This is a genomic window from Acidobacteriota bacterium (assembly GCA_039030395.1).
In the GTDB taxonomy this organism is placed as follows: domain Bacteria; phylum Acidobacteriota; class Thermoanaerobaculia; order Multivoradales; family JBCCEF01; genus JBCCEF01.
In genome coordinates this window covers 1-114187 of the sequence record JBCCEF010000006.1, presented here as the reverse complement: position 1 = coordinate 114187, position 114187 = coordinate 1, and the positions used below count along the sequence as shown (strand labels likewise).

The following is a 114187-nucleotide window of genomic DNA, read 5'->3' as shown; positions in this document are numbered from 1 at the left end:
GCCTCCGTCTGCTGTCCCAGATCCATATCGCCCGGATCGCCCGCCGCGGCCTGATTGTCATTGCCCTGGTCGTCCGCCGCAGCCGGATCGTCGCTATCCGGATCGTCGTCGCCGAGGAACAAGGGCGCCGAAAGATCCTCGCCAATGGGCTCGTCGTCGACGACGTCCTCCGCCTTTTCGGTCGCCGTGTCCGGGGTCGACGCCACCTCTTTCGGCGGCATCGAGCCCACCGGAACGGCACCCGGCTGCGCGATGGGCTGTGCGGGCTCGGAAGGAGCCGTAGACTGCAAAGATTCCGTCGCGACCGGCACCTCGGGCCGCGGAGCCGCCTCGGCCGAGGATCCGTCACCGCGCACCACGATCACCACCCGCTTGCGCCCCTTGAGGGTGCCACCCTTCTTCTTGACTTCTTCGTACACCAGATCGTCCGGCTCCAGGCCGAGCTGCGAGGCGGCGGAGAGCACCGCCTGCCGGAGGTTATTGCCGGAGAAGTATTGTTTATCGCTCATCGAGTCCGCTCCCTCAGGATTTCTTGGCGCCCTTTTTGGGCTCATCCTTCTTCTTGAACTGGTTGTACGCGCCTTGCTGGATGATCGTCAGAACGTTGTTGGTCAGCCAGTAGAGCACGAGTCCGCTGGGGAAACCCAGGAACAGGAAGGTCATGAAGACCGGCATCAGTTGGAAGATTCGCCGCTGCATCGCGTCGCCGGCCATCGGCGTCATCTTCTGCTGGATGAACTGCGTCGCCCCCATGATGATCGGCAAAGCATAAAACGGATCCGGAGCCGAAAGGTCCTGGATCCACAACATCCAGGGCGCATTTCGCAGCTCCACCGCGGCGCCCAGCAGACGGTAGAAGGCGAACAAGACCGGGAGCTGCAGGAGCATCGGCAGGCAACCGCCGGCCGGGTTGACCCCCTCGCTCTTGTACAGACCCATGATCTCCTCGTTCATCTTGCGCTGCATCTCGAGGTTGGGCTTGCCGTTCTTGTCTTTGAGCTTCGGCCGGTACTTGGCACGAATGCTCTGCATCTTCGGTCCCAGCTCCTGCATCCGTCGCATCGACTTGTAGCTCTTGTGGGTCAACGGAAACAGGATCAGCTTGATGCCGACGGTGAGTAGCACGATCGACCAGCCCCAGTTGGCCACCATGTTCTCGTGGATCCAAAACAGGCCGATGAACAGCCAGCGCGCCAAGAATCCGAACATTCCCAGGTTCACGGTGCCGTCCAGGCCGTAGGGCATGGCGCTCAAGCGCCGGAGGTTCTTGGCCCCCCAAAAGGCCTCCATCTCCAGCCGGTCGCCGGCCGGCTCGAGCAGCAGGGCGTAGTCGCGCTGCAGGTCCTTCTGTGCTTTGGTGAGTTGCTCCTTCGGAGGCACTGGGGCGAAGGCCCATAGACCGTCCGGCCGGTGGTCCATCAGCAGCGGATTGAAGACCACGCCACGCAAGGGGGTCTCGGGATTCGGGATGGCGACCGTCAGGAAGTAGTGGTCTTCCAGGCCGACCCAGCGCAGGCCGGTGGCCGGCAGGGCTTCCAGCTCGGCTCCCTTGCGGGCGTCCACCCGCTCAATGTCCTCGCCGAGCAGGTACACGCCTCCGCGCTCTCCGGCATAGCGGCTCTCCAGCTCGTCCGGTGAGGGATTGCGGATCCCCGGCCCGAGCCACAGCGACCAGTCCGCCGGCCGCTCCACCTCGACCGCCACCTCGAAAATTCCGTCGCGCCGGAAGCGAAACCTCTTCTCCGCCGTTCCCGCCGAGCTACGGTGCCGAAACGTGATGGTGCGTTCGTCCCCGCTGCCTTGTTGCTCGACGGCGAAAAGGGCGTTGTCGAGAGCCAGAGGCTCACCGGAGGCCGGATCGACCAGCGAGAACGGCAAGCGCTCGTTCTCCCGGTAGCGAACCAGGTCGACCCTTTCGCCGTCCGAGGCGGTGTGATTCTTGAGCACGAAGGAGGTCAAGCGCGCGCCCCGGTTGGACAAGGTGGCGCGGAAGCGTTCACCATCCACCACCAACCGCTCCTCGGCGGAGGCATCGATGTCCTCCGCGGCCGCGGCGGCCGTTTCGCCGGCCGCAGCGTCGCCGGGTGCTGGTTCCATGCGCTCCACCGCATCGGCCGAACCGGTGCCGGATTCCGCGTCGGCGGCGAAGGAGCGCCCGCCTTCCACCGTCGTCAACTCCGAGCCGGGCCGGCTCAGGCTCTTCTCCGGCGGCGGAAAGAAGTAATTCCACGTCAGCAGGATGCCCAACGACAGTACGAAGGCGAGCAGTAAGCGCCGAATGTCCAAATTTCTCTCGATCCTTTCTAGTAACGCCTATTGCCGCAAGAGAAAACAAAAATGCCGCAGCGCGGCAGGCCGGTCATGGGAGATCGACGCCTCCGGGGTGGAACGGGTTGCAGCGCAGAATTCTCGCCATGCCTCGCACTACGCCTCGCAGGGCTCCATATTCGATCACCGCCAGCCGGGTGTACTCGGAACAGGTGGGCGTGAAGCGACAGGAACGCGGCAGAAGGGGGGAAAGCCACCGCTTGTAGCCGTCGAGCGCCCAGACTGCCGTGCGCGCCAGGGCGGTTGCCGACTGGGACCGGTGCCTCAACGTTCCTTCGGCGGTTGCTGGACGCTTCCTAACAGGCCCCGAAGCTCTCGCTGAAAGGGTTGGAAATCCGCCTTCCGCGACGCGGGCTTGAGGTGAACCACCAAATCGATCGCCGGAAGGCTGCCGAGCCGATCCCATCGCCGATAGATCTCTCGAATCCGCCGTTTCAGACGCTGGCGATGAACGGCGTTGCCGACCTTGCGGCTGGCCGTGATGCCGAGCCGCGGACGCCCCTGATCATTAGGGGCGAAGTAAAGCAACATCCACTCCCCATGACGGCGCCGGCCGCGCCGGTAGCAGCGCTGGAAATCGGCGCGCCGCTTGAGTCGATCCTCCGGCCGAAAGCGCTCACCTCTAGGAGCCGCATCTCGTACCGGAGAAGTTGACCGCTCTACGCTCAGGCCGACAGGCGCTTGCGGCCCTTGCGGCGCCGGTTGCGCAGAATGGCCCGGCCGGCCCGGGTCTTCATGCGGGCGCGAAAGCCATGACGGCGCGCGCGGCGCAGATTGTTGGGCTGAAAAGTCCTCTTCACAATGAACCACCTTCCTCTTTCGGGACGGCGGCGGACTCCGCCACTGCTCAGGGAATCCGCCCGTCCTGATACTGACTCAAAGAGCCGAGTGCTCTCGGCTCGGAACACGTCATGTCAAACCCAAACGTCGCCGAAAGCTGTATCGGCTTCTGCGATGGCGGAGAGGGTGGGATTCGAACCCACGGACCGGTTGCCCGGTCAACGGTTTTCGAGACCGCCCCATTCGACCACTCTGGCACCTCTCCCGGGTCGCGATGAGATGGCGGAGAGGGTGGGATTCGAACCCACGGTAGGGGGTTGCCCTACACACGCTTTCCAAGCGTGCTCCTTAAGCCACTCGGACACCTCTCCGTACACTCTCAAAGATCTAGGAGGTCAAGGCACCGACAACTCGATGCCGGCCTCGACCGAGCCCAGTGGGCTCGGCGGCGGCGCAAGCCGCCGTGGACGGGGTGAGCCCCAAAATAGACATCTCTTGGGGCGAGGGGGCGCCCAGACCCCTGACCAACAACAGCTAGTGAACCTGCTGAAACCATGCGCGAAACGCTTGTTCGGCGGTCTGCTAGCTAACGTCTCAAGGCGGCAAAAAAGCGCTTCAAAACCGCCGAGCACTCCCCGCCCAGCACGCCGGACCGCACCTCCAGCCGGTGGTTGAGGCGCGGGTCCCGGGCGAGATCGCCTAGGCTGCCGCACCAACCGGCCTTCGGATCCGTCGCCCCGAAGACCAACCGCTCCAGGCGGCTATTGACTAGGGCGCCGGCGCACATGGCGCAAGGTTCCAGGGTGACGAACATTTCGCACCCCACCAAACGCCACCCCGCGATTTGAGACGCCGCCTGGCGAATCGCCAGAATCTCCGCGTGCGCCAGCGGGTCGCCGTCCAACTCGCGCCGGTTGTGGGCGCGGGCGATCAGCTCGCCGTCTCGCACGATGACCGCGCCGACGGGCACCTCGCCCAGTTCCGCCGCCCGGTGGGCTTCGGTGAGCGCTTCGCCCATCCATACGACGTCGTCGATCATCTCTTTCGCTCGCTGGAGACGCACTTCTCCCGGCGATCGCAAGGCCGCCCATCATACACACAAGGGGCCCAGCGGGTAAATAGGCTCTCGAGCTTTACATTGGTAAGCCCTGGCCGTACCATGAAGGGCCCCGCGTCGGCGGACGAAGGGTTCGGGTCCTGTGCATCGGTCGACTCCGAACCTCGTCAGGCCCGGAAGGGAGCAGCGATAAGGGGATCCGATCGAGTGCCGCAGATTCGCCGGAACCCTTCGTCGGCCGACGCCGGACCAAACCACACCTAGCCTGCCTTTCTCACCGGCGAGCGTAGCGAGAGGCCGTAGGTCGCTGGAGATGCAAGGCATCCGCGGGTTCTGTGACGAAGTCGTACTGTCAGTACATAGAGGAGCAGGTTCAGCGGATAACGCAGCAGATTCAGTGGCATACGGCCTCGCAGTAGCTTGCCGGTCAGAAAGGCAGGCTGAATCACCACGACCATGACCTACCAGGTCCTCGCTCGCAAATGGCGGCCGCAGCGCTTTTCGGAGCTGATCGGCCAGGGACCGATCGTCCAGGCGCTGCAGAACGCCCTGAAGGACGGCCGGATCGCCCAGGCCTACCTGTTCTCGGGCATTCGCGGCGTCGGCAAGACCACCGCCGCCCGGCTCCTCGCCAAGGCCCTCAACTGCGAGAAGGGACCGACCGGCGAGCCGTGCAACGAGTGCGTCACCTGCCAGGAGATCACTCAGGGCTCGGACCTCGACGTGGTGGAGGTGGACGCCGCGACCTACTCGAAGGTCGAGCAGGTGCGGGAACTCACCGAGAGCCTCAAGTACTCGCCGGCGCGGGACCGCTACAAGGTCGCGGTGCTGGACGAAATCCATCGCCTATCGCGGCAGGCCTTCGACGCACTGCTGAAGATCGTCGAGGAGCCGCCGGAGCATCTGGTGTTCATCTTCGCCACCACCGAGGTGGACGCGGTACCGGCGACGGTGCTGTCGCGCTGCCAGGAGTTCCGCTTCCGGCGGGTGCCGGTGGATGAACTGGCGGCGCATTTGGGCAACATCAGTAAAGCAGAGGAGATCACCGCCAGCCCCACCGCCCTGCGCCTCATTGCCCGCGCCGGCGAGGGCAGCGTGCGAGATTCCGTGGCCCTCCTCGATCAGCTCGCCACCTTCGGCTCCGGCACCATCGAGGACGCCGAGGCGGCGCGGCTTCTGGGGGGCCTGGATTCGGCGCTGCAAGAGGATTTGCTCAAAGCGATGCTCGCCGGCGACGCCGTCACCCTGCGCCGAATGGTTCATCGGCTGGAGGAGGACGGCTGGGACCCGCGCCACGCCTTCGTCCACTTCCTCGCCTTCTGCCGCGACGCCCTTCATCTGGCGATGCGCGGCGGCGCCGGCAGGGAGGATTCCGTTCCCGTGGACCGCACCGCCGACGAGGTCGAGCGCATCGGCGCCCTAGCGCGCGAGGCGGGCTACGAAAATCTCCTGCGCCTTCTCCATCACCTGTTGTCGAGCGAGCCGATCCTGCGGCGGAGCGAGGCGCCATTCCTCGCCCTGGAGGTGGCCTGGCTGCGGGCGGCGGAGCTGCCGAAGCTGGTGCTGCTGGAAGACCTCCTGGCCGGCCGCGCCCCCGGCCCCTCTCTCGCCGACGCGACAACCGTGGCCGGGAAGGCGGCGGTGTCGAAGAGGAAGCCGGTTCCGGCGAGTGGCCACGCGCCGAGCAGCTCTTCCATAGACCCTGCGCCGCAGCCCGAGCCACCCAAGCAGCCCGAGCCACCCAAGAGGAAGGCCAAAAAGCAAGAGGCCGCGGCCCCGGCCGACAACGAACCTTCGCCGGAAGAGCTCGCTGAGGCACTGGAAGGAGAGGCCCCGGTACGCCGGCCGCCACAATCCGAAAAGGCCGCGTCGACTTCGGCGACCGACAAGCCCGCAGCGACGACCGAACCACCGGCGGAGGCTTCACCTTCGATCGGCGTACCGGCGGCCGGTGTACCGGCCCTGATGGAGGCCGTCGGCACCCGCCGCCAGCCTTTGGCGGCCCATCTCCAGGAAGCACAGCGCATCGACATCGAGGACGGCGAGGTGGTGATCGTCACGCCGGCTGACGATCCGCTCCTCGCCCAGGCCTTGGAGCGCGCGACCAACCGCAAAGTGATGGACGAGGCGGTGACCGGCGTGTTCGGCCAGGGAACCACCTGGAGCGTCAAAGAGGGCGACCGGACGGCCCGCCAGAAGACCGAGCCGGAGGCGGAAACCGTAGAAGCGGAAGAGGCGTCGGATCCGGCGGTGCAGATTGTTTTGGATCTCTTTCAGGGTAAAGTCGAGGAGGTCGAGGATCTCCCTACGGAGGAATCATGAGCAGCATCCGGCAGTTGATGAAGCAAGCGCAGGAAATGCAGGAAAAACTCCAGCGGGAACTCGCCGAGACGGTGGTGGAGGCGAGCGTCGGAGGCGGCATGGTGACGGTGCGCATGGACGGTCACAAGCTCTTGGTTTCCGTCAAGATCGACCCCGAGGCGGTGGATCCGGAAGACGTTTCGATGCTCGAAGACCTGATCAAGGCCGCCGTCAACGAAGCCGCCCGCAAAGTCGATGAGACGATGCAAGGCAAGATGGGTTCGATGGCCGCCAGCCTGCCGGGTATCGTTTAGCCCGAATTCTTCTCCAGTCCTCCTTGTCCACCACGCCCGATCCCCTCGCCCGGCTGGTCGGCGAGCTGTCGCGGCTACCGTCGATCGGCTCGAAGACCGCCGGCCGTATCGCCCAGCATCTGTTGCGGGTGAAGGACGCTGAGGCCTGCGCCCTTGCCGAAGCGATCGTCGACGTCAAAGAAAAGCTCTTCCACTGCTCGACCTGCAACGCCATCACGGCGGAGGATCCCTGCCGCTACTGCCGGGACCCGACGCGGGATCGCACCCAGCTCTGCGTGGTCGAGGAACCTTTCAATATTGAGCCCATCGAGCGCACCGGCGAGTTCGCCGGCCTTTACCACGTGCTGCTCGGCGCCTTGCGCCCCCACCGCGGCATCGGCCCGGACCAGATCGACGTCGCCGGCCTGCTCGGCCGCCTCGACGAGGTGGAAGAGGTGATCCTCGCCACCAACCCGAATGTCGAGGGTGAGGCGACGGCGCTGTACCTCGCCCGCTTGCTCAAGGACCGCGGCATCGAGGTCACGCGTCTTGCCTTCGGTATGCCGGTGGGCGGCGACATCGAATACACCGACCAAGTGACGCTGGCTCGCTCCCTCGCCGGGCGGCGGGCTCTCTAAAGGGGCACCGACCTACGTGCTCAGCACCGTAGTTCGCGCGCCGTCGTTTTCAGGGGGGCTGTTCCAGCCCCGCTCGCCCACAAGAAGCGTCGTTGTTGTGGGCTCACCCCCGAGAGGAGCCCCTTGGGCCCGGCTCGCCCTACGGGCTCCCATCGCGAGATCTGCCTCTGGCTGCCGCAACCAACAGAATGCATGAAGTAGGCAATCTTCCTCCCGAGATCACGCTAGAGCCGCCGGGACCTCGGTCCCGCGAGCTGAGCCGCGACCTCGGGCGCTTCGAGGCGCCGGGGATCAATACCCTGGCGGGCGGGGAGGCGTCGCTGCTGTGGCACGAGGCGGTGGGGTCGAACGTCGTCGATGTGGACGGCAACCGTTTCGTCGACTTGACTTCCGGCTTCGGGGTCGCCGCCGTCGGCCATCGCCATCCGCGGGTGGTGGAGGCGATCCGGCGGCAGAGCGCGGTTCTCCTTCACGGCCTGGGCGACGTTCACGCCCATCCGCGGCGACCGGCCTTGGCTCGCCGGCTGGCGGAGATCGCGCCGGTGGCGGGCGAATCGCCGGTGGTTCACTTTGCCATCTCCGGCGCCGACGCGGTGGAGATCGCCTTGAAGACGGTGCTCCTGGACGATCCGCGGCGGCCGGGTGTTGTGGCCTTCGAGCCGGCCTACCACGGTCTTACCCTGGGCGCCCTGGCGGCGACCTCCCGGCCGGACTTTCGGGAGCCTTTCGCCCCGTGGCTCAACCCGCACGTCTCCACCCTGCCCTTCGCCGCCCCGACCGAGCAGTTGGCCGAGCATCTGGACCTTCACCCGGAGATCGGTGCCGTTCTCTTTGAGCCCATCGCCGGCCGCGAAGGGATCCTGGTGCCGCCGGACGGCTGGCTTGGCGAGTTGGTCGAGGTGGCCCGCGCTCGGCGGGTCAAGGTGATCGCCGACGAGATCTTCACCGGCTGCGGCCGTACCGGCCGTTGGTTCGCGGTAGAGCACGACAACGCCCGGCCGGACTTGATCGCCTGCGGCAAGGCCTTGGGCGGCGGACTGCCGATCGGCGCGGTGGTCGGCGGGCGTGAGCTGATGGCCGCCTGGCGCACGACCGGCGAGGCCCGGCACACGGCCACCTCCGTCGGCCACCCGTTGGCCTGCGCCGCCGCATGGGAAGTGATCGAGGTAGTCGAAAGCGAGAATCTCTTGGCCGGCGCGGCGGAGGTCGGGAGCAGGATCGCGGCGCGGCGCGAGCGCTGGCGACGCTGCGGAGTCGAGGAACTGCGCGGCCGCGGCGCGATCTGGGGGGCTGAAGTTGCGACCCCGAACCTCGCCAAGGCCTGGGCCGGCGAAGCGATGCAGCGCGGTGTGCTCCTCCTCGCCGGCGGAGCGAGCGGCCGGGTGGTGCAGCTCGCGCCGCCTCTGGTGATCGCGCCGGCTCTCCTGGAGACGGCTCTCGATCTCGCCGAAGAGGCCCTCACGGCAGCCTCCCACCGGTAGACTCCTGCCATGGCTTCAGACGCATCGCCCAACCCCTCGGCCGACGGCAAGGAACGCTACAAGGTCGCCTTCATCGGCAGCCACGGCGTGGGCAAGACCACCCTGTGCTATGGCCTCGCGGCGCGCTTGAAAGCGCGCGATCTCGCCTTGGAAGTGGTGCACGAGGTCGCCCGGCGCTGCCCAATGCCGATCAACGAGGAGACCTCTCTCGCCTCCGAGGGCTGGATCCTGCACACCCAGATCGCCGAGGAGATCGCCGCCGAGTACCGCTATCCGGTGGTGATCTGCGACCGCAGCGTGCTGGACAACTACGTCTATCTGGATCTCGCCGCCGGCCGCCGCGGCGGCCTCGACGCGCTGGTCGCTTCCTGGATGCCGACCTACGACCTGCTGGTCCACGTGCCGATCATCGAGGATCCGAGCCCGGACGGCATCCGCTCGTCGGACCCCGGCTTTCAGCGGGCGATCGACGACCGCCTCGACGCCCTGCTGGCGGAGGCCGGCCTCGACTGCCTGCGCCTCGATCCAGCGAGCCGGGAGCACTGGTTGGAGGTGGTGGAGGAGGCGGTCGTCGAGGCCCTTCGCCCACCCCAGATGCGCCTCTTGTAGAATCCTTAGCGTCGATGCAGGAAGGTCAATGTAGCCGCCGTCGGCTGTTTCTTTTGTGGAGTCCTCTTGAGTATCGACGAACTGCTTCAACGATGGGATCTCTTTTCCCACTTTTCCGAGGCCCAGCGCAATCGGCTGGCCCCGTGCATCTCGCGCAGTGAGTTCGCCGCCGACACCCCGATCGTGCGCGAAGGGGAGTCGAGCGCCGAGGCTTTCCTGATCGAGACCGGGCGGGTTCGGATCGAGCGCCAAACGCCCCTTGGAGCGTTTACCTTCGCGCGCCTCGGCGAAGGCTGTCTGTTCGGGGAATCGGCCTTCGTTGACGAGAAGCCGCGGTCGAGCGACGCGATCACCGAAACGGAATCGGCGATCCTGATCTTGAATCCGTCCTCTCTCAACTGGCTGTTCGAACGTGACCAGCGCTTCAGCGTCGCCCTCTACTGGACCTTCTGGAAGAGCCTGTCGGCCAAGCTGCGCGACACCAACGAGATTCTCGGCCAGTTCTTTCCGGGCGGTGAGCCGGGCCCCAGCACACCCAAGACTCCGCGGCACGACGATGGCGCCGGGTTCCGAATGGATCTCGACGACAAGCGCAAGGTGTTCGAAGAGCAAAAACTCTCGAGCCTCGAAATCAACTTCCTGGCGCCGCTGTCGCGCGAAATCAAGCTATCGCCCGGCGAGGTGATCTTCCGTGAGGGCGATCCGGGAGACGTCGCCTACGTGGTGCTCGACGGGCGGGTGATGATCAGCAAGTACATCCCCGGTGCCGGCGAGGAAGCCCTGGCCTTCCTCGAGCGCGGCGATTACTTCGGGGAGATGGCGCTGATCGACAAGCTGCCGCGCTCCGCCGACGCTAGCGCCCACGGCGGCGAGGCGGTGATCCTGGCCATTCCGGCAGACGTGCTGGAGGGCATTCTCGACATCCAGAAGGTGTCGTCCCTCCGCCTGCTGCGCATCCTGTGCAACATGGTGGCTCAGCGGCTGCGGGAACTCAACGACAAAATCTCCGGTTGGTACGTGCTGTCCGGCGGTCAGGAGCAGTAGGCCGCCAGAGCTTTGACGACAAGGGACGACGAGGCGACGGAGTCCCGACCTACGGCGTCGAACCAGCCGGCCTCGACGGTCGATTTCGCCACTTCCCCGGCGTCCTCCATGGATCCCGGCAGCACCTCGACGGTGAGTGAGCGATGGGTGATGCCGTGCTGGATCGTCGCCCGCCGGGCGGCGAGGGACCAGCTTCCGCCGTAGCGCTTCGCCAGAGCCTCGGCGGCCGCCGTCCGATCGAGCGGCGAGGAAGGCGACAAGGCCGAGATTTCAAACCAGGGAAGCTCCCAGGTACCGGCCAGCAGAGTGCGGTCGTCCGGCCGCCGAAAGAGCAGCACGCGATCGTCCTGCTCGACCACCGCCACGCCGAGACGAACCCGCTCGACTTGGCGCCGCTTGCGAGGCGGCGGAATCTCTTCCTGTAGGCCGAGCAGCCGGGCTTGACAATCTTCCCGGCAAGGGCAGAGCAAGCACTTCGGGTTGCGCGGCGTACACACCATCGCCCCCACCTCCATCAGCGCCTGGTTGCTGTCGCCGGGGCGATCCCGGTGCACCAGCTCCGCCGCCGCCGCCCGCAGAGTGCGTTGACCGGCGGCGGTCTTGGGATTGTCTCGGTATGCCATCCAGCGGGCCATCACCCGCTCGACATTGCCGTCGAGCACCGGGGCGACCACCCCGAAGGCGATGCTGGAGACCGCCGCCGCCGTGTAGGGACCGATTCCCGGCAGTTCGAGCCACCCTTCGAGGGTGGTGGGAAATGCCCCGGCTTCGGCGATCTGCTGCGCCGCGGCATGGAGCTGCCGGGCGCGCCGGTAGTAACCCAGGCCGGACCAGCGGGCGAGGACGTCGTCTATCTCCGCCGCGGCGAGGTCCTCCACCGTCGGAAAACTCTCCAGAAAGCGTTCGAAATAGGGGATCACCGTATCGACCCGCGTCTGCTGGAGCATGATCTCCGACAGCCACACCCGGTACGGGTGTTGATCCTCCCGCCAGGGTAGATCGCGCCGGTGGACGTCGTACCAGGTGAGGAGAGCGTCCGTCGGAGGGTTCATGGCAGCGAGTCTACCCTTGGCGGGAGGCGTCAAATGAGACCCTCGAGGGCGTCACCTTGGCGCACTGCGGCACACGCGTTCACCGAGCGGTGACGCGCCTGCGGTACTGACTATGACCGACGGTTGCTGCGGCCTGCTAAACGAGGTAACGCGAAACGGCGGAAGGTTGAGATGGAGGAGGTTCCGCTCGTAAGGTTGGATTTGTGGATTATCCCTGTTTTGGTTTTTAGGGGTTGTGGGTTAGATCGTTGGGAATTGGGAGATCCTTAGAATCTCGTTCGTTGGTTGGATGAATGGGGTAGGTGGAACCTCCGTCGTTCATCACCATCTCTATAGAATCTTTTCAGCTGCAACGGCGATGCCAACTTCTCGTTCGGTCCCTCATTCCCGAAAAAACGGGATTTTTCGGCGCTGGAACGAGGTCCCCTGAACGCTCGATTTGGGGAGTTTTTACATTCCATGGAGTTCTTACCCGGCATCTTCCACCAGCCTCGAGTCCGCCGTTGACGAGATTTGTCAGGCTCCTGCCAGCGGGGTCACTTCTTGACCTTCTGGAGGCTTCGAGAACCTCCGAAGAAACCCCTCCGAGAGGCTTGCCAAGGTCTCCCTCTGTGCTATGATCCGCGTCACGTCTTCGGGAAGCCAACTTCCAAGTTGCCCCCTCTCATTTGAGCCTGATTTCTTTCCACAGGTTGTGGAAAAGCTGCGGATTTTATGAGTCCATCGGTGTGGTCGCGCCTGCGAAGGCAACTCGAACAGCAACTCGACCCGGATGAGTTTTCCACCTGGTTCGGCCCTCTGAAGGTCCAGTCCGAGAACTCCGAGACGCTGGTCTTGGAAGTGCCGAACGCGCGCTTCCTACACACCCTCGAGGAGAGCTATCGGCCGACCGTCGATCACGCCATCGCCGGCCTCGATGGGGCGCCGATGAAGGTGCTTTTCTCCATCGAAGAACGGGGTGCAATCGTCGATGCAGGGAAAGACGACAAGCCCTTGCCGGGCGAGCAGGAAAACGGCACCGCATCGACCAGCCGGCGCCAGGGGCAATTCGACCTGCGCTACATTTTCGACAGCTTCGTCGTCGGCAACTCGAACCAGTTTGCCCACGCCGCGGCGCGGGCGGTGGCGGAGAGTCCGTCGCATTCCTACAACCCGCTGTTCCTCTATGGCGGGGTGGGCCTCGGTAAGACCCACCTGCTGCACGCGATCGGGCACGAGATTCAAGCCCAGCGGCCGCAACTCAAGGTGATGTACCTGGCGGCGGAGCAGTTCGTCAACGAGCTGATCAACTCCATCCGCTTCGATCGCATGCCGGCCTTTCGGGAGCGCTACCGCACCATCGATGTGCTGCTGATCGACGACATCCAGTTCCTGGCCAACAAGGAGCGGACGCAGGAGGAGTTTTTCCACACCTTCAACACCCTCTACACCAGCCAGAAACAGATCATCCTGTCGTCGGATTCGTCACCGCGACAGATTCCCACCCTGGAGGAACGGCTGCGCAGCCGCTTCGAGTGGGGGCTCATCGCCGACATCCAGCCGCCGGACCTGGAGACCAAGATCGCCATCCTGCGGCGCAAAGCCGAGGCCGAGAGGATCGAGCTGCCGGACGAGGTGGCCGATTTCATCGCCCACCAGGTGCGGAGCAACGTGCGCGAACTCGAAGGGCTGCTAAACCGGGTGATCGCCTTTTCGATGCTCACCGCCAAGCCGCTCTCCCTGGCCCTTGCCCGGGAAACCCTGCGGGACATCCTGCCGGAAGACCGCCAGCGCACCGGCGGGGCGGACATCGTCAAGCTGGTGGCCCGGCACTACGGCCTCAAGGTCGGCGAAATCAAGAGCAAGAGTAACGCCCGGCAGATCGCCTTCCCGCGGCAGGTCGCCATGTACCTCTGCAAACGCCTGACGGAGATGTCCTTTCCGGAAATCGGCAAGTTGTTCGGCAACAAGCACCACTCGACGGTGATGTACTCGGTCGAAAAGATCGACAAGCTCCGCGCCTCCGATGCGGACCTCGACCGCACCCTGGAAAGTCTCGAAGAAAAACTCCGCTAGTAGCGACTCTGCGGCCACGACCGAGCTCGACAAGAGCGAGGCGGCGGCTTGGCCGCCTAGCCCCCTGGAAATCAAAAAACGGCAGGACACTGAAATCATGGGCGAAGCCTCTATCAGAGTCCTGCCATTTCCCTTCGGATATTTTTTCGGAAGGTCTGCGGACGGATTGTGGAAAGCCGAGGATCGCCGATTTCTCCACTGTCCGTCCACAACTCGTCCACAGTCAAAATCCGCTGTTCTGTGGATCGCCAAAGGCCTTGAGGGACAGCTCCTCAATGGGTTTTCCGAACCTTCCGCAAGGCCTTTTACTATCGACGACTATCCTGTATATTCAACCCCTTTAGTGGAGAGTAGAGCCTATGGAAATTCGTCTGAACCGCCAGGATTTCGTCAACGAGCTGGTGCCGATGCTCGGCGTCGTGGAGCGCAAGACCACCATCCCGGTGCTGTCCCATGTCTTGCTGACGGCGCGTCAAGACAAGCTGCATCTGGCGGCGACAGACCTCGACGTCTCGCTGACCTCTTCCTGCGCGGCGGATGTCAAAGAAGAAGGCTCGCTGCCGGTGCCGGCCAAGAAGTTCATCGAGATCGTCCGCTCAATGGACGGCGAAGAGGTGCTCCTGCGCCAGGAAGAGCCGGGCTGGCTGTCGATCCAGGGGGGCCGCTCGCGCTTCAAGATCCACGCTCTCCAGGTGGACGATTTCCCGACCCTGCCGGAGGTCGGCGAAGGCGCGCGCTTCGAGGTTCCGTTCAAAACCTTCAAGGGGATGATCGGCAAGGTGCTCTTCGCCATTTCCGCCGAAGAGTCGCGCTTTCAGCTCAACGGCGCGCTGCTCAAGGTGAAGGAAGGTTTCGTCGAGATGGTGGCCACCGACGGCCGGCGCCTCGCCCTGGTCGAGGAAGCGATCGAGACGGCCTCCGGCGAGGATTCGGTGCTGGTGCCGCGCAAGGCCCTCCACGAGCTGCAGCGCTTCGAGGGAGGTGACACTCTGGCCCTGCAGCGCGGCGAGCACCATGTGGTGTTCCGCCTCGGCCGGCGGGAACTGATCTGCCGCATTCTCGAGGGCACCTTCCCGGACTACGAGCGGGTGATCGCCAAGGACAACGACAAGCACGTCGAGTTCCCGGTGGCGGACCTGGCCGCGGCGGTGCAGCGTGTCGCCATCGTCACCGGCGACCGGGCGCGCACGGTGCAGCTCAGCTTCGACACCGACGAGTTGATCGTGCAGACCCAGAACCCGGATTTGGGCGACGCCCTGGAAGTGCTGCCCTGCGACTACAAGGATGCGGCCTTCCGCATCGGCATCAATCCGGACTACCTGCGGGATTTCCTTTCCGCCGTCGGTTCCGAGCGGGTACGCCTGGAGTTGAAGGACGAAAACACCCAGTGTGTCGGCTTCCCAGTGGCGGAGACGGAAGGGGCCGAAGACGGCCGCTATCTCTGCGTCATCATGCCGATGCGCCTGTAGTTCCGCCCGCATCTCCCCCTTGCTGTCGTCCCTCCACGCCCTACAGTTTCGCAATCTCGAACCCGTTTCCTGGCAACCTGGTGCGGGCTGCCATCTGCTCTTCGGCGGTAACGGCGCCGGCAAGACCAGCGTGCTGGAGGCGATCTATCTACTCGCCACCACCAAGAGCTTCCGCACCCAGCGCCTGGCAGACTGCATCCAGCGCGGCGCCGCGTCCTTCGAGCTCACCGCCGAAGTCGATTCCGAGGTGCCCGGTGCCGTACGGCGCGATCTCGCCGTGTCGCTGACCGCTTCTGGCGACAAGCAGCGACGGCTCGACGGCAAGGCCGGGGCACCGCTGTCGGACCATCTGGCGGCCCTGCCGGTGGTCTCCTGGACCGCCGCCGATGCGGATCTGTTCACCGGTCCGCCGGAGGCGCGGAGGCGGTTTCTCGATCGCGGGGTGATCGGCCGGCAGCCCGGCTCGGTGGAGGTGCTCGTCGGCTATCGCCGAGCCCTCTCCCACAAGCGCCGGTTGCTCAGCGATGGCGATACCCGTTCGCCGCTCCGACCGTGGAACGAGATCCTCGCCGTCACCGGCGCTGAGATCATCCATCGTCGCCGGAAGCTGGTCGAGCGTCTGGCGGCGGCGCTGGCCGAGCGGATTGCCGCCTCGGGGCTCGATCTGCCGTCGGTAAAGCTCACCTATCGCCCGTCGCCGAAGGAAGGCTCTGACGGTCCGTTGACTTCCGAAGGCCTCCTCGACCGTCTGACCCGCCTGGAGCGGACGGAACGGGAGCGCGGACAGCCGGTGCTGGGACCGCACCGCGACGATCTGGTGCTTTCCTGGGACGGCCATCCGCTGCGCGGCAGCGTTTCTGCCGGCGAGCGCAAGACGTTGGGTCTGATGATGACCGCCGCCCAGGGGCGGGTGATGGGCACCTCGCCGCTCTACCTGCTCGACGATCTCGACGCCGAACTCGCCCCCCCGACGCTGGCCGCCGTGTGGTCTTCCTTCATCGATTCCGTCGATGCTTCGGGGCAGGTTCTTGCCTCCTCCAATCGCCCCGAGGTCTGGGCCTCTCTCAACCTCTCCTCGACGGTCCGCGTGCACCGCGGCAGGCTCGCCCCTGAGGCCCTTCCAAACCTTCCGTAAGGTACTGATCGCAAAACCCTTTAGGACCACTGAATGTGGTATTATCGGGGGGCGGTTACGAACGTTCCGACCGCGATCTCGCGCCCTATCCGTCAGAAGATTCTTGGAGAGCCCGGTTTGGCTGAATCAAAGGCGACGTATACAGCAGATAACATCAAAGTCCTCAAGGGTTTAGAGGCGGTTCGGAAGCGCCCCGGAATGTACATCGGGGACACCGACGATCTCTCCGGCTTACACCACATGGTGTTCGAGCTGGTCGACAACGCCGTCGACGAGGCTTTGGCGGGCTACAGCACGCGGGTGGACGTGACCATCCACGGCGACAATTCGGTCACCGTCGAGGACGATGGCCGCGGTATTCCGGTGGATATGCACAAGTCCGAGGGGCGCTCCGCGGCCGAGGTCATCATGACCGAACTGCACTCCGGCGGAAAGTTCGACAAGAACTCCTACAAGGTATCCGGCGGCCTGCACGGGGTGGGCGTGTCGGTGGTCAACGCCCTGTCGGAAACCCTTGACCTGGAGATCCGGCGCGACGGCAAAGTGTGGTCCCAGCAGTACTCCCAGGGCGTGCCGAAGCAGCCGATCGAGGAGGTAGGCTCGACGGAGCGCACCGGCACCAAGGTGCGCTTCTGGCCCGACGCCACCATCTTCGCCCAGCTCAGTTTCCAGTACGACACCCTCTCCCAACGGCTGCGCGAGCAAGCGTTCCTCAATCGGGGAGTGCGCATCCGGCTGGAGGACGAGCGCAGCGGCCGGGAAGCGGAGTTTTATTACGAGGGCGGTATCCAGAGCTTCGTCGAGCATCTGAGCCGCAACAAGACCACCATCCACCCGGAGCCGATCTACCTGATCGACACGCGCGACGACGGCGGCGGCGAGGAGACCGTCGAGGTCGCCCTGCAGTGGAACGACGGCTACTCGGAACTGATCCACTGCTTTACCAACACCATCAACAATCGCGACGGCGGCACCCATCTCTCCGGATTCAAGGCGGCGCTGACCCGCACCCTGAACGTTTACGCGCAGGCGAGCGGTCTGTCGAAGAATCTGAAGGAGAACCTGACCGGCGACGATGTACGCGAGGGCATGGTGGCGATCGTCTCGGTGAAGATCAAGGATCCCAAGTTCTCCAGCCAGACCAAGGACAAGCTGGTGTCGTCGGACATCCGCGGCTGGGTTGAGCAGGTGGTCAACGATCGCCTGGGGACCTACCTCGAAGAGAACCCCAAGCACGCCCGGCGCATCGTCGAAAAAGGCGTCGAGGCGGCGCGCGGCCGCGAGGCGGCGCGCAAGGCGCGCGAGCTGACCCGCCGCAAGGGCGCCCTCGATTCCTCCAACCTGCCCGGCAAGCTGGCCGACTGCAGCGAGAAAAATCCGGAACTTTCAGAGCTGTTCCTGGTCGAGGGCGATTCCGCCGGCGGTTCCGCCAAGCAGGGCCGGGACCGGCAATTTCAGGCGGTGTTGCCCCTAAAGGGCAAGATCCTCAACGTCGAGAAAGCGCGCTTCGACAAAATGTTGTCGTCGGACGAGATCAAGACGATGATCATCGCCTTGGGCACCGGCATCGGCAAAGAGGACTTCGATGTCGCCAAGCTGCGCTACCACAAGCTGATCATCATGTGCGACGCCGACGTCGACGGCAGCCACATCCGCACCCTGATCCTGACCTTCTTCTTCCGCCAGATGCGGGAGTTGATCGACCGTGGTCACCTGTACATCGCCCAGCCGCCGCTCTACAAGGTGTCGCGCGGCAAGAGGGAGGTGTACCTGAAGGACGATGTGGAGTACCGCGCCTACCTGCTCGAACGCATTCAGGATAGCTGGGAGCTTTCCCTCGGCGAGGGAGAGCTGTACCAGGGCGTGCGGCTGACCCACCTGGTGCAAAAGCTGGAGCGCTTCCGCGAGCACATGGATCGGCTGGCGGCCCGCGGCTATCCCGCCGAGGCGCTGCGCCTGGCCCTGGCCGAGGAACTGTTCGATCGCGAGTCGTTCGACGATGCGGCGCGCCTGGAGCGCTTTGCGACGGCTCTCGCAGAAGCCGGATTCCTGCGGGTGGAGGTCGGCCTGGACGCCGAGCGCGGTACCGGCCAGGTGGATTTCGTCCACCGGCGAGACGGGGTGGAACGGCCGGTGCGCTTCGGCTGGGACCTATTGACCAGCGCCGAGTACCGCGCCCTGGCCGGCAGCGCCGAAGGGCTGTTGACCCTGGCGGCGAAGGAAATCCAGGTCATCCACAGTGAACAGGTCGAGACCTTCTCCACCGTCGACGAAGCCCTGGACCACCTGTACAACGGTGCCCGCAAGGGACTGTCCATCCAGCGCTACAAGGGGCTCGGCGAGATGAACCCCTCGCAGCTCTGGGAGACCACTATGGACCCGGAACGGCGGCGCCTGCTGCAGGTGCGCATCGAGGATGCCTACGAGGCGGAACAGATCTTCACCACCCTGATGGGCGATTTGGTCGAGCCGCGGCGGCAGTTCATTCAGGACAACGCCCTGGAAGTCAAAAATCTCGACGTCTGATCGTCACTGCCACGGTGTGGCCGTCCGGGCAGCCGGATGGCTCTGCCGTGCACACATTGAGCCTTCTGAAAGCTTTTCTGAAACCACTGCCGATTCGGAACTCCTAGAACCATGAGCGACCAGGATCCCACCCAACCCTTCGAAAAGCCGATCCCCGTCGACATCGAAGAGGAGATGAAGCGCTCCTATCTCGATTACGCCATGAGCGTAATCATCGGGCGCGCCCTGCCGGATGTCCGCGACGGATTGAAACCGGTGCACCGCCGGGTGCTCTACGGCATGTGGGAGAGCGGCAACACCTCCACCAAGCCCTACAAGAAGTCCGCCCGCATTGTCGGCGACGTGATGGGTAAGTACCACCCGCACGGCGACTCGGCGATCTACGACACGGTGGTGCGCCTGGCCCAGGAGTTCTCCATGCGCTACACCCTGGTCGATGGCCAGGGCAACTTCGGCTCCATCGACGGCGACAACCCGGCGGCCATGCGCTACACGGAGGTGCGCCTCACCAAGCTCGCCGAGGAAATGATCCGCGACGACATCGACAAGGAAACGGTCGATTGGGTGGAGAACTACGACGGTTCCGAAACGGAGCCGGAGGTGCTGCCGGCGCGGGCGCCGAATCTGTTGCTCAACGGCAGCGCCGGCATCGCCGTCGGCATGGCGACGAACATTCCACCGCACAATCTGCGGGAGGTGGTGAAGGCCCTCATCCTGCTGATCGACAACCCCGATGTGACCCTCGAAGAGGTGATGGAAGTGCTCCCCGGGCCGGACTTCCCGACGGCCGGCTTCATCCACGGCTTCGACGGCATCCTGTCTGCCTACTCGACCGGCCGGGGCATCGTGCAGGTGCGCGCTCGGGCGGAGATCGAGACCGACGAGCGGACCGACAGACAGACCATCATCATCACCGAGATCCCGTACCAGGTGAACAAGGCCAAACTGATCGAGCGCATCGCCGAACTGGTGCGCGACAAGAAGATCACCGGTCTGTCGGATCTGCGGGACGAGTCGGACCGCCACGGCATCCGCATCGTCTTGGACGTCAAGCGCGACGACGTCGCCGAGGTCATCTTGAACTCGCTCTACAAGATGACCCAGATGCAGACCACCTTCGGCATCATCCTGCTGGCGATCGTCGAGAATCAGCCGCGGGTGATGACCCTGCTCGAGATCCTGCGCCACTTCTTGAATCACCGCAAGACGGTGGTGATTCGGCGCACCCGCTACGAGCTGCGCAAAGCCGAAGAGCGCGCCCACATCCTCGAAGGCATCTTGAGGGCCCTCGACCACCTGGACGAGGTGATCGCCACCATCCGGGCGAGCCACACGCCGGCAGAGGCGCGGGAGCGGTTGGGCACCGGCTTCGGCCTGTCGGAGGTGCAGGCGCAGGCGATCCTCGACATGCGCCTCCAGAAGCTCACCGGCCTGGAGCGCGAGAAGGTGGTGGAGGAATACCGCGAGCTGATGGCCTTGATCGAGCGGCTGCGGGCAATCCTCGGCTCCGACGAGCTGGTGCTGGCGGAGATCCGCAAGGAACTCGGCGAACTCGAAGAGACCTACGGCGACGGGCGCCGAACGGAGATCATTCCCCACACCCTGGACATCACCGTCGAGGATCTGATTCCCGACGACGACATGGTGATCACCGTCACCCACACCGGCTACATCAAGCGCTCGCCGCTGGCCCTCTACCGGGCGCAACATCGCGGCGGCAAGGGGCGCACCGGCATGGTGACCAAAGACGGCGACTTCGTCGAGCACCTCTACATCGCCTCGGCCCACAGCTACGTGCTGGTCTTCACCGAGAGCGGTCGGGTGTACTGGATGAAGGTGCACCAGATTCCCGAGCTGTCGCCGGCTTCCAAGGGCAAGGCGATCATCAATCTGTTGGATCTCGATCCCAGCGAAAAGGTGGCGACGACCGTCTCCGTGCGGGAGTTCCCGGAGGATCGCTACCTGCTCTTTGCCACCGAGCAGGGGGTGGTCAAGAAGACCGAGCTGACGGCCTTCTCCCGGCCGCTGTCGCGCGGCATCATCGCCGTCGGCGTGGCCGAGGGGGACCGCCTCCTCGGTGTGCGGGTGCTCGATGCCGGCCAGGAGGTGTTGCTGGCGACGGCGCAGGGGCAGTCCATCCGCTTCCCGGAGGGCAACGTGCGCGCCATGGGTCGCACCGCCCGCGGCGTGCGCGGTATCCGTCTGGCGAAGGGCGACCAGGTGGTGGCGGTACAGGCGCTCAACGACGAGGGTGATCTCTTGACCGTTTCGGAACTCGGCTACGGCAAGCGCACCGCCCTGGCGGACTACCGGGTGCAGGGCCGCGGCGGCAAGGGCATCATCAACCTCAAGGTCAGCGACAAGACCGGGCCGGTGATCGCCGTCTCCCAGGTGGATCCCGAGGACGGCCTGATCCTGATCACTCAGAACGGCAAGATCATGCGCACCGGCATCGATACGGTGCGGGTGATCGGACGTTCCACTCAGGGCGTGCGGGTGATGAATCTCGACCAAGAGGATCGGGTCGTCGCCGCCGCCAAGCTGACCGCCGGGGACGACGAGGATCTGGAGGGGGAGGATCTGGAGGGGGAGGATCTGGAAGGGGAGGACTTGGAAGGCCAAGGGAACGACTCCGACGACGAGCCGGTCAACTGACGCAGCCATTCTGAATTCATCGAAGAATCCGCGCCGTGTCGCCTGAACCGCCACCGGGCGAAGAACCGCTGGAGACGGCTCCCGCGGGCCGGATTTACCGCATGGCCTGGTGGTTTTACCTGGTCCTATCGCTCGCCGGCATCGTATGGATCGGCCTACGGGACGGCACCGTCTCGCTGCGACTCTTCTTCGCTCCGGGGGGATTCCTCGCGCCGCAAGGCTGGTGGTTCGATCTTTTCCTCGGCCTGGCCTGCGGCGCCTCCCTGCTGGCCGCCTGGGCCGCGGCCAGCCGCTGGCTGCCGCTGGCGCGCCGCCTCGAAGGGCAGATGGGAACGCTCCTCGGCCGTCTAGAACCGGCGGAGGTCGTCGGCCTGGCGGTGGTTTCTAGCCTGGGTGAGGAGCTGTTCTTCCGCGGCGCCCTGCAGGGCTCCATCGGCTGGCTGTGGGCGACGGTGCTCTTCGCCCTCATCCACCACGGCCCGGGTCCCGCTTTTCGCCTGTGGACCCTCTTTGCGGCCATCGCCGGCGGCCTCTTCGGGGGTCTTTTTCTGTGGCGCGGTAACCTCCTGGCCCCGGTCGTCGCCCACTTCCTCGTGAACGCCGTCAACCTGCACCGAATCGCCCGCCGAGGACCCTCCACGAGGGGCGCCGGAGAGGCGCCGTGACCCTTTGCATCTCTGCTACACTCCCGGTCCCTGTTCTAACCAAGGAACTCTGGAACCACGAGGAAGCGGTGCCCATGGCGAGTGAAATCAAGGACGTTCTCGATCACGTCGAAAGCCAGCAAGAGCGCTATCTGGAGGAGCTGAAAGACTATCTCCGCATTCCCTCCATCTCCACCGACTCGCAGTACGACCCGGAGGTGCGGCGCTGCGCTGAGTTCGTGCGGGGCAAGATGCACAACGCCGGCTTGACGGCGGAATTGATCGAGACGGCAGGGCACCCGCTGGTCTATGCCGAGTGGAATGGCGCTCCGGGCAAGCCCACGGTGCTGTTCTACGGCCACTACGACGTGCAGCCGGCGGACCCCATCGAGGAGTGGAGGAACGACCCCTTCGAGCCCACCCTGGAAGGCGATCAACTGGTAGCGCGTGGCGCGACGGACGACAAGGGCCAGTCCTACTGCCATCTGAAAGCCGTCGAAGCGATGCTCGAAAAGCGCGGCGAGCTGCCGGTCAACGTCAAGTTTCTGATCGAGGGGGAAGAAGAGTCCGGCGGCGAGGCGATCGACGCCTTTGTCAAGGCCGACGCCGGCGAGCGTCTGGCGTGCGACTGCGTGGTGGTGTCCGACTCCTCCATGTACGCCCCGGGCCAACCTTCGATCATCTACGGCCTCAAGGGCCTGACCTACATGGAGTTGAAGGTCACCGGCCCGAACCGCGACCTGCACTCCGGCACCTTCGGCGGCGCGGTGGCCAACCCCTTGAACGTTTTGGGCACTCTGGTCGCCGCGCTGCGCGATTCGGTGAGCGGCAAGATCCTGATCCCCGGTTTCTACGACGACGTGCGTCCCCTCGAACAGTGGGAGCGGGACGAGTCGGCGGCGCTGCCCTTCTCGGAAGAGGCCTACCGCACGGAGCTGGGGGTGCCGGAGACCTTCGGCGAAGAGGGGTACAGCACCCGCGAGCGAGCCTGGGGCCGGCCGACCTGCGACGTCAACGGTATCTTCGGCGGTTACCAGGGCAAGGGCGCCAAGACGGTGCTTCCGGCCTGGGGCGGCGCCAAGATCTCCATGCGTTTGGTGCCCGATCAGGACCCGGCAAAGATCGCTCGCCAGTTCGAGGCCTTCTTGCGGGACATCCTGCCCGCCGGCGTCACCTTGGAGGTGACCTACGTCCACGGCGCCGATCCGGTGCTGATCCACGCCGAAGGGCCGATCGTCGAAGCGGCGATGGATGCCCTCGAGGAGAGCTGGGGCAAGCGCCCGGTACGAGTGCGCGAGGGTGGTTCGATCCCGATCGTCTCCACTTTCTCGCAGGTTCTCGAGGTGCCGGTGCTGTTGATGGGCTTCGGTCTGGAGGACGACCGCCTGCACTCGCCGAACGAGAAGTTCAATTTGCCGAACTTCTACGGCGGCATCCGCTCCACCGTGCACCTGCTGGACCACCTCGGACGAATGTCGGAGTCGGATACTCCATGAGCGAATCGGAAGGCTCCGTCGAGCGCGAGCTGAAGTTTCGCGACGTCTCTCTGGATGAGCTGCGGGACCGCCTGCAAGAGCTGGAAGCGGAACGCATCGGCCCGGGAATTCTCGAGGACAACGTGATCTTCGATCGCGACGGTCATCTCAAGGACGCGAGCTGCGTGCTGCGCCTGCGCAAGGACGGCAAGGGCGCTCACCTGACCTTCAAGGGTCCGGCCACCTTCGAGGGCCGGACCAAGATCCGCGACGAGCACGAAACCACGATCGGCGATCCGAAGGCGGCCCGCCGGCTGTTCGAAAGCCTCGGCTATCAAGCGGTCAAGCGCTACCAGAAAGTGCGTGAGACCTGGCAGCTCGGCGGCGTGACCATCGCCCTCGACCACACCCCCATCGGCGACTTCGCGGAGTTCGAGGGCGATGGCGCAGAGACCGTGGCGAAGCGCTGCGATCTCGATCCGGAAACCGCCGAGCGGCGCTCCTACCTGCGCCTCTACGCGGACCACCTGAAAGCTCACCCCGACGCTCCTCCGGACATGGTGTTCGAAGACCGCGGGTAGCCCCTTGACCCGTCTGCGAGCCTTGGTGCTCACCGCCGGCCGGGGTGCGCGCCTGCGACCCCTGACGGACACCATCCCCAAACCCCTCCTGCCGATCGCCGGCGAGCCGATCGCCGCCCACACCCTGTCGTGCCTCGCCCGGGTGGGCTGCGAGGCGACGGCGATGAACCTCCATCACCTCGGCGATCAGGTGCGGCAGCGCTTCGGCAGCTCCTGCGAGGGCATGGCCCTCGAGTACTCCGAGGAAACGGAACTCCTGGGTACCCTGGGAGCTCTCTACCCGCTGCGCGATTTTCTCGCCGAGGCGGAAGCGGTGGTGGTGATCAACGGCGACAGCTACTGCCCCTGGCCGCTCAAATGGATGATCCGAAAACACTTGGCGAGCGGCGCTGCGGCGACGCTGCTCCTAGCCACCGGGCCGAACGCGGACCGCTACGGCGGCGGCGTGGCGATCGATCGCCAGGGCCGCATCCTCGGTTTCCGCGGCGCCGGGGCGGAGCGCGGCGAGGTCGCCCGGCGGCACGTCTTCGCCGGTGCGCAGATCCTCTCGCCGCGAGTTTTGCGGCACGTCCCGGAAGGCCCCGGCGATACGGTGGGCGACCTCTACATGCCGATGGTCGAGCGCGGCTCGTTCCTCCTCGGCCTGCCGACTCGCCGCCGGTGGCACGACCTGGGTACCCCCCGGAGGTACCTGAACGGCGTGCTGGATTTCGCCCGGGGGCGCTGGCCGGGACGGCTTTTGCGGCGCTCGTGGGTGTCCCCGCGGGCCGCCGCCGAGCGCGGCTCCCGGCTGCGGGGAGTATGCCTGGAAGCGGACTCCGCTGCCGAACGAGGCGCGGTGCTGGAACGGGTGCTATTGCTGCCCGGTGCCAAGGTGCCTTCCGGCAGCCACCTGCGCGACACCATTGTCGGTCCCCAGGCGGTGCTGCCGGCCAACAGCCGGCTGGAGGGCCGGCTGGTCACCCTCGCCCGGGAGGGTGTTCCGCCGGCCGCTGGCGACTCCCGGGTCGGCGATCTGCTCTACACGCCGTTCGATCCGGCGTCCTAGGCCGGTCCCGCGGGCGGCCGGAAAGCGCGCCGCCGCTGCCGGCCGAAGGTTCCCTCGTTTCCCGTGCTGCGGTAGCATGGCGCTCTGTGGTCGAACCACCTGCGAAGCACCTTCAACTCACAGCAAATGCCTCCGGCACCCCGGGGACGGTCGTCGCACCGTCGAAGGAAGCGGTGTCCCCGATGGCCGGCCTGGCTGCCGATCCGGAGCCCTCGACCTTGAGCCAAGCCACCAAGGTTTTCGTTCTCGACACCTCGGTCATCCTCTATGACCACAACGCCCTCGACAGCTTCGAAGAGCACGATGTCGCCATTCCCTTGACGGTGCTCGAAGAGCTCGATCGCTTCAAGAAGGGCAACAGCGTTCTCAACCGCAACGCCCGGGAGTTCATCCGGCGCCTCGACGAATTCGCCGGCGATAACCTGTTGCGCGAGTGGATTCCGCTGAACGGCACCACCCGGGGCAGCGTCAAGGTCATCGTGCCGGATCCCGAGACAACTTCCGGCGCCAAAGGCGGTTCCGGGAAGGGCCCCGGTAGCAACGGACACTCGGCACGCAGCCTGTTCGGGGCCGACAACGACCACCGCATCCTCGACTCCGCCCTCGCCCTACAGCACCAGGTCGGCGAGCGCCGGGTGGTGCTGGTGTCGAAGGACATCAACCTCCGTTTGAAGGCTCGCGCCCTGGAATTGCCGGCGGAGGACTATAAGCACATCAAGATCGAGGACATCGAGAGTCTCTACCGCGGCCGCAGCGACGTCGCCCTGGAGGATCCGTCAATCCTCGGCCGGCTGCACTCGGAGGGCACCGTCGGGTGGGAGGAGATCTTCTCGGAGAAGCCGCCGGCCAACCACTTCTTCATCCTGAGCGGCCAGCAGGGCTCGGCCCTGGCGCGCTTCGATCCCCGGCGCGACTGCATCGAGCGGATCGTCAAAGAGCCGGCCTACGGAATCACCCCGCGCAACGCCGAGCAGACCTTCGCCCTCCAAGCCCTGCGCAACGAAGACATTCCGCTGATCACCCTCACCGGCCCGGCGGGCACCGGCAAAACCCTGATCGCCCTAGCCGGTGCCCTGGAGCAGAGCCGTAAGTTCCGGCAGGTCTTCCTCGCCCGGCCGATCGTGCCGCTTTCGAACCGCGACCTCGGCTACCTGCCCGGCGACGTGCAGTCGAAGATCACCCCCTACATGCAGCCGCTGTGGGACAACCTACGCTTCATCAAGAGTCAGTTCGACTCCGCGAGTCGTGCATTCAAGCGCCTCGACGAAATGGTCGAATCCGAGAAGATCGAGGTCATCCCGCTGGCCTACATCCGCGGCCGCAGCTTCTCGCGCAGCCTGTTCATCGTCGACGAAGCGCAAAACCTGACCCCCCACGAGGTCAAGACGATCATCACCCGCGCCGGCGAAGGCACCAAGATCGTGCTGACCGGCGACATCTTCCAGATCGACACGCCGTATCTCGATGCCCGCAGCAACGGCCTTTCCTATCTGATCGACCGCCTCAAGGGAAATCCCCTCTACGCCCACGTCAACCTGGACAAGGGCGAGCGTTCCGAGCTGGCCAACCTGGCGAGCGAGCTGCTCTAGCAGGCTGCTGATAAGGGCTGCGCCCATGGTTTAGCAGCCTGCGAGCTGTTTTTTCTAGGGGGCTGGGCGCCCCCTCGCGCGAAAGAACTGATTTTCGGGCACACCCCATCCTCGGCGCCATCGGCGGGGGGCGCCGAGCCGCCGCCTCGCCCTCCGGGCTCTGAGCGAGGCGCCGAAGGGACTCACGAGTTCAGCTCCCTACTAACGAAAAAGAGGGTCGCTGCGCGGGGGTTGTGCCACGCTGCGACCCTTGAAAGTGCCGTCGGGATCGGCGTTTCGCGCCGTGAGGGCGATGCGCGATCCGGACACCCCGGTTCGAACCCTCGCGCTCCACAAGCGGCGTGGAGAGTGGGTTCATAGAGGGGTGGCACGGGGACCGAAAAACGTTTCAGCTTGAGATGAGATCCGAAGATTTTTCGGGGCTGGAGCTACCGGCTCGCCTCTGGCCAGGGATTTCCATAGGCGGGGTTCTCGACGAAGGCGCGGTCCGTCAGGGCTTCGAGGAAGACGATGAGATCCTGGCGGTCGGCGGCGCTCAGGGTGAAGCCGTGGACCCTCACGCTCTGCTGCAGGTGGCCTTCGCCGCCGCGGGCGTAGTGCTCGATCACCGATTCCAGATCCGGCAGGCTGCCGTCGTGCATGTAGGGCGCCGTCAAGGCGATGTTGCGCAGCGTCGGCGCCCGGAATCGGCCTTCGTCCTCCGGCCGGCCGGTGAATCGCTTGAGACCCTGGTTGGGCGAGGGGTAGTTCGCCTTGAGGCCGTTGTTGTGAAACAGAGGTTTGCGCTCGTCCGCTCCGGCGAACACCACCGGACCGGAGAAGGTGAAGCCGGCGTGACAGTCCGAGCAGCCTAGGGGGTGGGAGAAGAACAGATCCATCCCCCGCTCCGCATCGTCGGAGAGGGCATCGGCCTCGTCGCCGTAGACCCGCCGGTCGTAGGGCGAGTCGCCGGAGATCAGGGTGCGCTCGAAGGCGGCGATGGCGCGCATCAGGTTGTCGAAGGTGAAGGGGTCCGGCTGTGCCGGGAAGGCGCGGGGAAAGGCATGCGAATAAACCGGCTCCTCCCGCAGCAGCCGGAGCACTTCTTCCTCCCGGCCGGCCAGACCCATCTCCACCGGGTGCTCGTTGAACATCGGCACCCGCGCCTGCTCTTCGAGGCTCTCGAGGTTCGGATCGTCCCAGGCGAAGGAAGCGCTGTAGGCGACGTTGGCCAAGCTCATGGCGCCGCGCGGGTGGAGCTCGCCGGTGGCGCCCTCCGCCCGGGCGCGCCCGTCCGAGAACGCCAACTCCTGGCGGTGGCAGGTAGCGCAGGCGACGGTGCCGTTCACCGACAGGCGCCGGTCGTAGAACAGGTGGCGGCCGAGTTCCGCCTTGGCCGCAGTCTGGGGATTGTCCAGCGGGATCACCGGCGCTGGGAAGAACTCCGGAAGAAACTCCGCCAGGGGGCCAACGGAGGCCGCGACCGCTGGATTGCCGGCGGTAACCGCCGCGGGCCGAGTGGTTCCGCGGCTGGTGGAGGGCGAGGCGCAGCCGGCGAGGAGCAGGGCGATCACCGCCGCGCCGGCGATCCCTGATCCTCGGGCGCCGATCCTGCGCCGCCCGCCTGCCATCGGAACGCGACCTACCAGACGCGGTCGCGGAGCTGCGTCAGCGAGGCCGTTTGGTCGGCCAGCTTGGTGCGCTCGACGACCCAGGCATCGAAGGCTTCCAGAGTTTCCGCGTCGACCCCGTCGGGGTCCGCCTTGCGGTTCTCGAGCCAGGTCACCATAGCCGTCATCAGCTCGTCGGCCCGCTGCCGGTCGAGGCTGAAAAGGTGCATGTAGGCTTCCTTGGCGTCGTCCAGCCGGTTGAGGCCCAGGTAAGCCTCGGCGCGGTATTCGATCGCCTCGGTGTAGGTGGGAGCCAGCTCGAGGGCGGTGTCGTAGGCGGCCAGGGAGTCTTCGTACTCGCCGAGCTTGCGCAGGGCATAGCCGAGACTGCTCCAGGCCTGGTGGTGTTTCGGGTTCTGGTTCGTCGCGTCTTCGAAGCGCTTGGCGGCCTTGCGGTAGACCTTCTCGATCTTCTTCGCGTCGCCGTTTTGGTCTTCGATGGACCAGGCCTTGTCGCGTAGCTCGAGGCCGCGGTTGTAGGCGGCGTCGGCTTTCTGCTCCGGGGTCAGCTCCGGCAACGAAGGGCGCGGCGTTGGGGTCGGCGCCGACGAACCGCCGGCGGCGAATAGGGCCACCGGCGCGAGCAGGGCGGCGAGGGCCAGAAGGGAAAGAGCTGGGATCGGGCGTTTCATGGTGAGGTCCTCTTGGTCGTGGCAGGGTGGCATTTCAGTATATCGGTGGTTCGTCGGGGGCGATGCGGTGGCATCACCAGGAGCGCGTCATGCCGCCGTCGACTCGCAGGTTCTGGCCGGTAATGTAAGAGGCGTCCGGGGAGAGCAGGAAGGCCACCGTGCGGGCCACTTCCTCGACCCGCCCGGCACGCCCAGCGGGGATGCGTTCGAGGGAGGAGTCCTCCACCGGATAGCTGTCGATGAAGCCCGGCAGCAGGGTGTTCATGCGCACCCCGGCAGCGGCGTAGCGATCGGCGTAGAGTTTGGTGAAGGCACCGAGGCCGGCGCGCAGTGCCGAGGAAAGGGGAAAGTCGAGACTCGGTTCAACCGCTCCGAAGGCGGAGATGTTGACGATCGAACCGCCGCCCTCGGCCAATGCCGAAGTGACCACCCGCGCCATCCGCACGACGTTGAGCACCACCAAATCCAGCCCCTCGTGCCAGGCTTCGTCGTCGATCTCCAGCAGCTCACCGCGCGCCGGGTGGCCGGTGTTGTTGACCACTCCGTCGATGCGGCCCCAGCGTTCGAGGGCGCCTTCCACCAGCCGCTCCAGGTCCGCCGTTTCGGTGACCGAGCCGCGCACCGCCAGCGCCCCAAGTTCCTCGGCCAGGGGCTCCAGATCGTCAGAGCGCGAGAGCAGAGCCAGGGACCAGCCGCGCTCGGCCAGTTCGCGGGCGCAGGACGCTCCCATCCCCCGGCTGGCGGCGGTGACGAGGGCGACGGGCGGGGTGCTCATTCGCCGTCTCCCTGTTTGCTTTCAAGGGCTTCGCCTTCATCGGCGCCGGCGAGCCAGCGCAGAGTGTTGAGCAGCAGCCGAGGGTTTTGCTCGGCACCCTCGGAACCGAGGCCAATCACCACCCGGTGGTTGCGCGGTCCCGCCTCCTGGGAGGTGAACATCGTCGCCTCTCCGAAGGCCGCCACGCGACCCTCGCCGTGGGTGAAGGCCGCGCCCTGCAGCCAGCCTTCGGCGTCGAATCGCGGGGTGGACTCGTCGAACTCCCAGGGCACATCCGGCTGCAGGAAGATGACTCCGGGACCCAAGAGCATCAGCGGCGAAGCCCCCTTCGGAGCCCGGAAGGCGGAGCCGGTAAAGGATTTGACGTAGTCCACCCGCTCCTCCGGCCCCCGGCCATCGGTGATCGGGTGGGCGGCCAGGGTGCCCGCCTCGCGGCGGAAGGTGTAGGGGCCGCCCTGCCCGTCGACCATGGCGAAGCCGTCGGCCCACTGCAGGCCGAAGGCGGCGGCGAGGTCCGCGGAGTAGCCCGCCGCGGGCATGTGATCGGCGATTAGAAGGAGGGCGCCGCCATCGTGCACCCACTTCTCCAGCAGGGCGACTTCTGCCTCCGGGAAAGCCGAACTCGAACCCTCCGGAGCCCGGGCGTTAGCGGTCACCAGGATGTCCACCTCCGCCAAGGACTCGGCCGTGAGGGGTCCGAGGTGAGGCCCCACCCGGAAACCGTCACTGGCGGCGAACTCGGCGAAGGGTCGGTAGCGGCCGCCGACGGTATGGGCGTTGTTGTGGCTTTCGTCCAATGCCACGCGCGGACCGGCTCCGGACTCGTACTCCGGCTTCGGGGACCTCAAGTCGAAGCCGGGATCGCCGACCTGGCTGGGCTTTGGGCCACTGCTGCCGCAACCGGCCATTATCCAGAGCAGCAAGAGCCCAAAACATCCGCTCCACAGTTGGGGTCTGAACCCACCCGTCATGCGGCCTTGCCCTCCTCTTTGAGCAAGCCGAACACTTCGTCCACTTGCTGCCAGCCGGTGCGCATCAAGAAAGTGGTGTTGCGGCCGTAGGACTTGGCTCCGAGCAGGAAGAAGTCCGGCTCCGGATTGACCAGGGACTCGCTGCCGTGGCTGGTCTGGGCCAGGCAGTCGCCGCCGCCGGCGCCGAGTAGCGCCGCCGCCAGCTTCATCGGCCCGGCGGTGGCGTAGCACTCGTGCACCTGGAGCTGGCGATAGAGGCGGTAGTCGCCGACATATCCGGTGAGGGAGAGAATGCGATCCACCTCGACGACCGAGTCCGTTCCGCCGTCGCGCCGCCGCAAGGTCACCCGGAGCCGGTCGCCGGCTGGCGCCAGTCCCTCGACCACCACCCCGAGGCGGATGTCGAAGGCCGGCGAATCGCCGCTCGCCAGCTCTGCCGCTCGTTGCTCCAGAGCCAGTCGCTCGGGCAGCTCATCCTCCTCCGGCGCCGTCGGAGGCTCGGTCTTCCGCAGGGCCCATACGACCTGCGTCTCCGGATGGGATTGGGCGAGGTCGGCGAGATCGCGGGCGGCGGTACGGGCCGAATGGCCGGCGCCCACCAGCAGCACCGTTCGGTCCGCCCAGCCGCCGGCGTCGATCTTCGGCAGATGGCGGATGATCGCCCCGTCGGCGGCGTTCTCTCCAGGGGCCGGTATGCCGCCGTCGCCCAGGCGATTGGGTGAGCCGTAGGTGCCGGTGCAGTCGAGCACGATGTCGGCGCGTTCGATACGCTCGCCGCCGTCGGCGTCGCGAACGAGCAGCCGGAACGGTCGCTGCCGCCGGTTGCCGGTGCCGATCTCGTCACTCTTCACCAGGCCGTCGCGGCCCACTTCGAGCACCCGCGTGCCGAGTCGCAGGCACGGCGCGATCTCCGGCAGTGCCGCCAGGCGGTCGAACACCTGCGCCGCCAGGTCGTCGCCGGTCGGACAGGCGCCCCCCGTCGGCGGCTCGTGTCCCACCGCTGCCAGGCGCTTTCGGGCGCGTGGCGATACGTTCAGGTCCCAGGGGGTGAACACCCGCACGTGGCCCCAGGAGCGCACCGCCGCGGCCGGTCCGTCGCCGGCTTCGAACAGAACGAATGGATAGCCGCCTTCGGCCGCCGCGAGGGCCGCTTCGAGGCCCGTCGGGCCGCTTCCGAGGATGGCGATTTTCGGCTTCATCTCAGGTTCTCCCCTGGGAGGTTGTCATCGGTCGGTCACCGCCGCCTCGGGCTCGGTCCAGGAATTCGGCAGGTCGCGCGTGGCGCCCTGCCGCTCTTCGCCGGCCATCGCTCCCACCCCGTCCCGCACGGTCAGGCGCAAGGTGACGTCCGCCAGGCGCTCCGCCTGGGCCGGTACGTGGGTCACCACCACGATGGCGCGACCTTGCTTGAGGCTCACGATGCGCTCTTCGATCTTGTGGGTCGCTTCCGGGTCGAGGGCGCTGGTCGGCTCGTCCATCAGCAACACCCGCGGCTCGAGGGCGAGGGTGCGGGCCAGGCACAGGCGCTGCTGCTGGCCGACGGACAGGAGGCTCGCCGCATCCCGCAACCGGTCTTTCACTTCGCTCCACAGGGCCGCTTGCCGCAGCGCTCGCTCGACCCGCTCGCCGAAGTTTTTTCTCTTGCCCGACAGGCCGAAGGCGACGTTGTGTTCGACCGAGCCCGGGAAGATCACCGGCTGCTGGAACAGCATGCCGACCCGCCGGCGCAGGGCGTCCGGATTCACCCGGCGGTCGAAGATCGGCTGACCTTCGACCCACACCTGGCCGGTCACCTGCAGGCCGGTGCTGAGGTCCACCAGGCGATTGCAGCAACGCAGCAGGGTGGTCTTGCCGGCGCCGGAGGGTCCGGTGAGGCAGAGCACTTGGCCGGTGTGGACGCTGAGATCGATACTCTGCAGCAGGGTGCGCTCGGCGCTCGACACCGTCAGGCGGCGAGCGACCAGCGGGGCATCCGTTGCCCGAAGAATCTCAGCCATGGCGCGCCTCCTCGTGGCTGCTGAGGCGTGCCGGCAGGGTCGCCAGGGAGAAGGCCGCCACCAGCAGCACGAGCAGCAGGGCGGCGCCCCACAGCCGGGCTCCGGCCCCGGGATGGAGCGAGTCCTGGGCCAGCACAAAGATGTGGTACGGCAGGGCCAGCACCGGACTGTCGCGGATGCCGGTGGGCAGCGTGGCGCCGGAGAACACCGCCGCCGTGAACAAGATTGGTGCTGTTTCGCCGGCCGCCCGGGCGAGGCCGAGGAGGGTGCCGGAGAGCAGCCCGCCGGCGCTCTGCGGCAGCACCACCGAGCGCACTACCCGATCCCGCGACAGGCCGAGGCCGTGAGCCGCCTCCAGGTACTTCCGCGGGATCGCCCGCACCCGCTCGGCGAAGGCGACGGTCACCGTCGGCAGGATCATCATCGCCAGCACGATGCCGCCGGCCAGCCAGGATTTGCCCCAGCCGAGGTAGCGCGAGAAGAACGCCATGCCGACGAGGCCGAAGAGGATCGAAGGGATACCGTTGGCGGCGTAGAGCACGGCATCGAGGCGGCGGGCCTGGGCCGGTGCGAGGCAGTAGCCGGCGAGGAGGCCCAAAGCGAGGGCCAGGGGGGTCGCGAATAGAGCCGCCGTCAACACCAGGACGATCGTCCCGACGAGCTGGTAGAGCAGCCCTCCGGCAGCGCCCGCCTCGGCCGAGGCGCTGGCGACGAGATCCCAGGACAGGCTTGGCCCGCCGAGCTGGGCGATGGTGGCGAGAAGGGCGACAAAAAGCGCTCCGACCACCAGCGCGCTGCCGGCGGCCCACAGTCCGAAGAGACGATCCGTCCAGCGGGCCAAAGGGGCTGGGCGCCCCCCTCGGCCGAAAAGGCGCGGTTTTTTGGCCTCACCCCCATCCCCGGCGGGCCTTCGACCCGCCGCCGAGCCCTCCCGGGCTCGGTCGCAGGTTGCCGCGGAGGACTGTGACAACCTGCGAGCATGCTCCGAAAGGTTCATGGCCGGCTCACCTGGTCCCGGCCCGGTACTCCCGCAAAGCGCCGGCCGATCAGGGTGATCCCCAGGGTCAGCACCAGCAGCACCAGCCCGAGACTCACCATCGCCGCCCAGTGCAGTGGGTCGCCCCAGGCGAGGAAGGTTTCGGAACCACCGAGCTTGCTGGTCAAGGTTTGGCCGGGTTCGAGGAGCACCGCCGGGGAAAGCGGATGCTCCGGCCATCGGTTGTCCAGACGGCCGACCACCAGGAACACGGCGATGGTCTCGCCCAGGGCGCGGCCGAGGGCCAGCAGCACCGCCGCCGCCAGTCCGGGGAGCGCCTGCGGCAGGGCGATCCGGGCGATGGTCTGGCCGCGGCTGAGGCCGAGGGCGCGGGCGGCCCGGCGCTGGTCTGCCGGTACCGCGGCGAGGGCGTCGTCGGCAAAGGTGGTGACCGTCGGCAGGATCATCACCGACAGCAGCAGTCCGGCGGTCAGCAGGGTGTCGCCGGAGAGCGGGTCGAAGGGTTCGGCGAGGCGGTAAACGACGTCCCGCAGCACCAGCACCCCGATCAGGCCGTAGACCACCGAGGGCACGCCGGCCAGCAGCTCGACGGCGGACTTGACCACCCAGCGGTCGCGCCGCCGGCGGTTGCCAGCGGAGGCGTTGAGGTACTCGGCGGTGAACAGGGCCGTACCCAATCCGAAGGGCGCCGCCACCAGGATCGCCACCGTGGCGACCACCACCGTGCCGTAGATCATCGGCAGCACGCCGAACAGCTCGGCGCGGTAGAACCATTGCACCCCGCCCAGGTAGTCGGCCGGGCTCTGGTGGCGCCACAGGGGCAGGCTGTCGACCGCCAGCATCGCTAGCTGGCCGAGGAAGAACAGACCGGCAAAGAGCCCGCCGGCCACGCAGGCACCGCGCACCCAACCGAGGCGCATCACCGGGTCGCCTTCTCCGCCGCCCGGTAGCCGCTCTCTTCCACCAGCCGTCGGCCGCGCTCCGAGAGCAGGAAATCGATCAGGGTTCGCGCCTCGGCCATCGGCTCGCCGTCGGTCAGGACGAGGAGCGGGCGGACGAGCGGATAGAGGCCGTGGTCGAGGTTGCGATCCGTCGGCGTGACGGTCGCGCCGTGCTCGTTCTCGAGGGCCAGGGCGAAGACCCTCTCACCGTCCGCCCAGGCGGCCGAGAGCTGGGTGACGGCGCCGCGGGTGGAGCCCACCTTGGTGCGGCCCTCTTCGTTCGAGCTAACCTCCGGTAGGCTGACTAGCGGTGCCTCGTCGGCGTCGCCGTAGAGCCAGTCCGCAAACACCTCCCAGGTGCCGCGGCCGGGCTCTTTGTTGAAGAACACCACCCGGCGATCCGGCCCGCCGACCTCTCGCCAGTTCTCAATCCTCCCCTCGTAGAGCCCCCGCACCTGGTCGCGGGTCAGCGAGCGCAGGCCGCTCTCCCACACGTCCTTCGAAACGGTCAGGGCGACGGCATCGAGACCGATGGTGACGGTGCGGAAGTCCGTCTCCGGATAGCGCTCACGGTCGCCGTCGTTCAACGGGCGCGACGACATCCCCACGTCCACCCTCCCGTCGCCGACGGAGGCGATGCCCCCGGAACTGCCGCCCTGGGTGTCCACGACGATCGCCAAACCCTGCTCCTGCCGCAGGATCTCGGCGGCCCGGGTGACCACCGGATTGACCGTCGACGAACCGTTGACCTTGAGTGCTTCGGCGGACTCTGCACCGAAGAACAGGCCGACGGCTAGGAGTATCGCCGCGCGGACGGTGGACGCGAAACATCTCATCACCGACGCCACCCTCAGCAGCAGTCCGAGCCGGGAGCGCAGAAGTCCGAGGCCTCGGTGGTGGCGTTGTAGTCCATACCCTTGGTTTCCTTCGGATGGCGGAGCACAGTGCGGTTGCAGTCAAAGGGCTGGGCTTCGGCCTGCGGGATCTCAACCCGCGGCTCGATCGCTTCGAACATCCCATCGTAGGGAGCCTGGCGATACAGTTCGAAGGTCTTCTCGCACACCGCGTAGCGCCGGCCGCGGGTCATCCTGTGGCCGTCGTCGTCGGTCACTTCCAGGAACGGTCCCTTGTAGATCACCGCCTGGTTGCGCTCCCAGCAGGGACCCTCCTTGCCCTTGAAGGCCTCGACCGTCAGGGAGCGGAACTCGATGCCGCTGACCGTCTGCCAGGGCTCTGGCTGACGCTCCAGAATGCGGACGCCGTGGAATCCGGCTTCTTCGAAGGCCTGGAGAAACCCTTCCTCGGTCAGCGCCCCGGAGATGCAGCCGCTCCACAGGTCCGGGTCCTGCTGGAGTTCCTCGGGCACCTCTTCATCGGCGACAATGTCCGAGATCACCGCCCGGCCGGCCTTCCGGAGCACCCGGTAAATCTCCTGGAAGAGCTGGCGTTTCTCCGGCGCCGCCACCAGGTTGAGCACGCAGTTGGAAACCACCACGTCCACCGAGTCGTCGGCCACCAGCGGCTCTTCCCGGCGCAGCCGGTCGAGGAGGCCCTGAGCCGCCAACAGGTGCTCGGCGTCGGTCACCGGCTGGCCGGCGAGTTCCCGGTCGAGGCGGTCGAGATCCAACCCCAGATCCTGGATCCGGCCGCGGCGAAATTCGACGTTGCCAAAGCCGATGCGCTCGGCCACCACCGGCGCCGCGCGGCGCGCCACGTCGAGCATGTCGGCGGTCATGTCGATCCCGATCACCTTGCCCTCGGAGCCGACCACCTGCGAGGCGATGAAGCAAATCTTGCCGGTGCCGCTCCCTAGGTCGAGCACCGTCTCGCCGGTCGCGAGGTAGCGGCTCGGGTCGCCGCAGCCGTAGTCGCGCTCGATCACCTCGGAGGGGATGACCTCCAAGTACTTCGGGTCGTAGTCCACCGGGCAGCAGAGCGCCGCCACCTGCTCCTGGGCGCCCTGCGCATAGCGTTGCCGGACAATCGATTCGACGGTGTCCGAAGTGGTCGATGCGGGGCTTTCGGCGATGGTCATTTCGTCCCTCTCTTTCCCAAAGATTGCGAAGTCATGGTGCTCAGTACTTGGAAGCCGCGCGCTCCCTCGGCGGCAGGACTTCGAGGCAGGTGGTCCACCATCCGCTGAGGATGGTCTCGACAAATTCTTCCGGCAGCTCTTCCCGGCGCATTTCCTCGGCCAGGCCTTGGTGGTCGTAGGCCAGTGGCACGAGTTCGACGTCGATGCCGTTGCGGCTCTCTTCGAGGATCGAGAACCACACCCGCGGGTCGCCGTCGTTCGCCGGCCGGCCGATCACCCCGACGTTGACGGCGTCGCGGCCGGAAGGCAGGCGGCGGTGCCAGTGCAAACCGGTGTGGGTACACAGGAGGCCGTCGCAGCGGTGCTGGTCGAGCAACGTCTCAAAATATGCCGCCGGGGCGCTGGAGAAGAACAGAAATTCGTTGATCCGCCGCGGCGAGCCGTGCACCAGCAGCAGCTCCCGGCTTCCCACCCTCACCCGCCGTTGCCGCGGCAGGGTGCCCATCCACGCCTTGAACTCCGGCGAGCAGTGGGCCTCCGTGTAGCGGTAGGAGAGAGTGGCGAAGTGGTTGTCGCGCGGGTCCGTATATCCGCAGTTGCAGTCTTCCCGACCGGAGGCAAGGGACTCCTCGTAGTTACCCTGAAGGGTCTTGACGGCGCCCTGCTCCAAAAGGGGCCGGACCTTCTCCGGGTGCGGACCGAAGCCGCCCAGGTCGCCGAGGCAGTAGACCGCTTCGGCATCGCGCCGGTGGGCCTCTTCGAGCAGTGCGGCGAGGGCGCAGTGATTGTTGTAGACGCCGCCGAAGACGGCGATCCGCCGGTACGGACCCTCCGCCTCCGGAGCGGGTCCTTCGGAATTCGGCCGGCGGTACTCCTGGCGGGCGTCGGCCCTCTCCTCGGGGTTCAGGGCCGTGCCGGCTTCGTCCACCGCCTTGCGGAAACGCTCCAGCGGAACGAGCTTCTCGCCCCAGGTGGCGAGGCCCCGGTGGCGCGTGAGCTTCTGCCGTTCGGCGGCGCGGCGCGCCTTCTCGACGGCGTCTTCTGGAATTCGGTTGGCCATCGTTTCGTCGCCTCAGGTCTTGCAGGAAACGCCGTAGACATGGCAGGTCCAGCAGGCCGGATGTTCGAGGGGATACGAGCCCAGGGTGTCGCTCAAGGTCTCGCCCATCTTGCCCTCCGGCTCATTGACCAGGATCGGGCACACCCATACGCCGCGGTCCGTCACCATGCGGCAGGAGCTGCACTGCAGGTGCTCCCAGCCGTCGTCCGCGACCTCGCCGGCGCGCAGCTTTTGCCAGCTCTCGTAGGCGCCGCCGCGCTCCGCTTCGGAGCCGATCTGGAACACCGGCAGCACCTTGAGCCGCGGCTTGTCGGCGCCCAGCCCGCGCAGCAGATCGAAGAACTTGGCCTTGCCCGCCTCGGTGCCGCTCACGCCGTGGACTTCGGTCACCGTCAACACCGGATTGAGGCCGGCGGCGAGAAGGTTGCGCACCCCGTTGAGCACCCGTTCGAAGGAGCCCTCGCCGCGGATCGGGTCGTTGCTGGCGGCGTCGAAGCCGTCTAGGGAAACGCGCAGGTCGAGGGAGTACTCGGAGGCATCTTGCAGGGCGCGCAGACGGGCACAGCGTTCGCTGTCGAGCAGCAGGCCGTTGGTCAGCACGTTGGCCGGACCCACCGCCAAGGTGGCTTCGAGAATCGCCTCCATCGCCGGATTCAAAAACGGTTCGCCGCCGGTGAAGTAGTACTCCTTCACCCCCAGCTCAACCGCCTCCACCAGGTAGCCCTCGACCTCGGCAAGGGACATCATCTCGTGGGTGCGGTTGGTCGGCGAGCAGGAGATAAAGCAGTGGTTGCAGGCCAAGTTGCACACCGTTCCGGCGACCTGAAACCACAAGGTATCGAGGGCCGCGAGACGCACCCGCGGGGGCGGCAAGTCGTTCCCTGGGGCGGCGCGGACGGAAGGTTCGGTCATGGCAACTCTCGTGTTCGGTGGCCGGTTCGCACCCGGAGCGCGGGCCGTCCACGTTGGGTCCCGCAGTGGCGCCGCCGGCCTGCGGCGGATCCACCGAAGCGGTATCGGACTAGAAGGTGTCGGAAATTGCGGTCAGGCGACCGCCGGCGGGCCGCGGGCGAGAAGGGGGGAGGCCTGCGAGTCGCGAGGCGAGCCGAGGCGGCGCGGCCGGCCGGGCCGCAGGGTCGCGGCGAGGCGCGCCCGCAGATGGCCGATGAGTCCTCGCCAGGCGCTTTCCGCGGAGCGCAGCCAGCGGATGAAGGCGGGAACATCGTCGATATCGGCCAGAGCTTCGAGTTCGACCACCTCCCGACCCTGGTTCTTCAGGATGCTCTTCAGGCTGCGCAGGGTGTGGCTCTGGCACCAGACGACGTTCTCCGCCAGTCCGGGGATCGGCCGGGCGGTGGCGATCAAGTACACGCCGCCGTCGGCGGCAGGCCCAAGGACCACCCGCTTCGGATCGGCCCGCAGGAGGCAGAGGGCTTGGCGGATGTGACGGGCCGAGAATCCCGGCGAGTCGGCGCCGACCACCACCAGCGGTCCGTCAGTGTGACCGCCCGCCCGCCCGATCGCCCGCGCCAGGCGCTGGCCGAAGGTGCCTCCTTCCTGCGGGGCGCGGAACACATCCTGCGGCAGATCGAGGTTCGTGGGGGCCGAGACCTCTAGCCGGCAGTGCGTCCGGCGGCCGGCTTCGAGGACGCCGTCGAGCCAAGCCCGGCGCGCTGCCACCTCCTCGTCTCGCAGCCGTGGCGGCAGTACCGGCCGGCGCACTGCATCACGGTCGGCGCCGAGGGTGAAGACGAGGAGGGTGGCGCGAGGAATCTCGGGGGTCATCATTCAAATCATACGCTGATGGGCGACGATCGGATTAGCGGGGCTTCGCGTCCGCTCGGCCATCGGGAGCTCGGAGTCGTCTTCCGAAGAGCCAATGGAGTACGGATCTCGAACCCTTCAACCATCGTCCGGAGCGAAGGAAAATACATCTCACCTCAAGACGGCTTTATTTTAGATGCTCAAGTATAACGCAAGATACTGCGATATCATTTCAGGACCTTGGGACGCTTCATGCTTTGGGCCTTGCCGCTGGTGATCCTGGTGAGTGCTCTGCACCAGGCGCTCGCGGCGCCCGCTGGACCGGTTCCGAGGGGCCTCTCAGCGTTGACGGTGATCGGTTTCTGGGGGCTTGAAGCCATCGCTCTGACAGCGCTTTTCCTACTGCTTTCTGAACGGGGAGGATCGTTCGTGGTCAGCGGATTGCTGACCGGTTGGACCGCCTGGTTGTTTCGGGGGCCGGTGGCGATTCTCAGTTCCGCTACGGCGGGACTCCCACCGCGACCGGGCGACTGGTCCTTCTCGTTGCGCGCTCTGGCCCTTTATTCCGCAACTGGCTTGGTGTTGGCCGCTGCGGCGTGGGCCTCGAGCCTTCGGCGGACGATAGAAAAAAAAGAGCCCTAGGGGCAACAATCTTCCCTTCGCGGAAGAATACGGCACAATTAATAGAGAAATTTCTCTATGTACATCAGTGTGTCAAAGGTGTATACTTTCTTAAGAAATGCAATTCAGCGCTGGCTTCGTTTGCGCCGAGAGCCCGGGAGTGCCGCTGCTCCCTGTGCCACCCCTCCCTCTGAGGCGAGGTCTAGCCCGTCTCCACCAGCGGAAGTTGGCACCTACCGGTGGACACTCCCTCGCCTACAAAGGGCACTGGCCGAAGATGCGGACGGGCTCGCTCGCTCGCTCTTCGAGCACTACTACAGTAGGTTGATCGGATTCTTCCTGCGCCGGGGAGTGCGGCGCGATGACTGCGACGATCTAGCCCAAGAGGCGATTTTTCGCATCATCAACAGAGTGAATAATTTTCGGGGCGAAAGCACCTTTGACTCCTGGGTCTTCAAGATCGCTCTGAACGAGCTACGGGAACACCGCCGTAGGTTCTCGGCCCAGAAGCGTGCCGGGAAGGAAGTTTCCATCGATGGGTCGCGGGACGAGGTGGAGGATCGCCCAGGCTGGAAAGGCGATCGGACACCGGAGCGAGAAGCCCTGCGGCGAGAGCAGGTGGGCCGTCTGCACGACGAGGTCCAGCGGCTGCCGCCGCGGATGCGCCAATGCATGCGTTTGTGGATGGCAGAATGGTCCTACCAAGAAATCGCCGACGAGCTGAACATCTCGCTAGCGACGGTCAAGGCTCACCTGGCCCAAGGCCGGGCCAAACTGAAGAGGCGGCTCGGCGGCTAGCTCCGACCCAGGGAGGCCTGCGCCAGGGAACCACCGTGGATCACCCGGAGGATCTCGAAGATCTCCTAGCTGAACTCGCCGCGCACACCGGTGCGCGTCACCCCTCGGTGGACGAATGGATCAGCTATGCGGAGGGGCGCTTGCCGGTGGAGGAGCGGGCTTGGCTGGATCTTCATCGCGAGCGCTGCGACGAATGCCGAGAAGTTATCGAAGAACTCTTGGAGTTTCCTCATCGCCCCGGCCCGTACCTATCCCAGGACCAGCGTGAGGCCGCCTGGGCGTCCCTGCGCAAACGGTTGGGTCGGGAGCCCACCGGCGCCGGGCCGGGTCTTCAGAGACCTTCGCCTTCGCGTCCCTTGCGCCGCACCACCGGCAGGATTTTGATGGCCGCCTGCTTGCTCTTCGGCCTGTGGGGACTGTGGGCCGTTCAGCGGGCGCAGCGAATTCTCGACGGAGAGTCCCTCGCCGGCGGAAACCTCGCGTTGGTTCGGATCGTCGAGGTGACCCCGCCGGTGCGCGGCGTCGGTGACGGTCCCTGCGTGCCCGGCGACCGGAGCACCGCCTTGGCGTTGAATCTTCGGCAGCTCGCGGCGCTCGGCCCGGACGAACCACTGGTGGCGGAGATCGTCGATCGCCGGGGTGCGGTGCGGCTGCGTCGGGAAGGCCTCCGCCGCCAGGGCGTCGGGGGCTCCCGGGAGATCCTCGCGCTACCCGCCTCGCGCCTCGAAGCCGGCCCGCACGTCCTCCGTTTGAGCGCCCGCGGCGGGCGCGACGTGGACACCTTCCACTTCGAGATCTGCAGCTCCTAGCAGGTTGCTGAAAAGGGGCTATGCCCTTTGATCTCAGCAGTCCTGCTAGCTCATTCTCTAGGGGGCTGGGCGCCCGCCCGCGGTCCGCCCCTCGCCTGAAAGCACTTGTGTTTTCAGGCCCACCCCATCCACGGCGCCTCTGGCGGGGGCGCCCAGTCGCCGCCGAGCCCTTTGGGGCTCGGTCGCAGGGTGCTGAAATTCCTGTCGGAGTTTTCAGCATCCCACTAAGAATTAGGTCTCAAGTTTTTTCGGCGGCGACTACCCCATTTTTCTCGCACCACGCTCTATAGGAAGTAGACGGCTTCGGTCGCACTGCCGGCACCGTGCCCATCAAGCGGGGCCCAACACTCCGCGGGGATGGATCCACACCGGCAATCCGCGGCCGGGGTTGACGCAAGTTCCTCCGCGGTCGGCCCTCAACCCTGAGGGCCGGCCCGCTTTTTTTACCGGTACTCCTGGAGCTCCGGGAGACCAGTGCGCCTTGGGAGGGGCACTTGGACCAAAGCAGAGCCTCGAGAGGATTCCAGACGCAGGACCGGAGGCCTGGGGCTTCTCAGCCAGAGGAGAGGCCGGTTTACCGTCCCGGCGGTTCCTCGGCTGGCTTGGCCCAATGGCAAGAACGGCTTCTTCCTCTGATGGCGCGTTCGGTAGCGGCTCTTGCCGTCTTCTTTTTTGTCGGCTCCCTCGCGCAACTGGCCTACCTCCAGTGGCACTTGACCCGGGAATCTCCCAACATCCTCACTGAGATCGAGCCTGAACTTCTGCCGCCCGGTCAAGTGGAGATTGCTGCCCTGCTCGAATCCGACGTCGTCGCCCGCCGCTATCGGCTGGCTTCGATGCAGATGATGGGCCAGTTGTGGATTCGTTACCTCGGCTTCGTCACCGGCATGATCATGGCGATCATCGGAGCCGTCTTCGTACTCGGCAAGCTCAGAGAGGAAGACACGCGGGTGCAGGCGGAAGCTTCGCCGTTCAAGATGTCGATCGCGACCGCTTCACCGGGCATCATCTTGGCGCTCGTTGGCGCGGGTTTGATGATGGCAACGGTGCTCACCAAGCAGAGGTCCACGGTCGAAGACGCTGCGATCTATCTTCTGCGACTGCCCCCGAGCGATGCGAGCAACGGTACCGAACTCGCCGACCAGCTAGACGCCATCCGAGCGCGCCGCGCAGGCGAATCGACCGCCGGCATCAAGTCCGATGACCTGCGAGAGGAGTGACTGACATGAGCACTTGCCGGCTAATCCGTTTCTATCCGCTGCGAGCCGCGGGTTGGATCCTTGCCTGTGCACTGCTCCTCCCGGCAGGAGCCGACGCCCGAGACCAGCGGCCCAGAGGCGAACTCAACAGCGAGCAGCTATACGAGGAAGCTCGGAACGCGCTCCATCGGGCAGATTGGCGGCTGGCCTCCCATCTCCTCAGCGCCCTGCTCTGGCAGTCCTACGACGCGCTGGACCCGAACTTCCGATGGAAGGTGGGATCGCTGCTTGCTGAAGCCGAGAACAACTACAAAAGCGAGATCCTGATGCTAGCAATGGCGAACTGCGAGCCACCCACAGCGGGCTCCGACAGCAAGTCAGACGATCTACAGGGAGTTCCTGCCAGGTCGAAAGTCACGAGTCGCCAACGGCAAGCCACGCCGCTCATCCTGCCGAAACTCAAATACGCGCAAGGTCGTCAACCACAGGGCGCAGCTCCTCCTTGTACTTCCGAGAAAGCTGCGCTCCACAGCACGCGGCAGGAGGTCGTCAGGTTGCAGCAACAGCTCGATCGTTCTGCAACCGAATCGAAGGCGAGTTGCGCGCGACAAACAGATCAGCTCGCCAAGAAACTGGCCGCCGCTTCGACGCTCGGCAAGGAGGAATTCTCTCGCGACTCATGCAGTGGCCTGGTTACGGTGGTCGGCCACGACTTTTGGCAGAGTTCTGTTGAGGTTGCAGCGCTGATCAACGAGTCAGATGTCCACACACTCGAGGCACAACGCAAAGCGCTTGAGTCGAGGATCGGTGAGTTGGCATCCGCGATCGCGCAAACGGACCTCTCCCCAGGGGTCAGATTGAAGCGTTCGGCGCGCAAGTCGAGGCGCCAGCAACTCCGCAGGTTGAGACAGGAGCAAAAGGACCTCGAAGGTCGGCACGAAGGGCTTTCTCGCGACATCACTGCGGCCTGCGGCAAACGCATCCAGGCCTTGGAAGAACTCACAGAGAATCGCATTCGTGTGATCGAGAAACGCCTCGCCGATGTGAAGAAACAGTCCAGGTAGGCCGCCTTCTCTCCCCGGCCGAATTGTTAGGCTGAGTGGCGAGAGGTGCCGAAGTCCGTGGAGGATCCGGGCTAAGATCGGCTACGTGCCGAGTTCCCTAGAAGTACCCGAGCCTGCCGCGTGAAGATCGCCGCCGTTGGGAAGTCCTTCCCACCGCACTACTACGACCAGGAAACGCTCGTCGCGGCCCTGCGGGACCACTGGGCGGAACGCCACTTCAATTTGCGGCGACTGGAGCAACTGCACCGCAATGTGATGGTCGGCGGACGCTACCTCGCGCTGCCGATCGAACGCTACGCCGGCCTCGATACCTGGGGCCAGGCGAACGACGCCTGGATCGAGGTGGCTCAGGAGGTCGGGGGCGAAGCGGTGCTCGGCGCCCTCGCCGGCGCCGGCCTGACGGTGGACGATGTCGGCGCTATTTTCTTTGTCTCGGTCACCGGCGTGGCCACCCCTTCGATTGACGCACGGCTGGTCAATCGCCTGGGCCTACCGGAAAACATCAAGCGCCTGCCGCTCTTCGGCCTCGGCTGCGTCGCCGGCGCTGCCGGCATTGCCCGGGCGGCGGACTACGTGCGCGCCTTTCCGGATCAAGTGGCGGTGCTGCTGTCCGTCGAGCTGTGCTCTTTGACTCTTCAGCGGCAGGATCTCTCGATTCCCAACCTCATCGCCTCGGGCCTCTTTGGCGACGGCGCCGCGGCGGTGGCGATCACCGGCGCCGAGCGCGGTACGCTGCCCGGTCACGCCGCCGGGCCGGAAATCGTCGCCACCCGCTCGGTGTTCTATCGCGATACCGAGCGGGCGATGGGCTGGGACATCTCCGAACGCGGCTTCGGCATCGTCTTGGGGCCGGAGGTGCCGGAGATGGCGCGGGACCACCTGGGCAAGGATGTCGACCGCTTTCTCGTCGACCACGGACTGGGGCGCGGCGATGTCGCCCGCTGGATCTGCCACCCCGGAGGCCCGAGGGTGCTGTCGGCCATCGGCGAGGCCCTGGAGCTGTCCGAAGACGACCTGGCGATCCCCTGGCGGAGCCTTCGGGAGGTGGGCAATCTGTCGTCCACCTCGGTTTTGCTGGTGCTGGAAGAAACCCTGCGCGAGCGGCCGCCGGAAGCCGGCGCCTGGGGGGTTCTCCTGGCTATGGGGCCGGGTTTCTGCTCGGAGCTGGTGTTGCTGCGATGGTAGACCTCGACAGCCGGTGGATCTTCACCCTGGCGGTGGCGGCGGTGGCCTGCGAACGGCTGGTCGAGCTGGTCGTGTCGCGGCGCCATGAGCGGATTCTCCGCGGTCGCGGCGCCGTCGAGGTGGGGGCCTCTCACTATCCATGGATGGTTGCCCTCCACACCAGTTTCTTGGCCGCCGGGCCGCTCGAAGCGTGGCTCTTCGGTCGGCCGTTCATTCCCTGGCTCGGTTGGATCGCGGCGGCGGTGGTGGCTGCGACTATGGCGCTCCGCTACTGGACCATCCGTACTCTCGGCACTCGCTGGACGACCCGGGTGCTGGTGCTGTCAGAGGCCCCGCTGGTCGAAGGCGGCCCGTTTCGCTGGTTGCGCCACCCCAATTACCTGGCCGTGGCCCTGGAACTGTTCGCCTTGCCGTTGATCCACGGCGCCTATGGGACGGCCCTAATCTGGGGCATTTTGAATCTATGGCTCCTGAAGGTGCGAATCTCCATTGAGGACCATGCCCTGCGCGGCGCCTCGCCCTCGGCCGTCAAGGTGTTCTGATCATGAACTCGACTCTCCTCGATCCAACTCCCGAAGCGGTGCTGGCCGGCGTCACTGGCGTGGCTCGCGAGCATCTCCAGTGGCAGGGGCCGGTGCGCCCGGAAATGCACCTGGTGGAGGATCTGGGGCTCGATTCGCTCCGCCTCCTCACCCTCGCCGTCGAAATCGAAAACCACTTTCGGGTCATCCTCGACGATGCCGACGAGGAGACCATCGAAACCGTCGGCGATCTGGTGGCGACCATCTCCGACAAGCTCGCCACGGGGGAAGCCGAATGAGCGGGGAGGTGAAGTGAGCCTCTCCACCCTGGCCGCGGAGACGCTCAACGACTTTCTGGCGCGCGCAGCGGATTTTCCTGCAGCGGGGCTGCGCTTCGTCGATCGCCGCGAGGCGGAAACCTTCGCTGCGTGGTCGGAACTGCTCGATCGGGCGCTGATCGTCGCCGGCGGATTGCGCGCCGCGGGGGTGCGGCGTGGTGAGCGGGTGGCCCTCGTCTTCCCCACCCAGCCGGCCTTCTTCGCAGCGTTCTTCGGCGTTCTGGCCTGTGGCGCGGTGCCGGTGCCGCTCTATCCGCCGGTGCGCCTCGGTCGCCTCGCGGAGTACCACCGGCGCACCGCCGCCATGATCCGGGCCGCCAACGCCCGCATGGTCCTGGCAGCGCCCCGGGTGCGCCGCATCCTCGGCGAGACCATCGAACAGGCTCAGCCGCCCCTCGGTTGCCACCTCTTGAGCGATCTGCCGGCGGAGCCGATGGAGCTGCTGCCGGTGGAACCGGACGATCTCGCCCTGGTGCAGTTCTCTTCCGGCACCACCGTCGATCCCAAGCCGGTCGCCCTGACGCACCGCGCCCTGGTCGCCCAAACCCGCGCCCTGAACGAATTTTGGCCGGACAGTGCGCTGATCGAGCACTCGGGAGTGAGCTGGCTGCCGCTCTACCACGACATGGGGTTGATCGGCTGTATCCTGCCGGCGCTGGAGCGCCCGGCGCTCCTCACCCTGCTTCCGCCGGAGGCCTTCGTTGCCAGGCCGGCGCTGTGGCTGCGCGCCATTTCGCGCTACCGCGCCACCGTCTCGCCGGCGCCCAATTTCGCCTACGGCCTGTGTCTGGCGAAGATCCGCGACGAGGAGATGGAAGGAGTGGATCTTTCCTGCTGGCGGGTGGCCCTGAACGGTGCCGAGGCGGTCGCGCCGGAGGTGCTGCGGGCGTTCCGAGACCGCTTTGCCCGCTGGGGTTTCCGGCCGGAGGCCCTGACCCCCGTCTACGGTCTGTCCGAGGCGGCCCTGGCGGTGACCTTCTCGGATCTCGGCAAGCCCTTTCGCAGCGAGACCTTCGATCGCCGGACTCTCTCCCGGCAGCGCCGCGCGGAGGTGGCCGAAGACGGCCTCGAACTGCCCTCTCTGGGCCGGCCGCTGCCGGGCTTCGAGGTAGAAATCCGGGCCGAGCATGGTGGCGACGGGACGGCTCTCCCCGAGGGGCACATCGGCCGCGTCTGGGCGCGCGGGCCATCGCTGATGGAGGGGTATCTGAATCGCCCCCGGGCGACCGCCGAGGCGCTGGTCGACGGCTGGCTGGACACCGGCGATCTCGGCTTTCTGCGCCACGGCGAGCTGTACCTGACCGGCCGGGCCAAGGATTTGGTGGTGCTGCGCGGCCGCAACCATGCGCCGGAGGAGATCGAGCATCCGGTGTACGGCGTGGCCGGGGTGCGTTCCGGCTGCGCTGCGGCGGTGAGCTGGCTGCCGGAGGGCGAGGGTCAGGAAGAGCTGGTGCTGTTTGTCGAGACCGCCCGCGACGCGACGGACGAAGAGATCGAAGGCCTGCCGGAAGCCTGCCGCCGGGCGGTGCTGGCGGCGGCCGGCGTCGCGCCGGATCGGGTGGTGCCGCTGGAGCCGGGCACTCTACCGCGCACCACCTCCGGCAAGCTCCGACGGCAGGAGGCCCTGCGCCTCTACCTGGGGGAAGAGCTAACTCCGCCGAATCGGGTCACCCCCATCGGCATGCTCGGCGCCCTCGCCCGATCGGGCTTCGCCTATGTACGCGCCCGCCGAGCCCAGTCTTCGGCCTCCCCGAATCCTCCTTCCGAGCCCGAGCCGTGAGATCTACGCGGTGAGGGACCTGGTGATCGTCGGAGGCGGACCGGCCGGCCTGTCGGTGGCGATCGGCGGCCACCTCGCCGGCCTGCGGACCACCGTGCTCGACCGCTCCCGGCCGCCCACCGACAAGCCCTGCGGCGAGGGCCTGATGCCCGACGGACTGGCCGCCCTCGAACGCCTCGGCATGGCCGCCGCGGACCTCCGAGGCCGGCGTTTTGGGGGCATCCGCTACCGGCAGGAAACACCCGAGGGGGCCACCGTCGCCAGCGGCCGCTTCCCGGTCGACGGTGGATTGGGCGTGCGCCGCACGGACCTCCACCGGCGGCTCGTGGAGCGCGCCGAAGCGGTGGGGGTCGAGCTGCGTTGGGGAGCATCCGTCGAGGGCATCGAGCCGGCCGGCGAGGGGTGGCGCACGATCGGCCAGGGCGCCGTCGCCGAAGGGCGCATCTTGGTGGGCGCAGACGGCCTGCGCTCCCGGGTGCGCCGCTGGGCCGGCCTCGCCGGCCGCCCGGCGCGGGCCGCCCGCTTCGGCGCCCGGCGACACTTCCGGCTGCGGCCCTGGAGTTCCTTCGTCGAGGTCTGGTGGGCGGCCGGCTGCGAGGCCTACGTCACGCCGGTGGCGGAAGACGAGATCGGGGTCGCCCTGTTGTGGGGTCGTCGACGGGCCGGCGAGCGAGTGGGTTTCGACGACCTGCTGCGGTGCTTTCCGGTGCTGCGGCAGCGGCTGGCCGGGGCGGCGGCGAGCAGTCCGCTGCGCGGCTGCGGTCCCCTGCGCCAGCGAGTGCGCTCGGTGCGACGGGGCAATCTGCTGCTGGTCGGCGATGCCGCCGGTTATGTGGACGCGATCACCGGCGAAGGCTTGTCGTTGGCCTTTCAGCAGGCCGAAGCGCTGGTCGCCGCCGTCGCTGCCGGCGAGCTGTCGCGCTACCCCGTCGCCTGCCGGCGGCTGCGCCGCCTGCCGGACGCCATGACCCACCTGCTGCTCGCCCTCGCGCGACGTCCGGCCTGGCGCCGCCGGGCGATCAAGGCGTTGGCGGCGGAACCGGGGCTGTTCGACCGGTTGCTCGCCGTCCACGCTCGGCAATCGGGCCTTGGGGCTGTGGGTCTGGGTGGTGCCGCCCGCTTGGCCTGGCGGTTCGCGACGGTGTAGGAAGGGACTCAGTCCGGTTCCAGGTCCTCACCATCGAAACTGACGTCGCTGGCTTCGATCACCGCCCGGGCCTGCTCGATGTAATTCTCCGAAACCATCACCGAAGCGGCCAAGCCGTCTTTCGAGAAGATGCCGCCCTGGCCGGCGATGGGCAACATGTGGAGAGATTCCTCGCCCTGCACGAAGTACGGAATGCCCTCCGCTTCGAGCAGGGTCTTGAGCACGCTCAGGCGCACCGGATCCGCCGCCTTGACCAGGCGGACGGGATCCGCTCCTTCGTCAACGGCCCCTCCCGGCACCAGGGGAATCTCACAATCGGCACAGCGGTCGATTCCTGCACGAAACTCGGCGCGGCAATTTGGGCAGATCATGGAATGAGTCTAACCCGGTGCCGGTCCGGTGTAGCGGGCGCGCGGCCGGATCAGGCGGCCGGCGGCGTACTGCTCGATGGCGTGGCCGATCCAGCCGAGGGTCCGGCCGAGGGCGAAGAGGGCGAGGGGTGCAGCGCGCGGCAAGTCGAGGGCGCCGGCCAGCGCCACCAGGCCGACGTCGAGGGTCGGCTTTTCGCCCAAGATTTCGTCCGCCGCTGCGACCAGGGCCGGAACGGCAGTGACCTCGGGAGCCGCCTTGGCGGCCAGTTCCAAGAGCAAGGCAGCGCGTGGATCGCCGGCCGGGTAGAGGGTGTGTCCGAAGCCCGGCACCTGCGCGCCGCGGCGCAAGCGCTCGCCGAGGGCCTGCCGGGCATCGCCCAGCGAGTTCACCTCATCGAGGAGGGCTTCCACCCGCGCCGTGTGGCCACCGTGGCGCCGGCCGCGCAGGGCTGACAGGCCGGCGATCACCACGTCGTAGGGGGACGACTCCGCCGAGGCGACGCAGCGTGCCGTGAAGGCCGAGACGTTCAATTCGTGGTCGGCACAGAGGATCAGGGCGGCGCGCAACAGGCCGGCGGCCTCCGGCCGTTCCGGCGCCCAGCAGGCTGCCAATTGCGCCGCCGCTCCGGTCCCCGCCGCCGGGAGTTGCTCCGCCGCGCCGCTGCCGGCCGCGCTCATCTCGGCCACCATGCGCCGGAAGATACGGACTCCGGTCCGTGGCACCGCCTTCGGCCGCAGGTCCCAGGCGCCGGGGTCGCTGCCGGCGGCGCTGGCGAGGGCGACCTGGCAGCGGCTGATCGGGTCCCAGTCCCCGTCCGCGGCGTCCTCGATCTGCGGCGGGTCGTCGTTCGGTGGGCTGCCGCTCTGCGGGCCGAAGAGGTCGGCACCGTCTTCCGCGCCGCCGGTCCACAGCAGGGCCGCCACGTCTTCCACGCTCCGGCTGCGAGCCAGGCGGCTGGCATCCCTACCCCGGTAGTAGAGGCGTCCGCCTTCGATCAGGGTGATAGCGGACTCCAGCAGCGGCGCGCCGAAGTCGAGGGCCGTCGGCACGGCGCTCTCCGGGTCCCGCCGGAGCGCCTTGCGGGCGGCCAGGCGCTCGATCTCCTGGCGCCGGTAGCGGCGCCCCCGCGGCTCCCCGGGAATCGGTTCCGAGGTCAACATGCCTCGGCTCACGTAGGCATACAGGCTCGCCACCCGAATGCCGAGGCTGTTCGCCGCCTCTTCGGCGGTCAGAAAGTCATCGGCCATGAGCATAATCTCACATATATTGATTTTTAGATCAAGATTGACAATATGCACAATCCGGGCGATAAATCAATCTAGAACGCCTCCTCGGTCTTTCCCGGGGAGGCAGCAAGGAGGTTCGATGACGCCCTCTGGTGCCCCACCCTCTGATGTGAGTTTTCGGCCCGGCCTGGCCGGCATCGTCGCCGCTGAAACGAGCCTCAGCCGGGTGGAGGGCGAAGCCGGCCGCCTGACCCTGCGTGGGTATCCGCTGGAGGAGATCGCGCCCCGCGCTAGCTTCGAGGAGATGGTCTTCCTGTTGTGGGAGGACCGCCTGCCCACTGCCCGCGAGCTGCACGCATTCCGGCAAGAACTCGCCTCCCGCCGAAGGCTCGCTCCGGCCACCTTGGCCCTACTCGCCGCCGCGGCCGAGGGGCGAGTTGGAGTGATGGACGCGCTGGTGATGGGGGCGGCCTCGCTGGCGCTGGATCCAACCGCCGATGAGCGCACGCTGGTCGCCTGTGTCCCCAGTCTGGTCGCCACCTACGCTCGGTTGGCCGCCGGTGACGAGCCCATCCCCGTGCGCCCGGACCTCGGCCTGGCGGCCGGGTACCTGTGGCAGTTGACCGGCGAGGAGCCGTCGGCGGAGCGCGTGCGCGGTCTCGAAACGTACCTCAACACGGTGTGCGATCACGGTTTCAACGCCTCGACCTTCACCGCCCGGGTGATCGTTTCCACCGGCTCCGATGGCGTGTCGTCGGTGGTCGGTGCTCTGGGGGCGCTGAAGGGTCCTCTCCACGGCGGCGCGCCCGGGCCGGCCCTCGACATGGTGCGGGAGATCGGCGTCGTCGAGCGCGCCGAGGACTGGCTCCGCGCCGTCCTCGACCGCGGCGAACGGTTGATGGGTTTCGGCCACCGGGTGTACCGGGTGCGGGATCCGCGGGCCGATGTGCTGGCCGCCGCGGCGGAAGGTTACTTCGCGCGGGGCGCGGGCGACCGGCATCTCTGGCACTTGGCGCGGGGCGTCGAGGAGGTGGCCTTGCGGCTGTTGCGCGAGCGCAAACCGGACCGCCGCATCGAGACCAACGTCGAGTTCTACACCGCGCTCCTGCTCGACGGCCTGGGCCTGCCGACGGAACTCTTCTCTCCCACCTTCGCCATCGGCCGGGTCGCCGGCTGGACGGCCCACGGGCGGGAACAGCGGGCAGAAGGCCGTCTCATCCGGCCGAGTTCCACCTACGTCGGAGCCCAGGGCCGGCGCTGGGTGCCGCTGGACGAGCGGGGATAGGAGCCTGGCGGGGTGCTAGGAATTCACCAGCACCCTGCACCGAGCCCGGAGGGCGAGGCGGCGCCGGATGGCGCCGAGGATGGGGTGAGCCTGAAAAGCCGAGGCTTCTCAGGTGAGGGGGCGCCTAGCCCCCTGAGAATGAACAGCTAGCAGGCCTGCTGAAGTCATGCGCGGAGCGCTTTTCGGCAGCCCTGCTAGCGGCGGCGAAAGACGCCCGTCTGGATCCAGGCGCCCAACGCCGCCAGCGCGAGGGTTGCCACGGCGGCGGCGGCGCCGCGCAGGTCGAGCAGGCCGAGTACCCCGGCGGCGTCCACTAGCAGCGCCGCGCCGAGCCAGGCGGACAGGCCGATGAGTGCGAGTTCGAACAGTCCACTCGCCAGCAGCGCCACCACCATTCCGGCGACCAGAAACACCAGCCAGGAGGGTAGCTCCCAAGGTGGCGCATCGAGCATCTGCCACAGCCAGAGGCCGCCGTAGCCGCCGAGGATGAACCCGGCGAGGGCGACCGCCAGCCGCTGCACCAGAAAGGCGAGGGCGATCCCGAGCACCCCCGCCAGCAGGGCGATGACCAGGTGGACCCAGGGCGATTCGAGATCGAGGAAGCGGATCGCCAGGCCGAGGCCGAAGGCGAAACCGGTTACCCCCACCGCGAGCCAGAAGATCTTGCGTCCGGCGACCAGCAGGGCCAACCCGACGACAGCGATCAGCAGGGGATGGGTGGACTCGGCGAGAAAGGGTTCGAAGGTCAGGTCGGAGGGAATCATCTCCGGGGATTATGGTCCATCTTCCCGCCGCGGGCCATCGGCGCGAAGAACCGCCGCAACCGTAGTAGGATTCGCCACCCGGATCCGTTCCCTGACCCTAACCCCGCACCCTGTTTCCCAAAGACCTTTGAGAGATACCCAGGTGAAGATTCTCAAATTCGGTGGCTCGTCCCTCGCGACCCCCGAGCGGGTCCTCACCGTCGCCGGAATTCTCGACGATGCCCTCGCCCGCGGGCCCATCGCGGTCGTCCTGTCGGCCTTCGGTGGGGTGACGGATCAGCTACTGGCCGCGGCGGCTGCCGCCAGCGACCGCGACGCAGGCTACCGGGAGACCCTCGCCGGCCTCGCGGAGCGCCACCTCGCCGCCGTCGAGACCCTGGCCTCGGAAGAGGAGCGAGCTGATCTGCGCGGCCAGGTCGAGGTCGCCTTTGAAGATCTGGCGGATCTGCTGCGCGGCGTCTGGCTGCTGCGGGAGGCGAGTCCCCGCACCCTCGACAGCGTGTCGAGCTACGGCGAGCGCCTGTCCGTCCACATCGTGGCGGCGGCCCTGCGGCGAGTGGGGATCGACGCCGAGGCCTGTGACGCGCGGCGCCTGGTGATGACCGATGCGGCCTTTGGCCACGCCCAGGTGGAGCAAGACGAGACCTACGCCAATCTGCGGTCCCACTTCGAAGGCGCCAGCAAAGTGCAGGTGGTCACCGGCTTTCTCGGTGCCACCCGGGACGGCGAAACCACTACCCTTGGGCGCGGCGGCTCGGACTACACCGCATCGCTGTTGGGCGCCGCCCTGGCGGCCGAGGCGGTGGAACTGTGGACCGATGTCGACGGGGTGATGAGTGCCGACCCGCGACAGGTGCCGAGCGCCCGGCCGATTCCACGCCTCGGCTACGAAGACCTGATGGAGCTGTCGCACTTCGGTGCCAAGGTGGTGTATCCGCCGAGCGTCCATCCGGCGCGGGCCGCCGGCGTGCCGCTGGCGATCAAGAACACCCTCCGGCCCGCGGTGCCGGGAACGCGGGTGGACCTCGGTTCCGACCGCCCGGGAGAGCCGTTGTCGGGCGGGCCGGTATGCGGCGTGACCTCGATCCGCCCGGTCGCCCTGCTGCGTCTCGAAGGGGCCGGCATGGTCGGCGTGCCGGGCATCGCCATGCGCCTCTTTGGAGCGTTGGCCCGGGAGGCCGTGAGCGTCATCCTGATCAGCCAGGCTTCGAGTGAGCATTCGATTTGTTTCGCCATCGAACCGTCGACCATTGCGGATGCCGAGCGAGCCATCGGGGCGGAGTTTGCCCTGGAGCGACAGTCCGGGCGCATCGACGACTTGGTGGTCGAGCAGGATTTGGCGATCGTCGCCGTCGTCGGTTCCGGCATGCGCGAGCAGCCGGGCATCGGCAGCCGCCTGTTCGGAGTGCTGGGAGAAGGCCGTATCAACGTCCGGGCCATCGCCCAGGGTTCCTCCGAGCGCAACATCTCCCTGGTGGTGGCGGCGGCGGACGAAACCCGCGCCCTCGAAGCCATCCACGGTGCCTTCTTCGGCGAGGCCTCCTCCCCGCCCACGGGCGTGCCCGCCGACGCGCCCCCGGTAGAACTCTTCGTGGCCGGTGCCGGCAGGGTGGGCGGCGAGCTGTTCAAACAGCTCAGCGGCCGGCGAGACGCTCTCGCCGCCGAAGGCATCGACTTGGCGATTGCCGCCGTCGCCAACAGCTCTCGGATGCTGGCTCGGGCGGAGGGTCGGGGCCTCGATCCGGCCGCGGTGGTCGACTCCCTGGCCGAGGGCGGCGAGCCCTCCGGAGTCGAGGGGTTGGTCGACTTCGCTCTCGGAGGCTCGGGACCGGCGCGGATCTTCGTCGACGTGACGGCGAGTCCCTCCGTTGCCGCCTTCTACGACCGGCTGCTCGAGGACGGCGTTTCCGTGGTCACCGCCAACAAGTTGCGCCTCGCCGGCCCGCTCGAGGGTTGGCGCTCCCTTCGGCGCCTCACCGGTCGGCGCTCGGATCAGCCTGCGGGACGCCTCTACTTCGAGACCACCGTCGGGGCCGGCCTGCCGGTGATTCGCACCCTCGCCGACCTGCTCGCCACGGGCGACCGGTTGGTCGCCGTCGAAGGCGTGTTCTCCGGCACCCTGAGCTACCTGATGAGTCGCCTCGAGGAGGGAGTTCGGTTGAGCGAAGCGGTGCGCGAAGCGTGGCAGAAGGGGTTCACGGAGCCGGATCCACGGCAGGATCTCGGCGGCCTGGACGCTGCCCGCAAGCTCTTGATCCTGGCGCGCCTGGCGGGCCACGAACTCGCTCCGGAAGAGGTCGAGGTCGAGCCCCTGGTGCCGGACGGGCCGCCGAATGAACCCCTGGATGATTTCTGGCTCCGCCTGGCACAGCACGACGACGCCTTCGAAGAACGCCTTGCGGCCGTCCGGGCCAGCGGTCGCCGTTTGCGCTATCGGGCGAGCTTCCGGCCGGGAGACGACGACGGCAGCCCGCGGGTGGCCCTGGAAGAGGTGCCGGAAGACCACCCCCTGGCCGGCGTCACCGGCAGCGACAACATGGCGGTGTTCACCACCGAGCGCTATCGGCAGTCGCCGCTGGTGATCCGCGGTCGCGGTGCCGGTCCGGAGGTGACCGCCGCCGGCGTCTTCGCGGACATCCTGCGGGCGGTCGCCGAGGCGAACCGGTGACCCCTTCGTCCGTCCGGGCTTTCGCTCCGGCGAGCGTCTCCAATGTCTGCTGCGGTTTCGACGTCTTCGGCTTCGCCATCGAGGGACCCGGCGACACGGTGACGGCGCGACCAACCGCCGAGGATGGAGTCCACATCGCCGCCATCCGCGGCGCCGGCGGACGCCTGCCGACGGATCCCGAAAAGAACACCGCTGGTGTCGCGGCCCGGCACCTGCTCGAACAGGCTGGCGCCTCGCATGGCTCCACCCGCGGCGTCGAACTGGAGGTGGACAAGGATATGCCGCTGTCGAGCGGACTGGGATCCAGTGCCGCCAGCGCCGTGGCGGCGGTGGTGGCGGTGAACACGCTGTTCGACCTGGGGGCCGATCGCGAGACGCTGCTGCGCTGCGCCATCGAAGGCGAGCGCGCCGCCTGCGGCACGGCCCACTCGGACAACGCCGCTCCCAGCCTTTTCGGCGGCTTTGTGATGGTGCGCGGCGCCGGAGCATCCAGCGCTCCGGTCCTGCGGGTCGATGAGTTGCCGGTGCCGCCGGAGCTCTACTGCGCCATCCTGCGGCCGCGGGTCGCCATCGATACCCGCGCCGCCCGGGCTGCCCTCGAGGGCGAAGTTCCGCTGTCCGCCGCGGTCGCCCAGTGGGGCAACACCGCCGCCTTCGTCGCCGGTCTCTTCCGGGGCGACGCCGATCTACTGGCCAGTGCCCTCGAAGATGCCGTCGCCGAGCCGGTGCGCACGCCGCTGGTGCCGGGCTTTGACGCCGTCAAGGGAGCTGCCCTCGAGGCCGGTGCTATCGGCTGCGGCCTCTCCGGCAGCGGGCCGGCGGTCTTCGCGCTGGCCTTTGGTGCCGAGGAGGCCCGAGGCGTCGGCGCTGCCATGGCCGGGGCCCTGAATCGGGCGATGCCCGAGTCACCGGCCGGCGACCTGTGGATCAGCCCGGTCGCGGCCCCGGGTGCGCGCGTGTTGCCGCCATGAGATTCGTCAGCACCGGCGGCTCGGCTCCCGCCGCCGATCTCCGAACGGTGTTGGTCGAGGGCTTGGCGCCGGACGGCGGTCTCTATCTGCCGGAGCGCTGGCCGGCGCCGGATGGCGACTTTCTGGCGCGCTTGCGGGACGCTTCGCTGGTGGAGGTCGCCGAGCGGGTGACCGCTCCTTTTCTGGCGGAGATCCCGCCGGCCGACCGGCGCGCCTTGATCGAAAGCGCGCTGGATTTCCCCATTCCGCTCGCCCGCCTGCAGCCATCGGTCTCGGTGCTGGAGCTGTTCCACGGCCCGACCCTGGCCTTCAAGGACGTCGGCGCGCGTTTCCTGGCGCGGCTCCTCGTCTACCTGCTCGCCGGCGAGGACCGCCCGCTGACGGTGCTCGTCGCCACCTCCGGCGACACCGGCAGCGCCGTCGCCCAGGCCTTCCTCGGCTTGCCGCGCACGCGGGTGGTGATCCTCTTTCCGGAGGGCAAGGTCAGCCCGCTCCAGGAGCGGCAGTTCACCACCCTGGGCGAGAACATCGAAGCCCTCGCCGTCGACGGCACCTTTGACGATTGCCAACGGCTGGTCAAGGCGATCTTCGCCGACGAGGACTTACGCCGCCGACTGCTGCTGACCTCCGCCAACTCCATCAACTTCGGCCGGCTGCTGCCGCAGGTGATCTACTACTTCCACGCTGCGGCACAGCTTCCGCCGGGGGCTCCACCACCGCTCTTTTCGGTGCCGAGCGGCAACTTCGGCAACCTGACGGCGGGTCTGATCGCGCAGCGCCTCGGCCTGGCCACCGCCGGTTTCGTCGCCGCCACCAACGCCAACGACGTGGTGCCCGCCTACCTCGAAACCGGCCGCTTCGAACCGCGCCCCTCGGTACCGACCCTGTCGAACGCCATGGACGTCGGCGACCCCAGCAACTTCGACCGTATCCAAGCCCTCTACGGCAGCGACCGGCAGGCGTTGCAGCGAGATCTCACCGGCGCCCGCTTCACGGACGACGAAACCCGTGCCGCCATCGCCCAGGTCGCGGAGCAGACTGGCACCATCCTCGATCCTCACACCGCCGTCGGCTATCTGGCCTTGGAGCAAACCCTTGCCCGCCGCACCGAGCCGGCCTCCGGCATCGTCCTCGCCACCGCCCACCCGGCCAAATTCCGCGACGGCCTGAAGCCCGTCCTCGGCCGCGAAATCCGGCTACCGAACCGCCTGGCGGCGTGCTTGGAGCGGGAGCGCAGATCCAAGCGCGTGCCGGCGGAGGTGGAGGCAGTGCGGGAAGTGGTGGAAGGCCTGGAGCGCTAGGGACAAGTCGCAAACGCCGTCGTGTTCTGAATCGCCACGAAGGGCTGGCCGACGGGGTTCTCCCACCGGTGGATTTCGCCGGCTTCGGTGTCTTCCACCTCGATCTCCACCCCCACGTTGGTCAGGCCGGCCGCGAAGAACCAGAACCGGTCGAACTCCTCACAGGCGTTGATCACCTTGACGATCAGCTCGACGTTGGCGGCGTCGAAGAACCAAAAGGTGCCGGAGTCGGTGGTCAGCGCCGTGCCGTGGCCGAAGCCGCCATCGCCGTTCGGCCTTTCCCAGGCGACGCGGATCCGGAAGCGCCCTTCCTGGAGGGCGAGCGCCGGTGGCGGTGGGGCGTCGGTGCGGGTGAAGGTGAAGGTGCCGAGAAACTGTCCGTTGCCCAGCGAACCGCCCTGGATGCGGTGCACCGGCACCGTCGGGATGGAGGGCGCGTTGGGTGACAGAAAGGTCGTGCCGCTATCGGTGCCGGCATCGTAGGCGAACAGCGGTAATACCAACTCGGTCACCCATTCGCCGTTCTCTTTGAGGGAGAGAGCGGAGACGCCGACGAACCAGTCCGGACTCGGGGCGATCATCGACACCAGGGTCACCGCCGGAAAGTTCTCGTGAACCTCGAAGCTCAAGTTGCGCGAGCCGGGTGAGCGGGCGATGCCACCGCCTTCGAGCACCTGGTCGGCGGTGCCGGCTGAGATCGCGGCGCGCACCTCGTTCGCCAGCGGGCCGGAACGGCCTTCTTCGGCCATCCGCCGGATGCCGTGGCTGGCGCGGGTGCCTTCCTGCCAGAAGCGCTGATCGAGCTGGTGGGTGGCGCCGACCAGGGGGGAGAAGTGCGGTCCCGGCGGAAACTCGATCGGGTGGGTGGCCGGCGACCAGACACCGTCGAAACGGACCGTGTACTGGGCGGTGGGGGTCGGATCCAAGGCCCAGGCCGGGGCCGCTGCAAGGGTCGCGAAAAGGGCGCCGGCGATCAGCGTCAGACGGACGCACCTCGCGCCGCAGATGATGTTTCGTCGGGTCATGTCCAGCTCTCCTCGGGCAATCGGCAGATGGGGAACTCCATAGGAACTACACCACAGGTACGCCGCGAGCCGCGCTTTAGATTCTTGACTAGAGGCTGGTTTCCAGCCACCCGAAGAGGGTGGAATACAGCTCCGGGGCGTAGCGAGGCCAGAAGTGGACATCCGAACCGCCGAGTTCACCGGTGGCGCCGCCGAGGGCCAAGCCGTGGCCGGTCTGCGGCAGGATCACGATTTCGTAGTTTGCGTTGCCGGCACGCTGGAGGGCGGCTTCGAGGCGGGGAACGTTTTCCTCCGGCGGCACGATGATGTCGTTCTCGCCGTAGAGGGCGAGGAGCGGCACGGTGATTGTCTCCAGGTACGGCCGCGGGTCGGTGGCGAAGCGCCGCGGCCAGTCGAAGTCCCGTTCTTCGTCGGGGCGCGGAACGAATCGGCCCCAGCGGGTTTGTTCCGCTCGGGCGTTGGCTTCCGCGAGGCGGTCCCAGCCCTCACCTCTGCGACCGACCTCCATCACCTGGGTGACGTGGGCGCGGGCGGCGGCCAGCTCTTCGGTGGTGAAGTCGATCTCGGTTTGGCGCTTCATGCGGTACTGGGAAACCTGTGCCTGCTGCTCCCAAACGGAAACCGCCGGTCCGACATTGAGCACCACGAAGCGAACCCGTGGATTGTCGGCGGCCACCGCCGCGGCCACCCACCCGCCGGCGCTTTGGCCGTAGATGCCGAGGCGCGCGGCATCGACCTCCGGCCGATCCGCCAAGGCGGCGACGGCGGCCCGGCCGTCGGCGGCGAGGTCGGCGAAGGTCGCGGTGGTGGCATCTCCGCCGGAGTCCCCTTCGCCGCGCCGGTCGAAGGCGAGAGTTGCGACACCGCGCCGGGCGAGGAGCACGACGTCGTCGCGAAAACTCTCCTTCTTGCCGTTGCTCCGGCCGTGGAACATCACCATCGCCGGGTGGGGACCGGGCGCCGCCGGCAGCACCAGTTCGGCCGAAAAGGTCTTCCCGGCGTGCTCGAAGGTCAGGGCTTTGCGCTCGATGGCCGGCAGCGCCGGCCGAAAGGTCTTCTTGTAGTGGGCTCGGAAAAAACGGTGGTCGCCGGTACCGGAGACGGTCCCGGTTCCCGCCATCTCGCCGCGTACCGGATCGAGTTCGAGCTCGATGGCGGTTTGCTCGTCGAATCGGATCGACACCTTGCTCCCCTCAACCTCGATGGCGGCCGCCGGCTCGCCGATGCTCGCCCACTCCGGGTGGATCACCGCCGCCGCCGGGCGGCCGTCTCGCACGGTGATCTCCAGCTGGACGAACCGGGGAGAGCCCTGCCGCAGGTGAACGCCCATCCAATAGCCGGCGAGATCCGCGTAGGCGGTTCGTTCTGTGGAATCCGCGCTGGGGGCTTCCGTCCCGAAGCTGGCCATCGGCAGGCAGGTGGCGAAGAGCACCAAAGCAATCACGGTGAAGGTCGTTTTTCTCATCTCTCCTCGCGGGTTCAGGGTACAGAGAAGGCCAGGCTCACCGGCTCATCGTTCTCATTCTCCGCGGCCGGGGCGTCTTCAAACCGCCGGTTCAGGCGGTTGCCGGAGGGATCCTCCAGTTCCGCCGGGATAACCAATCGGTACTCTCCCGGCCGCCAGGGTTCGGCCGGCCGAAAGGTCCAGCGGCGCTCGTCGTCATCGGCGGTGGCGCTGCCGGCCAGCGCTTCGCCGGCGGGACCCAGCACAATGGGCATGCGCTCCAGCAGCGCGTGGTCCGCCGGTTCCGGCAGGAGGACGACCAGGGCGTCCTCCGGTCGGGCCGGCGCCAGCAAACGCCAGGCGGTGGGATCCGGCGAGGTGCGGTCCGACGGACCGATCCGAAATTCCCGCTGGAAACTCTGCGCCAGGGGTAACCCATTGGCGTCGCGGGCGGCGGCAGCCACCTCCAGGCGATAGCGCCCGCCCGGCGAGAGCACCGGCCCCAGGGCTTGGTTGGGGCCCACGCCGCGCTTCACCCGGCCGGGGTGGACCAGGAGGGTGAGGCGGATGCGCTCCGCGTCCCACAAACCACCCTCGATGGGCACGAAGGCGGTGTCGATCACACCTTCGTCGGCGACATTCACCAGCCGGATGTGGGGCAGCACCTGCTGGGCGCTCATCGGCTCCGAGAAGTGCAGGTAGAAGCGCAGCAGGTTCGCCGGCAGAAGCTCGCCGGACGGGTAGAGGGCGGCGACTTCGGTGCGGCTGCGGCGGTCGAGGGCGGGCAAGGTGAGACGATGCTCGAGTGTGGGCGTCGGCCCCCGGGTCGCGGCGGCGCGATCAAAAGCCGGGCCGTCGAACCGGGCGACCAGAGTGAGGCCCGGCGCTGGCGGAAAGCGCGGTCGGAAGGAGAAAACCGTGCCTTGGGTCCGCCAGTTCCCGAGGGCACAGGGAAGCCCGGACGGATCGCCCGCCGAGTCCTGCAGCACCGTCATGCAGAGCAGCGCCGAGGCGAGGTCTCGGGGTAGCTCGCCGGACTCGGAGGCCTGCCGGCGGAGGGTATTGACGCTCTCCTCCGGCAACCCGGTGACCTCGACGGTCACCAGGTCCGGAGTCGCCGCCGGAGATCGAATCGCGAGCCGCGGTGCGGATTCTTCCGCCGTTGCCACCGCCGTCGCGAAGAAAATCGCCCAGAAAGCGACGCAGTCCGGCCTGCGGGGTGCCCAAGTCACGTCTAGAAGCGGATGAACGACATGGCCACCAGGTCGAGGGTGCCGCTCGGCATGCGCTGCAGGGCTACCAGGCGCTTGTCATCCAGGCGGTCGAGCTGCTGAATGCCGACCGGCGAGCGGATCTCGTAGGGCACGCCGGCGGTGTAGGTTCCGGGTGCGCTGGTGATCTCTCCTTCGAAGGCCTCGACGTCCGCCAGGTCGACGATCATCAGGGGCAACATGCTGTTGGCGATCAGCAGCTTCTCCTTGCCGCCCTTCTCGTACACGACCATGTCCAGCGGGAAGTTGCCGGAGCCAAACTCTGCCACCGTCCGGCCCTTGACGTGGTCGCCGTCTTTGAGGGCGGCGCGGTCGAAGACCGCCAGCGGGGTGCACAGGTAGGCGGCCAGAATTTGCTTCTTGCCGGCCAGTTCGTAGGGCACGAAGGTGCGCACCGGGGAGTGCGTCTCCCATTTGCCGTGGGCGCCGTGGAACACCTCCACGGTGGTCTTCGAAGCGCGGGCGGAAAAGGGATAGGGCACCTGCCACAGCGCCGAGGAGAACTCCTCGTTCGACAGGCCGGCCACCCACACCATCCCGTCGTCATACACCAAATCGGTGATCATCTCGGCGCGCAGGGGAACGCCGTCCTTCCAGCGATGGAGCTGCTGCGGGTCCACCGGATCCGGCAGATCGGCCTTCGCCCAGCGCACTCCGGAGAGGTCGACCTCGTCGAGTTTTGCTTCGCCGTCGATGCGCAGCAGGATACTGGCGTCGGCCAGATCGTTCGGCAGGCTCCAGCGGGATTCCCACTTGGCGCGTCCGCGCGAGACCGCCAGGTACACGGCGCCGGAAATCGGGTGCGTCGCCAGGTCGTGGATCAGCACCTCGCTGGTGCGGGTGCCGACGAGGGCGGCGATCTTGGTCTCCAGATCCCCCACCCCGAAGCGCTCCACGGGGGTGGTTTTGTCGGTGTCCTGGAGGTCGAGAGCGACGACGGCTCCGCCCTTGGCATCGCCGACCAGCAGAACGCCCTCCGGCCCGAAGGCCAGGGTGCTCATCGACTGGATCGGCGGCGGACCGTCCTGAAAGGCGGCATCGGCGGCCCAAGCGGCAGGCGTCGCAAGGAGGACGATCAGCAGGACGACATAAGAGAATCTTGAGCGCATGAGCGAACCTCCGGGGAACTTTATTGAATGAATGTAGGCTTCCTACTACATACTACGTAGAATGCTCTGGCGAGGTTGTCGGATGGCGTGGATCCTCGGCGCCCAGCGGCGTCCAGCGAAAATAAAGGCGGAACTGTCGATTGATGCGTATGCAGTGCTGGCCGGCTCGATCGCCCTTGAGTGGTTCAAGTCGGTTTCCCACGGGTACCCGCAGGTCGCCTATCTGTCCCGCGATCTGCAGTTGCCGCAGTTTTCGACGGGCAACTCTCTCGATGTTCACAAAGCGCCGTACTTGCCGGCCCTTGGCTAAGGCTTCGGTGTCGGCGCAGCGAAACGAGACGATCACGAGTCGATGGTAACGCGGCGCGTGTATTCACGTAAGGCGTGATTATTTTTCCATCGCCATTCGTCAGAAACTCAAGAACATTCCCCTCGGCTTATTTGTCCCGGTCTATACTCAAATCTTCTGAAAAGGAGATCAGAAAATGTTCACCCTCCGCCGCTCTTTGGCTCTCTGCCTTCTGGCCCTTGCGTCGGCAGATCCCTCCGCCCTTCGGGCCGGCGGTTCGAATCTCGCCGTCGTGTCGACCAGTCCATCGGCCGCGACCCTCGGGGCGGATGTGCTCGACGCCATCGCGGTGACCTTCGACCGGCCGGTGGACCCGGCCTCGCTGGTGACGCGGCGGAGCTTCTGGGCCTTCGGGCGCTGGAGCGGCACGGTGAGCGGAAGCTTTGTGCTGTCGAACGGCGACCGCACGGTCAGCCTGGTGCCGGACCGGTCGCTGTCCGCCGGCGAGCGGGTGATGGTGATTCTGTCCCACGATCTGGAGGGGGCCGACGGCACCGCCCTGAGGGATGCGGGGTACTCCTTCCAGTTCTGGACGTCGGCTCGCCCGGCGAGCCTCACCTTTGAAGAGGTGGATCGCTGGTCTACCCGCACGACACCGGGTGAAACCAGCCGGGCCTACGGCGGAATCGGCTCGGATCTCGACGGCGATGGCTATCCGGACATTGCCATCGTCAACGAAGACACTGAGGACTTGCGGGTCTTTATGAACCAGGCCGACGGCACGGGCACCTTCGGTTCCATGTTGACGCCGACCTCAGCCCTGGGAACCCAGGCGAGCCCCTCGGAGCCTTCGGATTTCGATCGCGACGGCGAGGTGGACATTGCCGTCGCCAACCCCCAGGACAGCACCGTGTCGATTCTTCTAGGGCAAGGAGATGGCAGCTTCGGTTCCCAGCAATTGCTGCCGGTGGCCGCTACGCCGCGCGGCATCGCGGTGCTCGACGCCGATGGCGATGGGGATGTCGACATCGCCGTCGCGAGCACCGGCGCCAGCGCTCTGACGCTTTTTGTCAATGATGGCAGCGGCGCCTTCGCGCCTTCCGCGGGCGGAACCTTCGGTACGGGAACTGCCGGCGAGTGGGCCTTGGCGGCCGTCGACCTCGATGAGGACGGCCTCCTGGACTTGGTCGATGGCGGACGCAACGACGAACGCCTGCACGTGCACCTCGGCAACGGCGATGGCACCTTTTCAGCCGCCGGCAGCCAGGACGCCGGCGGCCGGGTATGGATGCTCGCGACCGGTGATGTGAACGGCGACGGCCATGAGGATGTCGCCGGCGTCAACAGCAACGACAACAATGGTGCGATCCTGTTGGGCAATGGTGCAGGCGCTTTGGCGGCGCCCACCACCTATGCCACCGATCCCTTCCCTCTCGCCGTCGATCTGGGCGATCTCGACGGCGACGGCGATCTCGACTGGATGACCTCGAGCTTCTCCGGCGACTGGTTTCTATTCACTAACGACGGCACGGGTACCTTCACCTTCGACCAAGAATTCCTCGCGCCGCGGGCGGCTTCGTGCTCACTGTTGCTCGATGTCGATCGCGATGGTGATCTCGACCTGGCGCTGGTCGACGAACTCGAAGACGAGGTGATCGTTCTAGTCCAGGGCGCCGTGCTCTTCGCCGACGGTTTCGAGGGCGGCGACACCGGTGCCTGGTCGGCGAGCGTGCCGGAGTGACTGCATGGGCAGGTGAAAGACCTGCCGTATCAGCACTCGCCACAATCGCGGGCGGCTTCGAGTTCTTCGAGGGTTGGCGGGTATCGCCGCGGCGGTAGCTACCTCACGGGCAGGTGGAAAAAGCCGCCGTGTCGGTCACCGTCGCCGCCGGGGTGCCGAGGTCGTTGCGGTACTCCTTGGAGACGTCCGCTTCGAGATCGGTGACGGTCAGGACGTACTCGACGTTGGTGGTGGCGGCGGTGAACACCCAAAAGCGGTCGTTTTCCGGGCAACCGTCGATCACTTTGACCAGCAGTTCCCAGTTGTTCGGGCCGAAGAACCAGAACAGGCCGGAGTCGAGGGTCTGGGTGACGACCAGGCCGTCGCCGGTCGTTCCCCGTGGATCGCGCCAGGTCACCTCCAGCCGGAATCTGCCGTTTCGCAGGCACAGCACCGCCGGGTCGCTCGGACAGGGGGCGGCAAGGGGATGGCGCTGATCCAGCAGAAAACGGAAGCCGTTGGTCATCGAGAAGGACGGCCACAGGTTGTGGCCGAAACCCTGCTGGATGTCCTCTTCGGACGGTACGCCGAGGTTCTGCCACAGGGTGCGGTTGTTCTGGTAGGCGCCGTCCGTATAGTTGGGGTCGGTGGTGCCGTAGTACATGCGATTGGGGGCGATATAGGCGAGTTCCCGATGGAGCGCCGCCACCGGCGCGGTGGGCGACGACAGGCTGAAGACCCCGCTGTAGGTGTTGGGTACGGAGTAGGCCTGGTCGAAGGCGTAGGCGGCGCCGGCGGAGTGGCCGGCGATGGCGATGCGCGCCGGATCGAGAGGGATCTCTTCGTCGACCATCCGCACGCTTTCCGCCAGGGTGACGGGATCGTCGAAGGCGCCCCAGCCGGCGCCGGTCTTCGAGCGCGGCAGAATGAGCACCGCGCCCACCGCGTCGGCGGCGCCCTTGACCAGCGGCTGGTAGGGCTCCGGCTCGCCGCCGGAACCGTGCAGGAAGACGATCGCCGGCGCCGGCTCCCCCGGGTCGAGGGAGGCCGGCAGGTAGCGCAGGCCGTAGGAGCCCGTCGCCGGAATCTCCACCCGCTGCCATCCAGGCTCGGCGGCAAAGGCAATCGGGGCGCAGCCTAGGGCGAGCAGGAGCGCGAAGCTCCTCGGTCCGAAGGTCACTCGGAGGGACTCGCGCTCGCCTTCCCTTGCGACAGGGTCCCTTCGGCCACGCTCCGCAGGTGCAAATCCCGCTGCGGGAACGGGATCTCGATCCCTTCCTCGGTGAAGTTCTTGTAGACGGCGCTGTAGAGCAGGTGGAGGGCCTTGCCGCGAAACTCGGGATCCTCGATCCAGACCAGCAGCTCGAAGTCGAGGCTCGAGTCGCCGAAGCCGCGGAAGCGCACCCTCGGTTCTGGATCCGAACAGGCCAGCTCTTCCGCTTCGGCGACTTCCATCAGGGCCCGCTCGACCTGATCGATGTCGCAGCCATAGGCCACTCCCACCTTCACTCGCAGGCGGCTCTTGGGCCACCGGCCGCCGCTTTCGTTGATGATCTGGGCGTTGCCGATCACCGAATTCGGCAGGGTGATCTCGATGTCGTCGCGGGTCAACAAGCGAGTGGTGCGGATGCCGACGTGGGTTACGGAGCCGCGCTCACCGGAATCGAGCACCACGTAGTCGCCCACCTTGTACGGCGCGTCCGCCACGATGAAGATGCCGGCGAAAAGATTCGCCAGGGTGTCCTTGGCGGCAAAGCCGACGGCCAGACCGATGATGCCCGCCGAGGCCATCCAGGCGGTGACGTCGATATTCCAGGACAGGAAGATGAAGTAGATGGCGGCGGCCACCACGATGATCTTCGCCACGTTGTCGAACAGCGGGAACGTCCGCCGGTCGAGCACCGGGAAGCGATCCTCCCGCTCCTTGAAGGCCCCGAGCACCAGCGAGATCAGGCGCATGGCGAAGACCGTCCACACCAGTACCGTCAGGGTCATGATGATCCCGAGGACCAACTTCTCGAAGGGGGGTTGGAGCTCGATGAGCTGCGTGGCGACGGCGAGCCCCGCGAACAGCACGCTGAGTCGCACCGGTCGGTGGAGGATGGCGATCAGCCGATCGTCGAGATCCGTTTCCGAGCGGCGAGCCCAGGAGGCGACGATACGGGTGAGCACTCGGTCCACCACCCAGGAGGCGACCAGCGCGACGACGATGATGGCTAGCGCTTGCAAGTAAACGTTACCGAGGTGGAGGTCTTCGAGCATGGTGCGCAGGGCTTCGCGGGCGACCGGCGTCTCGGTGACGGGGGCATCGGCGGCGGGGGTTCCGGCTTCAGGAGTCTTCACGGGAATTCCTTGCGACAAGTCAGTGAATAGTGGGTGATGAAGTAGAAGCTTATCGCCTTCGCGGCGGCCGTCTCGGTACACTCGCCGGACAGCGCGTCCTGGTGAACCGATGCGATCGGTCGCCGACCTTATCGGTAGGACGACGGACGCGAAGAGATTGCGAGATGAAAGACAAGACGCTTCTAGTTTTCCTGCTGCTGACCCTGGGGGTGGGATCCGTTGCCATGGCCGAGTCGCTGAAACTGTTGCTCGATCCAGAATCCACCGCCGTGCGTTTCACCCTGGGTGCCACTCTGCACACCGTCGAAGGGAGCTTCGCTCTAGAAAGCGGTGAACTGGTCTTCGACCCCGAAACCGGTGAGGCCTCCGGCGAGATCGTCGTCGACATCGCCGCGGGCGATTCCGGCAGCGCCAAGCGGGATCGCCAGATGCACGACAAGATCCTGGAGAGCGGTCTCTATCCCTCCGCCACCTTTCGGCCAGAGTCCTTCGCGGGGGACTACCCTTCCGGTAGTGCCCGCCTCAGCGGCACCCTGAACTTTCACGGTGACGATCACGCGGTGGAAATGCCCCTCACGCTCGCCCAGGACGGCGACCGTTTGCGCGCCACCGGCACCCTGGAGATTCCCTTCGTCGAGTGGGGCCTGAAGGATCCGAGCACCTTTGTGCTGCGGGTGGAAAAGACCGTCGAGGTGACCATCGAGGTGGTCGGCCGGCCGGTCGCGGCCGAGAGCGCTTCCTGAACAACTCGTTCCTTCCGGGCCGCCTGGCCGCTGGCGCGGCGGCCCGGCCGCTGGCGGTGTTGCTGATCGCCGCCCTGGCGGTGGGTGCCGCGACCTTCGGTATCGCGCGCCTGACGACCGACAATTCTCCATCCATCTTCTTCGTCGCCGGCTCCGAGCGCTGGGCGCGCTATCAGGACGTGCGCCGGGCCTTCGGTCCGGATGTCGCGGCCCGGCTGGTGGTGTCCGGACCCGCCCTGTGGAGTGATGAGGGCCTCGCCTGGCTGGAGCAACTGGAAACGGCTGCCGCCGGCATCCCGGGCGTGCGCACGAGCGTCGGGTTGATGAGTCACCATCGAACTTTCGAGGCAGAGGGCAGCGCCCCTCTCGCCGCCGCGGATCTCCGCCGGCGCGCCCTCGCCAACACCCTGGACCGCAATCTCGGCTGGATCGACGCCGATGGCCGCTGGGCGACGATCCTGGTGACCCTGGAGGCCGAGGCGGACGGAGCCTCGGTGCTCGCGGCGCTCAAGGAACTGGTCGCGGCGCCGCCGGCTGGACTCGAAGCGTCCGTTGCCGGTTCGCCGGTGCTCGACCGAGCCCTCGACGAGTCCTCCCGGCGAGTGCAAACCCGCGAATCGCCCCTGCTGGTGGTGATGGCGGTGTTGCTGTTGGCGGTGGTGTTCCGCGACCTGCGCGGCATTCTCGTGCCTTTGGCCTTCGTTCTGGTCTGTGTAGGGCCGCTCCTCGGCGTGATGGGGTGGCTCGGGGTGTCGATGAATCTCGTGCTGGCGGTGTTGTCTCCTCTCTTGTTTGTGATCTCGATGGCGACGGCGATTCATCTGTTGGTGCGATTCCGCGGCTACCGGCTCGAGCCACCTGCGGCGGTGGCGGCGACCTTCCGGGACAAGGGTTGGCCGGTGCTGTGGACCGGTATCACCACTTTCGTGGGTTTTGTCTCGCTGACCGTCAGTCCGGTGGGGCCGGTGCGCTCCCTGGGTTTGTGGTCCGGCCTCGGGATCGCCTGGATGACCGTGGCAGCTTTTGTTCTGTTGCCGGCCTTCCTGGCGGTGGGTGAACGGCCGCTCGGCGCCGGCACCGAGCGGCATCCCTTCGCCGCCGTGGAGCGGTGGGGGCGGCGGGTGGCCGAGTGGTCGGTGCGGCGCCGCGGCTGGGTGATCGCGGCGACGGTGCTGACGGCCCTGGGCGCCGTCGCCGGGGTTGCGCGTTTGCAAACCGAGAGCAATGCCCTCACCTACCTCGATCCTTCGCACCCGGCTCGGGCGTCCATCGAGACCCTCCAGGAGGCGGGTATCGGTTCGGCGTTGATCGAGATCGATCTGTCGCAGCCGCCAGATGCGGCGATCGGTTCCGGCGAGGCGCCGGCGTTCTCCACCCTCGACGACCTGGCGCGTCTTTCCGAGTTGGCGGCGGATCTGCGCGGCGAACCGCTGGTGCTCGGCGCGGTGAGCGCCGGGGATCTGCTGGACGACACCGCCGCCCTCTCCGGCCTGCCGCCACCGCTCGCTTGGCGCGGCCTGCTGCTCGATCCGCGGGGCCGGCAGGTGGTCGCCGGCTGGCGGACCCCGGAGGGCGACCGGGCGCGGGTGACGGTGTTCGCCCAGATGGTCGGATTCGACCGCTTGGAACCGCTATTGGAGCGCCTGGAGGGCCGGGCACGGATGAGCTTTCCGGCGGCGGACGTTGCGGTCACCGGCGAGTACCCGCTGCTGCTGGAAAGCCAGAAAGCGCTGATCCGCACCTTGGCAGTGTCCCTGGCGCTGACCTTCCTCGCCGTGGCGGTGGTCTTCCGGCTGCTCCTCGGCACCACCCGGCTGACCCTGCTGGCGATGGTGCCGAACCTCTGGCCGGTCATCGGAGTGCTCGGCTGGATGGGCTGGAGCGGCACTCCCCTGGATGTGGCGACGGTGATGGTGGCCTCGGTGCTCCTCGGCCTGGCGGTAGACGACACCCTCCACACCCTCGGCCACTTCCGGCGCGATGCACCGAGCCTGGGGGCGCATCGTGCGGTGGCCCGGGCTCTCGAACAAACGGCGCCTTCCTACCTGCTCACGGGCACCGTGCTGGCGGTGGGTTTCGGGGTGTGCGCGCTGTCCCAATTCGCGCCGACGGCGCGCTTCGGTATGTTGTCGGCGTTGGGGATCGCCCTGGCGGTGGTGGGCGACCTGGTGGTGGTGCCGGCGCTCCTCGGGTCGACCCCGCAGAGCGCCGTCCAGAAGATCCGCGGGGGGTAGCAAGCTGCTGAGGACTTGCAGCTTGCTACCGAGCCCGAAGGGCGAGGCGGCGCCGAGAGGCGCCGGAGATGGGGGTGAGCCCGAAAAATCAGTACTTTCGGGCGAGGGGGGCGCTCAGCCCCCCTGAAAGAGAAGCTAGCAGCGCAGCTGAGATGATAGGCCGAAGGCCTTCATCAGCAAGCTGCTAGCTAACGGCGGTTGGCGAAACCGGTGACGATGTAGGTGCCGGAGCGGCGGTCCTTCTTGAGCTTGATCAGGTTCTGCCGCTCGGCGTCTTCGAGCAGCTCCGAGAACGAGCCGTAGCTGTAGTAGCCCTCGTTGAAGGAGGGCTTCTTGCGCTGCATGGTCTGCTTGATCATCGAGCCCCACAGCACGTCCTTGTTCTCACGGATCAGCGCCTGGATGGAATCGATCATCAAGCGGAAGGCCTCGGCGCTCTTGTCGTTGCCGCCGGAGACGGTGGGGGTCTTTTGGCGGTCGCGCCACACGTCCTCGTAGTAGATGAACTCGTCGCAGTTGTCGATCAGCAGGTTCGAGCTGGAGTTCTTGACCCCGATGCCGATGACGTACTTGTTGTTCTCCCGGAGCTTGGATACCAGCGGCGAGAAGTCGCTGTCGCCGGACAGCAGGACGAAGGTGTCCAGATGCTCATTCGAGAAGGAGAGGTCCATGGCGTCCACCACCATCTTGATGTCGGCGCTGTTCTTGGCCGAGTAGTGGCGCTGCGGGATCTGGATCATCTCGATCGCCGCCTCGTGGAAGGGGCGCTTGTAGTCGCCGTAACGTTCCCAGTCGCAGTAGGCTTTCTTGACGATGATCTTGCCTTTTTCGAGCAGCCGTTCGAGCACCAGGCCGATATCGAATTTCTTGATGTCCGAGTCACGCACTCCGAGAGCTACGTTCTCGAGGTCGCAAAACAGAGCGATCTTTCTTTCGTCGGTCACGGACTGGCTCCTCTCGGGCGGGCTCGAAAACATCTCCCGCGCGATCTCCTCGATGTCCTCCGGGGAAACATCGGCGTCAAAAGTGAAATCTTCTTTGTGCTCGGTTCGTTCGGCTGGCTCCGTATCCGTCCCCGCCGCCTCGGCCCGGCGCCGGCTGCGGCGCACGGCGTTCGAGGCTCGCCGCGGGCGGTTCGGCGGCGCATCTGCCTCCTCCTGTGCGTCCGGCGGTGAATCGTCCGCCTTCGGTGCTAGGTCGTCAACGGCCGCCCTCGAATCGTCCGGCAAGACCGAGTCGGAATCGGCGGGACGCCGTCGGGTCCGGCGAGTGCGGCTGCGCCTCCTACGCTCTCGTGGATCTTCCGCGTCGCCGTGGGCTTCGGCGGCTCCCTGGGTGACGTCGCCCGCCTGGGACGGCTTTTCCTCTCCCTTGCCGCGCGGCGGGTCGTCGGAAGAACTCTGCTTCTCTCCATCGGCTGTCGGGCGCGACCACCAGGGGCTCACTCGGGCGAAGTCCTTTCTCGAACCTTTATCGGATCTGTCCGGTTCGGATCGCTTCAGAAGTGTCGCGATCCGCGACTCCAGCCCAACGAGGGTCCCCGATCGAGTGTTCCAATCGAGATCTGGAGCCTGGAGTCAACGGGTGTGCGGTCGCGAACACGAGGGGTGAGTTGGTACTATACCAGCCGTCTTCGCCGCTCGGCGGCGACGTCCTTCCAACGCCAGAGCCCACGCCAGGAGTCTGCCGATGACTTTCGTTTCCGAGCTCGACCCCACCGCCCTGTGGCGTCACTTCGATCGCATTTTGGAGATTCCCCGCGGCTCCAAGAAAGAGGAGCAGATGCGCCGCCATGTCATCGAGGTGGCCGAGGCCCGCGGCCTCGAGCACGCCACCGACGATGCCGGCAATCTGGTGGTGCGGGTGCCGGGCACCGCCGGCCGGGAGGATGCCGCCATCACCATCCTGCAGTCCCACTTGGACATGGTGCAGGAGAAGCGGTCGGACCTCGACTTCGACTTCGATACGGACGCGATCCAGCCGGTGGCCGACGGCGACCACCTGACCGCCGACGGCACCACCCTGGGCGCCGACAACGGCGTCGGCGTCGCCACCATGATGGCCCTGATGACCGAGGACGGCATCCCCCACGGTCCGTTGGAACTGCTCTTCACCATCGATGAAGAGACCGGCCTCACCGGCGCCGCCGAGCTGGCGACAAACCTGCTCACCGGGCGTCGCTTGATCAATCTCGACTCGGAGGAAGAGGGCACCCTGTGTATCGGTTGCGCCGGCGGCGCCGGCAACACCCTGTACTTGCCGGTCGAGCGCGCTGCCGTGCCCGCCGACCGGATCGCCCTGGTGGTCGAGATGGCCGGCCTCAAGGGCGGTCACTCGGGGGTCGATATCCACCTCCAGCGGGGCAACGCCGTCAAGCTCCTCGGCCGCGCCTTGGCGGCCTCGCCGGTGCCCCTCCGGCTGGCGGCCTTCGACGGCGGCTCCTCCCACAATGCCATTCCCCGGGAGGCAGTGGCGACGGTGATCCTGGCGCCGGCGGACCGGCCGAGGTTCGAAGATGTCTGCCGGGCCGAAGGCGCGGCGATCGCGGCGGAACTCCAGCCCGGCGACCCGGGGGCGACGGTCGAAATCTCCGAGGCCTCTCTACCGGCCGAAGCCTGGACCGCCGGATCCACCGCGCGGGCGATCCAGCTTGTACAGGCGATTCCCACCGGCGTGATGGCGATGAGCTTCGACCTGCCGGACCTGGTGGAAACCAGCTCCACCCTGGCCACCGCCCATGAGGTCGACGGCCGCTTCCAGCTCTTGATCTCGACCCGCAGCTCAGTGGCCTCCGCCAGCCTGGCTCAGGTGCGCCGCATTGGCGCCATCGCCGAGCTGGCCGGTGCCGAGAACGTCGTGCGCGACGGCTATCCGGGGTGGAAGCCGGACCCCGCCTCGCCGATTCTCCAGGTGCTGGCGCGGGTGTATGAGCAAGTGCGCGGCGAAGCGCCGGACGTGCGCGCCGTCCACGCCGGCCTCGAGACGGGCATCATCGGCGAAAAGTACCCGGGCATGGATATGGTGTCCTTCGGGCCGACCATCGAATTCCCCCACTCGCCGGACGAGCGGGTGAACGTTCCCTCCGTCGAGCGCTACTGGAAGGTCTTGACCGCGGCCCTCGACGAGCTGTCCTAAGGACTTCTCACTCGCACGATGAGTTCTCTACGCCTGGCCCTACTGGTGTCCGGCGCCTCCGGGATGGTGCTGCCGCGCCGGGTCCTCGCGGCGCTGGCCGATCACCCAGAGGTCGAACGCCTTCATCTAGTGGTCTCCCGCGGGGCCAGCCAAGTGCTGCGCCACGAGCTGGGGCCAACCCGTACCGGCGCCGAAGCGCTGATCGAGGCGGCGGCCCCGACCGAAATCGGGCGCGCCAAGATCGCCGTCCACCGGGACAATGATCTCGATGCGCCGATCGCCTCCGGTTCCTACCCCTTCGACGGCGCGGTGGTGTTGCCCTGTAGCGCCGGCACCCTGGGTGCCCTCGCCGTCGGCACCGCCAGCACCCTGGTCCACCGCACAGCGGCGGTCGCGATGAAAGAGGGCCTGCCGCTGGTGCTGGGATTCCGGGAGACGCCCTTCTCGCTGCTCCATGTGGAGAACATGCGGCGATTGATCTTGGCCGGCGCCACCCTCCTGCCGCCGCTGCCGGCGTTCTACGTCGGTGAGGACATGGCCCGCTTCGTCGACCACTACGCCCTGCGGGTTCTCGATCGCTTCGGGCTGCGCGAAACCGAAGCCACCGGCCTGCGCTGGGGAGAGCCATGACCGCCGGAGCGTTGAGCGACCGGCCCAAGGGCTTCGGGGCGAGCCTGCGCACGATGCTCGAAATGATCAAGATCGAGCACACCCTGTTCGCCCTGCCCTTCGCCTTCCTGGGGATGATCCTGGCGGCGGAGGGGTGGCCGTCTTGGCCGGTGGTGGGGTGGATCGTGGTGGCGATGGTCGGCGCCCGCAGCGCCGCCATGGGCTTCAATCGGCTGGTCGACCACCGCATCGACGCCGAGAATCCGCGCACCGCCGATCGCGCCTTGCCGGCCGGTGAGGTCTCGCCGCCGGCGGTGAGTCTCTTCGTCCTGGCGAGCGCCGGGTTGATGGTTTTGGCCGCCTGGCGGTTGAATCCGCTGGCCTTGTGGTTGTCGCCGGTGGCGTTGGTGATTCTCCTCGGCTACTCCTACACCAAGCGCTTCACCTGGGCGGCCCACCTGGTCCTCGGTCTGGCTCTCTCCGGCGCACCGTTGGGTGCCTGGATCGCCGTGCGCGGCGAGTGGCCGGCCGGGGCCGCCTGGGCGCTGGCCGGGGCGGTGCTGTTGTGGACCGCTGGTTTCGACGTGCTCTATGCCTTGCAGGACCGCGACTTCGACCGCCAGCGGGGGCTCTTTTCCATCCCGGCGCGCTTCGGGGTGCGCGGAGCGTTGGTGATTTCCGCCCTCCTCCACCTTGCGATGTTGGGCCTGTTGGCCTGGCTGCCGACCCTCTACACGTCAGCCGGTGGACCGGCTCTCGGATGGGCCTACTGGCTGGGCTTCGCCGGCTGCTGCGTGCTCCTCGCCTACCAGCACGCGGTGGTGCGGCCAAATGATCTATCGCGCCTCGGCCCGGCCTTTTTCCAGGCCAACGCGGCGCTCTCCCTGTGGCTCTTCGCGGCCACTGCCGTTGATATACTCTTCGCGCTATGACGAGTCCTCGCCAGCGGCTCGAACCCGCCCGTTTCCCCGCTCCTCTCCGTGAACTCGCCGCCAAAGTGAGAGACGGCGTGCGCCTTGACGAGGCCGACGCCCTGCTGTGCTTCACCACCCCCCACGTGCTCCATCTCGGCAGCCTGGCGGACGCGGTGCGGCGCGACCTCCACGGCCGCGTGGCGTACTACAACATCAACCGCCACATCAATCCGACCAACGTCTGCATCTACACCTACAACTGCAAGTTTTGTAGCTATGCGGCGATGAAGGGCGAGGACCACGCCTGGGAGATGACCCACGACGAGGTCTACCACCGGGCCGCCGCCCAAGGCGGCAACGAGGTCACTGAATTCCACATCGTCGGCGGCCTGCACCCGGATCTCAGAATGTCCTGGTACGAGGAGATGCTCAAGGGCTTGAAGGAACGCTTCCCGGCGGTCCACTTGAAAGCCTTCACGGCGATCGAGATCGGCTGGTTCGCCAAGCTCGAGAAGCTCTCCATCGAAGAGGTGTTGATCCGCCTGCGGGAGGCCGGCCTGGGCTCCTTGCCCGGCGGCGGCGCCGAGATCTTCCATCCAGAGGTGCGGGAGATCATCTGCGACGGCAAGCTCGATGCGGACGAGTGGATCGAGGTCCACCGGGTGGCCCACCGCCTTGGCATCCAGACCAACTGCACCATGCTCTACGGTCACGTCGAGAAGCCCGAACATCGGGTGGACCATCTGCTCCAGCTTCGCTCCCTGCAGGACGAGGCGAAGGGCGGTTCGGCGGGCTTCAACGCCTTCATCCCGCTCGCCTACCACCCGGAAAACAACTACATGGGTCTCGAGTACCACACCACCGGGACGGAGGATTTGCGGACCATCGCCACCTCCCGGCTGGTGCTGGACAACATCGCCCACATCAAGGCCTACTGGGTGATGGTCACCCCCAAGCTGGCCCAAATCGCCTTGCGCTTCGGCGCCGACGACATGGACGGCACTGTCGTCGAAGAGCGGATCTACCACATGGCCGGCGCCGAGACCGACCAGCAGCTCCCCCGCCGCGAGCTGGAGCGGGTACTGCGCGACGCCGGCTTCGATCCCATCGAGCGCGACACCCTGTACAACCCGATCGACCGCGGTGCTCCGGCGCCGGTCGCCGTGTAGGCCGGAACGAGAAGCAACACTTGGCGCCGCAACCCCTGCCGTACCACTTCATCGCCGTGGACGGCCCGATCGGGGTGGGCAAAACCACCCTTGTCGAGCTGCTGACCCGGCGCTTCGAGGGCGTCAAGATCCTAGAAGACGTCGAAAACCCCTTCCTCGGCGCCTTCTACCAGGACCGGCCGAACACCGCTTTCCAGACCCAGCTCTACTTTCTGCTGTCGCGCTACAAGCAGCAGCAAGACCTCGCCCAGCGCGGCCTCTTCGACCGCCTGTTGCTGGCCGACTACACCTTCCAAAAAGACCGCATCTTCGCCTATCTCAACCTGGCGGACGACGAGCTGATGCTGTACGACAAGCTCTACACCCTGCTCGAACCGCAGCTCCCCATGCCCGACCTGGTCATCCACCTGGTGGCCGACGTCGAAACCTGCATGCGGCGCATCCGCAAGCGCCAGCGGCCGGTCGAAAGCCATCTATCGTCGGACTACATCGCCGAGCTGACGGACGCCTACAACCACTACTACCACTACTACGAGCGCACCCCGCTGCTGGTGGTCGACACCCGCAACCTCAACTTCCCGGACCGCCCGGAAGATTTAGACGAGCTGATCGCTCGCTTGAGAAAACCGATCAAGGGCACCGAGTACTACGTGCCGGTGGGCTCCGGCCGGCGATTGTTGTAGGAGCCCGCGCCGTCCCTCCCGCTATGGACTACCAGGGGATACTCGAAGGGATCGCCGCCGAAGTGCGGCCGCTCCTCGACCAGGGCGAGGTCGCGAACTACATCCCCGAACTCGCCAGGGTGCCGGCGGAGCGCTTCGGCATCGCCCTCCACACCGTCGACGGCGGGACCTTTCAGGTTGGTGACTCCGAGGAGCGCTTTTCAACCCAGAGTATTTCCAAGGTCTTCACCCTCACCCTCGCCATGGTGCGAGTAGGCGATGCGCTCTGGCTGCGGGTTGGCCGCGAGCCCTCGGGCACCGCCTTCAACTCGCTGGTCCAGCTCGAACACGAGCAGGGCATTCCACGCAATCCGTTCATCAATGCCGGTGCTCTGGTGGTGACCGACGTGCTGCTGACCCGCTGCGGGGACGTCCTGGGCGAGGTGCTGGAGCTGGTCAACGATCTGGGTGGTGGGCTCGACGTCGAATACGACCATCGGGTGGCCCATTCGGAGCGGGCCACCGGCCACCGCAACGCGGCCCTCGCTCACTTCCTCAAGAGCTTCGGCAATCTGGACAACGAGGCGGACGAGGTGCTCGACGCCTACTTCCACCACTGCTCCCTGGCGATGAGCTGCTCCGAGCTCGCCCGCGCGGGCATGTTTCTCGCCCGTTCCGGCAGGCCGCTCGGCATCGAGACGGCGATCACCAGCAGCAGCCAGACCAAGTACATCAACTCCCTGCTCCTGACCTGCGGGGTCTATGACGCCGCCGGGGACTTCGCCTACCGGGTGGGCCTGCCCGCCAAGAGCGGCGTCGGAGGCGGCATCCTGGCGGTGCTCCCCGGCCACTGGACCGTCTGCGTCTGGTCGCCGGGTCTCGACGCCTCCGGCAACTCCCTCGCCGGCAGCCGCGCCCTCGAACTGCTGACCACCGAAACGGGTCAGTCGATCTTCTGAGCCCCTCCGAAAGCACCCGATTTCATAGGCCTTTTGAAGAGCGCGTGGCCTCTTGCTAGAATAATCGTGGTCGCGATTCGTAGAGAAGAGCGACCGCCGCTTGGATCCCGGCGGCCCTGAGCGTCAGGGCCGGGACCGAGACGGAAGCCAAACCGCGCCGGACGTGGGTGTCGCTTCGGAGGGTCTGATCTCGTCAGAGACAGGCACCTCACGGAAGAAGCAAAGGCACCGAGTCGCTCGGCGAAGGAAAGAGCCTTTCCGTCCTCCATGCGGAAGGGCTTTCGTCGTTTTGGGCTGGTGCCCGATGACTACGCTCCTTCCGTTGGCCGGACTGCCGAGCGGGCCACTCATAGTTCTTGACGAGGAGGCCCGATGCCGAAGAAGTCGTCCCCCACCGCCTCACCCGCGCCGAAACGCGCTGCGGATCGTCCCGTCACCGTGCCCGCCGTTCGCGCCGCCCGCGAGCGCGGCGACAAGCTGGTGATGGTGACCGCCTACGACTGCCCCCAGGGCCGCACCGCCGACGCCGCCGGGGTCGACATGATCCTGGTCGGCGATTCCCTCGCCATGGTGGTCCTCGGCCACCCGGACACCCTCGCCGTCACCGTCGACGAGATGCTGCACCACACCCGCGCCGTGCGCCGGGGCGTCCAGCGCGCCCTGTTGGTGGGGGACATGCCCTACGGCTCCTTCCACCGCGGGCTGGGCCAAGCGGTGGACAACGCGCTCCGCTTCATCAAGGAGGGCGGTGCCCAGGCGGTCAAGATCGAAGGAGCCCGGCCGGAGGTGGTGGAAGCGCTGGTCGGCGCCGAGATCCCGGTGATGGGCCATCTCGGTCTCACCCCGCAGAGCCTCCACAAGTTCGGTGGGTTCAAGGTGCAAGGCCGCGGCGACGCGGCCGCCCGCGCCCTGTTGGAGGCGGCCCACGCTCTCGAAGAGGCCGGTGCCTTCAGCCTGGTACTCGAGTGCGTGCCGGCGGACCTGGCTGAAGAGGTCACCGGGCAGATCGGCATCCCCACCATTGGCATCGGCGCCGGCGCCGGTTGCAGCGGTCAGGTGCTGGTGTACCACGATCTCCTCGGCATGGAAGAGCGCATTGCCCCGCGCTTCGTGCGGCGCTACGGCGAATTGGGCCGGGCCTCCCGGGACGCCATCTCGGCCTTTGCCTCCGACGTGCGGAGCGGAGCCTTCCCGAGCCGCGACGAAACCTACGGAGATCCGTCGCGACCGGCGGCCGACGTTCAACGGCTGTACGGCTGAGGCGACGGAAGACGAGGAAAGGGCAATGCAGACCTTCGAGACCGGCGCCGAGGTGCGCCGCACGGTGGAGAACTGGAGGGGGAGCGGCCGGCGGGTGGCCTTCGTGCCGACCATGGGTGCCCTCCACGACGGGCACTTGGCGCTGGTGCGGCGGGCCGGAGAATCGGCCGATCGAACGGTCGCCTCGGTGTTCGTCAACCCCACCCAGTTCGGTCCCGGCGAAGACTTTGAGCGCTACCCGCGTTCACCGGAGCAGGACGCCGGCCTGCTCGCCGGCGCCGGCTGCGACGTCCTCTTCTTGCCCTCCGTCGAAGAGATCTACCCACCAGGCCACACCACCTTCATCGACTTGGGCGAACCCGCTCTCGGTCTCGAAGGCGACCATCGGCCGGGCCACTTCCGCGGCGTCGCCACGGTGGTCACCGCCCTGTTCCAGCTCGTCCGGCCGGATGTGGCGGTGTTCGGCGAGAAAGACGCGCAGCAACTGGCCGTCCTCCGCCGCGTCACCCGGGATCTGCACTTGGGGGTCGAAATCGTCGGCCACCCCACCGTCCGCGAGTCGGACGGCCTGGCGATGTCCTCGCGCAACGCTTACTTGAGCCCGGAAGACCGTCGGTCGGCGCCGGTGCTCCACCGCGCCCTGACGGCGGCGGTGGAGGCCCTCCGGCAAGGCGAACGAAACGCCGACGCCCTACGCCAGACCATGGCGGAAATCCTCGCCGCGTCGCCGCGCGTCGAGGTCGAATACGCCGAAGTTGTCCACGCCGAAACCTTCCGGCCCGCGCGTCAAGTCAACGGTCCGATCGTCCTACCGATCGCCGCCCGACTAGGTGCCACCCGATTGATCGACAACCTCCGTTTTGAACCCCCTAACTAGGTGCCACCCTTTTCGTCGAGCGATCCCCTGCCCTAACTAGGTGCCACCCTTTTCGTCGAGCGATCCCCCGATAGGTGCCCCCCGAATGTCAAACCACTGATTTTCAGACACTTACTCTCAAATCCGAACCCCATAGGAGACCCTGAGCCATGCGACGCACCCTGTTCAAATCCAAGATTCACCGCGCCACGGTCACCGGAGCGGACCTCGCCTACGAAGGTTCTGTCACCGTCGACCCGCTGCTGATGGAGGCAGCCGACATGCTCGACAACGAGCGGGTCGAGATCTACAACGTCACCAACGGCGAGCGCCTGGCGACCTACGTCATTCCGGGAACGCCCGGCGAGGGCGAGATCGTCCTGAACGGCGCCGCCGCCCACAAGGCGTCGCCCGGCGACCTGGTGATCCTCTGCACCTACGCCGAATACGAGGAGGCCGAGGCGCACAGCCACCAGCCGACGGTGGTGCTGGTGGACGAGCAAAACCGCATCCAGCGAGGCCCCAAACCGGAGCGGCTGGCGAGCTGACGGAATACTTTCGCAGGGCACACGTACAGGGTCCGAAGGGAGATCGACATGACCGTGACCTACGACCCCATCGAGCAGAAGAAGAATCACCTCGATCTGCTGGCCATCGGCTACTTCATCCTCGGGGGATTCTGCCTTCTCATCCCGCTCTTCGCCCTGCTTTACCTGGGGCTGGGCACCTTCATGGTGGTGGCGCCGGATGAATTCAACGGCGATGCGCCTCCGGCCGCTGTCGGCTGCTTTGTCATGGCGATCGGTGGATTTCTGATCCTGCTGGGTATGGCCTACGCCCTTCTGATGATCTGGACCGGCCTCAACCTGCGGCGCCGTCAGCGGCGCATGTTCTGCCTGGTGATGGCGGGGATCAGCGCTCTCAACATGCCTTTCGGCACCATCCTCGGCGTGTTCACCATGGTTTTGCTGACCCAGCCGGATGTCCAGGCGCTGTTCGAAAACGGGCCGCCGGAGGTGGAGAGCGGAGGCGCCAGCCTGCCGCCCGGAGACCCTCCGCCGGACGGGGTCTGACCGTCGGGGTCTGACAACAGCCGAGAAGGCGGTAGACTCCCCGCGATGAATGCCGCCTCTCCCACCGCCGACTCCACCACTACGTCCTCGCTCGAGGTCGAGCCCCTCGTCATCGCCGACCGCACCTTCCGGTCGCGCCTCATCCTCGGCACCGGAAAATACCTCGATGCGGACGTCATGCGGCGCTCCTTCGAGGCCTCCGGTACCGAGATGATCACCGTCGCCCTGCGACGGGTGAATCTCGACGACCTCGGCAAGAGCTCGCTAATCGATCAGATCGATCAGGAAAAGTACCTCCTGCTGCCCAACACCGCCGCCTGCTACACCGCCGACGAAGCGATCCGCACGGCACGCCTCGCCCGCGAGTTGGGGGGCTGGAACTGGGTGAAGCTGGAAGTGATCGGCGACGAGAAAACCCTGTTCCCGGACACCGTGGAACTCCTCAGAGCCACCGAGGTGCTGGTGGACGAAGGCTTCGTGGTGTTGCCCTACTGCACCGACGACCCGGTGCTCTGCCGGAAGCTCGAAGCCCTCGGCGCGGCGGCGGTGATGCCCCTAGGGGCTCCCATCGGTTCCGGCATGGGCATTCGCAATCCGGCAAACCTGCGCATCATCATCGAGCAGGCAAACGTGCCGGTAGTCGTCGACGCCGGCGTCGGCACCGCCTCCGATGCCTCCCTCGCCCTCGAACTCGGCGCCGACGCCGTCCTCATGAACACCGGCATCGCCGGCGCCGGAGACCCGGTGCGCATGGCCCGCGCCATGCGCCTCGCCGTCGAAGCCGGCTGGCTCGCCGCCAACGCCGGCCGCATCCCGCGGAAGCTCTACGCCACGGCCAGCTCGCCGATGACGGGCCTGATCGACTGATCGGCCGGGGGCTGAGCGGCTAGGTGAAGCCTCCTCCATCTTCCATGGCTTCCCTTTCCTCCAGGGCGCGCGCCGCGGCCGCGGCTCCGGGGCTGTCGCTTTCGGCCAGGCGAAGAAGTTCATCCAGGGTCTCATCGTCACCCACCAACCCGAGGGCGATCAGAGCTCGCTCCCGCCAGCCGATACCCACATCCTCGATGCGCCGCTGGATGTAATCGCCGGAGGGTATCGCCAACTGGCGCTGGACCTCCTCGGCGCTCATCAGATCCTCGCCTTCCTCCTGAAGCCAGGCCTGCCGCTGATCAAACGCGCTCGCTGCGGCCTTGCGGGCCTCGTCCACGACCTGAGGTGGCGGACCCTGGCGATACGCCTCCCGAAACACGGGTTGCAGCTCGTTACCAACGCTCCAAAACTGTTCCAGCAGGTTCGCCCCCTCCTTGGCCTCGCAATCCCGGCTCAGCCAGGTCACGACAACGACGCGAACATCCTTGTCCAAGCGTTCCAGCTCCGGCCAAGCCTGGACGTTGCCCGGCGATTGAGGCTGCGAGAGATTTGGCACGGCCCAGGCGATGAGGGCCAACGCCACCAGACCCCACGACAACTTCCGCATAGAGCTCATCACAGTCTCCTCTCAGTTGGCCGGAAACGCGCCGTCGGCCCACAGGCGGCGCTCGATCGCGGGGCATTGGGAAGTGGCGGCGATCAGGCTGCAGGTACGGGTGATCTCGCCGGGTCGCGCCCCGTAGAGATCATTCACGATCGAATCCGGATTCAGGTGGGCGCGAAAGAGCTGTCCCTCGGTCAAGAACTCCCGGTTGACGCTGGCACTCAACATGACATTGGTGGTGTCGAAGGCCGTGAGGCCGTCCGTGTGGGTGAGGCTGAATGCGTGACCGATCTCGTGTGAAAGAAGCTCATCGCCGGAGTTTTCCCCCATCGCGATCTGCGCCCCGAAGTTCGACCAACCGCTGGTGGTGGCCCCGTTGACCGTCTCGACCCAGTAAATGTTGAGACGGTCGTCGGCGAACCCGATGTCGTTGCGCAAGTCCACCCAGGCTTGGGGATTCGTGTCGCCATTGGGAAACGCCGACCGGGCCGCCGCCTGAGGGTCATTGGTAGCGTCGATCACATTGAACTCCGAGAAGGCCACCCCTACCCGCTCCGCATTCCAGATCGCCGACGTGCGGATGCACGCATCCACGGCATGTTGTCTCTGTTCGGCAAAAGGCCCATGGACAATCCACACCGTCACCGGCACCGAAATGCGGGGCTGGAACTCGACATCAAAACGGTCCATCCCCGAAGTCCAAGGGGTCGCCACATAGCGCGGCGGCCGCTGGTTGGTAAAGCCGATCACCTCGTTCGACAGCCCACCGACCAAATCTCCCACCTCGACACTCGCCGCCGCGGTCAGAAACCCCTCATCATCGAGAAGAGGACCGCCTCCGCCTTCGGCCCCATCGACCAAAAACCCCACCGGATTCCCGGAGCCGTTGACGACATCCAGCCGATCCGCACCGCCACCACAGCCCGGCGAAGCCAGGGCCACGGCCACCACCGCAAGACCCAGCAAGACGCGCACTCCCGTCATCAGAGATCTCCTTCCGAAGCAGACGATGTTTGGGATCCACGGCACCAAAGGCGCCGCAACTCAATACGCCGTTACCGCCAATCCGGAGCCACCCCAGGGCACCCGAGCGAGCCACTCGACCAGAGCTTGCACCCAACAGCCCCTTCGTCTACAATCCTCCGTCTGCTGTACCCCTCGTGCACCCGTAGCTCAACTGGATAGAGCATCTGACTACGGATCAGAAGGTTTGGGGTTCGAATCCCTACGGGTGCACCAATCTAAGTTGTTCAATCCAAACAGTTTAGCGGTGGGCTCGTCAGAGCTATCAGGGCTCTGAAATAGGCCTTAGGTACTGTCTAGGTACTACGGGGCAGGACTTGAGGGCCCGGCAGACGCCCGGAGGTTGATCGAGGCCCGAGGCGGCGATTTGGGGCCCTGGAGTCATCGCTCTCTTCTGTGGGCCTGGGCTCCCGAAGCCAGCTTCGCCAGCAGCATGTCGAAAACGACTCTCCCGAAACCGGCCTGCAGCTCTTTGCTGTTGAGGTACTGCATCATCTGGCTTTGATGAGCCTCGCCACTCCCCATCACCGCCTGATCGAGAGCGGTCGAAAAGTCGCCTAGCAAAGCTTGCTCGGGGGAGTTGTTTGCGATCTGCTGCATCACCCTCTGGTTCTCGCTCACCTTGTCGCGGATGGCGTAGGCGTAGTTGATGAGGTCATTGTCGGTCAGGCCGTCGGTCACGAAAAGCTCATTCAATCGGCTGATGATCTGCGAGAGCCATTCTTCTTCCTTGTTTCGAGGTTTGCGGGTTCCCAGGGCACTGGCAGGATGGAGACCGGTCTCCGCTCCCTCCTTGACCAGTTTGAGGTCTTGCTGCTTGATCTTCGACAGGCGATAGTGGCTCAGCTCGACGGAGCTCAGGTCGATCGGGTCCTCGTCCGGCAGCTTCTCGCGTAGCAGTGGCGCCAGGTGACGAGCATAGAGACTGAGCATCTCGAGGTCTCGACTGTCGTATTCGACGATCTGCGACATGAACTCGTAGTAGCGGGTAAACGCTACAAGGTCCGCCTTGAAAAGGCCGAGCGCGTCTAGCTCGCGCTTGGCTTCCTTCATCTGCGCCTCGCTATTGGCGATGAAGGTGGCGTCGCCGAGCGCTTTAGCGTGCTCAAAGAGCCGCTTCTGCTCCGCGTACTCGGCTTGCGCCTGCTGGTGGCGATTCTGCCAACGCTCCACCGCCGGCTTGCACACGTTGCCGATCGCAGCGTTGCTCTTGCTCTTGACGAAGAAGACCTCGCTGAAGCGCGTCACTTCGGACCACAGGAAGATGCCAGCGGCCCGTAGCTTCTCGTAGAGATCCCAGATGAGGTTGGGGTCCGAAACATCGAGCAGCTCCGCCGTCTGGTAGTACTCCTGGAACGCCGCCAACACCTCCTGCGGATCGTTGAAGAAGTCGAGGACGTAGGTTTCCTCTTTGCCCGGGTACTTTCGATTGAGCCGCGACAAGGTCTGTACGCAGTCGACTCCCCCGAGCTTCTTGTCCACGTACATGGCGCAGAGCTTCGGTTGATCAAAGCCCGTCTGGAACTTGTTGGCGGCGATCATCACGTCGTAGCCATCCGAATCAAAGGCGGTGCGCAGATCCCTCCCCTTGAGACCGGGGTTCATGTTGGTCTCGGTAAACGTCTCTCCGAGTAACCCCTCGCTGTGAGGGTCGTCTCTGCTGAAACTGACCTCGCCTGAAAACGCGACCATCGCGCGCAACTGGCTATAGGACTTCTTCTGCGTGTACTTGTCGAACTCCAGCTTGAAGCGCACCGCCTCTTTGCGCGAGCCCGTAACGATCATCGCCTTGGCGTGGCCGTTGAGCAGTCCCATCACCGTCTCTCGAAAGTGCTCGACTATCACCATCACCTTTTGCGCGATGTTGTAGTCGTGCAGCCGCACCCACTGGCCGAGCCTGGCTCGCGCCTTTTTGCTGTCGACCTCTATGTCCGCCGCGGCGACCCGCTGCGCCAGGTTGTAAGCCACCTTGTAGCTGGTGTAGTTCCTCAACACGTCGAGGATGTAGCCCTCTGCGATGGCCTGCCGCATGCTGTAGACATGGAAGGCCTGCGGTTTGTTCCTCTTCGAGGGCGGCTCGTCCGGGCTGGGGCGACGCCCGAATAACTCCAGCGTTCTACTCTTCGGGGTGGCGGTAAAGGCGTAGTAGCTGAGATTCGGCGAGGCACCACGAGCCGCGACACTGGCGGTCAGCATGTCCTCCGCACTGACCTCGTCCTTGTCCGGCATCCCGGCGGTGAGGACTGCCTTGAGGTTCCCTGCGGTCGATCCCGACTGCGAGGAGTGCGCCTCGTCGGCGATGATGGCGAAGCGTCGCTGCTTGAGGCTCGCGCTGTCCTCGATGGCGGCGAGAACGTGGGGGAAGGTCTGAATGGTTACGATGACGATCGGCTGGCTGTGCTCCAGCGCGTGCGCCAGCTTCTCAGACTTCGAGCCTTGGCCTTCCTCGCGGTTGATGCGCCCGACCACACCCTCCTCGTGCTCGAACTGATAGATCGTCTCCTGGAGCTGGTTGTCCAGCACCGTGCGGTCGGTCACCACGATGACCGAGTCGAAGAGCTTCTCGTCCTGCTCGTCGTGGAGCGAAGAGAGCTGATGCGCCGTCCAGCCGATCGAGTTCGACTTGCCGGAGCCGGCGCTGTGCTGCGCCAGGTACTTGTGACCGGGGCCTTCTTCGCGGGTCTTGGCCACCAGCTTTCGCACCAGATCCCACTGGTGGTAGCGGGGGAAGATCAGAGTCTCTTTCTTCGTCTTCCGACCGTCCCAGCTCTCCTCGGTCTTGATCTCGAGGTGAACGAACCGACCGACGATCTCTAGTAGGTTGGCGGGGGCGAGCACCTCGTTCCACAGGTAGGCGGTGGCGTAGGTGTCCACGTCCTCGGGTGGGTCGTTGCCGGCGCCGCCCTCCTTTGTGCCGCGGTTGAAGGGGAGGAAGCGCGTCTCCCTGCCCGCCAGCCGAGTCGTCATGTAGACCTCGTACTGGCTCACGGCGAAGTGCACCAACGCGCCCCGCTTGAAGGTGAGGAGCGGTTCCGGCTTGTTGGTCTCGGGATCCTTCGGCAGACGGGTCCTCCGGTACTGGCGCTGGGCGCTCTCGACCGCCTGCTTGAACTCACTCTTCAGCTCTATCGTGGCGACTGGGATGCCGTTGACGAATAAAACTAGGTCGATCCTCCAACGTTTGGCGCGCGAACCGGTTTCCCCGAGCTGGGCGGGCGTGGCATGCGGGCTGTAGACCAGCTCCGGCACCACACGCAGGATGTTGCCCTCGTACATGGCCTGGGTCTCGGGATTCAGTCCATGCTCGGGCTTGAACTGGCAGAGCTTGAAGGAAGCGGACTTGTCGCGTAGCTCGTGGCGCAGCACGCCCAGAGTGCCGAAGGTGCGTAGGCTCTTGTCCGATGCCTGCGGGTCTGCCTTGCCAAGCTGGGCGGCGAGCTTGTCGATGAACGCCCGCTCCGCGTTGATCGGGTAGAGCTTCTTGTAATTCTTCCAGGCCTTCGGCTGGGTCGTTTTGATGTATTCGAGGCAGTCCGGGATGTAGAGCGCCAGCTCGCGGTTGTAGCTCGCGGGGTCGCCGAGCTTCCAGCCGCCTTCGACCATCTGGACGATGATGTCCTGCTGGAAGGCGGCTTCTTTAGCGTCGGCGGTCATGCGACCTCCGCTTTCACTTGGGAGTCAGGCGCCTTCCAGCCGCGCACGTCGATCTTTCCAGTTACTGCGGCGGAGATAAGAGCAGTGCGCCGTTCCTGGAGAAGAGCGATGGGCTGCTGAATGTACTCGCGTAGAGCCTTTTCTCGGAGAACCAGTTTCGCAACCGCTTGCTGGGCCTCCAGAGGTGGGACTAGAATTTTTTCTTTCATCAGGCTGTTCATATTGAGCGGTCGATTTCGCCCAGCGGCCCCTCGTGAATTCTCATTCAGCAGGAAGTGTCCGATCTGCGAGGCAAACAATGCCCACAAGAATGCTGTCTCGGTCACACCGGGTTTGCTTCTGACGATCGGGTACCGGTGAGTTGCGACACAGCGGCTCTCTTCCTCGCCTGCTAGAGCAACCGCCCCCTCCCAGGCGAACTGGCCGCTGAGAATCAGGTCGCCTTCCTCAACGTAGAAAAAGTCCGAGTCCCCTAGATCAGAACCAAGGGTCGGGTCTTTGTGGAAGACGCCGCGCCCACGGTTTAGCAGCCCGATCGGGTGGTAGATCTCGCTATCCAGTCTGGTAATTGGCCTACTTACAATCTCCCAGCAGTTCTCCAGGCGAATCTTCTTCGTGCCTTTCTCACTAATGGCAACGTGTAGGAGCCCCTCGCGTTTCTCTTTGAGAAAGTCGATGAGCTGCTGTTGCTTCTCAATCAGCGCGTCAATCTTCGCCGTTTCGTAGTCGAGGAACTCTTGGATTGACTTTCGCTCGGTTTCGGGAGGCACCGGGACCAGGATGGTCTTGAAATCGTCCCAGTAGAGACGCAGGCGAAAGTCAGTGATGCCCCGCGAGTAGCGCCTTAGTTCGGAGATTGCGTTCGGGGTTCGAAGCACTTGTTCGAAGAACGCTGAACAGGCGACGGTCTTCGGCCGGCACACTACATACGCGGGGCTGATTAGGCCGGTTACCTTGGCAGAGCCAAAACCGCCCTGCCATGCACGCATCATGTTGTATGCAAGATCGTTCTCGTGGACGACTTTGTAGAGAGATCTGTCTTTGCTCCTAGCCACCTTTCGGTCAAGCTCGCCGTCGCTCATCTCCGTGTCAGAGATTCCGTCGTGGATTGAAACACTGAGGATTGGGTACTCCTTCTCGGTGTCTGAAGAAGCTCTTGCGTTGCTTTCGGAGAAAAGCAGGCCAAGCCTTTGAACGTCCCAGTGAGCGGGAATGTCTCCGAGCCACTCCACTCCCGAGGATCTGAGTCTTTGGTACTGCGGATATTGCGCTGCCATTACGACTGCACCTTCCGCAGCATCTCCACAATCTCCGCGCTCAGTGCATCTAGCTCCGCATCAATCTCCGCCAACTCGCGCGGCGGCTCGTATTGGTAGAAGTGGCGGTTGAAGGGGATCTCGTAGCCGACGATGCCGATCTGCTCATCTCGTGCGTCGCACTTGTTTGCGTCGATCCAGGCGTCCTTGATGTGGGACGCGACTTCCTTGTTGAAGTAGGCTTCGTTTACGGCATTCACATTCGCGCCACGGGCGGTCTCGGCGGTGAGCGGCACGTTTTCGCTGTCGCGCAGGTTGCTGTCGGGCTGGAATTGAACGACCTTCCCCTGGTAGTCGAAAGCTCCGTACGTGGGGTCAGCCTTCGTCTTCAGCACCTTCTTCACGACGGGCTCGGCGTCGGGGTTGGTCCAGCTCGCGGCCTCTAGGAGCTGTTTCTTTTCCTTGGTATCCAGCTTGATTGCGGCTCCTTGCGACGCGAGAGTCTTCAACGCCTTCTTCAGCTTGCCCTCGAACTGTTTGAAGTCGTCGTGCTGGTCCGCACCGATCACCTCTTGCAACGCTAGCCCTTTCTCCAGGAGCGCCTTCTGTGCCTTCCAGGTCTTCGGAGCTAGCAGCTCCTTCACCTGGGCCTCCTTCAGGGAGGAGAAGTCAGCTTTGACCAGCGCCCGCACTTCCGGCTTGACGTCGGACAGGTCGCCATAGCTCTTGTCGGTCCAGTGCTGCCCGAACTGCTCGTAGACCGCCTGCATCGGTGCGTTCAACCGGCCACTGGCGAAGCGCAGCGCCTCCAGCCGCTCGTCCGTGAACTGCACTGAGAGCCGCAACGGTCGTTCGACCGTGATGCGGCGGTAGCCGAACTCGTGGCTCGCGAAGACCTTGCTGGCGAAGGTGCGCTTCTCGGCCTTCTTTTTGGTCCTCAGTCCGCGACGGGTGTTGGCCTCGCCGGCGTCCTCATCCAGATCGTAGCTCTCCACCGCCTCGAATTGGCCGAAGGTGCGGGTGATCAGGGCGAGCCCTTCGTCACCGATCTCCTGCCGTTTGGAGCCCAGGCTCTTGCGCATCTTTTGGTAGAGATGCACGCCGTTTATGAGCTGCACCTTGCCCTTGCGCTCAGCGCTCTTCTTGTTCGAGAGCACCCAGATGTAGGTCGCGATGCCGGTGTTGTAGAACATGTCAGTCGGCAGCGCGACGATCGCCTCCAGCAGGTCATTCTCCAGGATGTAGCGACGGATCTCGCTCTCCCCGCCGCCGGCGGCGCCGGTGAAGAGTGGCGAGCCGTTAAGGATGATGCCAATGCGTCCTCCGCTCTTCTCGGGCTCGTCGGGGTCGTACTCCCGCATCTTGGAGAGCAGGTGCAACAGGAAAAGGAGCGAGCCATCGCTCACCCGCGGCAGGCCGGGGCCGAACCGGCCGTCGAAGCCTTTCAACTTGTGCTCGTCCTTGATCGCCTTTTCGACCTTCTTCCAGTCCACGCCAAAGGGGGGATTGGAGAGCATGTAGTCGAACCGGTGGCCGACGAGTTGGTCGTCGCTCAGCGTGTTGCCAAGCTTGATGCGGCTGACATCTTGCCCCTTGATCAGCATGTCGCCCTTACAGATGGCGTAGCTCTCGGGGTTGAGCTCCTGGCCGAAGGCGCGCATAACCGCCTTGGGATTCAACTCGTGGACGTACTCCATGCCACTGGAGAGGAAGCCGCCAGTGCCTGCCGTTGGGTCGTAGATAGTGCGGATGATCCCCTCGCCAGTCAGGGCCTCGTCGTCTTCCATGAAGACCAGCGAAGTCGTGAGGCGCACGATGTCGCGCGGCGTGAAGTGTTCTCCCGCCGTCTCATTGGAGCTCTCCGCGAAGCGACGGATGAGCTCCTCGAAGACGAGCCCCATGTCGTGGTTGCTGATGGCCTGCGGGCTCAGATCCGTCTCCGCCACCTCCTTCACCACCTTGAAGAGCAGATTGGCCTCGTGCAGCTTCCGGATGAACTCGTCAAAGCGGAAGTGCTCGAAGATCTCGCGCGCGTCCTTCGAGAAGCTGTCCACGTAGGTGAGCAGATTGCTCCGGATGTCCTTCGTTCCCAGCTTGGAAAGGTCCATCGGCGAGGTGTTGTAGAACGACTGCTTCGCTGCCCGGAGCAGGAACTTCTCGCGCGCCTCCGCCTCGAGCTTCTTCATGCCCTCGAGCTTGGCGACTTCCGCTAGAACATTCGGCTTGCGGGCCTCCAACACGCACTCCAGGCGGCGCAGAATCGTGAACGGGAGGATGATCCGCCCATACTGCGATTGCTTGAAGTCACCGCGGAGAAGGTCGGCGAGAGACCAGATGTAGGCAGCGGTTTGGGAGAAGTTCGTGGTCATGCGGGAGGCGAAGGTTCCTGGTTCAGGCCCAGGCTCTTCCGCCCGGTGCGGCTCCAAGCGCCGACTCTCTTGCTTGATTGGCTCATTGTGGAAGCATTCTAGGACAGGTGTCCGATCCTTCCGGGTTGAGGAGGAGAGACGGGGCGAGGCCTGGAGGCCCTGAACCGCGACCAACCAGTAGCCGGCTGACTATGGCCCCATCCACTCCCACGGGGCTGGCGGGCGCTTCGGTGTCACGCAAAAAGGCGGTCCCGGCACAAGGGACCGCCCAATGTCGAAGCGTGGATTGGGGTAGCCAGTTTGTCGGTAGCTACTTCCCTTTCGCCACCGACGTCCTCTTCGCCTTCGTGAGTGCCACTTCCGCCTGGCCGGCCCCCTCCTCCGTCAGGTGGAACCCCACCAGTCCTTCACCGAAGCCCTCGACATCTGCTCGGCTTGCCGCCACCAGCTTCAGCCCATGGTGTGCAAAGAACCTTCTTGCATCCACCAGCCGGGACCGCCCGTTCGGCTGCTTCCGGAGCTTCAGCGCACCGTGAGCGTCCTTGGGAGCCGGCCGCAGGCCGATGGCCCGGGCCTGCGCGTTGTAGCCGATCTGCACCGCCTCGACACCCTCGCCCAGCAAGGCGACGGCAGCCTCGGTGAGGACGAGTTGACCGCTCCTGCGGACGGTGACTTGGGGAGTAGTGGCTTGGACGGTGGCGGTGCCTTCGAAGAATTCAAACTCTGTGCTCATGGTGAGCCTCCATGTCGTGCGGGCTGAAGTGCCCGCGTGATCGATGGCCCAGTCCTACGGAGGATCACGCCGCCTCGTCAACCAGTCTGTGCGGTGCAAAGTGCTTCCTGTCAGCAACTTGCGTCGGCCTCTTGCCGTTGACAGAGCGCCCCGGCCGGCCTTAGTAGTAATGGCTTCATGCCCGCCCGGAAGCCCAGTTCTCACCGCACCGCGACCCTGATCGCGGACCTCGGGACCGATGAGCGCCCCCGTGAGCGCCTGCTGCAGAACGGCCCGCAGGCCTTGTCGGATTCGGAGTTGGTCGCCGTACTGTTGCGGGGTGGTCGGCCGGGGTGCTCGGTGCTGGAACAGGCGAGGGAGATCCTCGAAGGGGCCGGCGGTTTGGTGGGGTTGGCCTCGGCCTGCCCGCGGAGTCTGTGCTGTGCTGGGATGGGACCCGTCAAGACCGCCGCGCTCCTGGCCTCGGTCGAGATCGCTCGCCGGATGGCCGCGGCTCAGATCCCGGACCGGAAGCCCCTCTCCCGGCCCACCGAAGTGGCCACCTACCTCGATCTCCGCTACGGCCGCCGAGACCAGGAGGTCATGGGAGTGCTGTTTCTGGATGGCCGCAACCGTCTGCTGGCAGAGGAGGAACTCTTCCGCGGCACCCTGTCTCGGTCTACCGCCGATCCACGCACCATCTTGCGACGCGGCTTGGTCCATAACGCCACGGCGTTGATGCTGTTCCACACCCACCCGAGCGGCGACCCTTCCCCAAGCCAGGAAGACATTCACTTCACGCGGCGCATGGCCGATGCCGGAGACTTGATCGGCATCGGTCTGGTCGACCACCTGATCGTCGCTGCCGGCGGCCGCTGGACCAGCATGCGAGCTCAGGGGCTCTGGTGACCATGCCCCTGCCGCCCCTGCGCCTGGGACCGAGGGAGTCGCTCACGCTGAGCGCGACGCGTAGTGAGGTGGACGGCTGGAAAGTGGCAGCGACTGTGGCCGGTCTACCCTTCGCCGAGTGGGCCGTGGAGGCCCTGAACCGAGCGGCAGAGGCAGCAATCTCCGCATGCCTGGATATGGAAGAGGTCCGAGAGGTCCCACAAGGTGAGCTCTCCTCCCTGGAACTCAGCCATACCGAGAGCCCAAGGGCCGCAGAAGAGCCTCACCCACTGCAGGCGATGGCCATCCTTGGCCTGGGCGAGAAGAATCCCCCACAGACCCTCCCAGAGATCCCAGAGCCGGTTCTGGCCGCCCTCGACGCGGTCCGCCGGTCCGGGCTCACCCAGAGAATCGACTGCGAGTCCGTCGCGGCAGTGGCCCGGCAGCTCGGGCATGAAGAAGCCGCCGACTGGATCGAGGAAAACCCAACCGCCTACGCCCGCGCCCTCTTCGCCAGCCTCCGAGAAGAGCACCGGTGAACGATCGCGAAGCACAGAAGGCCCTCGCGGAGATCGCCCTTCAGCTCGTCGGCATCGAAGACCGGTTGCAGCGCATCCATGATGAGTTTCCCCAGGCGCCGAATCAACAGGCGATGTGGGAGCATCGAATCCCGCGCGATGTCGCAAGCGAGATCTACGCCACGATCGAGTGTGTGTTGGTGGATCAGCTCCGGCCGACTATCAAGCAGCTCGAAGCGGCGTCCCAGGTCACGGACACAGATCTTCGACATCGCTTCGACTCAACCATGTAACGGGCCTACTCCCATTGGCGGCCTCTGGCATTGCCTCCGATACCGTGAGGCTGCTCGGATGCGGGGTGTAGCCCGTCGAGCGCTACCTCCGACGACAGTCGTCTCACCTCGAAGGCGACAACAAGAGGCTTCCCCGAAGGCAATACATTGGAGCCTGGCGATCTCAAGGTCGCTACAATGACTGCGTGGCCACGGACTTCCTCTCCCCAACTGCAGTAGGAGACCTTCGCCGGTTCGCAGATGCAGCTGTAAAGCAGCTGCCCATCTTTAGGCTGCCCCGTACTCAGGCCCTACTACACGTTCTTCGGACAGTCCAGAGTCTCCAAGTCTCGAATGAGTTCGGTGCCGCCGTACGCGGGCGCGTCGAGGGCGGCTATGCGGGCATGCGCTACTCACAGGATCTTCTTCGTTGGTTGGTCTTCAAGATTTTCACTTGGTGTCCACCAGGAGGCAAACAAACGCTCACCAGTCCCGACGATGTCAAAGTCGCGCTGGAAGCAGTGACAGATTTCGCGGTCTACTCGCATCTACAGGATGGGATCGTATCTGCCGAGGCAGGCTTCTTTCTTTGCGACATAGACAGCACGAAGCGGATTATTCGGTTCTCTCCGAATCCGAGCATCGAGGCGCAGCAGGCAGAGCGCCAGCTGCGCGAGGAGTTCCAGAGAACCAAGGAGGTTTTCGAACTCCTGCAGGAGGCTGAAGATCTGCCACCGGAGGCCACAAGGGGACTTCTCCGCACGGTGCGATTCGACGCCAACTCCATGACACTTTCCTATCGAGCGACTGGACGCGTCCTTAAGGCCTTCGCTGAGGGCCTTGAGCTATCAGAACCACAGCTCCCACCCACGCTGTCCGTCGGACCCTATTCGCTCGACGACTTTTGGGTTGTGTGGAAACACTTGGCAGCCCACTGTGCAGCTCTTAACTTCTTGCTCGTCCTGGCCTGCAAGGAACTCGAGGGCGAATGGACAGGCCACAATTCGGCAGCACTTGTGCTCCCCAGGGATCGCATCGTTGGCCAGCTTCGGCACCACTACTCGCTGCGATCGCCTGTGGCGCTTGAGGTCCTTCGCGACCTAACATACGACATCGGGGTTAGATGGACTGATGTCATGTATCAGCCCCTGATACCATTGACTTCTCGGGAACTTGTCACGATCCCGGTGCTTGTTCTGGGCAGCAATCCTGAGCGTAATCTCCTCGCAATCATCGACAGTCTGCCGCGAAAAGATCATGAGCTGAAGGATGTTCGGGAGGACCTCATGATCAGGGAGATCGCTCCTCTGTTTGATCCTGAGCGATTTGTCCTGATCGAGAGACTCGAGCTTGGTCCGCGGGCGCAGCGTGAGGGTGAGATCGACCTGCTAGTTCTTGACAAGCGAAGTAATGAGGTCCTCGCTATCTCGCTGAAGTGGTTCTATGGTCCCGACTCCATGCATGAGGTGCGAGTGCACGATGACTGGTTCCGTGAGGGCCTTGCGAAACACGCAACTTGCCTCGAATACCTTCGTGGGCACGCGGAAGAGCTTGCAGAGAAGCGAAGTGACTTAGGGCACCTCAGCACTTCGACTCTCGTGCTCGGAATACTTGTGTCGAAGACATGTGTACCGTCAGAGTTGCTCCGGGACCCGGAAATCCCAGTTGTCACTCAGGAACAGTTTGTGCGCCAGGTAAGAGGGGGGGTGGAGTCGCTTTCAGGTTTTTATCGACAACTGTCGGACAAGCCCGCTCTACCTGACAATGTCGAGTACCGCCAGACCAGTAGAGAACTTGAGTTTGGTGGCTGGACCGTAACTATTCCCCGCACGGAATGGCAACGCTTTCCAATCACTTGACCTGCGCCGCAACCGGGCTGATGCCACGGCCTATTGACCCACCGAATCGAGCGGAGGTCGCCAGGTGCGATCTCCAACAGCTTTCCGAGAATCGCCGCGCGTTGTCCACCTACAAGCAGGGGATGCTGTTGTCGACAGGCGCCTACGGCGGCCAACGCATGAATCTCGCTCACTCTGATAGTGGAATTTCCCTTCCTGGCGGATCGAGCCAATCGTCTGGCAGAACCAGTTGGAGACACTGGGCGAGGGCCATAAGAGCAAGGAGAACATCAACCCGAGTGGCTGGCCTTGCGCCGTGATGGGCGCCCAGATTACGGTAAACTCGAACAATATTCAGCAATGGCTTAAGCCTAGTGATCTCATCTGCTTTCTGCCCCTTACCCTGTAGGGATTGGGTCTTGACAAATAGAGTCTTTCCGGAGAGGTCTACTCCAGCTTCCATGCCGTACGCAGAAAGTATGGCCTCTAGCACTTTTCCCGCAGCAGTCAATGATGCTGAATACGCCTCCTTCTGAAGGCTACTGTGTAGCTCCACGAGGGTAGGCTTGAGCTGTCTCAGTTCGCTATGCCTTCCGATAGAGTCATCTATCATAGTCTTGATTCCGACATAGAGATCTAGGAGGTCATCATCAAATCTGTCGCCAGGGTCACCAAGTGGCGATGGACGACGCAAGCTGATCCTTCTGGGGGCGCGGACAACCGCAAACCACAGAAAAGCGTTTGTCACGGTAAGCAAGGCTGCAAGGTCTCCAGGGAGACCCCTAAGTTCGAAGCTACCTATAATGTAAGTTGTAGGCGAAGAGATTAGGCCGAACACCGCATCTGGCATTGCCAAGATAACTGCTAAGAACTTGGGCACGAGGAGCCCGCCCTTATCCTGCCATAGCGTGATTGTAAGCTTGAGAGGCTCGAGGCCATAAAAGGCGTAGCCTCTGCGTTGATTCTCCACCAGCATGACTAAAGAACTAAACTGTGCCAGCGCACCACAAGATCGCCAAACTAGAACCCTTCGCCAAATCGTCATGGTGTACTGCCCTAAAGGCTCTCGGCTGATCGTTTGGTAATGCCAAGAGTCCCGACGAGGAGCGATCCATAGGCAGCATCGCCAGCGGACGCCGTTGGGAGATATAGGTCGTCTAAAAGGCTAAGCGACAGTTCCCATAGTTGTCTATAGGCGGGATCGGTCTTCGCGCCCTCCGCCTGTGCGAGTTTCCAGAGATCTTCAAACGAAGGCGCCTGAGACCCCTCTGGTCTTTTCTTAATCCCGAGCGACAAAATCAAGTGCAACCTGAGCAAGTGCTGACTTAGTGAGATCGATGCGAGTTTCCCCTCTCGCTCGATGGAGCTTGCGATTTCGTCGCACAACCAGGCGAGGGATCCTTGTAGGTGAGATAATCCACCCGCGGCGATTAGGCGTTTAGAGAGTTCCTTGAATTCGCTCGCGGTGGAGGAGGTTAGGTTCTCTAGTAGTTTTTGGGTCGGCGGATTCTGCCACTGCAAGATTGCGTATGCTCCGATTGCGTTGGCTGCAACGACAAAATCTCGAAGTGCGACCGATTCATGGAGGCGACTGACGACGAAGATTGAAGGTGACAGGATGACCTGAACCACCGCCTCAAATGCGGCGACAGGGATCGAAACCATCTTCAGGACCACCAGTGAGTGCTGGCTTTGCCAGAGCGATCTAGTGAAGTCGAAAGTCTCAACCCCATAAATCGCATTGTGCGAGAACCAGTTATAGGCTGCGAGGGCCGTCAAGAATAACCAGAGTCCAGACTTCCAAAGGTCACCGGTCTTCGGCATAGGCTGTTCCTTTCACTTCCTCATCGGCACTGATAATTGAAGAGTGAGCTACCGCAGCTCTCGCTTCGTGCACTGCTGGAGCTGCCCGTCGAGCTCACGATGACCGCACTAACCGGCGTCTCTTGACGCGCATGATGTTGCGCATAAGAACACTTACATTCTTTTGCAAAACAATAAACGTGAAAAGCATATAGTATCCTGTGTCTGTCTTATCCGTGTCACCTTTCCTAACAGCTCCAGAATCCCCCTGGTCTCATACACCGACCGCTCTGGCTCCATCCCCACCATCGCCCGCCCAATTGCCATGACCAACGCTACGGCCCCATCGATCGCAGTACCGGTTGCTCTCCGTGGGCGATCGCTCGCCCAGCATCAGCTTCTCCAGCTCCTTAGTCGGCGTGCGGCGGAGGTCTTCGAGCTTGACGCAGACACCGAAGCTGGGATTGGCCTTGGCCCCGGCGGTCTCGTCCGTCCAGTCGTCGCCCTCGTCGAGACAGGCGATGTAGCCGAGGAGGGAATCGTCGTCGAGCAGGCCTTCGAGCACCTTCTGCATGTACTCGTGTAGCTCCCAGCAGATGGAATGGCGATCGAAGCCGGCCGTGGTGATGGCGAAGAGCAACGGCTGCCGGCGAGAGCCGGTGGCGGTTTCGAGCACGTCCCAGACCTCGCGGTTTCGGTGGGCGTGGAGCTCGTCGACGATCGCTCCGTGGACATTGAGGCCGTCCATGAAGTCGGCGTCGGCGCCCAGCGGCTCAAACTTCGACGACGTACTGAGGACGTGGAGGTTGTCGCGGAAAATCCCGATGTGCCGCCTGAGGGATGGCGAGGCGGTCACCATGCGAGCGGCTTCACTGCGGGTGATGCGGGCCTGGTCTCGCTTGGTGGCTGCGGTGTAGACCTCGGCACCGGGTTCGCCATCGGCACAGAAGAGGTTGAGGCCGATGTCGGCGGCAAGCGTCGACTTGCCGCACTTTCTGCGGTGATCCATTCACCTCTGCGCCCAACGATACCGAGAGCCCAAGGGCCGTGGACAGGCATCACTCACTGCAGGGCCATGGCCGTGCTTGGCCTGGGCGAGAAGAATCCCCCACAGGCCCTCCCAGAGATCCCTTACCGGGTTCTGGCGGCCATCCACAGATCCGGGGCCACCCAGAGAATCGACCGTGAGTCCGTGGCAGCAGTGGACCGCCGCTCCTACGGTCAACGAAAGCGAGGCTCGATCCCGTTGCTCCCTCGCCATCACATCTCGCGAGCGTTATCCGGCGCCGTACCCCCAGCGCTTCCGGGACACGGCGCAGTCGCTCGATTTCCCGCCTCTCCTGGTTGACGACCGGCGCCGAGGTCCCGTAGCCACTGGCCTCCCAATGACGACCACGGAGGAGGCCACATCATGCTGTACGAGACGGACGCTGGGGACCTCATTGACTTCGCCCGCCGCTGGGCCGCCCTTGGCGACGCCATCGCCGAACAGGTGGCCCAGGTGGTGGACGACCCTCGGGCCGCCGCCGGCCAGGGGCGCGCCGACCTGGAGGTCACCCCCAACGCCATCGAGCTGGCCTGTGAGCAGATCGGCGACCTGAACGAGGGCATCGACGCAGCGATCACCGAGTACTTCGACCTCCTCACGGAGGTGAAGTCGTGACCCTGCCTCACCCCGCCGATGCCGACAATCCGGCCGCCGTCTACCGCGACTCGCTCAGCCGCGGCAGCTACTGGGCGGTCCATCACTCCCTGCAAACCGTCGCCGGGCTGCTGGGAAGTGAGGACCCTTGGAGCTATCCGTGGCATGAACTTCGTTATCGAGACACCGCTCGCATCCGGGCGCGGCTCGTCGAGAGCTACGCCCCGGCCACGGTCAACAAGGTGCTCTCCGCCTTGCGCGGCGTGTTGAAGACCTGCTGGCGGCTCGGCCTGGTGGACTCCGAGACCTATGCGAGAGCGGCCGATGTGAGCAACGTGCGAGCGAGGGTCCTGCCGGCGGGTCAAGGGCTTGGGTGCGAACAGGTCGAAAAGCTCCTCGCGACCTGCGTGGCCGATCCGTCACCGGCAGGTCGGCGAGACGCGGCAATCTTTGCCGTTCTCTATGGCGGCGGTCTACGTCGCGCGGAACTCTGCGGACTCGACCTCGAAGATTTCGGCAAGGACGGCTGCCGGCTCACGATTCGATCTGGCAAAGGGCGCCAGGATCGGCGAATCTTCTTGCACGAAGACTCTTGCCAACTGATCCGGACTTGGATTGCCACTCGGGGAGAATCGGGCGGGCCGTTGTTCTGTCCGGTGAGCGCTGCCGGAACGCTCCGCCTCACCCGCCTGCGAGGCGAGGCCGTTCGCTTCATCCTGCAGAAGCGCCAACGTCAGGCAGGTCTCGACGGGCTCACACCTCATGACTTCCGGCGGGCCTTTGTCTCCCGACTCCTCGACGCTGGGGTCGATGTCTTCACGGTCCAGAAACTGGCCGGCCATGCCGACGCCAAGACCACGGCGCGTTATGACCGGAGGGGAGATGCGGCCCGTCGAGCGGCAGCAGCCAGCCTCACACTCTACTAGCTTGGTCGTCGTCAGAGGCCGTTAAAGATGTCGCCACGAAAAAGGCGGTCGTAGAGTTCATCAAGTTCCGCTCCGGGCATTGGGGGCAGCCGTACCGGCGAACGGGGCTCTGAATCACTCACAGGCTGTCTCATATCGACATGAACCGCCAATCCCAGTGCACTCACCAGATCATCACGCGGCCCCACCGCGAAGAAGTCAGGATCTGCGCTTGCTCGATGAGCGAGCCTAGGGGAGAAATCCAGGATCTCCTCCACTAGCTTCTTTGCATCCGGAAGAGCGGCCGGCAGGCGAATGCGGCCCTCTTGTAGAAAGACCTTGAGTCGAGATACCAGCCAAGCTTTTCCAAAGGAAATCCCCTCCTCGTCCGTGCTCGGTTTGACTTGACCCATAGTCATGAAGACCGGTTGAATTCCGGAAGTACTGGAAGATTGCCGAATGGAATTCACTACAGGCATCCCGATCTCGGTGGCATTCATGTAGATGTGGCAACCTTCGATGCCAAAAGTATCGAACTTGGCTCCCATCTCGATCAAGCGTTGCCCGACTTCCCGGTAGGCACGGTAAGGTATCCGCTCAAGGTGGCGGATGTTGAAGAGGAGTCCGTTCTCATTCCAATCTGGTGCGGCTATGCAGAAAGTGGTGAACTTCGGTCGAATCTCAATGGCGATGCTTACGATCATCAGAGGCCACCGCTTGGGAAACCGTCAAGGAGTGAATGGAGGCTGGGGCAGTTCATTGGCCCATTCTAGAACGCGGCAGAGTTCGTTGGTTGAGAGCGCAAGCAAGATAGGGCAGATCGTGCAAACCCCACGCTTGGCGTCTTGGGTGGGCGCAGTGGAACTGGGCACTCAACGCTGGGCCTCATTCGTTTGCCAAGCAGGAAAGGTGCTGATGGAGAGCTACCCGTAAGGCCGCGAACTCCAGAAAGGCGGGGTCCAGATCAGTCGCTCCTGAAACGCAGTGATCCCGGTTGTCACTTGCTAGAACCCACATTCTAGCAAGGAAGTGGCAAGAATCTGAGCCCTTGGGTAGGTGCAGGACTGCCAAAGAAACCGTTGGGTCTTCCGCTTCTTGTGTGGGTTCGCCCAGAGGCTGGGTAGGGATGGAGACCCCGGTGGCCGGCGCCCCCTCGCGCCAGCCGAAACCGCCTTCCGTCGCAGACTTCGCGCTGCTGCGAGGCCTCGAAGGGCGATCTGCCCACCTGTCCGCGCGACCCGCTATGGGCTGGGAGCGCGCCTACCTCCGACACGCCTTTCCCCGCCCAGCTCGCGCTCTCCACGACCAGGTACCCACACAAAGTGCGGACGCGCCAAACCGTTAGGTAAGAAATAGAAACCGCCAGTGTGTCTTGCTCGGGGTTTCTGGTACCGGGGATACTGTTAGGGATTCCACGATCCCAAGGAGGAGCCGAGATGGGCAAGCGAAGTCAACTGTCGATCCAGGAGCGCGAGGAAGTGGTGCTGCGGAGGAGCCGGTAGCGGCTCTTGCGAGGCGCTACCAGGTCAGCGAGCAGACGCTGTACCGCTGGCGTGATGACTTCCTGGCAGGGGGGCGCCAGGCTCTCGGGCAGAAGCCCGGAGGCCAATCTCAGGAAGCGCAGAGGCGGATCGCCAAGCTGGAGAAGGAGGTGGCCAATCGGGCGCAGGTGATCGGCGAGCTTTCGCTGGCCAATGGCCTTTTAAAAAAACTTCAGGCGTCCCCCGACTGAGCCTGGAGAGCCGTGAAATGGTCCGAAGGCACGTCCTCGAGAGTCCCCCCGCTCGGCTGACGCCGGTCGTCCGGGAGATGGGATGGGCGACTTCCAGTTTCTTTCGAACCCCGAAGGCCGCCAGGAAGCGTCCCGGGCCGAAGCCGCGTCCCCTGGATCCGGCCAAGGCTCAGGCGGTACGCGAAACCGCGTGCGCCTATCCCTGGTGGGGCTACAAACGCCTTGCCGTGATCTGCCGTCGCTCGGGCCTGGAGGTGTCGAATCGGTTTGTCTACCGAGTGCTCAAAGGCCATGAATGATTAAGGTCGCGGCAAGTACCTGACAGCTCGTCTTGTGTCGTCGCGCTTTCGATACCCCGACCCGCACTGGCCTTTGGCCGTCTAACGCTTCATATAGTAACTCTCCCAAAAAGAAAGTGGCAGCTCACAATTGAAAATGCGCTCTGCCACGTCAGAATCCGCGAGAAACGAGGCCATGAACATCGAGCGCGACATGACCACGAGAGTTTGGGGGTCTAGAATCTGCGGTGTTTCTTTGGAGAGTTCTAGGGCGACGTCTATCTTCCCTCCCTTAGCTAGCTCCCATATGACATGTCTCCGCAAGAGAGCGAATCTCCTGCCCTGTCTGACCTCTTGGAGGCACTTCCGGAGTCTGCTGACATACTCTTCGTAGCTCTCTCGCATAAGGAGTGCCCTGAAAACACCGGCCAATTCAGTTGTCAGCTTTAGTTTGCTAGCCTTGTCAGTAATGATCTCGTCCAGGAGTACGCGCGCATTATCAAACAGCTCACAGTAGCCCATGTAGCGGCCAATCGTGCAAAGAGCATCTTCCTGCGCCCTTCCTCCTAGATAGCGGCGGGCCCTATCCGTCAAGACGGAAAACGAGCGCTGCAGATCCGCAGTCTGATCAGGGTTCACGTTCCTTGGGCAAAGGTAATTGTACCGCGGACCCTTCTTGGAGAACTCGCTCCAAGCATTGTATAGAGTTGGGTTCAACTCCCATATGGCATGCGATACTCCTGCCTCGCCCTTAGCACCTTCAACCAAGTCTGCGAATCTCGCAATGGTCTCCCTCGCTTCCACGGGATTTGGATTTTTCACCTCAAGGTCTGAAATCACGATCTTTAGATACTCATAACGCCGTTCAGCGTCCTCAGTCAACGACGCTATGACATCGCCGAACGTCCTTATCTCTTCCCGAAAAGACGGGAATAGAAAGACCATAGCCTTCACAAAAGGGTTGCGAATTCTGGAAAGCCTTCTGCTTGCCATCTGATGGAGACCTTCCGCCGAGGGCTCCGATAGAGTGAACAAATCCTCATACGATAGTTTTGATTTTAGCACCTAGAGTGCCCCTTTCCCGTATCTTGGGAAGACCGGTGTTGGACCGCGAGAAGGCTGAAAGGCAAGGCATCCCTTGTCGGAAGGGACATTCTTGTGGGCAGGTTCGTTGAAGCCTAATCTGTAGGATCTGTCCCGTCTTCGGCACGATTGTGCAGATTGCCGCACAACTCCAGCGTGGTCGCCTCCAGGGCGGCCTTGCTGTTCAAGGCAAGGCGGTAGCACCAGTCCTCCCTGCGTTGCTGCTTCGTGAAAGGATTTCTTTACCACAAGGACCCGTAGAAATAGGCGGTCTCGTACATCCTTTGTGAGCGAACGGCCCAGGTGCGGCGGTCCATCCTGTTGGACTGCAGAATGAACGTGCGCTCCACGGCCGGGCCCATCGGCCCGATCTCCATGCGCGTCGCAGACTCGCCGCCTCCGTCACCTTCAGGCAAGTCCACTCGATAGTCCATGTCAGCGCGCACGGTCTCGGCAGCTATTTGACCAAAGTTCTTGGCTGTGATCTTGAGCTGAACAAAGCTGCTGGCTCCGAGAGGCTTCACTAGCTCGGCATGGACAACCTGAACGTACGGCCGTAGTTGCTCGGCGATCAACTCCCTCTGAAGTCGTCCGTCACGCCAGGTGAGGCCACTAACGACGAACGCGAGGATGGCTATGACGAGGCTGACGACTTCGAGTTTCGCACGCATACCGGCTCCAAGGGCAGACGACTCGATGCCGGCTATTCAGGTCGAGAGGATGGCGCGCCTGAATCCTGTTCGCGAGACGCCATCAGAACCATACACTCTGCTAGGGTTGCCCGATATTCGTTCACCTCGGCTGCTATCAGCATAGCCTGCATCTCTGGGGACTGGTGCTCGGCGGTTGCCCTGAGGCTGTCTCTGCCAATCTGTTGCATCCCAACTGAACCACCCAGAAAACGTCCCCGCGTTCTACAGGCTCGAAGCTCTTTGCTGCGTGCTCGCAGGAGGTCTAGCATCGTTGCCGCCTGCTCGTAGTCCGCACGAAGCTCGCCAGTAGCGATTCCTAAGCTATAGGTGGCAGCAGCACGAAGCAGGTCAGGCTTGCCCTGTCCCTCCATCTCATCGAGAAGCTGCGTGGTCAGCCGGCATTGTTCGAGGAGCCTGCTCGTCGCATCCATCTGGCAGATGATCTCTGCCGTTATCCTTCCCGCATCGTTTTTGAGTTCCCTTTCCTCTTGCTCCTTCTTCGCCTCCAAGGCGGCGCTTAGGACCTTCGCCGCCGCCCTTGTGCCACCTCCCGGGTTTCTCCTCTCGGGCGGTGCGCCGGAGCGATTGCAGGAGCCAAGAGAGACGACTGTTACCAGTGCTAAGGAAATCCCGACCGCAATGTTTGTCACTCTATCGTCCATCTCTCGGCCGCATCTCGCTATTAAGGCTGACACACTCAACGCCGAAGCCATCGTGCTTGCAGTAGATCCGGGCGCTCGGAACCCGGGGTGGATCATTGCTAGCCACCAGAATCGGACTTCTAGCAATTGGACGGACCGCCTGGGCCGGTCTGAACCGGATCAAACGAACCACACACCCTCTGACCTTAGCTCTTCGCTGAAGATGAGTTTGCGTTAGGCGACTCTTAATAGTCAAATCGCCATGGATGGTTGAAAGCGAAGGAGCTGTGTTTTTGTCAGGCTCGAACCGAGCCAGATTAGACGAACTACCGCAGTCTCATGTTCCCGCTACGATGCCCGCCCACGTCATCCTGAACCGCCATGCCGAGAGCGGTAACGAGTTCGTCCCGCTTCCCTACCCGGAAGGCTCCTTCCCGCTGATTGGCGTTCTCAACCAGCCTGACCTCGTAGTCCAGGAGGTCGTCGGCTAGGGTGCGGGCCTCTTGCATTGCGGGCAAGTGAATGCGGTTGGACTGGAGCAGAGCCTGGAGGCGTGTGACGAGGAAGGCCTTTCCGAGGGTGACCTTCAAGCTTTCCCGTTCGCGCCGGTCGCCATGGTTGAAGTAGACCGCGATGGGCTGACGAGCCTTCCACTTCTCCCGGATCAGTTCGAGGATTGGATCGCCTTTCCCGGTCACATTGACGTAGAGCGTAGGGTCGCTCTCACCTTTCAGTGCAATCCTTCGAGCTTTTTCCGCAACGAGGTCGGCAATCGCTGGGAACGACGTTCCGGGTTTGATCCTCTCAAGGTGGCGGACGAGGAAGTGGATCTCGCTGGCTTCAGAGGTTGGGCTCACGTATCGCTTTTCCATCTCGACCACGGCCAGTCCTGACGGATGACTGCGTGAGCCCACATCCAAGCCCATCAAGATCTGACTACCTCCTCGCTGGACCATGGCCCTCAAGCTCCCAAGACTGATGCCGAAGCCGAATCGAAGTGACGCAGGCCTGGATCATCGCCCTGGACGGCAAGCCCCAGTGCGGTGACCAGATCATCGTGAGTCCCTGTGCGGAAAGCTCCGTAGCGGTCTTTACCCTGTTCGTCGACTCGGATTTCGTAGTCGAGAAGTTCCTCAGCCAGTGCCCGAGCCTCAAGGGTCGGGGGTAAATGAATGCGGCCGGCCTGGAGGAGAGCTTGCAACCTGGAAACGAGATGAGCTTTGCCCAGGGTTACTCTCTGTCCGTCCACCCGGCGGCGATCACCGTGGGTGAAATACACCGCGTAGAGATCCCCGTGGAGCCACCCCTCACTGACCAGATCCACGACGGGTTTGCCAACACCCGTCGCATCGAGAAAGACGATAGGAAAAGCATTGCTTCGCGCTTGAGCCTTCTCGGCCACTTCGGCGATCCGCCTTGCAACCTCCGGGTAGGGAGTTCCCAGGGGAAGGCGATGGAGGTAGCGAATCACGAAGTGAGTGTCGCCACTTTGGTGAGCGCTCTGACGCTGGTCCGTTTCGGCCACGGCGATGGCCGTGGGGTCGCGTTTTTGCCCGATGTCCACTCCGATGAATAGAGCCATTCGCTAACGTCCTCAGATGCCGTAGAAGCACGCGCCGGGGTAGACGCTCACCCGTGGCTCGACCTGAGCGGCCAGTCCGAGTGCAGTGACGAGATGATCCCTTCGACCGACCCTGAAGGAGGGTGAGAGCGCGTTGCGTTCAGGATGGACTTGCAACTCGAAGTCAAGCAGGTCGCTGGCCAGGGCTTTCGCCTCCGGCGTATTGGGTAGGTGTAGCCTCTCGGTCTGGAGGAGCGTCAGGAGTTGGCTCACGAGGAAGGCTTTTCCTAACGTGAGAGTGCGGGAAGACCTGTCTTCGTCTCGTCGATCACCTCCGTTGAAGTAGACGGACCAGAAGCTTTGCGCCGCGCGCGCTTCACCCTTCAGCACTCGAACGACAGGCTCACCGAGACCGGTGGCGTCAACGAAGACGGCGGGTTGGCGCTCGGTCTGCTCGGCGACCTTCTGACAGACCACCGCCAAGCGCTGGGCCACCTCAGGGTAGCGAAAGCCGACTGGAAGGGACTCGAGAAATCTGACGCCGTAGTGCCACTCGTTGTCACGCCGTTCGATCTCGGCGACCGCGATGGCTGATCTTTCCTGGCGCCGCCCAACCCGAACGCCGATTACTGGTAGCAACGATTACTCCCGTTTCTCACAGGTCCCATGCCTCAAGGTCCTCACTGAATGCCCGTTCGACATCTTCGCGCGAGAACGGCTGGTTCTCGGCTTCGGCGAAGAGACAGCCGTATTCTTGCTCGAACCACCATTCGCCCATGGCGAGACGCTCTTCCTCCAGAAATTCTGGAGAGATTCGAGGGCACTCGGAGGCCGGGACTTCGTAGCGTTCCCACGGTTCGTCGGATCGCCAAGCGTCGTACCACCAGCCACGGGTGCCGAAGGGTGTGGACAGGCAGATGAGGCGCCCACCGGAGACGGCGAGCATGGGCCGCACGGCGAAATACAGATCGTCCGGCACTCGGGCGGCCTCGTCGATGGCGAGCAGCCGCACTCCGGAGTAGCCACGAATCGTCGAACTGGTGCCGGGTAAAGAGACCACCCGCGAGCCATTCTCGACTTCTAGTCGGAGGGCCGACTCGGACTCGGCCGGGATGGGTCGGTCTAGGGTCTGGTAGAGCCCGAGGGCCTTGCGGAAGAGTTCCTGAGATTGCCGCAAGGAGGGCGAGAGCAGCAACACCAAGGCATCCGCCTCATAGAGCGCCGTGTGGACGGCGAGCAGAGCCGTCACGGTGGACTTGCCGGATTGACGGGAGCAGTTGAGGAGGATTCGTGGTGAGGTGCTCTTGAGAACTTGCGCCTGCCAGTTGTCCGGTTCGATGCCGGCGCCTCGGGCGAGGTCGATACAGTCTCGCCGCCGTCGCTTGAGTTCATCCCTGCGTGCCTCGACTAGCACTTGCAGGTACCCCACAGCCAGCTCCCGCTCCCGAGCCGGTAGTCGCAGGATGCGCTGCGCAAGTGGAGCCGAACGCAGCTTCACGAGCCGTCCTCGGCCGCTGCCTCTACGGCATCGTCGAGATCTTCTGGGGAGACTCCCAACAGGGATGCGAGAGCGGTCCGCGGTTCGACATCAACGCTCAGCCGATCCCGACGGCCCCAGCGCTGGGGGAACTTTCGTTCGAGGAAGGTCATGCCGGCGGCCCAGTTGTCCTCCATGTGCTTCTGCACGATGGCAACGGCTCGCACCTCGGCCTCGCTTTCGGCTCTTTTTACGGCCTCCAGAAACTCCCGATATGCCCCGCTCTTGGCCTCGCGTCCCTTGGCGAGCCACGCATAGAACGTGGACTCGCCGATGCCCGCGTAAGCTGCCGCCACCGCGGCGTAGTTGCCAGCACGGATGGCGGAGACGACCTTCTCCTGCACCTCGGGAGTGAGTTTCGACCGACGGCCGGGCTTGCGTATCTTAGCCATCGGTAGCCTCGGAGGCATGGAGCGAACGGGTCGGAGTTGAACCGCCCTTTCCCGCTTGGGCAGCGGGTGTGTCACCGGTGTCACTTCGTTCGCGTTGGGGGTAAGGCAAGGCGCTCTTCTCGAGTTCTCGCCGGAGTTTCTTGCGCAGCGGCATCACATACCGCAGCTTGGGTGCCATCTCGACCCGTTCCGCCTTCGGATCCACATGGTCGCGCAGCCAGCCGATTGACTGACCGCCTCGGCCGTAACGGTCATAGACCGTCCTTGGGTGGACGATCACTCCGAGGATGCGGAAGTAGCTCTGCTCGGAAGCGCCGAGGTAGAGCCACCCGCCGGCTTGGTAGAGAGTCCCGATGTGACCCTCTCCGAGATCCGCGAAGGAAACGACAATCTCGAGTCCCGGGGACTGACGGCGCAGCAGTTTGAGGCTGACGGAAACGACTTGGGAAGTGGGATGTTTGCGGGCGGGTGCCAGAGCCACGCGCACCAGCTCACAGGCCTGCGTGGGTGCGAGGCCGAACTGAGAGGCCAGGTGGCGATTGGCGCCGACACCGAAGAGCACCACCCCGACGAACTGTGCATCCTCCCAAACGCCGATCCGAACGAGCTTGCTCTTGGGCATCCGCCGGCTGTAGTGCCAGCGCATCACCGCGTGCTTGGCGGCTTCGTGGGAGCAGAAGGCGAGATGGAGCCCTCGCGGCAGAATATCGGTCAAGGCCGGAACTCCTCGCCGCAATGCGGACACGTCACTTTCTTCTTCTCGTCGAGTCGTGATTGTTCGCTGCCGGCGACGGGCGAGAAGTCGGGCCCACGGACGAGGCTTTCCAGATCCGTTGGACCGAGACTCGCGAGGAGCGGGCCGGCATCCGGAGTCGTTCGCAGGAGGTCCTGCAAGGCTTCTTCGTCCCAGATTTGCACGAGATCCTCGATCCCCAGGCCGCCGCCCAAGAGCGTCAGGTGGTTGTGGTCGATGGCAAACGCCACGGCCGCAGCGCGGCTCTCGGCATCGACGCCGAAGATCACCGGCACGGCCCACTCGTCCTCGTCGAGCAGCCCGACGCCCCGCGGCGGCTCTTTTCCGGCTGCGCGCATCCGCTCCAGGGCCTCGGTCCGGCCGTTGCCGTAGACCAAGGCACCCAATGTGCTGTCGAACTTCGGGGGATCGCCAAAGCCGTGGGTCTCGATCGAGCGCACCAGGGCTTCGAGGTCGTGCTTCTTGGGATTGTCGTCCCAGCGTCGAGCTTGGGCGAGCGGGACGTAGCGTAGTTCGAGCTTCTCTTCGGCCACCTCTAGTTACCCCCCAGAGGAGTCATGGCACAGCTTCGAGATCTTCCCGCGGGCCAGACTTCCGATGGCAAGAGGAACGTGAGGGTTGAAGGAGTCGAAACCAGGGCGATGGCGACCCGGTCGGCGAAGACTTGCTCCAAAATGCCGGGACCTTCCACCGAGTCGACCCGTTGGCCCAGGAAAGGAAACAAGCGAGCGTAGGGCCCACCGAAACGCCGCTCCGCATCGAGGGACTCGGCCGGCCAGTGCCGAGACGCCGACAGCTCGGAAATCAGCTCGGACTTGTGGCTGACGAGCTCTTGGCGGAGTTCGGGAGTCACCACACCCGGTGGCGCTTCGATCCGCAGGCGGTCCCCCACCACAGCCAGAGCGGCCCCGGACCGCCTCATCGTCTCGAGGAGTTCCTGTGCGGTCATAGCTCGAAGACCTCCCGATCTCCAGCGGGATGGGAGTCCCTTCCGAGTTCACCCGGAACACTCGGAACAAAGCCCGCGGGCAAGGGGCTTTTCAGCGATTCGCGAGCTGGAACAGAATCCTCGGTGTTCCGGGTTACCGAGGCGCGAAAAGCACCGTCGTTATTGCGTTGTTCCGAGTGTTCCGGCTCGGTATGGGGTTCGGAGGAGCCAGGGAGGTACCGAGCAAAGGCGTCGGCGAAGTCCGCGGCTCGGTAACCCTGTCGGGTCTCCTGTCCGATGCGGATCTTTCTTGGCCTCACGCCGAAGGGCTTGAGTAGTCGCGCCAGGCCAATGGCCGTCATGGCCTTGCCCCGCTTCCATTCGCCCCAGGGTCGGGACTCCAGGGTGACGAGATCGGCGAGAAGACTTTCCGAGAAGAGCTGATCGGCGGCACGGGAGGCAAATAGCCGGTTGATGTCCACGAGGAGTTGGACCCGGATGGAGGAGTCGTCATCGCCTCCGAGGGTCAAGGCGTGAGCTGCGCTCCGTGCCTTCTCGGGCCAGTGACCTGCCGCGTCGTTGGCGATGGCCAGCAGCGGCCGCCAGTTGTCCGCGGCCCGGTCGTGCAACTCGGTCGGCACCCGCGGCTCGGCGCCCACTAGGGCTTCGTGGCGATCCAGTGCCCAGCGCGTTGCCTTCTGCCGTAGCTGCAGAAACTCCTCAAGGCGATCCAGCCGGAGCCGTTCGACCGTCTCGCCGGGAGCCTTGCGTTTCATCGGTACAAGGATGGATCGATCCTCTAGCGTCGACGGCAGGCGGCCGATCATTGCGAGGGCCTTGGGACCCCAGGTACTGAACGTGCGTGCCTCGTGCTGGTCACCTACCGTTCGCACGACAAAGGCCGTCGCACGGGTGTGTCCGCTGTTGAGGATGCCTCGAAGCTCTTCCCGCTCTTTGAGGAAGGTGTCCGCTTCATCAACCAGGAGCGTGGGTTCGTAGGCTTCCACGGCGCGGAAGAGCGCTGCCGGCGAGATGTTCGAGGCGGGTAGGGGCCGCCGCACCAGATTGCTCAACAGCGTGACGAGAGTCGTCTTGCCGCAGCGCTTCTCGGGGGAAGTCAAGGCGAGCAGGGGCGACACGGGAAAGGCGTCGAAGCAGTAAGTGAACAGGGTCCAGAGTGCGAGCGCCACGGCCGCACCTGGAGCGAGCACCGTGTAGCGTTCGAACGTCGCTTCGAGTTCCGCCAGGAGTGCGCCACCTTCGACCGCTTCAGGCCACGGCTCGAACTCCGCGAAGACCAGCGATCGCCCGGGGCCGCCTCCCGCATCCGGCAGATGGCTCACCTTCATTGCGGCATCGACCAGGCGTCCCGGCGCCTTCGTCTTGTCCTTCAGTGCAGAGACCGCGCGCTCTCGGAGAAGTTCACGATCTAGTGGGTCGAGACTGGGAGCTATCTTCCCGAGTTCCCGCAGGTGAGGCTCAAGGTCTGCATCGTCGGCCAGGCCGGCAATCGATTGAAAGAGTGCCTCGACTCGAGATTCCGAGGAGGCTTTTCCGCTCTCGTGCGGCTCTGACCCACCGGTGAATTCAGGAACCGAGTCCGCCCATTCCAGGAGCTGTGCGCGAAGGCTTGCGGACTCAAAGCCTCGACAGGTCCCCTCTTCGATCCAGTCCGACAGGTCGTTGATACCGTTGCCGGGAAGCTCGCCCAGCCGCACGGAACCTGCGATCGTAAATAAAGAAATCGCCACCGCTTCGGCATGCCGCCGCCCTGGTTCATCTCGATCCGCCACCACCAGGACGGGCAAATCCCGAAGCTGTTGGGAGTACTCGTCCCGCCAGGAGCCGGCGCCCTCGGGGTTGCACACGGCCACCAGGCCGAGGCTCTTGGCGCGCTCCGCGTCTTTCTCGCCCTCTACGACCAGAACGACACCTTCGTTCGACCGTGCGTTGAGAAGATCCTCGGACCGGAAGAGCACCTTCGGATTGCCGTCTCCCTTGGCTGAGACCCACCCACCTTGTCCGTCCGGTCGTTCCCAGGTGAAGCTCTTTGGGCGCCCGTTGAAGCCGGGCTCCCAACGAACTTTGCGCCGGAGCACGTCGCCGGACTGGGAGCAGTATCCGTAGCACGCGACGCGCTTGGCGGATCGCGGTTTGGAGGGTTTCTCAAACGAGACGCCGAGACTCCTGCAAAGTTCTAGACCACCACCGTCCTTGCCGCAGGCATCGCATCGCCAAACCCCTTTGGTCGGGTGATAGCGGGCCGAGGGATCTGCGTCGCCATTCCGATGTCTTTCTGGAAATGGACACCGGAACCGGATCTCATCGCCCTCTGGACGCCCGCTTCGTCCAAGCACCGTAGTGAGCAGACGACGTTCGATGTCCTCGGCCTCCATTGCGCCGAATCCCAAAGAGGAAGCCCAGGCGCTCGTCATGAAGAGGCCTCGGGCTCACGCGGGGCGCCGAGAGCGGGCCGGCTCTCGATGAACTCGTCAATCTCCTCCGCGAGCCAGCCCACGATGTTGGGGCCAATTCGCCGGCGAGCCGGCACCAGGCCTGCCCGCTCCCACCGCCAGAGTGTTGCGCGGGAGATGTTAAGTCGGTCGAGAACGTCCTTGGTGCGGAGGAGTCGTGGCTGAGTTTGCTCGATCATTCTGTCTCTCGGGCCATTGCAAGTTGCCTCTTCGAGGCGGCTCGAGAATCAGGGTAGACACGGACAAATCATTGAATCAATAGGTTTTGGTGAACCAATTAACCCTCCTATTAGTGGTCCGGCAATAAGCTGCCGAAACCCTGGGGGTTCCGCGGCATCGAACCACAAAACCCGGAATAAGTGGTTCGGCCTGTCTCAGAGGGTGTCGTGCGGTTTAGGGTCCAGCGGTCAGAGATCCCACGGCTCGATGTCCTCGGCGAAGGCCCGCTTAAAGATCTCCTCTCGCTCGGGATCTTGGTTTTTGAGCCTTGATAGGGCCTCAGGGAGCTTACGGCGCAAGCGCCTGCGAGTGTTCTTCTCGTCGAATCCTGGATCGTCTCGGGCTACTTGCCTTACGGCCTCGTCCTCATCGAGACCTTCCTTCAACACCTCCACGAGCCTGTCGATGCGGTCCGAGTCGTCTTCTCCACCCTTGCCTGGAGGGCAGCCTGGGCCACGCGGGAAATGCTCGCGAATGAGATCGGGAAGCTCTTGAAGAACCTCCGCTGGATGTTCGCGGCTAAGAAGGTCGAGAAGTTGCCGGGCTTCTTCTTCGGTGCTTTGCATCGCGGGTCGCTAGAAATCTCTTCGAGTCGAGCTGCTCGCTGGATTCCGATCCAGCGAGTGGGCCGAGGCCTCTGCCTTGGGCTCTAACCCGATACCTGGTAAATCGCCGGCCGGTAGCGCGGTGGCGGGACGGGCTTTCCCGTTTCCTCGGCTGCTTTGAGCCAGGCCGCTTTCGCTCGCTCGACCTCGGAGAGCGCTTCCTCGGCGGTAGCGCCGAAGGCTGAGCAAGCCTCCAGGTCAGGGATGTCCGCGATGTAGCCGCCATCCTCGTCACTGAAGAAGATGTTGATGTGGTAGTCGGTCATGGGCTGTCCTCCAGGGTCAGATTGTACCGCTCGACCAGCTTCAGGAGTTGGCGGAGCTGGTAGGGCTTGGTTTGCCCCTTGACCTCTTGCAGGTTGAGCATCTCGGGAATTCCGGGATGGGAGTAGATGTGGTGACTGCCACTGATCCTCGCCAAGGAGAAGCCAAAGGCCTCGACCAGCCGCTGGACATCGCGAAAGGCGACGTTCTGGAGATCGCCGCGCACGAGCTTGACCAGGAGTTTCCGGGGCTTCATCTGTGCCTCTGCCTAGGCTCACGCGATCCGGACGACGTTGCCTGGTTCGGCCTGTCCGAGGATCCGCTCCAGTCGATCCCCCCACAGAACGAGGGCCTGCCGCTTCTCGGCATCGTAGCTGTGGCGATCGTAGACGGCGGTGACACCGCTCTCTACGTGATTGAGGATCTTGGAGACCACCAGGCGGGAGATCCCAGCGGAAGTCATGAAGCTCGCGGCGGTGCGGCGTAGGTCGTGGCAGACGAAGGAGACGCCGGAATCCTGGGCCACCCTTTCCGCGGCCTTCTGCACGGCTTTGATGTGGGTTCCTGGCCGGCGCTGACTTTCGAAGACCCAAGGACTGTCGCCGGTGATCGAGCGAAGTTCTTCGATCAGTGCCAAAGCCTGGGGCGACAGAGGCACGCGATGGGCGAGTCCGTTTTTCGCCGCGCTGCCGGGGATGGTCCACCAGTCGCCCTCGATGTCCTCCCAACGCATGGTGAGAACCTCGATTCCTCGCTGGGCCGTGAGCAACCGCATCTTGAAGGTGGCGGCCATCACCGGCTCCTGGGTGTCCAGAGTCTGCCAAAGGGTTCGGATCTCTGCCTCGTTCAGGACCCGATCGCGCTGGCGCTCCTTGCCCGGGCGCGGCACGCCGATGGTTGGATTCTGCTCCACAATGTCGCGGCCGATCCCAAAATTGAACATCGTCGAGATCAAAGCCCGCGTCCGGTTCGCCATGATCGGGGCGCCGCGCTCGGCGATCCGGTCGAGCACGAGAATGACATCCCTCCGGCCGATGTCCCGTGCCTTGCGTCCTTTCCAGTGGGGCTTCAGCTCTTTCTCGATCAGGCGCTCGTCCTCTTGCCAGCTGCGCTTCTTGGGTTTCGAGTGCCGCTCCAGGAACTCAGCGGCGAGTTCGTCGAAGGTTTCGGCATGACGTTCGGCCTGCTTCTGAAGGTGGGGATCGTTGCCCAGGGCGACATCGTAGAGCACCGCTTTGGCCCGTTGACGAGCGTCGGCCAGTCCCAGGGCCGGGTAAGGCCCCAGAGTCATTCGCCGCTTGCCGCTCGCGGCGTAGTACATGACGACGAAGCTCTTCCTACCACTCGGGCTCACCCGCACTCCGAAACCGGGCAGGCTCTCGTCCCAATAGTCGACTTGATAGCGCCCTGCCTCGAGGGCCTGGAGCCTGCGATCGGTGAGATGAATCGTGGCCATCGAGAGACCTCCTCGTCGAGCTGGGTCCGGGCCTTCAAGCCCGGATTCTTAGGTACTGTCTAGGTACCATAGGTACTGATTAGGTACTACGCCGACAGCAACTGGGTGAAACACCATGGCCAAGGATGGTACGATCTAACTTCAATCATGTCAACGGTTACAAGGAATCTTGAGGCGAGAGGAGACACGCTGAAATTTGTTGCAACAGCATGTCTGTATGACTACGGATCAGAAGGCTTGGTGTTCGAATCCCTACGGGTGCACCAATTAGGTCCCTCCGAATCAAAGGCATACATTCCTTGGACCAGGAGTGGAACTGATTGCTGGAGTTGGCGAGTCACCCATGAGTCATCATCTCAGCACTGCCTTGAGACTGCTCTGAACGCTCGATCTTTGCCGATCTTGGCCCCAATTCGAAGGCACCCAAGATCTGCCCTGTGGCTCGCCTGAACCACTTCCGGCATGCGTCGCGCCTTGGCCGGGCGGCTTGACTAAGACCCAGACCTCTGCGATCGGCTCGCCCTCCTAGTTCCGTTTGCTGTGCATCGACACGGTAAACCCAGTGGCCGACATCGTCGCTCCAGCAGCGCTATTTGAGGAGATAGCAGTCGACATCTTGGAGCCTACAGATTATCCTGCTCCCCTCCGAGTCTGGTCCACCGATAAGACATCGAGATCGACCGTCGTCGAGGCTGTGGAAACTGTGGGAAACGCGCAGCGTTTTCCAAGTGGCGGTGGGAATCGCAGAGCGATTTCCACGGGCACGGCAGTT

At 65.2% G+C, this 114187-nt stretch carries 105 protein-coding genes, 4 tRNA genes and 1 other RNA gene (1 of these 110 cut by a window edge); 51 read left to right on the top strand and 59 right to left on the bottom strand.

Annotated features, from left to right (window positions below; all coding sequences use genetic code 11):
- The 7 genes from AAF481_08340 to tadA all read right to left on the bottom strand — a co-directional run.
- Positions 1 to 509: the 5' portion of a R3H domain-containing nucleic acid-binding protein gene (locus AAF481_08340; protein ID MEM7481168.1), read on the bottom strand. Its footprint begins 496 nt before the window's first position; the window shows 509 of its 1005 coding nt (coding positions 1-509); it begins with the start codon at positions 507 to 509; the stop codon falls past the left edge of the window.
- A 13-nt stretch (positions 510 to 522) separates the two neighbouring features.
- Positions 523 to 2286, bottom strand: coding sequence for a membrane protein insertase YidC (gene yidC, locus AAF481_08335; protein ID MEM7481167.1), 1764 nt, complete (start codon positions 2284 to 2286; stop codon positions 523 to 525).
- 73 nt (positions 2287 to 2359) lie between these two features.
- The gene (gene yidD, locus AAF481_08330; GenBank protein ID MEM7481166.1) at positions 2360 to 2566 is read right to left on the bottom strand and encodes a membrane protein insertion efficiency factor YidD; all 207 of its coding nucleotides are present in this window, start codon (positions 2564 to 2566) and stop codon (positions 2360 to 2362) included.
- 427 nt (positions 2567 to 2993) lie between these two features.
- Positions 2994 to 3131: a 50S ribosomal protein L34 gene (gene rpmH, locus AAF481_08325; protein ID MEM7481165.1), complete on the bottom strand. Its 138-nt coding sequence runs from the start codon at positions 3129 to 3131 to the stop codon at positions 2994 to 2996.
- 152 nt (positions 3132 to 3283) lie between these two features.
- Positions 3284 to 3373, bottom strand: a tRNA-Ser gene (locus AAF481_08320).
- A 15-nt stretch (positions 3374 to 3388) separates the two neighbouring features.
- A tRNA-Ser gene (locus AAF481_08315) sits at positions 3389 to 3479 on the bottom strand.
- Between the two features lie 215 nt (positions 3480 to 3694).
- Positions 3695 to 4147, bottom strand: a complete 453-nt coding sequence (tadA, locus tag AAF481_08310; GenBank protein MEM7481164.1) for a tRNA adenosine(34) deaminase TadA — start codon at positions 4145 to 4147, stop codon at positions 3695 to 3697.
- A 149-nt stretch (positions 4148 to 4296) separates the two neighbouring features.
- On the opposite strand from tadA, the gene ffs reads away from it, so the two are divergent.
- The 7 genes from ffs to AAF481_08275 all read left to right on the top strand — a co-directional run bounded on the left by ffs (position 4297) and on the right by AAF481_08275 (position 10531).
- Positions 4297 to 4396, top strand: an RNA gene (gene ffs, locus AAF481_08305) — signal recognition particle sRNA small type.
- A gap of 225 nt (positions 4397 to 4621) precedes the next feature.
- The gene (gene dnaX / locus AAF481_08300) at positions 4622 to 6487 is read left to right on the top strand and encodes a DNA polymerase III subunit gamma/tau (GenBank protein MEM7481163.1); all 1866 of its coding nucleotides are present in this window, start codon (positions 4622 to 4624) and stop codon (positions 6485 to 6487) included.
- Complete coding sequence (locus tag AAF481_08295) at positions 6484 to 6780, top strand: YbaB/EbfC family nucleoid-associated protein (protein ID MEM7481162.1); 297 nt, start codon at positions 6484 to 6486, stop codon at positions 6778 to 6780. The genes dnaX and AAF481_08295 overlap by 4 nt, the downstream gene beginning before the upstream one ends.
- 23 nt (positions 6781 to 6803) lie before the next feature.
- On the top strand, positions 6804 to 7397 hold the full coding sequence (gene recR, locus AAF481_08290; GenBank protein MEM7481161.1) for a recombination mediator RecR: 594 nt from the start codon (positions 6804 to 6806) through the stop codon (positions 7395 to 7397).
- Between the two features lie 188 nt (positions 7398 to 7585).
- Entirely contained in the window at positions 7586 to 8878 is a 1293-nt protein-coding gene (locus AAF481_08285) for an aminotransferase class III-fold pyridoxal phosphate-dependent enzyme (GenBank protein MEM7481160.1), read from the top strand.
- 9 nt (positions 8879 to 8887) lie between these two features.
- Positions 8888 to 9487 carry an ATP-binding protein gene (locus tag AAF481_08280; protein MEM7481159.1) on the top strand — a complete coding sequence of 200 codons (600 nt, stop codon included), beginning with the start codon at positions 8888 to 8890 and terminating at the stop codon, positions 9485 to 9487.
- Positions 9488 to 9553: 66 nt separating this feature from the next.
- On the top strand, positions 9554 to 10531 hold the full coding sequence (locus tag AAF481_08275) for a cyclic nucleotide-binding domain-containing protein (GenBank protein MEM7481158.1): 978 nt from the start codon (positions 9554 to 9556) through the stop codon (positions 10529 to 10531).
- On the opposite strand, the gene mutY is transcribed toward AAF481_08275, so the two are convergent.
- Positions 10519 to 11583: an A/G-specific adenine glycosylase gene (mutY, locus tag AAF481_08270; GenBank protein ID MEM7481157.1), complete on the bottom strand. Its 1065-nt coding sequence runs from the start codon at positions 11581 to 11583 to the stop codon at positions 10519 to 10521. The genes AAF481_08275 and mutY overlap by 13 nt on opposite strands.
- 714 nt (positions 11584 to 12297) lie before the next feature.
- Here mutY and dnaA point away from each other — a divergent pair.
- The 10 genes from dnaA (at position 12298) to AAF481_08220 (ending at position 26760) form a co-directional block, all read left to right on the top strand.
- Positions 12298 to 13638: a chromosomal replication initiator protein DnaA gene (gene dnaA / locus AAF481_08265; GenBank protein MEM7481156.1), complete on the top strand. Its 1341-nt coding sequence runs from the start codon at positions 12298 to 12300 to the stop codon at positions 13636 to 13638.
- A gap of 359 nt (positions 13639 to 13997) precedes the next feature.
- The gene (dnaN, locus tag AAF481_08260; protein MEM7481155.1) at positions 13998 to 15107 is read left to right on the top strand and encodes a DNA polymerase III subunit beta; all 1110 of its coding nucleotides are present in this window, start codon (positions 13998 to 14000) and stop codon (positions 15105 to 15107) included.
- Positions 15108 to 15126: 19 nt separating this feature from the next.
- On the top strand, positions 15127 to 16242 hold the full coding sequence (gene recF / locus AAF481_08255) for a DNA replication and repair protein RecF (protein ID MEM7481154.1): 1116 nt from the start codon (positions 15127 to 15129) through the stop codon (positions 16240 to 16242).
- 117 nt (positions 16243 to 16359) lie between these two features.
- The gene (gene gyrB, locus AAF481_08250; protein MEM7481153.1) at positions 16360 to 18768 is read left to right on the top strand and encodes a DNA topoisomerase (ATP-hydrolyzing) subunit B; all 2409 of its coding nucleotides are present in this window, start codon (positions 16360 to 16362) and stop codon (positions 18766 to 18768) included.
- Between the two features lie 111 nt (positions 18769 to 18879).
- Positions 18880 to 21423 carry a DNA gyrase subunit A gene (gyrA, locus tag AAF481_08245; protein MEM7481152.1) on the top strand — a complete coding sequence of 848 codons (2544 nt, stop codon included), beginning with the start codon at positions 18880 to 18882 and terminating at the stop codon, positions 21421 to 21423.
- A gap of 35 nt (positions 21424 to 21458) precedes the next feature.
- A complete protein-coding gene (locus AAF481_08240; protein ID MEM7481151.1) occupies positions 21459 to 22088 on the top strand; it encodes a CPBP family intramembrane glutamic endopeptidase in 630 nt (209 codons plus the stop codon).
- Positions 22089 to 22162: 74 nt separating this feature from the next.
- A complete protein-coding gene (locus AAF481_08235) occupies positions 22163 to 23563 on the top strand; it encodes a dipeptidase (protein ID MEM7481150.1) in 1401 nt (466 codons plus the stop codon).
- The gene (locus tag AAF481_08230; protein ID MEM7481149.1) at positions 23560 to 24123 is read left to right on the top strand and encodes a class IV adenylate cyclase; all 564 of its coding nucleotides are present in this window, start codon (positions 23560 to 23562) and stop codon (positions 24121 to 24123) included. Before AAF481_08235 ends, AAF481_08230 begins: the two co-directional genes overlap by 4 nt.
- Positions 24124 to 24127: 4 nt before the next feature.
- Entirely contained in the window at positions 24128 to 25171 is a 1044-nt protein-coding gene (locus AAF481_08225) for an NDP-sugar synthase (GenBank protein MEM7481148.1), read from the top strand.
- A gap of 182 nt (positions 25172 to 25353) precedes the next feature.
- Positions 25354 to 26760, top strand: coding sequence for a PhoH family protein (locus AAF481_08220; protein MEM7481147.1), 1407 nt, complete (start codon positions 25354 to 25356; stop codon positions 26758 to 26760).
- Positions 26761 to 27188: 428 nt separating this feature from the next.
- On the opposite strand, the gene AAF481_08215 is transcribed toward AAF481_08220, so the two are convergent.
- From AAF481_08215 to AAF481_08155, 13 genes are all read right to left on the bottom strand, one after another.
- Positions 27189 to 28370 (bottom strand): MbnH family di-heme enzyme, encoded by a 1182-nt coding sequence (locus AAF481_08215; GenBank protein ID MEM7481146.1) that lies wholly within the window; start codon positions 28368 to 28370, stop codon positions 27189 to 27191.
- An 11-nt stretch (positions 28371 to 28381) separates the two neighbouring features.
- Entirely contained in the window at positions 28382 to 29041 is a 660-nt protein-coding gene (locus tag AAF481_08210) for a tetratricopeptide repeat protein (protein ID MEM7481145.1), read from the bottom strand.
- 73 nt (positions 29042 to 29114) lie between these two features.
- Positions 29115 to 29816 carry an SDR family oxidoreductase gene (locus AAF481_08205; protein MEM7481144.1) on the bottom strand — a complete coding sequence of 234 codons (702 nt, stop codon included), beginning with the start codon at positions 29814 to 29816 and terminating at the stop codon, positions 29115 to 29117.
- Complete coding sequence (locus AAF481_08200) at positions 29813 to 30619, bottom strand: hypothetical protein (GenBank protein MEM7481143.1); 807 nt, start codon at positions 30617 to 30619, stop codon at positions 29813 to 29815. Before AAF481_08200 ends, AAF481_08205 begins: the two co-directional genes overlap by 4 nt.
- A 164-nt stretch (positions 30620 to 30783) precedes the next feature.
- Positions 30784 to 31986: a flavoprotein gene (locus AAF481_08195; protein ID MEM7481142.1), complete on the bottom strand. Its 1203-nt coding sequence runs from the start codon at positions 31984 to 31986 to the stop codon at positions 30784 to 30786.
- A 24-nt stretch (positions 31987 to 32010) separates the two neighbouring features.
- The gene (locus AAF481_08190) at positions 32011 to 32784 is read right to left on the bottom strand and encodes an ATP-binding cassette domain-containing protein (protein MEM7481141.1); all 774 of its coding nucleotides are present in this window, start codon (positions 32782 to 32784) and stop codon (positions 32011 to 32013) included.
- Positions 32777 to 33625 carry an ABC transporter permease subunit gene (locus tag AAF481_08185; GenBank protein MEM7481140.1) on the bottom strand — a complete coding sequence of 283 codons (849 nt, stop codon included), beginning with the start codon at positions 33623 to 33625 and terminating at the stop codon, positions 32777 to 32779. The genes AAF481_08190 and AAF481_08185 overlap by 8 nt, the downstream gene beginning before the upstream one ends.
- Before the next feature lie 152 nt (positions 33626 to 33777).
- Complete coding sequence (gene pstC, locus AAF481_08180) at positions 33778 to 34701, bottom strand: phosphate ABC transporter permease subunit PstC (protein ID MEM7481139.1); 924 nt, start codon at positions 34699 to 34701, stop codon at positions 33778 to 33780.
- On the bottom strand, positions 34701 to 35558 hold the full coding sequence (locus tag AAF481_08175; GenBank protein MEM7481138.1) for a phosphate ABC transporter substrate-binding protein: 858 nt from the start codon (positions 35556 to 35558) through the stop codon (positions 34701 to 34703). The genes pstC and AAF481_08175 overlap by 1 nt, the downstream gene beginning before the upstream one ends.
- A 14-nt stretch (positions 35559 to 35572) precedes the next feature.
- A complete protein-coding gene (locus AAF481_08170; GenBank protein ID MEM7481137.1) occupies positions 35573 to 36757 on the bottom strand; it encodes a methyltransferase domain-containing protein in 1185 nt (394 codons plus the stop codon).
- Positions 36758 to 36797: 40 nt separating this feature from the next.
- Positions 36798 to 37817: a metallophosphoesterase family protein gene (locus AAF481_08165; protein ID MEM7481136.1), complete on the bottom strand. Its 1020-nt coding sequence runs from the start codon at positions 37815 to 37817 to the stop codon at positions 36798 to 36800.
- A gap of 12 nt (positions 37818 to 37829) precedes the next feature.
- Positions 37830 to 38729: a radical SAM protein gene (locus AAF481_08160; GenBank protein ID MEM7481135.1), complete on the bottom strand. Its 900-nt coding sequence runs from the start codon at positions 38727 to 38729 to the stop codon at positions 37830 to 37832.
- Positions 38730 to 38861: 132 nt separating this feature from the next.
- Positions 38862 to 39602 carry a DUF2064 domain-containing protein gene (locus tag AAF481_08155; protein ID MEM7481134.1) on the bottom strand — a complete coding sequence of 247 codons (741 nt, stop codon included), beginning with the start codon at positions 39600 to 39602 and terminating at the stop codon, positions 38862 to 38864.
- 678 nt (positions 39603 to 40280) lie between these two features.
- Here AAF481_08155 and AAF481_08150 point away from each other — a divergent pair.
- The 9 genes from AAF481_08150 (at position 40281) to AAF481_08110 (ending at position 49043) form a co-directional block, all read left to right on the top strand.
- Entirely contained in the window at positions 40281 to 41000 is a 720-nt protein-coding gene (locus AAF481_08150) for a sigma-70 family RNA polymerase sigma factor (protein MEM7481133.1), read from the top strand.
- Between the two features lie 35 nt (positions 41001 to 41035).
- The gene (locus tag AAF481_08145; GenBank protein ID MEM7481132.1) at positions 41036 to 41809 is read left to right on the top strand and encodes a hypothetical protein; all 774 of its coding nucleotides are present in this window, start codon (positions 41036 to 41038) and stop codon (positions 41807 to 41809) included.
- Positions 41810 to 42444: 635 nt separating this feature from the next.
- Positions 42445 to 43029 (top strand): hypothetical protein, encoded by a 585-nt coding sequence (locus tag AAF481_08140; GenBank protein ID MEM7481131.1) that lies wholly within the window; start codon positions 42445 to 42447, stop codon positions 43027 to 43029.
- Between the two features lie 5 nt (positions 43030 to 43034).
- Positions 43035 to 44072 carry a hypothetical protein gene (locus AAF481_08135; protein ID MEM7481130.1) on the top strand — a complete coding sequence of 346 codons (1038 nt, stop codon included), beginning with the start codon at positions 43035 to 43037 and terminating at the stop codon, positions 44070 to 44072.
- Between the two features lie 120 nt (positions 44073 to 44192).
- Positions 44193 to 45257 carry a 3-oxoacyl-[acyl-carrier-protein] synthase III C-terminal domain-containing protein gene (locus tag AAF481_08130; protein MEM7481129.1) on the top strand — a complete coding sequence of 355 codons (1065 nt, stop codon included), beginning with the start codon at positions 44193 to 44195 and terminating at the stop codon, positions 45255 to 45257.
- A complete protein-coding gene (locus tag AAF481_08125) occupies positions 45251 to 45799 on the top strand; it encodes an isoprenylcysteine carboxylmethyltransferase family protein (GenBank protein MEM7481128.1) in 549 nt (182 codons plus the stop codon). The genes AAF481_08130 and AAF481_08125 overlap by 7 nt, the downstream gene beginning before the upstream one ends.
- A gap of 2 nt (positions 45800 to 45801) precedes the next feature.
- On the top strand, positions 45802 to 46077 hold the full coding sequence (locus tag AAF481_08120; protein ID MEM7481127.1) for an acyl carrier protein: 276 nt from the start codon (positions 45802 to 45804) through the stop codon (positions 46075 to 46077).
- A 13-nt stretch (positions 46078 to 46090) separates the two neighbouring features.
- Positions 46091 to 47896, top strand: a complete 1806-nt coding sequence (locus AAF481_08115) for a fatty acyl-AMP ligase (GenBank protein ID MEM7481126.1) — start codon at positions 46091 to 46093, stop codon at positions 47894 to 47896.
- 10 nt (positions 47897 to 47906) lie between these two features.
- A complete protein-coding gene (locus tag AAF481_08110) occupies positions 47907 to 49043 on the top strand; it encodes an NAD(P)/FAD-dependent oxidoreductase (protein ID MEM7481125.1) in 1137 nt (378 codons plus the stop codon).
- Positions 49044 to 49051: 8 nt separating this feature from the next.
- On the opposite strand, the gene AAF481_08105 is transcribed toward AAF481_08110, so the two are convergent.
- Both AAF481_08105 and AAF481_08100 read right to left on the bottom strand, forming a co-directional pair.
- Positions 49052 to 49414, bottom strand: a complete 363-nt coding sequence (locus tag AAF481_08105) for a DUF2007 domain-containing protein (protein ID MEM7481124.1) — start codon at positions 49412 to 49414, stop codon at positions 49052 to 49054.
- Between the two features lie 9 nt (positions 49415 to 49423).
- On the bottom strand, positions 49424 to 50662 hold the full coding sequence (locus AAF481_08100) for a citrate synthase family protein (GenBank protein ID MEM7481123.1): 1239 nt from the start codon (positions 50660 to 50662) through the stop codon (positions 49424 to 49426).
- A 118-nt stretch (positions 50663 to 50780) separates the two neighbouring features.
- Here AAF481_08100 and AAF481_08095 point away from each other — a divergent pair, with 118 nt between their 5' ends.
- Positions 50781 to 51926: a citrate synthase/methylcitrate synthase gene (locus AAF481_08095; GenBank protein MEM7481122.1), complete on the top strand. Its 1146-nt coding sequence runs from the start codon at positions 50781 to 50783 to the stop codon at positions 51924 to 51926.
- A 194-nt stretch (positions 51927 to 52120) separates the two neighbouring features.
- Here the strand turns inward: AAF481_08095 and AAF481_08090 are convergent, their stop codons facing one another.
- Positions 52121 to 52690, bottom strand: a complete 570-nt coding sequence (locus AAF481_08090; GenBank protein ID MEM7481121.1) for a DUF4203 domain-containing protein — start codon at positions 52688 to 52690, stop codon at positions 52121 to 52123.
- Positions 52691 to 52832: 142 nt separating this feature from the next.
- Between AAF481_08090 and thrA the strand changes: the two genes are divergently transcribed.
- The 3 genes from thrA to thrC are packed head-to-tail and all read left to right on the top strand — an operon-like array spanning position 52833 to position 57630.
- Positions 52833 to 55358: a bifunctional aspartate kinase/homoserine dehydrogenase I gene (gene thrA, locus AAF481_08085; GenBank protein ID MEM7481120.1), complete on the top strand. Its 2526-nt coding sequence runs from the start codon at positions 52833 to 52835 to the stop codon at positions 55356 to 55358.
- The gene (locus tag AAF481_08080; GenBank protein MEM7481119.1) at positions 55355 to 56329 is read left to right on the top strand and encodes a homoserine kinase; all 975 of its coding nucleotides are present in this window, start codon (positions 55355 to 55357) and stop codon (positions 56327 to 56329) included. The genes thrA and AAF481_08080 overlap by 4 nt, the downstream gene beginning before the upstream one ends.
- Complete coding sequence (gene thrC, locus AAF481_08075) at positions 56326 to 57630, top strand: threonine synthase (GenBank protein ID MEM7481118.1); 1305 nt, start codon at positions 56326 to 56328, stop codon at positions 57628 to 57630. The genes AAF481_08080 and thrC overlap by 4 nt, the downstream gene beginning before the upstream one ends.
- Here the strand turns inward: thrC and AAF481_08070 are convergent.
- From AAF481_08070 to AAF481_08050, 5 genes are all read right to left on the bottom strand, one after another.
- The gene (locus tag AAF481_08070) at positions 57627 to 58655 is read right to left on the bottom strand and encodes a spondin domain-containing protein (protein MEM7481117.1); all 1029 of its coding nucleotides are present in this window, start codon (positions 58653 to 58655) and stop codon (positions 57627 to 57629) included. The genes thrC and AAF481_08070 overlap by 4 nt on opposite strands.
- 88 nt (positions 58656 to 58743) lie before the next feature.
- A complete protein-coding gene (locus AAF481_08065) occupies positions 58744 to 60120 on the bottom strand; it encodes an alpha/beta fold hydrolase (protein MEM7481116.1) in 1377 nt (458 codons plus the stop codon).
- Positions 60121 to 60134: 14 nt separating this feature from the next.
- Positions 60135 to 61331: a hypothetical protein gene (locus tag AAF481_08060; protein ID MEM7481115.1), complete on the bottom strand. Its 1197-nt coding sequence runs from the start codon at positions 61329 to 61331 to the stop codon at positions 60135 to 60137.
- 2 nt (positions 61332 to 61333) lie between these two features.
- Positions 61334 to 62479: a hypothetical protein gene (locus AAF481_08055; protein ID MEM7481114.1), complete on the bottom strand. Its 1146-nt coding sequence runs from the start codon at positions 62477 to 62479 to the stop codon at positions 61334 to 61336.
- A gap of 52 nt (positions 62480 to 62531) precedes the next feature.
- Positions 62532 to 62825 carry a type II toxin-antitoxin system RelE/ParE family toxin gene (locus AAF481_08050; GenBank protein ID MEM7481113.1) on the bottom strand — a complete coding sequence of 98 codons (294 nt, stop codon included), beginning with the start codon at positions 62823 to 62825 and terminating at the stop codon, positions 62532 to 62534.
- 139 nt (positions 62826 to 62964) lie between these two features.
- On the opposite strand from AAF481_08050, the gene AAF481_08045 reads away from it, so the two are divergent.
- Positions 62965 to 64509, top strand: a complete 1545-nt coding sequence (locus tag AAF481_08045) for an FG-GAP-like repeat-containing protein (protein ID MEM7481112.1) — start codon at positions 62965 to 62967, stop codon at positions 64507 to 64509.
- 103 nt (positions 64510 to 64612) lie between these two features.
- On the opposite strand, the gene AAF481_08040 is transcribed toward AAF481_08045, so the two are convergent.
- Together AAF481_08040 and AAF481_08035 are read right to left on the bottom strand one after the other, a co-directional pair.
- Positions 64613 to 65668: an alpha/beta hydrolase gene (locus AAF481_08040; protein ID MEM7481111.1), complete on the bottom strand. Its 1056-nt coding sequence runs from the start codon at positions 65666 to 65668 to the stop codon at positions 64613 to 64615.
- Complete coding sequence (locus AAF481_08035) at positions 65665 to 66831, bottom strand: mechanosensitive ion channel family protein (protein MEM7481110.1); 1167 nt, start codon at positions 66829 to 66831, stop codon at positions 65665 to 65667. The genes AAF481_08040 and AAF481_08035 overlap by 4 nt, the downstream gene beginning before the upstream one ends.
- A gap of 164 nt (positions 66832 to 66995) precedes the next feature.
- Between AAF481_08035 and AAF481_08030 the strand changes: the two genes are divergently transcribed.
- Both AAF481_08030 and AAF481_08025 read left to right on the top strand, forming a co-directional pair.
- A complete protein-coding gene (locus tag AAF481_08030; protein MEM7481109.1) occupies positions 66996 to 67574 on the top strand; it encodes a YceI family protein in 579 nt (192 codons plus the stop codon).
- The gene (locus AAF481_08025) at positions 67469 to 69808 is read left to right on the top strand and encodes an MMPL family transporter (GenBank protein ID MEM7481108.1); all 2340 of its coding nucleotides are present in this window, start codon (positions 67469 to 67471) and stop codon (positions 69806 to 69808) included. Before AAF481_08030 ends, AAF481_08025 begins: the two co-directional genes overlap by 106 nt.
- Positions 69809 to 69996: 188 nt before the next feature.
- Here AAF481_08025 and AAF481_08020 read toward each other — a convergent pair whose 3' ends face one another.
- Positions 69997 to 71253 (bottom strand): NYN domain-containing protein, encoded by a 1257-nt coding sequence (locus AAF481_08020; GenBank protein MEM7481107.1) that lies wholly within the window; start codon positions 71251 to 71253, stop codon positions 69997 to 69999.
- A 244-nt stretch (positions 71254 to 71497) separates the two neighbouring features.
- Here AAF481_08020 and AAF481_08015 point away from each other — a divergent pair, with 244 nt between their 5' ends.
- The 11 genes from AAF481_08015 to AAF481_07965 all read left to right on the top strand — a co-directional run bounded on the left by AAF481_08015 (position 71498) and on the right by AAF481_07965 (position 81312).
- Positions 71498 to 72943, top strand: coding sequence for an aminoacyl-histidine dipeptidase (locus AAF481_08015; protein MEM7481106.1), 1446 nt, complete (start codon positions 71498 to 71500; stop codon positions 72941 to 72943).
- A gap of 18 nt (positions 72944 to 72961) precedes the next feature.
- Positions 72962 to 73573 (top strand): UbiX family flavin prenyltransferase, encoded by a 612-nt coding sequence (locus AAF481_08010; GenBank protein MEM7481105.1) that lies wholly within the window; start codon positions 72962 to 72964, stop codon positions 73571 to 73573.
- Complete coding sequence (locus AAF481_08005) at positions 73570 to 74484, top strand: UbiA-like polyprenyltransferase (protein ID MEM7481104.1); 915 nt, start codon at positions 73570 to 73572, stop codon at positions 74482 to 74484. The genes AAF481_08010 and AAF481_08005 overlap by 4 nt, the downstream gene beginning before the upstream one ends.
- A complete protein-coding gene (gene mqnE, locus AAF481_08000) occupies positions 74481 to 75635 on the top strand; it encodes an aminofutalosine synthase MqnE (protein MEM7481103.1) in 1155 nt (384 codons plus the stop codon). The genes AAF481_08005 and mqnE overlap by 4 nt, the downstream gene beginning before the upstream one ends.
- A 20-nt stretch (positions 75636 to 75655) precedes the next feature.
- On the top strand, positions 75656 to 76318 hold the full coding sequence (locus AAF481_07995; GenBank protein ID MEM7481102.1) for a deoxynucleoside kinase: 663 nt from the start codon (positions 75656 to 75658) through the stop codon (positions 76316 to 76318).
- A 23-nt stretch (positions 76319 to 76341) separates the two neighbouring features.
- Positions 76342 to 77256: a glutaminase gene (locus tag AAF481_07990; GenBank protein MEM7481101.1), complete on the top strand. Its 915-nt coding sequence runs from the start codon at positions 76342 to 76344 to the stop codon at positions 77254 to 77256.
- Positions 77257 to 77628: 372 nt separating this feature from the next.
- The gene (gene panB, locus AAF481_07985; GenBank protein MEM7481100.1) at positions 77629 to 78516 is read left to right on the top strand and encodes a 3-methyl-2-oxobutanoate hydroxymethyltransferase; all 888 of its coding nucleotides are present in this window, start codon (positions 77629 to 77631) and stop codon (positions 78514 to 78516) included.
- A 25-nt stretch (positions 78517 to 78541) separates the two neighbouring features.
- Positions 78542 to 79393, top strand: a complete 852-nt coding sequence (gene panC / locus AAF481_07980; GenBank protein MEM7481099.1) for a pantoate--beta-alanine ligase — start codon at positions 78542 to 78544, stop codon at positions 79391 to 79393.
- A gap of 149 nt (positions 79394 to 79542) precedes the next feature.
- Complete coding sequence (gene panD / locus AAF481_07975; protein ID MEM7481098.1) at positions 79543 to 79920, top strand: aspartate 1-decarboxylase; 378 nt, start codon at positions 79543 to 79545, stop codon at positions 79918 to 79920.
- Between the two features lie 48 nt (positions 79921 to 79968).
- Positions 79969 to 80445, top strand: a complete 477-nt coding sequence (locus AAF481_07970; protein MEM7481097.1) for a hypothetical protein — start codon at positions 79969 to 79971, stop codon at positions 80443 to 80445.
- 45 nt (positions 80446 to 80490) lie between these two features.
- Positions 80491 to 81312 (top strand): thiazole synthase, encoded by an 822-nt coding sequence (locus tag AAF481_07965; protein MEM7481096.1) that lies wholly within the window; start codon positions 80491 to 80493, stop codon positions 81310 to 81312.
- A gap of 19 nt (positions 81313 to 81331) precedes the next feature.
- On the opposite strand, the gene AAF481_07960 is transcribed toward AAF481_07965, so the two are convergent.
- Both AAF481_07960 and AAF481_07955 read right to left on the bottom strand, forming a co-directional pair.
- A complete protein-coding gene (locus tag AAF481_07960; GenBank protein MEM7481095.1) occupies positions 81332 to 81931 on the bottom strand; it encodes a hypothetical protein in 600 nt (199 codons plus the stop codon).
- 12 nt (positions 81932 to 81943) lie between these two features.
- Positions 81944 to 82903: a hypothetical protein gene (locus AAF481_07955; protein ID MEM7481094.1), complete on the bottom strand. Its 960-nt coding sequence runs from the start codon at positions 82901 to 82903 to the stop codon at positions 81944 to 81946.
- A gap of 178 nt (positions 82904 to 83081) precedes the next feature.
- Here AAF481_07955 and AAF481_07950 point away from each other — a divergent pair.
- Positions 83082 to 83158: transfer RNA gene (locus AAF481_07950), tRNA-Arg, on the top strand.
- A 165-nt stretch (positions 83159 to 83323) separates the two neighbouring features.
- On the opposite strand, the gene AAF481_07945 is transcribed toward AAF481_07950, so the two are convergent.
- From AAF481_07945 to AAF481_07930, 4 genes are all read right to left on the bottom strand, one after another.
- A complete protein-coding gene (locus AAF481_07945) occupies positions 83324 to 86596 on the bottom strand; it encodes a DEAD/DEAH box helicase family protein (protein ID MEM7481093.1) in 3273 nt (1090 codons plus the stop codon).
- Positions 86593 to 87828 (bottom strand): restriction endonuclease subunit S, encoded by a 1236-nt coding sequence (locus tag AAF481_07940; protein ID MEM7481092.1) that lies wholly within the window; start codon positions 87826 to 87828, stop codon positions 86593 to 86595. The genes AAF481_07945 and AAF481_07940 overlap by 4 nt, the downstream gene beginning before the upstream one ends.
- A gap of 44 nt (positions 87829 to 87872) precedes the next feature.
- Entirely contained in the window at positions 87873 to 90221 is a 2349-nt protein-coding gene (locus AAF481_07935) for a class I SAM-dependent DNA methyltransferase (protein ID MEM7481091.1), read from the bottom strand.
- A 310-nt stretch (positions 90222 to 90531) separates the two neighbouring features.
- Positions 90532 to 90954, bottom strand: coding sequence for a hypothetical protein (locus tag AAF481_07930; protein ID MEM7481090.1), 423 nt, complete (start codon positions 90952 to 90954; stop codon positions 90532 to 90534).
- Positions 90955 to 91131: 177 nt separating this feature from the next.
- Between AAF481_07930 and radC the strand changes: the two genes are divergently transcribed.
- The 4 genes from radC (at position 91132) to AAF481_07910 (ending at position 94470) form a co-directional block, all read left to right on the top strand.
- The gene (gene radC / locus AAF481_07925; GenBank protein MEM7481089.1) at positions 91132 to 91842 is read left to right on the top strand and encodes a DNA repair protein RadC; all 711 of its coding nucleotides are present in this window, start codon (positions 91132 to 91134) and stop codon (positions 91840 to 91842) included.
- A 2-nt stretch (positions 91843 to 91844) separates the two neighbouring features.
- Positions 91845 to 92360, top strand: coding sequence for a hypothetical protein (locus AAF481_07920; GenBank protein MEM7481088.1), 516 nt, complete (start codon positions 91845 to 91847; stop codon positions 92358 to 92360).
- On the top strand, positions 92357 to 92632 hold the full coding sequence (locus tag AAF481_07915; protein ID MEM7481087.1) for a hypothetical protein: 276 nt from the start codon (positions 92357 to 92359) through the stop codon (positions 92630 to 92632). Before AAF481_07920 ends, AAF481_07915 begins: the two co-directional genes overlap by 4 nt.
- A 185-nt stretch (positions 92633 to 92817) precedes the next feature.
- Positions 92818 to 94470 carry a hypothetical protein gene (locus AAF481_07910; GenBank protein MEM7481086.1) on the top strand — a complete coding sequence of 551 codons (1653 nt, stop codon included), beginning with the start codon at positions 92818 to 92820 and terminating at the stop codon, positions 94468 to 94470.
- Positions 94471 to 94639: 169 nt separating this feature from the next.
- Here AAF481_07910 and AAF481_07905 read toward each other — a convergent pair whose 3' ends face one another.
- The 3 genes from AAF481_07905 to AAF481_07895 all read right to left on the bottom strand — a co-directional run bounded on the left by AAF481_07905 (position 94640) and on the right by AAF481_07895 (position 97261).
- Positions 94640 to 95419 (bottom strand): DUF4145 domain-containing protein, encoded by a 780-nt coding sequence (locus AAF481_07905; protein ID MEM7481085.1) that lies wholly within the window; start codon positions 95417 to 95419, stop codon positions 94640 to 94642.
- Between the two features lie 86 nt (positions 95420 to 95505).
- Positions 95506 to 96273 (bottom strand): hypothetical protein, encoded by a 768-nt coding sequence (locus AAF481_07900; protein ID MEM7481084.1) that lies wholly within the window; start codon positions 96271 to 96273, stop codon positions 95506 to 95508.
- A 253-nt stretch (positions 96274 to 96526) separates the two neighbouring features.
- Positions 96527 to 97261, bottom strand: a complete 735-nt coding sequence (locus AAF481_07895) for a terminase large subunit (protein MEM7481083.1) — start codon at positions 97259 to 97261, stop codon at positions 96527 to 96529.
- Between the two features lie 402 nt (positions 97262 to 97663).
- On the opposite strand from AAF481_07895, the gene AAF481_07890 reads away from it, so the two are divergent.
- Positions 97664 to 97915 carry a hypothetical protein gene (locus AAF481_07890; GenBank protein ID MEM7481082.1) on the top strand — a complete coding sequence of 84 codons (252 nt, stop codon included), beginning with the start codon at positions 97664 to 97666 and terminating at the stop codon, positions 97913 to 97915.
- Positions 97912 to 98820 (top strand): site-specific integrase, encoded by a 909-nt coding sequence (locus AAF481_07885; GenBank protein ID MEM7481081.1) that lies wholly within the window; start codon positions 97912 to 97914, stop codon positions 98818 to 98820. Before AAF481_07890 ends, AAF481_07885 begins: the two co-directional genes overlap by 4 nt.
- A gap of 11 nt (positions 98821 to 98831) precedes the next feature.
- Here the strand turns inward: AAF481_07885 and AAF481_07880 are convergent, their stop codons facing one another.
- From AAF481_07880 to AAF481_07795, 18 genes are all read right to left on the bottom strand, one after another.
- Complete coding sequence (locus AAF481_07880) at positions 98832 to 99503, bottom strand: hypothetical protein (protein ID MEM7481080.1); 672 nt, start codon at positions 99501 to 99503, stop codon at positions 98832 to 98834.
- 1408 nt (positions 99504 to 100911) lie between these two features.
- A complete protein-coding gene (locus AAF481_07875; protein MEM7481079.1) occupies positions 100912 to 101874 on the bottom strand; it encodes a hypothetical protein in 963 nt (320 codons plus the stop codon).
- Between the two features lie 260 nt (positions 101875 to 102134).
- Complete coding sequence (locus tag AAF481_07870; protein ID MEM7481078.1) at positions 102135 to 102563, bottom strand: hypothetical protein; 429 nt, start codon at positions 102561 to 102563, stop codon at positions 102135 to 102137.
- A 32-nt stretch (positions 102564 to 102595) separates the two neighbouring features.
- On the bottom strand, positions 102596 to 103246 hold the full coding sequence (locus tag AAF481_07865; GenBank protein ID MEM7481077.1) for a hypothetical protein: 651 nt from the start codon (positions 103244 to 103246) through the stop codon (positions 102596 to 102598).
- Positions 103247 to 103551: 305 nt separating this feature from the next.
- The gene (locus AAF481_07860) at positions 103552 to 104106 is read right to left on the bottom strand and encodes a hypothetical protein (GenBank protein MEM7481076.1); all 555 of its coding nucleotides are present in this window, start codon (positions 104104 to 104106) and stop codon (positions 103552 to 103554) included.
- Positions 104107 to 104186: 80 nt separating this feature from the next.
- Positions 104187 to 104807 carry a hypothetical protein gene (locus AAF481_07855; GenBank protein MEM7481075.1) on the bottom strand — a complete coding sequence of 207 codons (621 nt, stop codon included), beginning with the start codon at positions 104805 to 104807 and terminating at the stop codon, positions 104187 to 104189.
- 12 nt (positions 104808 to 104819) lie between these two features.
- Entirely contained in the window at positions 104820 to 105425 is a 606-nt protein-coding gene (locus AAF481_07850; protein MEM7481074.1) for a hypothetical protein, read from the bottom strand.
- A gap of 16 nt (positions 105426 to 105441) precedes the next feature.
- Positions 105442 to 106284: a terminase family protein gene (locus AAF481_07845; protein ID MEM7481073.1), complete on the bottom strand. Its 843-nt coding sequence runs from the start codon at positions 106282 to 106284 to the stop codon at positions 105442 to 105444.
- Entirely contained in the window at positions 106281 to 106715 is a 435-nt protein-coding gene (locus AAF481_07840; protein ID MEM7481072.1) for a hypothetical protein, read from the bottom strand. Before AAF481_07840 ends, AAF481_07845 begins: the two co-directional genes overlap by 4 nt.
- Positions 106716 to 106732: 17 nt before the next feature.
- Positions 106733 to 106808, bottom strand: a tRNA-Gly gene (locus AAF481_07835).
- Between the two features lie 618 nt (positions 106809 to 107426).
- Positions 107427 to 108002, bottom strand: a complete 576-nt coding sequence (locus AAF481_07830; protein ID MEM7481071.1) for a ParB N-terminal domain-containing protein — start codon at positions 108000 to 108002, stop codon at positions 107427 to 107429.
- 2 nt (positions 108003 to 108004) lie between these two features.
- Complete coding sequence (locus tag AAF481_07825; GenBank protein MEM7481070.1) at positions 108005 to 108418, bottom strand: hypothetical protein; 414 nt, start codon at positions 108416 to 108418, stop codon at positions 108005 to 108007.
- Positions 108415 to 110376, bottom strand: a complete 1962-nt coding sequence (locus AAF481_07820) for a DUF3631 domain-containing protein (GenBank protein ID MEM7481069.1) — start codon at positions 110374 to 110376, stop codon at positions 108415 to 108417. The genes AAF481_07825 and AAF481_07820 overlap by 4 nt, the downstream gene beginning before the upstream one ends.
- A 452-nt stretch (positions 110377 to 110828) precedes the next feature.
- On the bottom strand, positions 110829 to 111050 hold the full coding sequence (locus AAF481_07815) for an AlpA family phage regulatory protein (GenBank protein ID MEM7481068.1): 222 nt from the start codon (positions 111048 to 111050) through the stop codon (positions 110829 to 110831).
- A 228-nt stretch (positions 111051 to 111278) separates the two neighbouring features.
- Complete coding sequence (locus AAF481_07810) at positions 111279 to 111656, bottom strand: hypothetical protein (GenBank protein MEM7481067.1); 378 nt, start codon at positions 111654 to 111656, stop codon at positions 111279 to 111281.
- Positions 111657 to 111739: 83 nt separating this feature from the next.
- A complete protein-coding gene (locus AAF481_07805; protein MEM7481066.1) occupies positions 111740 to 111961 on the bottom strand; it encodes a type II toxin-antitoxin system HicB family antitoxin in 222 nt (73 codons plus the stop codon).
- On the bottom strand, positions 111958 to 112215 hold the full coding sequence (locus AAF481_07800) for a type II toxin-antitoxin system HicA family toxin (GenBank protein ID MEM7481065.1): 258 nt from the start codon (positions 112213 to 112215) through the stop codon (positions 111958 to 111960). Before AAF481_07800 ends, AAF481_07805 begins: the two co-directional genes overlap by 4 nt.
- Before the next feature lie 18 nt (positions 112216 to 112233).
- Positions 112234 to 113415, bottom strand: coding sequence for a tyrosine-type recombinase/integrase (locus AAF481_07795; protein ID MEM7481064.1), 1182 nt, complete (start codon positions 113413 to 113415; stop codon positions 112234 to 112236).
- Positions 113416 to 114187: the final 772 nt, after the last annotated feature.

Excerpts from the sequence above, each read along its gene's own strand:
- tadA (MEM7481164.1), bottom strand. The coding sequence starts at position 4,147 with ATGATCGACGACGTCGTATGGATGGGCGAAGCGCTCACCGAAGCCCAC.
- dnaX (MEM7481163.1), top strand. The coding sequence starts at position 4,622 with ATGACCTACCAGGTCCTCGCTCGCAAATGGCGGCCGCAGCGCTTTTCG.
- AAF481_08295 (MEM7481162.1), top strand. The coding sequence starts at position 6,484 with ATGAGCAGCATCCGGCAGTTGATGAAGCAAGCGCAGGAAATGCAGGAA.
- AAF481_08285 (MEM7481160.1), top strand. The coding sequence starts at position 7,586 with ATGCATGAAGTAGGCAATCTTCCTCCCGAGATCACGCTAGAGCCGCCG.
- AAF481_08280 (MEM7481159.1), top strand. The coding sequence starts at position 8,888 with ATGGCTTCAGACGCATCGCCCAACCCCTCGGCCGACGGCAAGGAACGC.
- mutY (MEM7481157.1), bottom strand. The coding sequence starts at position 11,583 with ATGAACCCTCCGACGGACGCTCTCCTCACCTGGTACGACGTCCACCGG.
- dnaA (MEM7481156.1), top strand. The coding sequence starts at position 12,298 with ATGAGTCCATCGGTGTGGTCGCGCCTGCGAAGGCAACTCGAACAGCAA.
- dnaN (MEM7481155.1), top strand. The coding sequence starts at position 13,998 with ATGGAAATTCGTCTGAACCGCCAGGATTTCGTCAACGAGCTGGTGCCG.
- gyrA (MEM7481152.1), top strand. The coding sequence starts at position 18,880 with ATGAGCGACCAGGATCCCACCCAACCCTTCGAAAAGCCGATCCCCGTC.
- AAF481_08235 (MEM7481150.1), top strand. The coding sequence starts at position 22,163 with ATGGCGAGTGAAATCAAGGACGTTCTCGATCACGTCGAAAGCCAGCAA.
- AAF481_08230 (MEM7481149.1), top strand. The coding sequence starts at position 23,560 with ATGAGCGAATCGGAAGGCTCCGTCGAGCGCGAGCTGAAGTTTCGCGAC.
- AAF481_08220 (MEM7481147.1), top strand. The coding sequence starts at position 25,354 with ATGGCCGGCCTGGCTGCCGATCCGGAGCCCTCGACCTTGAGCCAAGCC.
- AAF481_08215 (MEM7481146.1), bottom strand. The coding sequence starts at position 28,370 with ATGGCAGGCGGGCGGCGCAGGATCGGCGCCCGAGGATCAGGGATCGCC.
- AAF481_08210 (MEM7481145.1), bottom strand. The coding sequence starts at position 29,041 with ATGAAACGCCCGATCCCAGCTCTTTCCCTTCTGGCCCTCGCCGCCCTG.
- AAF481_08205 (MEM7481144.1), bottom strand. The coding sequence starts at position 29,816 with ATGAGCACCCCGCCCGTCGCCCTCGTCACCGCCGCCAGCCGGGGGATG.
- AAF481_08195 (MEM7481142.1), bottom strand. The coding sequence starts at position 31,986 with ATGAAGCCGAAAATCGCCATCCTCGGAAGCGGCCCGACGGGCCTCGAA.
- AAF481_08190 (MEM7481141.1), bottom strand. The coding sequence starts at position 32,784 with ATGGCTGAGATTCTTCGGGCAACGGATGCCCCGCTGGTCGCTCGCCGC.
- pstC (MEM7481139.1), bottom strand. The coding sequence starts at position 34,701 with ATGCGCCTCGGTTGGGTGCGCGGTGCCTGCGTGGCCGGCGGGCTCTTT.
- AAF481_08175 (MEM7481138.1), bottom strand. The coding sequence starts at position 35,558 with ATGAGATGTTTCGCGTCCACCGTCCGCGCGGCGATACTCCTAGCCGTC.
- AAF481_08170 (MEM7481137.1), bottom strand. The coding sequence starts at position 36,757 with ATGACCATCGCCGAAAGCCCCGCATCGACCACTTCGGACACCGTCGAA.
- AAF481_08165 (MEM7481136.1), bottom strand. The coding sequence starts at position 37,817 with ATGGCCAACCGAATTCCAGAAGACGCCGTCGAGAAGGCGCGCCGCGCC.
- AAF481_08160 (MEM7481135.1), bottom strand. The coding sequence starts at position 38,729 with ATGACCGAACCTTCCGTCCGCGCCGCCCCAGGGAACGACTTGCCGCCC.
- AAF481_08155 (MEM7481134.1), bottom strand. The coding sequence starts at position 39,602 with ATGACCCCCGAGATTCCTCGCGCCACCCTCCTCGTCTTCACCCTCGGC.
- AAF481_08150 (MEM7481133.1), top strand. The coding sequence starts at position 40,281 with ATGTACATCAGTGTGTCAAAGGTGTATACTTTCTTAAGAAATGCAATT.
- AAF481_08140 (MEM7481131.1), top strand. The coding sequence starts at position 42,445 with ATGGCGCGTTCGGTAGCGGCTCTTGCCGTCTTCTTTTTTGTCGGCTCC.
- AAF481_08135 (MEM7481130.1), top strand. The coding sequence starts at position 43,035 with ATGAGCACTTGCCGGCTAATCCGTTTCTATCCGCTGCGAGCCGCGGGT.
- AAF481_08125 (MEM7481128.1), top strand. The coding sequence starts at position 45,251 with ATGGTAGACCTCGACAGCCGGTGGATCTTCACCCTGGCGGTGGCGGCG.
- AAF481_08120 (MEM7481127.1), top strand. The coding sequence starts at position 45,802 with ATGAACTCGACTCTCCTCGATCCAACTCCCGAAGCGGTGCTGGCCGGC.
- AAF481_08105 (MEM7481124.1), bottom strand. The coding sequence starts at position 49,414 with ATGATCTGCCCAAATTGCCGCGCCGAGTTTCGTGCAGGAATCGACCGC.
- AAF481_08100 (MEM7481123.1), bottom strand. The coding sequence starts at position 50,662 with ATGGCCGATGACTTTCTGACCGCCGAAGAGGCGGCGAACAGCCTCGGC.
- AAF481_08095 (MEM7481122.1), top strand. The coding sequence starts at position 50,781 with ATGACGCCCTCTGGTGCCCCACCCTCTGATGTGAGTTTTCGGCCCGGC.
- AAF481_08090 (MEM7481121.1), bottom strand. The coding sequence starts at position 52,690 with ATGATTCCCTCCGACCTGACCTTCGAACCCTTTCTCGCCGAGTCCACC.
- thrC (MEM7481118.1), top strand. The coding sequence starts at position 56,326 with ATGAGATTCGTCAGCACCGGCGGCTCGGCTCCCGCCGCCGATCTCCGA.
- AAF481_08070 (MEM7481117.1), bottom strand. The coding sequence starts at position 58,655 with ATGACCCGACGAAACATCATCTGCGGCGCGAGGTGCGTCCGTCTGACG.
- AAF481_08065 (MEM7481116.1), bottom strand. The coding sequence starts at position 60,120 with ATGAGAAAAACGACCTTCACCGTGATTGCTTTGGTGCTCTTCGCCACC.
- AAF481_08055 (MEM7481114.1), bottom strand. The coding sequence starts at position 62,479 with ATGCGCTCAAGATTCTCTTATGTCGTCCTGCTGATCGTCCTCCTTGCG.
- AAF481_08045 (MEM7481112.1), top strand. The coding sequence starts at position 62,965 with ATGTTCACCCTCCGCCGCTCTTTGGCTCTCTGCCTTCTGGCCCTTGCG.
- AAF481_08030 (MEM7481109.1), top strand. The coding sequence starts at position 66,996 with ATGAAAGACAAGACGCTTCTAGTTTTCCTGCTGCTGACCCTGGGGGTG.
- AAF481_08015 (MEM7481106.1), top strand. The coding sequence starts at position 71,498 with ATGACTTTCGTTTCCGAGCTCGACCCCACCGCCCTGTGGCGTCACTTC.
- AAF481_08010 (MEM7481105.1), top strand. The coding sequence starts at position 72,962 with ATGAGTTCTCTACGCCTGGCCCTACTGGTGTCCGGCGCCTCCGGGATG.
- AAF481_08005 (MEM7481104.1), top strand. The coding sequence starts at position 73,570 with ATGACCGCCGGAGCGTTGAGCGACCGGCCCAAGGGCTTCGGGGCGAGC.
- mqnE (MEM7481103.1), top strand. The coding sequence starts at position 74,481 with ATGACGAGTCCTCGCCAGCGGCTCGAACCCGCCCGTTTCCCCGCTCCT.
- AAF481_07990 (MEM7481101.1), top strand. The coding sequence starts at position 76,342 with ATGGACTACCAGGGGATACTCGAAGGGATCGCCGCCGAAGTGCGGCCG.
- panB (MEM7481100.1), top strand. The coding sequence starts at position 77,629 with ATGCCGAAGAAGTCGTCCCCCACCGCCTCACCCGCGCCGAAACGCGCT.
- panC (MEM7481099.1), top strand. The coding sequence starts at position 78,542 with ATGCAGACCTTCGAGACCGGCGCCGAGGTGCGCCGCACGGTGGAGAAC.
- panD (MEM7481098.1), top strand. The coding sequence starts at position 79,543 with ATGCGACGCACCCTGTTCAAATCCAAGATTCACCGCGCCACGGTCACC.
- AAF481_07970 (MEM7481097.1), top strand. The coding sequence starts at position 79,969 with ATGACCGTGACCTACGACCCCATCGAGCAGAAGAAGAATCACCTCGAT.
- AAF481_07965 (MEM7481096.1), top strand. The coding sequence starts at position 80,491 with ATGAATGCCGCCTCTCCCACCGCCGACTCCACCACTACGTCCTCGCTC.
- AAF481_07960 (MEM7481095.1), bottom strand. The coding sequence starts at position 81,931 with ATGAGCTCTATGCGGAAGTTGTCGTGGGGTCTGGTGGCGTTGGCCCTC.
- AAF481_07955 (MEM7481094.1), bottom strand. The coding sequence starts at position 82,903 with ATGACGGGAGTGCGCGTCTTGCTGGGTCTTGCGGTGGTGGCCGTGGCC.
- AAF481_07945 (MEM7481093.1), bottom strand. The coding sequence starts at position 86,596 with ATGACCGCCGACGCTAAAGAAGCCGCCTTCCAGCAGGACATCATCGTC.
- AAF481_07935 (MEM7481091.1), bottom strand. The coding sequence starts at position 90,221 with ATGACCACGAACTTCTCCCAAACCGCTGCCTACATCTGGTCTCTCGCC.
- AAF481_07930 (MEM7481090.1), bottom strand. The coding sequence starts at position 90,954 with ATGAGCACAGAGTTTGAATTCTTCGAAGGCACCGCCACCGTCCAAGCC.
- radC (MEM7481089.1), top strand. The coding sequence starts at position 91,132 with ATGCCCGCCCGGAAGCCCAGTTCTCACCGCACCGCGACCCTGATCGCG.
- AAF481_07920 (MEM7481088.1), top strand. The coding sequence starts at position 91,845 with ATGCCCCTGCCGCCCCTGCGCCTGGGACCGAGGGAGTCGCTCACGCTG.
- AAF481_07900 (MEM7481084.1), bottom strand. The coding sequence starts at position 96,273 with ATGCCGAAGACCGGTGACCTTTGGAAGTCTGGACTCTGGTTATTCTTG.
- AAF481_07895 (MEM7481083.1), bottom strand. The coding sequence starts at position 97,261 with ATGGATCACCGCAGAAAGTGCGGCAAGTCGACGCTTGCCGCCGACATC.
- AAF481_07890 (MEM7481082.1), top strand. The coding sequence starts at position 97,664 with ATGCTGTACGAGACGGACGCTGGGGACCTCATTGACTTCGCCCGCCGC.
- AAF481_07880 (MEM7481080.1), bottom strand. The coding sequence starts at position 99,503 with ATGATCGTAAGCATCGCCATTGAGATTCGACCGAAGTTCACCACTTTC.
- AAF481_07870 (MEM7481078.1), bottom strand. The coding sequence starts at position 102,563 with ATGCGTGCGAAACTCGAAGTCGTCAGCCTCGTCATAGCCATCCTCGCG.
- AAF481_07865 (MEM7481077.1), bottom strand. The coding sequence starts at position 103,246 with ATGGACGATAGAGTGACAAACATTGCGGTCGGGATTTCCTTAGCACTG.
- AAF481_07855 (MEM7481075.1), bottom strand. The coding sequence starts at position 104,807 with ATGGCTCTATTCATCGGAGTGGACATCGGGCAAAAACGCGACCCCACG.
- AAF481_07840 (MEM7481072.1), bottom strand. The coding sequence starts at position 106,715 with ATGGCTAAGATACGCAAGCCCGGCCGTCGGTCGAAACTCACTCCCGAG.
- AAF481_07825 (MEM7481070.1), bottom strand. The coding sequence starts at position 108,418 with ATGACCGCACAGGAACTCCTCGAGACGATGAGGCGGTCCGGGGCCGCT.
- AAF481_07815 (MEM7481068.1), bottom strand. The coding sequence starts at position 111,050 with ATGATCGAGCAAACTCAGCCACGACTCCTCCGCACCAAGGACGTTCTC.
- AAF481_07810 (MEM7481067.1), bottom strand. The coding sequence starts at position 111,656 with ATGCAAAGCACCGAAGAAGAAGCCCGGCAACTTCTCGACCTTCTTAGC.
- AAF481_07805 (MEM7481066.1), bottom strand. The coding sequence starts at position 111,961 with ATGACCGACTACCACATCAACATCTTCTTCAGTGACGAGGATGGCGGC.
- AAF481_07800 (MEM7481065.1), bottom strand. The coding sequence starts at position 112,215 with ATGAAGCCCCGGAAACTCCTGGTCAAGCTCGTGCGCGGCGATCTCCAG.
- AAF481_07795 (MEM7481064.1), bottom strand. The coding sequence starts at position 113,415 with ATGGCCACGATTCATCTCACCGATCGCAGGCTCCAGGCCCTCGAGGCA.